The sequence below is a fragment of the Rhizobium sp. BK650 genome (genome assembly GCF_014195325.1).
Lineage (GTDB): Bacteria > Pseudomonadota > Alphaproteobacteria > Rhizobiales > Rhizobiaceae > Rhizobium.
Map to the genome: position 1 here is coordinate 1 of NZ_JACIBK010000013.1, position 112,359 is coordinate 112,359.

The 112,359-nt window shown below is 59.8% G+C and carries 111 protein-coding genes and 3 pseudogenes; 52 read left to right on the plus strand and 62 right to left on the minus strand.

Annotated features, from left to right (window positions below; translation table 11 throughout):
* Positions 1–437: acyl-CoA dehydrogenase family protein (locus tag FHX15_RS25055; protein WP_184401078.1), on the plus strand; the 437-nt coding region annotated here is incomplete at its 5' end.
* Between the two features lie 59 nt (positions 438–496).
* On the opposite strand, the gene FHX15_RS25060 is transcribed toward FHX15_RS25055, so the two are convergent.
* The 13 genes from FHX15_RS25060 to FHX15_RS25120 form a co-directional block, all read right to left on the minus strand.
* A complete protein-coding gene (locus tag FHX15_RS25060) occupies positions 497–2,104 on the minus strand; it encodes an ABC transporter substrate-binding protein (RefSeq protein ID WP_184401079.1) in 1,608 nt (535 codons plus the stop codon).
* A 219-nt stretch (positions 2,105–2,323) separates the two neighbouring features.
* On the minus strand, positions 2,324–3,259 hold the full coding sequence (locus tag FHX15_RS25065) for an amidohydrolase family protein (RefSeq protein ID WP_184401080.1): 936 nt from the start codon (positions 3,257–3,259) through the stop codon (positions 2,324–2,326).
* A gap of 83 nt (positions 3,260–3,342) precedes the next feature.
* Entirely contained in the window at positions 3,343–4,101 is a 759-nt protein-coding gene (locus FHX15_RS25070) for a gamma-glutamylcyclotransferase (protein ID WP_184401235.1), read from the minus strand.
* An 82-nt stretch (positions 4,102–4,183) separates the two neighbouring features.
* Positions 4,184–4,507: a hypothetical protein gene (locus tag FHX15_RS25075; protein ID WP_246779074.1), complete on the minus strand. Its 324-nt coding sequence runs from the start codon at positions 4,505–4,507 to the stop codon at positions 4,184–4,186.
* Between the two features lie 9 nt (positions 4,508–4,516).
* On the minus strand, positions 4,517–4,657 hold the full coding sequence (locus FHX15_RS25080) for a hypothetical protein (protein ID WP_184401081.1): 141 nt from the start codon (positions 4,655–4,657) through the stop codon (positions 4,517–4,519).
* A gap of 205 nt (positions 4,658–4,862) precedes the next feature.
* Positions 4,863–5,051, minus strand: a complete 189-nt coding sequence (locus FHX15_RS25085; protein ID WP_184401082.1) for a hypothetical protein — start codon at positions 5,049–5,051, stop codon at positions 4,863–4,865.
* Positions 5,052–5,058: 7 nt separating this feature from the next.
* Entirely contained in the window at positions 5,059–5,619 is a 561-nt protein-coding gene (gene msuE, locus FHX15_RS25090) for an FMN reductase (RefSeq protein WP_184401083.1), read from the minus strand.
* A 46-nt stretch (positions 5,620–5,665) separates the two neighbouring features.
* The gene (locus FHX15_RS25095; protein ID WP_184401084.1) at positions 5,666–5,839 is read right to left on the minus strand and encodes a hypothetical protein; all 174 of its coding nucleotides are present in this window, start codon (positions 5,837–5,839) and stop codon (positions 5,666–5,668) included.
* Between the two features lie 54 nt (positions 5,840–5,893).
* Positions 5,894–7,258 (minus strand): NtaA/DmoA family FMN-dependent monooxygenase, encoded by a 1,365-nt coding sequence (locus tag FHX15_RS25100; RefSeq protein WP_184401085.1) that lies wholly within the window; start codon positions 7,256–7,258, stop codon positions 5,894–5,896.
* 3 nt (positions 7,259–7,261) lie between these two features.
* Entirely contained in the window at positions 7,262–8,515 is a 1,254-nt protein-coding gene (locus tag FHX15_RS25105; protein ID WP_184401086.1) for an acyl-CoA dehydrogenase family protein, read from the minus strand.
* A 12-nt stretch (positions 8,516–8,527) separates the two neighbouring features.
* A complete protein-coding gene (locus FHX15_RS25110) occupies positions 8,528–9,292 on the minus strand; it encodes an ABC transporter ATP-binding protein (protein WP_184401087.1) in 765 nt (254 codons plus the stop codon).
* Complete coding sequence (locus FHX15_RS25115; RefSeq protein ID WP_184401088.1) at positions 9,289–10,170, minus strand: ABC transporter permease; 882 nt, start codon at positions 10,168–10,170, stop codon at positions 9,289–9,291. Before FHX15_RS25115 ends, FHX15_RS25110 begins: the two co-directional genes overlap by 4 nt.
* The gene (locus tag FHX15_RS25120) at positions 10,170–11,189 is read right to left on the minus strand and encodes an ABC transporter substrate-binding protein (RefSeq protein ID WP_184401089.1); all 1,020 of its coding nucleotides are present in this window, start codon (positions 11,187–11,189) and stop codon (positions 10,170–10,172) included. The genes FHX15_RS25115 and FHX15_RS25120 overlap by 1 nt, the downstream gene beginning before the upstream one ends.
* Positions 11,190–11,422: 233 nt before the next feature.
* On the opposite strand from FHX15_RS25120, the gene FHX15_RS25125 reads away from it, so the two are divergent.
* The 3 genes from FHX15_RS25125 to FHX15_RS25135 all read left to right on the plus strand — a co-directional run bounded on the left by FHX15_RS25125 (position 11,423) and on the right by FHX15_RS25135 (position 13,409).
* Complete coding sequence (locus FHX15_RS25125) at positions 11,423–12,517, plus strand: rhodanese-like domain-containing protein (protein ID WP_184401090.1); 1,095 nt, start codon at positions 11,423–11,425, stop codon at positions 12,515–12,517.
* Between the two features lie 492 nt (positions 12,518–13,009).
* Positions 13,010–13,207: a hypothetical protein gene (locus tag FHX15_RS25130; RefSeq protein WP_184401091.1), complete on the plus strand. Its 198-nt coding sequence runs from the start codon at positions 13,010–13,012 to the stop codon at positions 13,205–13,207.
* 13 nt (positions 13,208–13,220) lie between these two features.
* Complete coding sequence (locus FHX15_RS25135; protein WP_184401092.1) at positions 13,221–13,409, plus strand: hypothetical protein; 189 nt, start codon at positions 13,221–13,223, stop codon at positions 13,407–13,409.
* A gap of 96 nt (positions 13,410–13,505) precedes the next feature.
* On the opposite strand, the gene FHX15_RS25140 is transcribed toward FHX15_RS25135, so the two are convergent.
* Positions 13,506–14,480: a LysR family transcriptional regulator gene (locus FHX15_RS25140; RefSeq protein ID WP_184401093.1), complete on the minus strand. Its 975-nt coding sequence runs from the start codon at positions 14,478–14,480 to the stop codon at positions 13,506–13,508.
* Between the two features lie 82 nt (positions 14,481–14,562).
* Between FHX15_RS25140 and FHX15_RS25145 the strand changes: the two genes are divergently transcribed.
* Positions 14,563–15,459, plus strand: coding sequence for a DMT family transporter (locus tag FHX15_RS25145; RefSeq protein WP_184401094.1), 897 nt, complete (start codon positions 14,563–14,565; stop codon positions 15,457–15,459).
* A gap of 167 nt (positions 15,460–15,626) precedes the next feature.
* On the opposite strand, the gene FHX15_RS25150 is transcribed toward FHX15_RS25145, so the two are convergent.
* Positions 15,627–16,634: a zinc-dependent alcohol dehydrogenase family protein gene (locus tag FHX15_RS25150; RefSeq protein ID WP_184401095.1), complete on the minus strand. Its 1,008-nt coding sequence runs from the start codon at positions 16,632–16,634 to the stop codon at positions 15,627–15,629.
* Between the two features lie 96 nt (positions 16,635–16,730).
* On the opposite strand from FHX15_RS25150, the gene FHX15_RS25155 reads away from it, so the two are divergent.
* Positions 16,731–17,597, plus strand: a complete 867-nt coding sequence (locus FHX15_RS25155) for a LysR family transcriptional regulator (RefSeq protein ID WP_184401096.1) — start codon at positions 16,731–16,733, stop codon at positions 17,595–17,597.
* A gap of 112 nt (positions 17,598–17,709) precedes the next feature.
* Here the strand turns inward: FHX15_RS25155 and FHX15_RS25160 are convergent, their stop codons facing one another.
* Positions 17,710–18,675, minus strand: a complete 966-nt coding sequence (locus FHX15_RS25160) for an MBL fold metallo-hydrolase (protein ID WP_184401097.1) — start codon at positions 18,673–18,675, stop codon at positions 17,710–17,712.
* A gap of 128 nt (positions 18,676–18,803) precedes the next feature.
* Between FHX15_RS25160 and FHX15_RS25165 the strand changes: the two genes are divergently transcribed.
* On the plus strand, positions 18,804–19,709 hold the full coding sequence (locus FHX15_RS25165; protein ID WP_184401098.1) for a LysR family transcriptional regulator: 906 nt from the start codon (positions 18,804–18,806) through the stop codon (positions 19,707–19,709).
* A 258-nt stretch (positions 19,710–19,967) separates the two neighbouring features.
* Here FHX15_RS25165 and FHX15_RS25170 read toward each other — a convergent pair whose 3' ends face one another.
* Positions 19,968–20,789 carry a helix-turn-helix domain-containing protein gene (locus FHX15_RS25170; protein WP_184401099.1) on the minus strand — a complete coding sequence of 274 codons (822 nt, stop codon included), beginning with the start codon at positions 20,787–20,789 and terminating at the stop codon, positions 19,968–19,970.
* Positions 20,790–20,898: 109 nt separating this feature from the next.
* On the opposite strand from FHX15_RS25170, the gene FHX15_RS25175 reads away from it, so the two are divergent.
* Positions 20,899–21,828, plus strand: coding sequence for an NAD-dependent epimerase/dehydratase family protein (locus FHX15_RS25175; RefSeq protein WP_184401100.1), 930 nt, complete (start codon positions 20,899–20,901; stop codon positions 21,826–21,828).
* A 570-nt stretch (positions 21,829–22,398) separates the two neighbouring features.
* Here the strand turns inward: FHX15_RS25175 and FHX15_RS25180 are convergent.
* Positions 22,399–24,543, minus strand: coding sequence for a methyl-accepting chemotaxis protein (locus tag FHX15_RS25180; protein ID WP_184401101.1), 2,145 nt, complete (start codon positions 24,541–24,543; stop codon positions 22,399–22,401).
* Positions 24,544–24,557: 14 nt separating this feature from the next.
* Positions 24,558–25,487: a substrate-binding domain-containing protein gene (locus tag FHX15_RS25185; protein WP_184401102.1), complete on the minus strand. Its 930-nt coding sequence runs from the start codon at positions 25,485–25,487 to the stop codon at positions 24,558–24,560.
* A gap of 97 nt (positions 25,488–25,584) precedes the next feature.
* Between FHX15_RS25185 and FHX15_RS25190 the strand changes: the two genes are divergently transcribed.
* Positions 25,585–25,866 carry a hypothetical protein gene (locus FHX15_RS25190; RefSeq protein WP_184401103.1) on the plus strand — a complete coding sequence of 94 codons (282 nt, stop codon included), beginning with the start codon at positions 25,585–25,587 and terminating at the stop codon, positions 25,864–25,866.
* Positions 25,867–26,018: 152 nt separating this feature from the next.
* Positions 26,019–26,273, plus strand: a complete 255-nt coding sequence (locus tag FHX15_RS25195) for a hypothetical protein (protein WP_184401104.1) — start codon at positions 26,019–26,021, stop codon at positions 26,271–26,273.
* Positions 26,274–26,391: 118 nt separating this feature from the next.
* Here the strand turns inward: FHX15_RS25195 and FHX15_RS25200 are convergent, their stop codons facing one another.
* Positions 26,392–27,363, minus strand: a complete 972-nt coding sequence (locus FHX15_RS25200; RefSeq protein WP_184401105.1) for a 3'-5' exonuclease — start codon at positions 27,361–27,363, stop codon at positions 26,392–26,394.
* Between the two features lie 739 nt (positions 27,364–28,102).
* On the opposite strand from FHX15_RS25200, the gene FHX15_RS25205 reads away from it, so the two are divergent.
* On the plus strand, positions 28,103–29,401 hold the full coding sequence (locus FHX15_RS25205; protein ID WP_184401106.1) for an NRAMP family divalent metal transporter: 1,299 nt from the start codon (positions 28,103–28,105) through the stop codon (positions 29,399–29,401).
* Between the two features lie 849 nt (positions 29,402–30,250).
* Here FHX15_RS25205 and FHX15_RS31825 read toward each other — a convergent pair.
* Positions 30,251–30,664 (minus strand): annotated as a pseudogene (locus tag FHX15_RS31825) (gluconolactonase); the annotation flags it as partial.
* Between the two features lie 270 nt (positions 30,665–30,934).
* On the opposite strand from FHX15_RS31825, the gene FHX15_RS31110 reads away from it, so the two are divergent.
* From FHX15_RS31110 to FHX15_RS25230, 5 genes are all read left to right on the plus strand, one after another.
* A complete protein-coding gene (locus FHX15_RS31110) occupies positions 30,935–31,180 on the plus strand; it encodes an alpha/beta fold hydrolase (protein WP_246779075.1) in 246 nt (81 codons plus the stop codon).
* Positions 31,181–31,578: 398 nt separating this feature from the next.
* On the plus strand, positions 31,579–32,625 hold the full coding sequence (locus FHX15_RS25215) for a catalase family peroxidase (protein ID WP_184401107.1): 1,047 nt from the start codon (positions 31,579–31,581) through the stop codon (positions 32,623–32,625).
* Positions 32,622–33,164 carry a cytochrome b gene (locus tag FHX15_RS25220; protein WP_184401108.1) on the plus strand — a complete coding sequence of 181 codons (543 nt, stop codon included), beginning with the start codon at positions 32,622–32,624 and terminating at the stop codon, positions 33,162–33,164. Before FHX15_RS25215 ends, FHX15_RS25220 begins: the two co-directional genes overlap by 4 nt.
* Before the next feature lie 1,220 nt (positions 33,165–34,384).
* Complete coding sequence (locus FHX15_RS25225) at positions 34,385–36,277, plus strand: APC family permease (RefSeq protein WP_312861902.1); 1,893 nt, start codon at positions 34,385–34,387, stop codon at positions 36,275–36,277.
* A 107-nt stretch (positions 36,278–36,384) separates the two neighbouring features.
* On the plus strand, positions 36,385–36,621 hold the full coding sequence (locus FHX15_RS25230) for a hypothetical protein (RefSeq protein WP_184401109.1): 237 nt from the start codon (positions 36,385–36,387) through the stop codon (positions 36,619–36,621).
* Positions 36,622–37,824: 1,203 nt separating this feature from the next.
* On the opposite strand, the gene FHX15_RS25235 is transcribed toward FHX15_RS25230, so the two are convergent.
* From FHX15_RS25235 to FHX15_RS25305, 15 genes are all read right to left on the minus strand, one after another.
* Positions 37,825–38,127, minus strand: a complete 303-nt coding sequence (locus FHX15_RS25235) for a DUF2934 domain-containing protein (protein ID WP_409527034.1) — start codon at positions 38,125–38,127, stop codon at positions 37,825–37,827.
* Positions 38,128–38,991: 864 nt separating this feature from the next.
* Positions 38,992–41,772 (minus strand): type IV secretory system conjugative DNA transfer family protein, encoded by a 2,781-nt coding sequence (locus FHX15_RS25240; protein WP_184401111.1) that lies wholly within the window; start codon positions 41,770–41,772, stop codon positions 38,992–38,994.
* Positions 41,741–42,790: a P-type DNA transfer ATPase VirB11 gene (virB11, locus tag FHX15_RS25245; RefSeq protein ID WP_184401112.1), complete on the minus strand. Its 1,050-nt coding sequence runs from the start codon at positions 42,788–42,790 to the stop codon at positions 41,741–41,743. The genes FHX15_RS25240 and virB11 overlap by 32 nt, the downstream gene beginning before the upstream one ends.
* Positions 42,787–44,124, minus strand: coding sequence for a type IV secretion system protein VirB10 (gene virB10, locus FHX15_RS25250; protein ID WP_184401113.1), 1,338 nt, complete (start codon positions 44,122–44,124; stop codon positions 42,787–42,789). The genes virB11 and virB10 overlap by 4 nt, the downstream gene beginning before the upstream one ends.
* Before the next feature lie 10 nt (positions 44,125–44,134).
* Positions 44,135–44,968: a TrbG/VirB9 family P-type conjugative transfer protein gene (locus FHX15_RS25255; protein ID WP_184401114.1), complete on the minus strand. Its 834-nt coding sequence runs from the start codon at positions 44,966–44,968 to the stop codon at positions 44,135–44,137.
* Positions 44,965–45,672 (minus strand): type IV secretion system protein, encoded by a 708-nt coding sequence (locus FHX15_RS25260; RefSeq protein ID WP_312861903.1) that lies wholly within the window; start codon positions 45,670–45,672, stop codon positions 44,965–44,967. The genes FHX15_RS25255 and FHX15_RS25260 overlap by 4 nt, the downstream gene beginning before the upstream one ends.
* Positions 45,673–45,753: 81 nt before the next feature.
* Positions 45,754–46,827, minus strand: a complete 1,074-nt coding sequence (locus tag FHX15_RS25265; protein WP_184401116.1) for a type IV secretion system protein — start codon at positions 46,825–46,827, stop codon at positions 45,754–45,756.
* Positions 46,828–47,041: 214 nt separating this feature from the next.
* Entirely contained in the window at positions 47,042–47,833 is a 792-nt protein-coding gene (locus FHX15_RS25270) for a conjugal transfer protein (RefSeq protein ID WP_184401117.1), read from the minus strand.
* Between the two features lie 20 nt (positions 47,834–47,853).
* Complete coding sequence (locus FHX15_RS25275; protein ID WP_184401118.1) at positions 47,854–49,026, minus strand: lytic transglycosylase domain-containing protein; 1,173 nt, start codon at positions 49,024–49,026, stop codon at positions 47,854–47,856.
* Complete coding sequence (locus tag FHX15_RS25280) at positions 49,004–51,523, minus strand: VirB4 family type IV secretion/conjugal transfer ATPase (protein ID WP_184401119.1); 2,520 nt, start codon at positions 51,521–51,523, stop codon at positions 49,004–49,006. Before FHX15_RS25280 ends, FHX15_RS25275 begins: the two co-directional genes overlap by 23 nt.
* A 3-nt stretch (positions 51,524–51,526) precedes the next feature.
* Positions 51,527–51,853 carry a VirB3 family type IV secretion system protein gene (locus FHX15_RS25285; RefSeq protein ID WP_184401120.1) on the minus strand — a complete coding sequence of 109 codons (327 nt, stop codon included), beginning with the start codon at positions 51,851–51,853 and terminating at the stop codon, positions 51,527–51,529.
* Positions 51,854–51,855: 2 nt separating this feature from the next.
* Entirely contained in the window at positions 51,856–52,227 is a 372-nt protein-coding gene (locus FHX15_RS25290; RefSeq protein ID WP_184401121.1) for a TrbC/VirB2 family protein, read from the minus strand.
* Complete coding sequence (locus FHX15_RS25295) at positions 52,224–53,369, minus strand: lytic transglycosylase domain-containing protein (RefSeq protein ID WP_184401122.1); 1,146 nt, start codon at positions 53,367–53,369, stop codon at positions 52,224–52,226. The genes FHX15_RS25290 and FHX15_RS25295 overlap by 4 nt, the downstream gene beginning before the upstream one ends.
* Positions 53,370–53,507: 138 nt before the next feature.
* Positions 53,508–53,963 carry a hypothetical protein gene (locus FHX15_RS25300; RefSeq protein ID WP_184401123.1) on the minus strand — a complete coding sequence of 152 codons (456 nt, stop codon included), beginning with the start codon at positions 53,961–53,963 and terminating at the stop codon, positions 53,508–53,510.
* Between the two features lie 11 nt (positions 53,964–53,974).
* A complete protein-coding gene (locus FHX15_RS25305; protein WP_246779077.1) occupies positions 53,975–54,598 on the minus strand; it encodes a hypothetical protein in 624 nt (207 codons plus the stop codon).
* A 1,699-nt stretch (positions 54,599–56,297) separates the two neighbouring features.
* Here FHX15_RS25305 and FHX15_RS25310 point away from each other — a divergent pair.
* Positions 56,298–56,474, plus strand: a pseudogene (locus tag FHX15_RS25310) (WGR domain-containing protein); the annotation flags it as partial.
* Between the two features lie 207 nt (positions 56,475–56,681).
* Here FHX15_RS25310 and FHX15_RS25315 read toward each other — a convergent pair.
* Positions 56,682–56,846: a hypothetical protein gene (locus FHX15_RS25315; protein WP_184401124.1), complete on the minus strand. Its 165-nt coding sequence runs from the start codon at positions 56,844–56,846 to the stop codon at positions 56,682–56,684.
* Positions 56,847–57,244: 398 nt separating this feature from the next.
* Here FHX15_RS25315 and FHX15_RS25320 point away from each other — a divergent pair, with 398 nt between their 5' ends.
* The gene (locus FHX15_RS25320; RefSeq protein WP_184401125.1) at positions 57,245–57,523 is read left to right on the plus strand and encodes an HU family DNA-binding protein; all 279 of its coding nucleotides are present in this window, start codon (positions 57,245–57,247) and stop codon (positions 57,521–57,523) included.
* 63 nt (positions 57,524–57,586) lie between these two features.
* On the opposite strand, the gene FHX15_RS25325 is transcribed toward FHX15_RS25320, so the two are convergent.
* The 11 genes from FHX15_RS25325 to repA (FHX15_RS25375) all read right to left on the minus strand — a co-directional run bounded on the left by FHX15_RS25325 (position 57,587) and on the right by repA (FHX15_RS25375) (position 68,774).
* Positions 57,587–57,919 (minus strand): hypothetical protein, encoded by a 333-nt coding sequence (locus FHX15_RS25325; protein ID WP_184401126.1) that lies wholly within the window; start codon positions 57,917–57,919, stop codon positions 57,587–57,589.
* 56 nt (positions 57,920–57,975) lie between these two features.
* Positions 57,976–58,299: a DUF736 family protein gene (locus FHX15_RS25330; RefSeq protein WP_184401127.1), complete on the minus strand. Its 324-nt coding sequence runs from the start codon at positions 58,297–58,299 to the stop codon at positions 57,976–57,978.
* A 585-nt stretch (positions 58,300–58,884) separates the two neighbouring features.
* Entirely contained in the window at positions 58,885–59,304 is a 420-nt protein-coding gene (locus FHX15_RS25335) for a hypothetical protein (protein ID WP_184401128.1), read from the minus strand.
* Positions 59,294–59,554 carry a type II toxin-antitoxin system Phd/YefM family antitoxin gene (locus FHX15_RS25340; RefSeq protein WP_184401129.1) on the minus strand — a complete coding sequence of 87 codons (261 nt, stop codon included), beginning with the start codon at positions 59,552–59,554 and terminating at the stop codon, positions 59,294–59,296. The genes FHX15_RS25335 and FHX15_RS25340 overlap by 11 nt, the downstream gene beginning before the upstream one ends.
* Positions 59,555–59,637: 83 nt before the next feature.
* On the minus strand, positions 59,638–60,579 hold the full coding sequence (locus FHX15_RS25345) for a DUF2493 domain-containing protein (RefSeq protein WP_184401130.1): 942 nt from the start codon (positions 60,577–60,579) through the stop codon (positions 59,638–59,640).
* Between the two features lie 328 nt (positions 60,580–60,907).
* Entirely contained in the window at positions 60,908–61,942 is a 1,035-nt protein-coding gene (locus tag FHX15_RS25350; RefSeq protein WP_184401131.1) for a toprim domain-containing protein, read from the minus strand.
* Between the two features lie 12 nt (positions 61,943–61,954).
* Positions 61,955–62,476 (minus strand): hypothetical protein, encoded by a 522-nt coding sequence (locus FHX15_RS25355; RefSeq protein WP_184401132.1) that lies wholly within the window; start codon positions 62,474–62,476, stop codon positions 61,955–61,957.
* Positions 62,477–62,960: 484 nt separating this feature from the next.
* On the minus strand, positions 62,961–64,151 hold the full coding sequence (locus FHX15_RS25360) for a DUF932 domain-containing protein (protein ID WP_184401239.1): 1,191 nt from the start codon (positions 64,149–64,151) through the stop codon (positions 62,961–62,963).
* A 1,075-nt stretch (positions 64,152–65,226) separates the two neighbouring features.
* On the minus strand, positions 65,227–66,357 hold the full coding sequence (locus tag FHX15_RS25365) for an RHE_PE00001 family protein (protein WP_184401133.1): 1,131 nt from the start codon (positions 66,355–66,357) through the stop codon (positions 65,227–65,229).
* Positions 66,358–66,582: 225 nt separating this feature from the next.
* Positions 66,583–67,581: a plasmid partitioning protein RepB gene (gene repB, locus FHX15_RS25370; RefSeq protein WP_184401134.1), complete on the minus strand. Its 999-nt coding sequence runs from the start codon at positions 67,579–67,581 to the stop codon at positions 66,583–66,585.
* Positions 67,578–68,774, minus strand: a complete 1,197-nt coding sequence (repA, locus tag FHX15_RS25375) for a plasmid partitioning protein RepA (protein WP_184401135.1) — start codon at positions 68,772–68,774, stop codon at positions 67,578–67,580. The genes repB (FHX15_RS25370) and repA (FHX15_RS25375) overlap by 4 nt, the downstream gene beginning before the upstream one ends.
* 201 nt (positions 68,775–68,975) lie before the next feature.
* On the opposite strand from repA (FHX15_RS25375), the gene cobF reads away from it, so the two are divergent.
* The 5 genes from cobF (at position 68,976) to FHX15_RS25400 (ending at position 73,286) form a co-directional block, all read left to right on the plus strand.
* A complete protein-coding gene (gene cobF, locus FHX15_RS25380; protein WP_184401136.1) occupies positions 68,976–69,740 on the plus strand; it encodes a precorrin-6A synthase (deacetylating) in 765 nt (254 codons plus the stop codon).
* Positions 69,741–69,806: 66 nt separating this feature from the next.
* Positions 69,807–71,168, plus strand: a complete 1,362-nt coding sequence (cobG, locus tag FHX15_RS25385; protein WP_184401137.1) for a precorrin-3B synthase — start codon at positions 69,807–69,809, stop codon at positions 71,166–71,168.
* A gap of 2 nt (positions 71,169–71,170) precedes the next feature.
* Entirely contained in the window at positions 71,171–71,803 is a 633-nt protein-coding gene (locus FHX15_RS25390; protein WP_184401138.1) for a precorrin-8X methylmutase, read from the plus strand.
* Positions 71,800–72,525: a precorrin-2 C(20)-methyltransferase gene (locus FHX15_RS25395; RefSeq protein ID WP_184401139.1), complete on the plus strand. Its 726-nt coding sequence runs from the start codon at positions 71,800–71,802 to the stop codon at positions 72,523–72,525. Before FHX15_RS25390 ends, FHX15_RS25395 begins: the two co-directional genes overlap by 4 nt.
* On the plus strand, positions 72,522–73,286 hold the full coding sequence (locus FHX15_RS25400; RefSeq protein WP_184401140.1) for a precorrin-3B C(17)-methyltransferase: 765 nt from the start codon (positions 72,522–72,524) through the stop codon (positions 73,284–73,286). The genes FHX15_RS25395 and FHX15_RS25400 overlap by 4 nt, the downstream gene beginning before the upstream one ends.
* Here FHX15_RS25400 and FHX15_RS25405 read toward each other — a convergent pair.
* Positions 73,250–74,020, minus strand: a complete 771-nt coding sequence (locus FHX15_RS25405; protein ID WP_184401141.1) for a cobalt-precorrin-6A reductase — start codon at positions 74,018–74,020, stop codon at positions 73,250–73,252. The two genes, FHX15_RS25400 and FHX15_RS25405, sit on opposite strands and share 37 nt — an antisense overlap.
* Between FHX15_RS25405 and cbiE the strand changes: the two genes are divergently transcribed.
* Positions 74,019–75,248 carry a precorrin-6y C5,15-methyltransferase (decarboxylating) subunit CbiE gene (gene cbiE, locus FHX15_RS25410; protein WP_184401142.1) on the plus strand — a complete coding sequence of 410 codons (1,230 nt, stop codon included), beginning with the start codon at positions 74,019–74,021 and terminating at the stop codon, positions 75,246–75,248. The genes FHX15_RS25405 and cbiE overlap by 2 nt on opposite strands.
* A 3-nt stretch (positions 75,249–75,251) precedes the next feature.
* Positions 75,252–76,010 (plus strand): precorrin-4 C(11)-methyltransferase, encoded by a 759-nt coding sequence (gene cobM / locus FHX15_RS25415; RefSeq protein WP_184401143.1) that lies wholly within the window; start codon positions 75,252–75,254, stop codon positions 76,008–76,010.
* A 5-nt stretch (positions 76,011–76,015) separates the two neighbouring features.
* Here the strand turns inward: cobM and FHX15_RS25420 are convergent, their stop codons facing one another.
* Both FHX15_RS25420 and FHX15_RS25425 read right to left on the minus strand, forming a co-directional pair.
* The gene (locus tag FHX15_RS25420) at positions 76,016–76,828 is read right to left on the minus strand and encodes a TIM barrel protein (RefSeq protein WP_184401144.1); all 813 of its coding nucleotides are present in this window, start codon (positions 76,826–76,828) and stop codon (positions 76,016–76,018) included.
* A 217-nt stretch (positions 76,829–77,045) separates the two neighbouring features.
* Positions 77,046–78,074 (minus strand): LacI family DNA-binding transcriptional regulator, encoded by a 1,029-nt coding sequence (locus FHX15_RS25425; protein ID WP_184401145.1) that lies wholly within the window; start codon positions 78,072–78,074, stop codon positions 77,046–77,048.
* Between the two features lie 133 nt (positions 78,075–78,207).
* Between FHX15_RS25425 and FHX15_RS25430 the strand changes: the two genes are divergently transcribed.
* From FHX15_RS25430 to FHX15_RS25445, 4 genes and pseudogenes are all read left to right on the plus strand, one after another.
* A complete protein-coding gene (locus tag FHX15_RS25430) occupies positions 78,208–79,296 on the plus strand; it encodes a fatty acid desaturase family protein (RefSeq protein WP_184401146.1) in 1,089 nt (362 codons plus the stop codon).
* Between the two features lie 34 nt (positions 79,297–79,330).
* The gene (locus tag FHX15_RS25435) at positions 79,331–79,645 is read left to right on the plus strand and encodes a MocE family 2Fe-2S type ferredoxin (protein ID WP_184401147.1); all 315 of its coding nucleotides are present in this window, start codon (positions 79,331–79,333) and stop codon (positions 79,643–79,645) included.
* An 8-nt stretch (positions 79,646–79,653) separates the two neighbouring features.
* On the plus strand, positions 79,654–80,880 hold the full coding sequence (locus tag FHX15_RS25440) for an NAD(P)/FAD-dependent oxidoreductase (protein ID WP_184401148.1): 1,227 nt from the start codon (positions 79,654–79,656) through the stop codon (positions 80,878–80,880).
* Positions 80,881–80,914: 34 nt separating this feature from the next.
* Positions 80,915–81,713: pseudogene (locus FHX15_RS25445) on the plus strand (3-methyl-2-oxobutanoate hydroxymethyltransferase).
* A 36-nt stretch (positions 81,714–81,749) separates the two neighbouring features.
* On the opposite strand, the gene FHX15_RS25450 reads toward FHX15_RS25445, so the two are convergent.
* Entirely contained in the window at positions 81,750–82,061 is a 312-nt protein-coding gene (locus FHX15_RS25450) for a type II toxin-antitoxin system RelE/ParE family toxin (protein WP_184401149.1), read from the minus strand.
* Positions 82,058–82,303: a type II toxin-antitoxin system ParD family antitoxin gene (locus FHX15_RS25455; RefSeq protein WP_184401150.1), complete on the minus strand. Its 246-nt coding sequence runs from the start codon at positions 82,301–82,303 to the stop codon at positions 82,058–82,060. The genes FHX15_RS25450 and FHX15_RS25455 overlap by 4 nt, the downstream gene beginning before the upstream one ends.
* Positions 82,304–82,459: 156 nt before the next feature.
* Between FHX15_RS25455 and FHX15_RS25460 the strand changes: the two genes are divergently transcribed.
* The 10 genes from FHX15_RS25460 to FHX15_RS25505 all read left to right on the plus strand — a co-directional run bounded on the left by FHX15_RS25460 (position 82,460) and on the right by FHX15_RS25505 (position 92,671).
* Positions 82,460–83,356 (plus strand): NUDIX hydrolase, encoded by an 897-nt coding sequence (locus FHX15_RS25460; protein WP_184401240.1) that lies wholly within the window; start codon positions 82,460–82,462, stop codon positions 83,354–83,356.
* A gap of 71 nt (positions 83,357–83,427) precedes the next feature.
* A complete protein-coding gene (gene nadA / locus FHX15_RS25465; protein ID WP_184401151.1) occupies positions 83,428–84,399 on the plus strand; it encodes a quinolinate synthase NadA in 972 nt (323 codons plus the stop codon).
* The gene (locus FHX15_RS25470; protein ID WP_184401152.1) at positions 84,396–85,943 is read left to right on the plus strand and encodes an L-aspartate oxidase; all 1,548 of its coding nucleotides are present in this window, start codon (positions 84,396–84,398) and stop codon (positions 85,941–85,943) included. Before nadA ends, FHX15_RS25470 begins: the two co-directional genes overlap by 4 nt.
* A gap of 1 nt (position 85,944) precedes the next feature.
* A complete protein-coding gene (gene nadC / locus FHX15_RS25475; protein ID WP_184401153.1) occupies positions 85,945–86,853 on the plus strand; it encodes a carboxylating nicotinate-nucleotide diphosphorylase in 909 nt (302 codons plus the stop codon).
* Positions 86,854–86,967: 114 nt separating this feature from the next.
* Positions 86,968–87,780, plus strand: a complete 813-nt coding sequence (locus FHX15_RS25480; protein ID WP_246779078.1) for an aldo/keto reductase — start codon at positions 86,968–86,970, stop codon at positions 87,778–87,780.
* Positions 87,781–88,125: 345 nt separating this feature from the next.
* Positions 88,126–90,078, plus strand: coding sequence for a BTAD domain-containing putative transcriptional regulator (locus FHX15_RS25485; protein WP_184401241.1), 1,953 nt, complete (start codon positions 88,126–88,128; stop codon positions 90,076–90,078).
* A 103-nt stretch (positions 90,079–90,181) separates the two neighbouring features.
* The gene (locus FHX15_RS25490) at positions 90,182–90,325 is read left to right on the plus strand and encodes a hypothetical protein (RefSeq protein WP_184401155.1); all 144 of its coding nucleotides are present in this window, start codon (positions 90,182–90,184) and stop codon (positions 90,323–90,325) included.
* Positions 90,326–90,338: 13 nt separating this feature from the next.
* The gene (locus FHX15_RS25495; RefSeq protein WP_184401156.1) at positions 90,339–91,601 is read left to right on the plus strand and encodes a YcaO-like family protein; all 1,263 of its coding nucleotides are present in this window, start codon (positions 90,339–90,341) and stop codon (positions 91,599–91,601) included.
* Complete coding sequence (locus FHX15_RS25500; RefSeq protein WP_184401157.1) at positions 91,598–92,344, plus strand: TfuA-like protein; 747 nt, start codon at positions 91,598–91,600, stop codon at positions 92,342–92,344. The genes FHX15_RS25495 and FHX15_RS25500 overlap by 4 nt, the downstream gene beginning before the upstream one ends.
* A gap of 60 nt (positions 92,345–92,404) precedes the next feature.
* Positions 92,405–92,671 (plus strand): hypothetical protein, encoded by a 267-nt coding sequence (locus tag FHX15_RS25505; protein ID WP_184401158.1) that lies wholly within the window; start codon positions 92,405–92,407, stop codon positions 92,669–92,671.
* A gap of 46 nt (positions 92,672–92,717) precedes the next feature.
* On the opposite strand, the gene FHX15_RS25510 is transcribed toward FHX15_RS25505, so the two are convergent.
* The 3 genes from FHX15_RS25510 to FHX15_RS25520 form a co-directional block, all read right to left on the minus strand.
* Positions 92,718–93,125, minus strand: coding sequence for a helix-turn-helix domain-containing protein (locus FHX15_RS25510; protein ID WP_112567497.1), 408 nt, complete (start codon positions 93,123–93,125; stop codon positions 92,718–92,720).
* 230 nt (positions 93,126–93,355) lie between these two features.
* Positions 93,356–94,180 carry an amidohydrolase gene (locus FHX15_RS25515; RefSeq protein ID WP_184401159.1) on the minus strand — a complete coding sequence of 275 codons (825 nt, stop codon included), beginning with the start codon at positions 94,178–94,180 and terminating at the stop codon, positions 93,356–93,358.
* Positions 94,181–94,254: 74 nt separating this feature from the next.
* The gene (locus FHX15_RS25520) at positions 94,255–95,040 is read right to left on the minus strand and encodes an IclR family transcriptional regulator (RefSeq protein WP_184401160.1); all 786 of its coding nucleotides are present in this window, start codon (positions 95,038–95,040) and stop codon (positions 94,255–94,257) included.
* A 362-nt stretch (positions 95,041–95,402) separates the two neighbouring features.
* Here FHX15_RS25520 and FHX15_RS25525 point away from each other — a divergent pair, with 362 nt between their 5' ends.
* The 7 genes from FHX15_RS25525 (at position 95,403) to FHX15_RS25555 (ending at position 103,647) form a co-directional block, all read left to right on the plus strand.
* Positions 95,403–96,137, plus strand: coding sequence for an SDR family oxidoreductase (locus FHX15_RS25525; protein WP_184401161.1), 735 nt, complete (start codon positions 95,403–95,405; stop codon positions 96,135–96,137).
* A gap of 58 nt (positions 96,138–96,195) precedes the next feature.
* Entirely contained in the window at positions 96,196–97,473 is a 1,278-nt protein-coding gene (locus FHX15_RS25530) for an L-fuconate dehydratase (RefSeq protein ID WP_184401162.1), read from the plus strand.
* A gap of 703 nt (positions 97,474–98,176) precedes the next feature.
* Positions 98,177–99,397 carry a plasmid partitioning protein RepA gene (gene repA, locus FHX15_RS25535; RefSeq protein ID WP_184401163.1) on the plus strand — a complete coding sequence of 407 codons (1,221 nt, stop codon included), beginning with the start codon at positions 98,177–98,179 and terminating at the stop codon, positions 99,395–99,397.
* Positions 99,398–99,587: 190 nt separating this feature from the next.
* Positions 99,588–100,580 carry a plasmid partitioning protein RepB gene (gene repB, locus FHX15_RS25540; RefSeq protein ID WP_184401164.1) on the plus strand — a complete coding sequence of 331 codons (993 nt, stop codon included), beginning with the start codon at positions 99,588–99,590 and terminating at the stop codon, positions 100,578–100,580.
* Between the two features lie 207 nt (positions 100,581–100,787).
* Positions 100,788–102,020 carry a plasmid replication protein RepC gene (repC, locus tag FHX15_RS25545; protein WP_184401165.1) on the plus strand — a complete coding sequence of 411 codons (1,233 nt, stop codon included), beginning with the start codon at positions 100,788–100,790 and terminating at the stop codon, positions 102,018–102,020.
* 528 nt (positions 102,021–102,548) lie between these two features.
* The gene (locus FHX15_RS25550; RefSeq protein ID WP_409527035.1) at positions 102,549–102,629 is read left to right on the plus strand and encodes a hypothetical protein; all 81 of its coding nucleotides are present in this window, start codon (positions 102,549–102,551) and stop codon (positions 102,627–102,629) included.
* 220 nt (positions 102,630–102,849) lie between these two features.
* Positions 102,850–103,647 carry a sulfurtransferase gene (locus FHX15_RS25555; RefSeq protein ID WP_184401166.1) on the plus strand — a complete coding sequence of 266 codons (798 nt, stop codon included), beginning with the start codon at positions 102,850–102,852 and terminating at the stop codon, positions 103,645–103,647.
* 167 nt (positions 103,648–103,814) lie between these two features.
* On the opposite strand, the gene FHX15_RS25560 is transcribed toward FHX15_RS25555, so the two are convergent.
* On the minus strand, positions 103,815–104,198 hold the full coding sequence (locus tag FHX15_RS25560) for a VOC family protein (protein ID WP_184401167.1): 384 nt from the start codon (positions 104,196–104,198) through the stop codon (positions 103,815–103,817).
* A gap of 698 nt (positions 104,199–104,896) precedes the next feature.
* Entirely contained in the window at positions 104,897–105,535 is a 639-nt protein-coding gene (locus FHX15_RS25565; RefSeq protein ID WP_246779079.1) for a DUF4143 domain-containing protein, read from the minus strand.
* A gap of 194 nt (positions 105,536–105,729) precedes the next feature.
* Here FHX15_RS25565 and FHX15_RS25570 point away from each other — a divergent pair, with 194 nt between their 5' ends.
* The 5 genes from FHX15_RS25570 (at position 105,730) to FHX15_RS25590 (ending at position 108,378) form a co-directional block, all read left to right on the plus strand.
* A complete protein-coding gene (locus FHX15_RS25570) occupies positions 105,730–105,984 on the plus strand; it encodes a type II toxin-antitoxin system ParD family antitoxin (RefSeq protein ID WP_184401168.1) in 255 nt (84 codons plus the stop codon).
* On the plus strand, positions 105,984–106,277 hold the full coding sequence (locus tag FHX15_RS25575; protein WP_184401169.1) for a type II toxin-antitoxin system RelE/ParE family toxin: 294 nt from the start codon (positions 105,984–105,986) through the stop codon (positions 106,275–106,277). Before FHX15_RS25570 ends, FHX15_RS25575 begins: the two co-directional genes overlap by 1 nt.
* Positions 106,278–106,778: 501 nt before the next feature.
* Entirely contained in the window at positions 106,779–107,075 is a 297-nt protein-coding gene (locus FHX15_RS25580; RefSeq protein WP_184401170.1) for a DUF1778 domain-containing protein, read from the plus strand.
* Entirely contained in the window at positions 107,072–107,569 is a 498-nt protein-coding gene (locus tag FHX15_RS25585; RefSeq protein ID WP_184401171.1) for a GNAT family N-acetyltransferase, read from the plus strand. The genes FHX15_RS25580 and FHX15_RS25585 overlap by 4 nt, the downstream gene beginning before the upstream one ends.
* Positions 107,570–107,970: 401 nt before the next feature.
* On the plus strand, positions 107,971–108,378 hold the full coding sequence (locus tag FHX15_RS25590) for a VOC family protein (RefSeq protein ID WP_184401172.1): 408 nt from the start codon (positions 107,971–107,973) through the stop codon (positions 108,376–108,378).
* A gap of 41 nt (positions 108,379–108,419) precedes the next feature.
* Here FHX15_RS25590 and FHX15_RS25595 read toward each other — a convergent pair whose 3' ends face one another.
* Positions 108,420–109,295: an alpha/beta fold hydrolase gene (locus FHX15_RS25595; protein WP_184401173.1), complete on the minus strand. Its 876-nt coding sequence runs from the start codon at positions 109,293–109,295 to the stop codon at positions 108,420–108,422.
* Positions 109,296–109,712: 417 nt separating this feature from the next.
* Here FHX15_RS25595 and FHX15_RS31595 point away from each other — a divergent pair, with 417 nt between their 5' ends.
* Entirely contained in the window at positions 109,713–109,985 is a 273-nt protein-coding gene (locus FHX15_RS31595; protein WP_210290851.1) for a hypothetical protein, read from the plus strand.
* 34 nt (positions 109,986–110,019) lie between these two features.
* Here the strand turns inward: FHX15_RS31595 and FHX15_RS25605 are convergent, their stop codons facing one another.
* The 3 genes from FHX15_RS25605 to FHX15_RS25615 are packed head-to-tail and all read right to left on the minus strand — an operon-like array spanning position 110,020 to position 112,103.
* Positions 110,020–110,358, minus strand: coding sequence for a DUF982 domain-containing protein (locus FHX15_RS25605; protein WP_184401174.1), 339 nt, complete (start codon positions 110,356–110,358; stop codon positions 110,020–110,022).
* Positions 110,359–110,370: 12 nt separating this feature from the next.
* A complete protein-coding gene (locus FHX15_RS25610) occupies positions 110,371–111,183 on the minus strand; it encodes a Ku protein (protein WP_184401175.1) in 813 nt (270 codons plus the stop codon).
* 11 nt (positions 111,184–111,194) lie between these two features.
* On the minus strand, positions 111,195–112,103 hold the full coding sequence (locus FHX15_RS25615; RefSeq protein WP_184401176.1) for a Ku protein: 909 nt from the start codon (positions 112,101–112,103) through the stop codon (positions 111,195–111,197).
* Positions 112,104–112,359 lie beyond the last annotated feature (256 nt).

A 112,359-nucleotide genomic window follows, 5' to 3' on the forward strand; every position in this document is an offset into this window, starting at 1 on the left:
CACTGATCGGTGCTGTCTATCACGGGGTGGCGCTCTCTGCGCGCGATAAGGTCCTCGCCTTTTCGGCGCGCCATGCGCCGGCAAGCCTCGGAGCACCGATTGCGACCGTCCCCCGCATCCAGGATGGTCTCGGCGAGATCGAGGTTCGATTATCGACGAATGCCAGACTACTGCGCTCGCTCGGCGAGGACGTCGATGCCGGAAAGGCGCTCGGGATCGACGCCATGGCGGTGCGTCATGTAGTGATCGACAATGCGGTCGCCGTCACCAGTCTGGCACTCGATCTTGCCGGCAATCCCGGGCTCAATCGCGATTTCGGCCTGGAACGCCACCATCGCGATGCGATCACCGGCCGCTCGCATGCGCCGCAGAACCACATGGTTCGCGCAATAGCCGCGAAAAATGCTCTCGCCCGCCTGGAGGCAGGGCGCATCTGAAAGCCGACCCAAGATGGGGTTACCGGCCAGCTGGTACGGCTGGCCGGAACCCGTTCAAATCAGGCGTCAGGAGCCAGCCATATCTGGCCGAAACTGTTGTTGATGCCTTGCGCGCCAGGCGCAAAATTCCTGACCTTCTTGCTCGCAACGATCTGCGCGCCGGCGGCCACGAGATCGACCGAGACGACATCCTCGTGAATAATGCGTTGGAACTGATACCAGAGGTCGTGTCGCTTGGCCTCGTCAGGCTCGACAGCGGCCGCTTCGAGCAACCTGTCGACCTCGGGATTGGCGTAGTGGCTGGCGTTCGAAAAGACCAAGCCGATCTTGAAATTCTTCGACCAGTACGCCCGCTGCACGCCGAGCGTCGGATCGAACGTGTTGGACAGGGATTCGATGACGAGATCGAAGGCGCGGTCCGTGTAGACGGTCTTCAGGAAGGTCGCTAGATCCAGTTTGAGGATCTCCGCGTCGATGCCGACGGTTGCAAGAGACTGGCGGATGAAATCGGCATAGGAAGGCTGCAGGAAGGAATTGTAGGCAAGGCGCAACTTGAAGCGCACGCCGTCCGACCCGCGGGGATATCCTGCCTGATCGAGCAGCTTTTCGGCAAGCTTGGGATCAGGTTCGCGGGCTTTGATGCTCGGATCATACCATTTCGGCAAAGTCGTGCTGATCGGGCTTGGCGAGACCTGGGCGTAACCGAAGAGCGCGATATCGACGAGTTTCTGCAAGTCGATGGCATGGGCGATCGCCAGGCGCACGTCGCGCTTGGTAAGGATGTCGTTCTCATAGTTGAAGAACAGCTGCTGCTGCGGTCCTGAATAGGCGTAGGTCGTCGTGTCGACGACGAGATTGGGATTGGCTTTGAGGCGCTCGATGTCTGACAGGGGAACGGGATTGGCGCCGAGATCGATCTCGCCAGTCTCGAGCGCGGCGGCGCGGGCGGCCGGGTCGAGAATGACGCGCAGGATGACGCGATCGAGATAGGGCTTTCCCGCGTCCCAGTAATTCGGGTTGCGCTCGAAGATCAGGTGGCTGCCGGGCACCCATTCCTTCAGCAGAAACGGGCCTGTTCCGATCGTCTGGGCAAGTTTGGGCTGCTCCTGCGGCTTGAATGTCTCGTAGATATGCTTAGGCACGATCGGCGATTCCGAGCTCGAAAGCGCGGTAATGAGATAGGGAGCGGGTTTGGCAAGCACGACGATTGCGGTGTGCGGATCGGGCGTTTCGACAGCCGTCACGTTCTGATAGGTGATTCGCCCGCGCGGATGGGCTTCCTTTAGCCGCAGAATGGAAAAGGCGACGTCGCCGGAGGTAAAGTCGGCACCGTCATGCCACTTGACCCCTTCGCGCAGCTTGAAGGTATAGCGCAACTGATCTTCACTGACGGACCAATCGGTCGCCAAAAGTGGGATAGGATTGAGATCATAGTCGAAGTCGAAGAGGCCTTCGTTGATCTTCGGCCCGATCGCCTGTCCCGTGCCCGACGACGTGTTGATCGCGATGAGGGCGCTCGGATCGGGATAATAGGCCCAGTTGAGGGTACCGCCTCTGACGGGCGTCTCGCTTGTTGCCGCGAAAGCAAATTGGGGAGCGGCCCCCAATGCAAGCCCGGCCGAACCTGCAAGGAGGAATTGATTGAACTGGCGGCGATTGATCGACATGGAAGGCTCCGAAAGCGGCGATGTGTAAAACAGCGCGCACGGAGCCCCATGCCCCGCTGTCGGAATGATCCCTTCCCAACCCGCTGAAGCAAAGGCAGATTTTCTATTCGCGCAAGGAAGCAAAGCTTGCTGCCAGCAGCCGCAGACTACGAACGCCAATAACCTCCGCGGCAAGGAACAGCGGAGGTGCGCGACGATGGCAAGCGCAGAGAAGGATCTCTATCGATCGAGACGGCCGAGAAGCCGACGCGCATTGCCGCCGGCCACAAGCGAGCGCGCCTCAGCGCCCAGACCCGCCGCCGCCAGGTTCTGCGCGAGCGTCTCGCGCGAGAGGGCGGGAAGGATCGGCCAGTCCGTTCCGGCCAGAACGCGGTCGGCACCGAAGAACTGCACCAATATGGCGATGATCGACGGATCATCGCCCATCGTATCGAAATATATGTTTGGTCGGTGACCGGCTGCGCGGTTCTGCCGGGAATAATGTCCGCCGCGCGCCGCCTGCACGACAGCCCCGAGACCAAGCGTTGCGAAGATGAAGTTCAAGTCCGGAAATGCGTCTAGCAGGCCGTTTTCAAGAACCGACAAGAACGCCACACCGTTCATCAGCCCCCGCCCCAGGGAATTGCCGAGCTTGCCGGCGCCGGCAATGAGGAGGTCGGCCTGAGGCGCATTAACCGGATGGACGAAGACCGGTTTGCCGAGACGGGCAGCAACGGCGAGCGCCGGCCGGGCAACCGGGTCTCCGATGAACGTGCCGTTGCGATAGGAATCGACGACGAGGCCGGCCAGTCCGAGTTCTCCAAGCGCCCTCTCCGCCTCATGCGCAGCCGCCTCACCGGCAAAGGGATCGATCGTCGCCAGCGCGGCCAGGCTGCCGGGATGCCTCTTGACTAGGCCGGCAAGCCAGTCGTTCACCTCGGAGATGACGGCGGGATCGGCAGCCTTGTCCATGCCGAACAGGCTCTCGATGGTCGTGCTCACAACGGCAAGCGAGACACCCGCAGAGGAAAGCTCGTCGATCAGCCTGGCCGGGTCGACAATCTTCTTCAGCACTGCATCGGCGAGTCCGGTGGAGATACGCTTGCTGCCATCAGCACCCCACGCGGCCGGCCAGAGATGAGTATGAATGTCGACAATATCCAGTTCATCGCTCATATGCTGCCGCTCTCCTTTGAATAACGATTGTCTTTGGTGTTGCTCAGTCCCGCACTCGGGTGGGTCTCATCAGGCGATGTGTGTCAGAGGCAAAATACCCAGGCCAGGAGGCGCGAGCGAAGTGAGGCTTGGAAGCCGGGAGCGCTCTTAGGTGGGTAGGCGGCCTCAAGCCCGTGAATACGCTTGATTTCGTCGGCAACCAGACCCTGGAGCCGCCAGAGATATCGATCCCTTATACCCTTCTCTTCGAGGTGCTTGACGGTGAGATAGAGATATTCGGCACAGGACCCCATATGCCCGCAGGCTTTGGCTAGAACTTCGGCGACGTTTTCCAGAGGCAGCCTGCGCAGAACTCGTTTGCCTCTCGGTCCGGCCCAGAATGCCAGGGCCCGCAGGGTTCCTTGCGACGCTTCAATCGGAACCCACCGGATGAATGATGCGTCGGCAAGCGTTCCGATCTCTCTGCGGATCATTCGGCGGATTTGTCCAATACGATCCTCTTCCGAGAGCCTGTAGGTGACACCGTTGCATTCGCCGCCCTGATCAAGTGCCATCATCAGACCGGGCAGGGCCTCGGTCGCCCGCCACCGCGTCATCTGCAGGCAGAAGGACCTGTGCCAGCCAAAAACTCGGGCGCGCTGCCATTCCACCGCATCGAAGTCGGGCTTCCAGATTAGCGAGCCGTAAGCAAAGACCCATAGCGGTCCGCCTGCCGCTTCACGATAGATGCTCTTCGAGATAGCCTGAAGTTCCTCCTCGCTCAGCGCAACACGATCAGGATCCGGTCCGGGATCCGATTCCTGCCTCAAGCTAAGAGATACGAGTTCGGCAGTCAGCGCCATCGTCCGAAGGCTTCTGATGTGGCTCTCTTCTTCCGGGATGAATTCATGCTGCGGTGAGGCAGTCGAGACGAGCACCTGCATGCTAGTGGACCGTGAATCGACTGAAATAGGCCTGCCGTTCGCGCACCGCCCGGATCAGCAGGCCTGCCTCGCGTATGATCGCGCTGAAGGTCGCGTCGTCGGCGGTTGCGATGCTCTCCGACATGCTCCTTAAAACTCCAATCAGTCGCACGACGGCTTCGTCGGAGCCCCCATTGCGGCTTTCCAGTCCTTCGGCAAGACCGGCGAGCGTTCTTACAAGCTCGTCAATGATCTCGCGGCGGCGAGCCTGGCTGGACGGCAGATCGCCGCCGCTGGTCAGCATCGTCTCCTGCAAGTCGCCGTCTATCGTCGAAAGCCGCTTCATTGTCGTCGATCACACCAGCCCGAAGACGAGGGCGAGGATGAAGATGAAGGAGCCGGCCGTCGCTGTCTGATGCAGGCGTAGACAAACAGGAGAAAGCCAGGCTGCGCCCTGTCGCGACAGGACGCGTTGACGATCGTCGATAATTGTCATTCTCGCCCCCCTCAGTACCAAACCGGAGCTGCGGCTCGCCAGAAGGAAAGCTCATAGTCGAGCGCCGTCTGGCGAGCCTCGCTATCAAGCGCGGACAAATCTGGTCGCCTGCCGCCGCACAGGCCGCTGGAAATTCCCGATAAGACCTGCGGCGAAAACCCGAAGCCTGCGTCGTTTCATGGCGAGTCTCCTCGGACGTCAGTTGCTATCCAAACATTTCCGCTCGCCTGGCGTTCAAAAGCAGATCGCGCGGTGATGCCATCGTCCCGAAGAGCGCCAGCAGGCGGTTTTCCTCCGACTTCGCCAGCCGATAGCGCCGCGCGAAGTCGAAGACGTTCCACTTTTCCTCGCCCGTTGGCGACCCTTCCGTCTTTTCCTGAACGCTCTGATGCATGGCCCCGTTACTCCGCGGCATCGAGCGCCGGCCGAGCGATAGGAAAGAAGGCCTCGATCTCGCTGATGACCTCGTCTATGCGCTTGGAAAGCTGATCGGATGTGACGGCATAATCGGCAAAATCCCGATCGGATGCATAGACTGCCGTCGGCAATGTATGGGACATGAAGAACCCGAACAAAGGACGCAGTTGATGCTCGACCATCAGCGCGTGGCGGTCGCCGCCACCCGTTGCGGTGATAATGATCGGTTTTGCCCGCAGTTCATGCGGATCGATGAGGTCGATCAGATGCTTGAAGAGCCCCGGATAGGAGCCCTTATAGGTGGGAGAGCCGACGATCAAAAGATCCGCGCCGACGATCTCCGAAATCACGGCCTTAGCCTGATCGTCGAGATCTTTGCGCCAGTTGGCCTCACCAAGGGAAGGTCCCAGATCCAGCATGTCGTAAACCTTGCTGCTGAAACCGTGTTTGTCGCTTGCAATACGGGCGATATGGTTGACGAGCGCCAAGGTTTTGGAGGGGCGGTTGAAGCTACCCGCAATTCCAACGAGTTTGAGAGCGGCCATCGGCTTTCCTTTCGTCGAAATCACTATTGTCTATAAAAATACTCGATTAAAGAAATGACGGTTTATGCATGGCGCAATACGCGAAAAAAATCTCCACTTCGTCCATCTGCCTGGTCACGGATATGAGCCGCCCCCTGTAGGTCAAGGTATCGTCCACGTCCGCCAACACGAAGCGCACGCCTGCAAGTTCGCTGGTATCGGCTTGAATGAGCGGCTTCATCGCATCGTTCCGTTTGTGGCCACGCGCCGCTCTGAGCAGATCAGCGCCTGCGATTCAAGAGCCGGTACGGGCTGGTCCACCCCGAATAGCTCCCGCTTCCCCTTCCAAAGGATCTGTCGGATAAGGCAGTCCGTACCGATCGCGAACTGTCTTGCCCTCGTACTGTCGTCGATAGACACCTCGATCCTGAAGGATCGGAATGACCTTCTCGACAAACTCTTCGATATCGTCGGGCGCGCGGGGCGGCTGGAGCGTGTATCCGTCCACGGTACCGTCCGCCCAGAGATCTATGATTTCATCGGCGACCTGCTCCGGCGTTCCGAGCAGCAGCCGATGATGCCCTTCCGACCTTCGGACCGCTTGTCTTGCTGTCAGCTTCTCAAAGGTCAGGAGGTCAGACAGGCCAAGCCCCATGCCGACGGCCTGCAGGCGATTTGGATCTGGAACGAACCGTTCGGCATCGAGCACGGCGTCTGGATCGAAACGGTCTGGATCGATACCATGCTCCTTGGCGAACCGCGCAAGCAGGCCGTTTTCCGAGCCAGTGCCGCTATAAAGCTCGTGCTTGCGCAATGCCTCCTCACGGCTCTCGCCGAGGATGACGACGAGGCCGGGCACGATGCGGATGCCTGAGGGATCGCGACCGATTGCTGCGGCCCGGTCTCTCACTTTTGCGCCGAAAGCCCGGCCGGCGCCAGGCGAAAGAATGTTGCAATAGATGATTTCGCCGTGACGCGCCGCAAGTTCGATACCCCCCTCGGATGCGCCTGCCTGGGCGATCACTGGATGCCCCTGCGGTCCTTTCGGCACATTGAGCGGCCCTCTGATTGAGAAGTAGGCGCCTTGGTGATCGATTGTGCGCGCGCTTGCCGCATTCCAGAATCGGCTTTCCGACACATCGCCCTCGCGTGCCGGATCCCAGCTTGCCCAAAGCTTCTTGGCGACATCAAGGAACTCAGAGGCTTTCGCATAGCGTTCGCTGCGCGGCGGCAGCGGTTCGGAACCGAAATTGGCGGCTACGTTCGGGTTGAAGGATGAGACGACGTTGACGATCAGCCGACCGCCCGAGATGATGTCAAGCGACTGCACGCGCCGGGCAAAATTGAACGGCGAATTGTAGGTCGAAGACATCGTCACCACGAAGCCGATATCGGGCACCTGTGCTGAAAGTGCGGTGCAGAGGATCAGAGGATCGATCGTGTGAAAAGGCCGGCTCGCCGGATCGGTCATCAGCGCCGGATGATCGGAAAAGAACACTGCATCGAAGCGTCCCTTGTGCGCAAGTTCGGTCAGTCGGCGGTAATAGTCGGGATCATTGATGTCGTGGCGGCTGCCGCTTCTGTATTTCCAGGCATTGGCAAGATAGCCGGTGGTATTGATGCCGACGTTCAAATTAAGTGTACGGGCTGTGTTCGTCATGGCTCAGGCGACCTCGCTGCTGGTGCCGAAGGGCGTGATGATCTTCCGATAACCGACAGCGGCAGGCTTCTTGCCGGAGACAGCATATTCGCCGACCACGCGGTCGTGATAGATGCGGGGATTGTGCGAGGTGATCGTGCGCGCATTGCGCCAATGGCGGTCGAGCGCAGTGGCCCGCTTGGCGGCGGAGGCTCCCAGGGCATCGAAGAGGATCGTCGTCGCCTCGAGGATCAGCGTGGAGACAACGGTGACGGCTTGGCTCGTTTCGACCTCGGCGATAAGATGAACATCGGTCTCCTCGGGGTCGGCGCCGGAAATATTGGCTTCGAAGGACCGCTGTAGGGCTTCGGCAACGTTCAGGACGATTGCACCGGCCGAATAGGCGCGTCCCCTGACGCGCCCCACCACTTCCAGCACTTGTGGGTCGTCGGCGCTGGAAGCGCCGTTGCCGCGCGGATAAAGTCGTACCCGGGAGCCGACAAGCTCGGCGAGCTCGCTTGCAGCAGCCCGGCCGATCCCGGCCAGGCTTGCCAGATGGACGAGCTGGAAGAATGCCGGCGTATAGGGGAAACGAGCTGCATCGGGCTTGATATGTTCAGGCTCCAGCCTAACGTCCTTGAAGCGCGCGGTGCCACTGCCGCTCAGCGCCTGTCCAAAACCGTCCCAATCATCGAGAATCTCGACGCCTCGCGCCCTGGTCGGCACGAGGGCTGCGATAGGCGTCCCCTCTCCGTCGACGGCGGCAAGGTTGATCCAGTCGGCATAGATCGAGCCGGTCGTATAGAACTTCTCGCCGTTCAGGCGATAGCCGTCTCCCTCCCGCAGGATCGTGGTCGAATGCTCGCTGATCTTGGCGCTCGAAAGCTCGGAAAAGCCGCTGCCGATCATCTCGCCGCGGCCAAGGCGGGAGAGCCACTCCTCCCGCCAGGCACCTTTTGGTGCGTTGAGAAGATCTTCGGTGAAACCGAGCTGGCTTCGGAAGATATTGGTGATATTCGGATCGGCGGCGGCGAGCTCGATCAACAGCCCAAACAGCTCCGGTAATGTGACGGCGAGGCCGCCATAATCCTGAGGAACCCGCAAGGCGCCGAAGCCCGCATCGCGCAACCATTGGACCTCCTCGAAAGGCAGGCGGCGCTGCTGGTCCCTTTCGATAGCCGCTTGCGCGATGTCATGGAAAACCGGTCGGAAACGAACGGCAATCTCCTCGTAACGCGCCGAGGGACCCCGGCCCCATGCTTGATCGATCCTGGTCATCACATTGGTTCCTCAAATGTCAAGGATTGCTCCTTTCGGCGGTTCTGCTGCCCACTCACCGACCCCGAGCCAGTCAAGCAGTTGCACCCGCAGCCGGTTGAAGCCAGCGCTGCCAGCCGTACGCGGCCGCGGCAGTTCGACCGTCGCCTCATGGGCCACCACGCCGTTTCGCATCACAAGCACCCTATCGGCAAGCAGCAGCGCCTCTTCGACGTCATGGGTGACAAGCAGCACGGCCTGGCGGTGTTTCTGCCACAGGTCGGCGACAAGCGCCTGCGCCTTAAGGCGGGTCAGGGCATCGAGCGCCCCGAACGGCTCGTCGAGAAGCAGAAGATCCGGATTGCGCACGAGAGCACGCGCCAGTGATGCACGCTGTGCCTCCCCGCCAGAAAGATCCTTCGGCCACGCGTCGCCTCGGTGGGTCAGCCCGACCTCCTCGAGAGCCGCGTTCGCGCTTGCACGCTTACCACCGCGTGGTAGGCCCGCGACGACGTTGCTCCAGACCCGCTTCCAAGGAAACAGTCGAGGCGACTGAAACGCCACGCCGCGGCGCGGTGAGACGAAGACCTTGCCTTCGATCTCGTGGTCGAGATCGGCGAGGATCCGCAAAAGCGTGCTCTTGCCGCAGCCGCTCGCGCCAAGCAGGGCGACGAACTCGCCCCGCCTGATATCGAGATCGAGACGATCGATGATGCTGCGCTGCCCGAAGCGGCGTACAAGCCCGCGAACGCTGACCGAAAGACCAACCTGAGGAGGACCGGGAAAGACCATGTTCATGCTCCGTCGAAGCTCTGGCGCCACCTGAGCAGCACGCGCTCCAGGAGCCGGACGACAAGGTCCGCGCCAAGGCCGAGAAGCGCGTAGATAACGAGACAAAGAATGATGATGTCGACGCGATAGACTTCTCGCGCATGGGTGATCAGATAGCCAAGGCCGCCCTGGGCATTGACGGTTTCGGCAAAGACCAGCGCGAGCCAGGCCGACCCCAACGAATAGCGCAGCCCGACAAGCAGGTTCGGCAGCGCGCCGGGCAGGATGACTTCGAAGATGAGGGCCGCACGGCCGAACGACAGCGTGCGCGCGGCCTCGACTAGGGTCTTGTCGACGTTGCGGATTCCGGCGAACGTGTTGATGTAGAGGGGGAAAGTGACGGCGAAGGCGACGAGCGCTACCTTCGGAGTCTCGTCTATCCCGAGCCAAATAATCAAGAGCGGCACGAGACCGGCCCAGGGAAGCGTGCGCGCCATGTGCATTGGCGCGTCGATCAGATCCTCGCCGACACGCAGAAGGCCAGAGATGACGGCAAGGCCAACGCCGACGACGAAGCCAATGCCGAAGCCGGTCAGAACGCGCTGAAGCGATAAAAGGAGAGCGTCCGCAAGCTCGCCGCTCGCAATCATGTCGAGGAACGTCGCTGATAGCGTCGCCGGGCCGGGAAGAAGATCCTCGGAAAACAGGCCATAGCGCGTGCCGAGCCACCACAGACAAATCAGCGCCGCGGGGCCGAGGCACCTGCCAAGGCCTCGCGGGAGGCGGCTTTTCTTTGGTCTGCCGGCCGGAACGATGCGTTCGAGGTCGCGGAGGGCATCATGCGGAACGTACGCGCCGCTAGGGACCGGCGAATCCGCGATCGAAAAGCTCGTCACCGTCGCCATCAGTTCGTCTTTACCAACTTCTTGTTCTCGTCGCGGATCAGATCGCCGAAATCCTTGACGACATAATCCTCAACTTTGAAATCCCGCTTGAATTGGCCGCTGTCACGAAAATAGGCGACTTCCTTCTGCCAGCCGGAAAGCACATCCCCGTCGGTCGCGGGCACGTATTCCACCCGCGAACGGCTTGCCTGCAGGTTGGCCGCGTCGGGCGAGATCTGCGACAGCTTGGCAACCTGCTCTGCCCATTCTGTCGGATGAGCGTTAACCCAGGCCTGCGCCCGGATAATGCGGCGCGTCAGGTCCTCTAGCGCGGCCTTGCGCACCGGATCCTCGACGGCGTATGTGGGCGCGTAAAGGACGCCCGCCGTATCAATTACCTTGCTCAAGGACTGCAAAATGCGTGCGCCGTGCTGCTGCTGGGCGATCGCCGTGTTCGGGTCCCAGACGACAAAGGCGTCGACCTGAGAGTTGACCAGCGCCGACAGGCCATCGGTCGTGTTCAGGTTGAGGATCAGCTTGTTGTCGAACGGCACGCCTGCCTGCTCGAGCGCCTTAGCGAACTGGTAATGCTGCTTAGTGAAATAGGGCAAGGCAACCTTGTGTCCCTTGAGATCGGCAACGCCTTTTAGCGGTGAATCGCCACGCACGAGAATGGCGCTGCCACTCTCCTTGCGTTCCCAGGCGCCGGCAAGGATCGTCACTTTCACGCCATTGGCGATCGCCGCAAGCACACCGGTATCGCCTCCAGCCGCAATGTCGACATGACCGGCCCGCAGCGCTTCGACGAGCGGCGGCGTCGAATCAAAATCAGCCCAGTTAATCTTGTAGGGCAGGTTTTCGATCTCGTTTGCAGCGATCAGCTGGCGGTGCAGGCCTGTCTTGTTGGGCGTACCGACCGTCAGGGTCAGATCGCTCAGATGCGGAGCGCTCTGGGCCAGTGATGCGGTTGCGAATGAGCCTGAAAAGGCAATTGCAAAGCCCGCGCGGCGGATCAGCCTGATGATGCGCTTAAGTCTCATTTCGTCCCTCCTGGCCGGTCGGCCTTGTCCCCGCGCCTCTTTCGATGACGCTTTTCATGAGCATCGAACCTACGAGAGAGGGCAAATCATGGTAAGGAAATATTCTCTATAGATTTAATAGATTATGGAATTGCTTTTCTCCATCTGCTCCCCCTCCGGATCGGCCGACTTCGAAATCACGTCAAGGGGCCGCTAGTCTTGCTTCGTCACCTATAGCGAACAAGGAGCTGACGATGAGCCAGAAGACGATTTCCCGGGACACGTTCAAGCGGTGGCTTGCAGATGGAAACGAGCTTGCTGTACTCGACATCCGCGCGCCCGATGTCGTCGGCTACGCCTCGCCCCTTTTTGCCACTAATCTTCCGGCCGAAAGAGTCGCAAGTGAGCTTTCGCGCTTCGTGCCGCGAAAGGTCGTGCGCACCGTCCTCGCCGACGGCGGCGATGGAACTGCCGAACGTCTCGTTATCGAGCTTTCGGCGACGGGCTGGGTGAACATCTTCGCGCTCGACGGCGGCATTCCAGGCTGGACGGCAGATGGCAACGGGGCAACATTGCCGACGTTCGATGTGCCGGGCGTCGACTTTACGCTTGCCGTGAAGAAAGAGAAGGGCACGCCGGTGACCTCGGCCCAAGAACTAAAAAGGCTGCGCGAGGCCGGTGAAGATTTCATCGTCATCGATACTCGCACCGTGGCCGAGTTCGCGCGCGAACACGTGCCGGGAGCAGTCAGCGTGCCCGGTGCAGAACTGCTCTTGCGCTTCAAGGATGTGGTGCCCTCCGAAACGACGCAGGTCATCGTCTCCTGCGCCGGCCTGCCGCGCGCCATCCTTGGGGCGCAGACCCTGATCGATGCCAAGGTTCCAAACAAGGTCTCCTATCTTCATGACGGCACCAAGGCCTGGACCGCTGCCGGTTACAGTCTGGAAACCGGCCGGACTCGCATCTTCGGCGGGGCGAGCGATGCGGCGGTCGAATTTGCCCGCCGGCAGATTACCGTCTTGAGCAGCGCCGACCATTTCCCCGAAATCGATATCGACACGGCCAGAAGCTGGTCTGCCGATCCAAACCGCACGACCTACCTGCTGGACGTCAGGACACCGGAGGAATTCGAAAGCGGCCATCTCGACGGCTCGCTCTCCTCTGAGGGCGGCCAATTGCTCGGTGTTGCCTATCGGACGATCGCAGTCAGAGGCGCGCGGGTGGTGCTCATCGATGACCTTTTGGGCGCTCGCGCGCGCATCGTTGCCCACTGGCTGCAAAGGCGCGGCTACGAGATCGCCATCCTCCTCGTCGATTTCAGTGCACACGAACTAAGCAATGTTGCCTGAAGCCAACGAGGCATCGCATGCCAACTGTTCGACAACTGCCGCGCTGGCAGCCTTCCGGCGTCTGTGCCGAGAGCTTCCCAAAGGGGCCTTGGAGCTCAAACGCACTTCAGTGAGCCGGCCAGCCTGCCTGCGAACATCCAGAGGACAACGAGATTGATGACCAAAGCAAAAACGACTGGCGAAGCTTGATAGGTCAAAGAGCAGGCGTGATCGGCCGAAAGGGCTTCGTGGTGCCGTCAATACTAGATCTGTCGATCGGCGTTCTTTTGAAAAGTCTCCTTACCGTCATCGGCATTTCCGATCTCCTGAAGATCACCCCGACCGAACAGGTTTGGCCTCTGCTTGCGAGATGGATCCATTTCGCGAGCGTAAAGATGGGAAAAATTTCTACGAAATGGCGCTAGCCGAGAAGATTCTGGGATCCGTTCCGCCACAATCCTGAAACCGACCCAAAGTCGGATCAGTTGCTGCGAGGCCTTATGGAGTGGCGCCATGTCGAAGCAGGTCATCCAATATGCCGGTTCGCCGGTCGGCATTGTCGTGCCGAACAACGGCGAGCTGAAGTTCATCGCCGTCAAATACGAAGTCTACGATCTCGATGAGCAACGGTTTACGTCGGCGTTAGAGGTCCTGCGCGCCATCCACGCGCTTATGGCGAGCCGGGAGACGATACCGAGGCAGGCGGCCTGAGGAGAGAGCTGCAATGGGACGTTTACGACGCGTGCTTCGATTGACGGCACGTCATAACGAGCTCGAACGGGGTCTCGTCGTCAACGCGTTTCGCGCCTTGGTTCTCGATGATTTCGACGCAAGTTTTGCGGAGGAAGAGATGCGCACGAGCCTGCGGGAGGTTTCTGATGAGATTCTTCTCGTGGGAAGCCGATCAGGCTAGGGGCATCGATTTCTGGTCATTGAGCCTAGCTGTAAATCGGCACTTCGAAGGCAATCGATCGCGGGGATCGCCGAGATGATCCCTGCACTGGTGTCATCAGTCACGGGCGACAAGATTGTCTGATTGGATTTTGCGAGCGCCGCTCCGGTCGTTTCCACCCTTGATCCCGAAAGCCGCCATCGCCGTCTCGCTGCACCCGGCCTCCTCAAGGAGTCTTTGGGCGAGCTCTGTTGACGACGCGCCTATCAGTCCGTCCGGCCGCACGAGGTGGAATGATACGTGATTGTCTATTTCCCTGTCGCAGATCCGCACGAGGCGGCCGGACGCCATTGCAGCATCAGACAGCGGCGGCCGAGCCAATGCGACACCGACGCCCTGCTGGCAGGCGTCAATAACAAGATTGTAGTCCTCGAAGCGACGGTCCTGACCTCGGGGCAAATAATGCACATTCTCGACAGCGAGCCAGCGCCGCCAGCCCTCGATGTTGGAATCATGCAAGATCGGCAAGGTCAGGATCGATTGCCCGTCGCAGTTTCGGCCGAGTTGCACGGCGAGCGAAGGCGTAGCGATCGGAAAGGATTTCTCCTGCCAGAGCGCTATGGCCCGTACCCCCGCCCATGGCCCCTTGCCGCACCGAATGGCAAGATCCGTTCCCTCGCCAAGATCTGCGAGCCGATGCTCCAGGGACAGATCGATGTGGAGGTCGTCGCGCTCAAGCTTTGCTAACCGGGCAAATAACCACAGCGATGCGACAGACGGTGTCACGGAAAGGCGCACTGTCGTTTTGTGCCGGCGCGGGATCCATCGCTCGTCGGTCCCGCTAAGAAGGGAAAGCGCCTCCTGAGCACGAGCAAAAAATCGTATGCCCTCCGGCGTAAGCGCGACACCCCTGGCCTGCCGGACGAAAAGACGAACGCCGAGCCACCGCTCCAGGCGCAAGATCTGCCGGGATACTGCCCCATGGGTGATTCCCGCATCCTTTGCGGCAGCGGAGAACGATCCGAGACGCGCGGCCCGCGAGAAGGTCTCGAGCGTATCGAGCGGCGGAAGGATTTGCGAGCTGTGAACCATGGACACATCAGAACATCGATTACGGTGCTTTTCAAGCCTGGTCTAAGAGGCTTATTTGCTCCATCTGCAAAGGGAGCAGAGCATGAGCGCGATAACCGAAAACATCAAAACCTCATCGAAATCTTATCTGCCGGCCTTTCTGGCAATTATTGTCACGATCGTCTTCTGGGCATCTTCCTTCGTTGTCATCCGCGTCTGCCTTGGACCTTTGACACCTGTCGAACTTGCAACCGCTCGATACGTAACAGCGGGCCTTATTGCACTTGGCTATCTGGCATTTGGCTGGACCATGCCGAGCATCAAGGACCTCGTTCGTATTTCGATCGCCGCCGTGCTTTTTATCGCGGCCTATGCGGTTCTCCTCAATACCGGCGAGCAGACCGTGCCAGCAGGACCTGCGAGCTTCATCATCAATACAATGCCGGTGTTTACGGCATTGATCGCCACCTTTGCTCTTGGAGAGCGTTTCGGTATCTGGGGATGGATCGGTACGACCGTCTCGTTTCTCGGTGTTGCCTTGATCGCTGTCGGCGCGGGCGGAGGGTTCCGCCTTGACCCCAACGCCGTTCTCATTCTCGGCGCGGCTATATGCTCTGCGATTGCCAGCGTCCTGCAAAAGCCCGTTCTTGATCGCATGCCGGCATTGACCGTGACTGCATGGATATTGCTCATAGGTTCCGTTCCGCTCCTGCCAGCGGTTCCTGCAACCGTCGGGGCTCTTCTTGCTGCTCCGGCAGTCGTCAACTGGAGCGTCGCCTATCTGGTGATCTTCCCGACAGCTGTCGCTTATGTCACCTGGGCAATCGCTTTGAAGCGGCTTTCGGCCGCGCGGGCGACGAATTTTCTCTATGGCGTACCGCCGACGGCGACGCTGATCGGTTTCCTCTGGCTGGGGGAAACGCCTTCGGCAATCGGTGCAGCCGGCGGCGTCATGGCGATCCTCGGCGTCGTTATCGTCAATATCATGCGGCGAAGGTAGGCATCCGGCATCGAGGAAGGAATGCTTCGATTGTTTTTGCGAAACGTCAGCACCGTCGTAAAGCGGATGTAGCCGATCAGAGGCGCCGCAATCTGGTCGGTCCAGTTGGCGCGCTGAGAGTTTGCGGACCTTACAACATTCGCGCGAAAGCGAACGAAGCTAAAACATCAGAATTGCAGCACCACTTTGCCGAAGTTTGAGCCGGCCGCAAAAAAGCGCATCGCCTTTTCAACGTCTGCCCAAGGAAAGACGCGGCTGATTACCGGCTTCAGATCGACGGCCTCGATGGCACGGTTCATCGCTTCGAAGGATTCGCGAGAGCCGACGGGAATGCCACGCACATCGACCTGCTTGCGGAAAATGTCGAGAGGATTGATCATGCCCTCCGACCCGCCCAAGTAGCCGATCACATTGATTTGGCCGCGGCGGGCCGCTGCCTTCAGCGATTGCTCGAAGCTCTCGGGGCCTCCGACCTCGATGATGTGATCGACGCCGCGCCCGTCGGTCATCTCAACCACCAAGCTCGACCAGTCGGGGTTGCGCCGGTAGTTGATGCCGTTCGCTGCGCCGAGTGCTCTTGCCCGCTCCAGCTTCTCGTCGCTACTGGAGGTAACGATGACGCGAGCACCGGCTGCACGTGCGATCTGCAGGGCAAAAAGGGATACGCCGCCGGTTCCCTGGACGAGAACGGTCTCTCCGGCCCTGATGCGCCCTTCGCTTACCAGCGCGTGCCATGCGGTTACTGCCGCGCACGGCAGCGTCGCAGCCTCGATGTCGGTCAGGTTGCGAGGCGCGAAGACGGCCCCCTGTTCATCGAGCACGGCATATTCGGAAAGAAGGCCGTCAAGCGGGCCCCCGCGCTGGTAGGAGGGTTCGGCCATCCGGAAGGAACCGCCGATCCAGCGTTGCCAGAATGTTGCGCAAACCCTGTCGCCGACTTTGAACCGCGTGACATCCTCGCCAATTGCGACCACCTCGCCCACTCCGTCCGACAGAGGTACGAGGGGGAGCTTAATGGCGGTGTGGTAACGGCCCTCGACAATTTCGAGATCGCGATAGTTAAGCGCGGTTGCCTTGACCTGGATCAGGATTTCCTGGCGTCTCGGCTGCGGTATCGCACGCTCCTCAAAGGTCAGACCATCAAAACCTGTTTGTTTGAGGATGATTGCTTTCATCTAATTTCTCCTGGCTGACGTTCGGTAGCACTAGAGTGGGCTTGAACTCGATCACATTCAAATTCATAATGATCAATATCATTATGCGGTGGAATCATGTTTGACGAGATGCGCACATTCGTGCTGTTTGCCGAGGAAGGCTCGGTGCAGAAAGTGGCCCTACGCTTGCCGCTGACCCAGCCCGCGGTCAGCCGCCAGATCCAGCGGCTTGAACAAGCTCTTGGCGTGACTTTGCTCGACCGCCGGCAGAAGCCGCCTGTCCTGACCTCGGCGGGATTGGACGTACTCGCTCGCAGCCGTGACATCCTGGCTGCCTTCGAAAGAATGAAGGCAGTCGCGGCGGCGCCGGAGCCGGATGGCCTGTTCCGGCTTGGAGTAGCAAAGGGACTTGTCCATGATAGCCTCGCAGGCGAACTCGCAGCCGCGACGGCCCGGTTTCCGAAGGTTTCGATGCGCCTGAAATCGGCGTGGAGCCATGAGCTTGCCGAGGAGTTCCGGCTGGGCCATCTCGATGCCGCACTCCTGCTGTCAGACGGATCGCGTTATCAGAATGCCGAACATATCGGCGGTGAGAGGCTGGTCGTAATTGGCCAAGCCGGCGTCGCGGCTGATCCGGAAAAGAGGGTATGGGTGCTGTGCCCCGAACCGTGCGCGGCCCGCCATCGCCTTGCAGATCTGCTCGCTTGCGAGCGCAAGACCCTGGTGATCGCCGCTGAGGTCGAGGATGCCAGCATGCAGCTTGCGCTCGTGCGTAAAGGCTTCGGTCTCGGACTGATGCCGCGGCGGCTGTTTGAGGCCGCCGCTTCTACCGGTATCGAAGAGATCAGCCTCGGGGAAAAGGAGCTGCGTCTCGACGTCACGATGCTGCGCTCCCCGCATCTCACGTCAATGGTCAAGGTCGCCGACGCCGTCTCGGATATCGCGCGCGCATTTATCACCGGCACGTCCGCCGTGGTCGGCTGAATGGGTCAATCGAATAGGCAGGCGGACATCAGCCATGTCTGCCTTAGGCGCAATATGGGCCTGGCCAAGGGGACTATGCCAAGTTGAACCGGCGGGAGCTTGGGCCAGTTCGTCAAAGGTCGTAAGGCCATTCTGCGGCAACGAAGCGGTAGCTGTCACTCTCCTCAGCAACATGGCCGAAGCCTGGAAAAGGCAGATGCATTCCCGTCACCATGAGACCGTCATGGACCGCCTGATCGAAGGCGCGCTTGCGGGAGGAACCAGCCAGCGCGCTATCGACGTCGAATGCTGGCCCCCATTCGGGATGCGCAAACTGGAACGTCGCGTGGTGGACGACATCGGCCCAGATGAGCAGCGTGGCGCCCTCGGAACTGACGGTGAAACCTGTATGTCCTGGTGTGTGACCGGGAAGCGGCACTGATCTGAGCGCTCCCAAAAGCTCCGTCTCGCCCGAAAACGTCGTGCGCCGATTCGCATAGGCCTTGGCAACTGCACGAGCGCTGGCAAAGAAGGGTTTGAAAGCCGTCGGCGCCTGTGAGAGGGCCGCATCGTCATGCCAATATACAAGGTCGGCCTCCGATACAATCAGCTCCGCATTGGCAAAGACAGGCTTGCCATGCTCGTCAATGGCGCCGCCGACATGATCTGGATGCATGTGTGAAAGAACGATGGCATCGATCTGATCGGGCCGCACACCGGCGGCCGCCAGCGCGCGAGGGAGTTTGCCGAGCGTCGCCCCGAAAAGGTCGGCCGCGCCGGTGTCGATCAGAACGAGCCGGTCGCCGAGATTGATCAGAAAAGCGTTGACGGGACTGAGGCGCGGTGTCGGGGCTTGAAATTGTGCGCGCGCAAGACGGGCAGCCTCCTCATATGGCGCACTGAAGAGCGCTGCGGGCATTTCCATATAGCCATCGAGCAGGGCGGTGACTTCAATCTTCCCCACCTTGCGGCGGATCACACCGGGTATCTCGGTATGAGCTGGCGGGACGGCTGCCCCCGCGTTTCGGCTTACGGGAAGGGCCGCGGCGGCAGCAAGGCCCGCAGAGGCAGCAAAGAGATTTCGGCGGGAGATAGACATGTCAGCTCCTGGATGGTCGGATGGTCTCGCGATCATTGACGGAACCGATATATCGCGCTTGGCTGGCCTTATTAATTCTGCAAAATTGGATAGGATTTATCTCGATTACTTATAGATTGGAGACACCCTTGGATCGCCTGTCGATGTTGTCCTGCTTCGTTCGGGTCGCCGAAATCGGCAGTTTTTCGGCTGCTGCGCGTGATCTTCAGCGAACTCAGTCTGCGGTCAGCCAGCAGATCAGGGCACTGGAAAGCCAACTGAAGACTCGGTTATTCGACCGGACGACCAGGAAAGTCGCGTTGACCGAGGCAGGTGCCATCTATCTCCAGCATGTCAGAGGGGTACTGGAGCGCATTGACGAGGCCGATCAGATGGTCGGTGATTTGGACGCAGCAATTTCCGGGCGGCTTGCGATCAGCGCACCCGTTAGCTTCGGAACCCAGACTCTCGGCACCTATCTCTTCCAGTTCCGCGAGGCCTATCCGCAGATCGACCTCGATATCTCGCTTTCGGACCACTTTGCCGATCTTTCAGCGGAGGGGCTCGACCTCGCCATCCGTATGGGAGAAGTTACGGAAACCACGCTGATCGTGCGCAAGATCGGACTTTTGAAGCGGAGCCTTGCGGCAACGCCTCGCTACCTCGACAGTCACGGCCGGCCGGACCAACCCGCAGATCTTGAACATCACAATTACGTCGTGCGCTCCTATCTGCAAGGCGCAGAACGCATTCGCATGATGGGCTCGGCGCAAGAGGTCGTCGATGTGACAGTCAAACCAGTGCTTCGCTCAGATAATTCCCATCTAATCTGCGAAGCGATCGCCGCCGGCATGGGTATCGGTCTTGTTCATGACGTACTTTTGGAGCCGATGATCGCCGCCGGCATGCTGGAGCGCGTGCTTCCCGATTGGCGTCACGAGCCCCAGCCCATCCAGGTCGTCTACCCCTCCAATCGCTATATACCAAGGAAGGTGCGGCTCTTCGTGGAGGGATTGAGCCGCTTTTTGCGCACAGGCGGCGCGCTTGCAGAATAATGGTAGCGCGTGCACCCCAAGGGTCGCCGACGCGGCCTACGCCGCCAAGTCTGCGAGACTGCCAGTGCCGAGATTGACGACACTACCGGATCATCGCGCTGGCCAAGGCGTGAAAGCGGCAACGTTTCCACCCTCACCGACGTCGGACCACATGCATCGGTGGGTTCGCCAGGACCTCGTCGAACTGCGGCTATGACATGCCAGGTGCTTCGGCACGCGACCGACACGGCAAAATCATCGCAAGGAAAGAACGAACAATCATCGGCCACCAAGAGAAGGATTTGTCCGCAGTTCGCGTGGCGTGGAGCCAAGTTCGCGCCGCATCCAGCGCGCCATGTGCGATTGATGGGAAAAGCCGGTCGAGAGTGCGGCCTCGCTTGCACTCATTCCCGTCTCCACCAGGAGTAGCCGTGCCCGTTCGACGCGACGCTGCATTACGTAGCGATGAAGGGTGATGCCTGTTGCGAGCTTAAAGGACTGACGCAAATGAGAGCCGCTTGCGCCCGCTTCGCGCGCCAGGGTGGCGATCGTCAGCGTCCGGTCGATATGAGCTTCGATGAAATCGACCAGCCGGCGCAACCGCCTTTCCGACAGGCCGACTCGATTGACAGCCTGCATCCGGACCTGGTCCATCAGCTGCGCCGCAATCGCCAGACCAACGGCCTCCGCATAAAAGGCGCCTGCAGGTCCGCCTGCCTGCCTTTCCTGTTCGAGAGCTTGTGCGAGGTAGACGATGCGCTCGTTTCGCATGACATGACGCATATGAAGGCTCGCCCTCCTGCCGACATGACCGTTCTCATCGGCCGCCCTTTGCAGAACATTTGGCGGAAGTCGCACCTCCAGCGATCGACAGATGGCCTCGGCAACGAAACCGCCTGTTTCACCCGCGGGCACGAGATCGATATCTCCCGCGCGGCGCAAGTGACGCGCACCCGTTTCCATGCAGACCGACCAGGTCGCGCTGCTGGCATGGACCACAATCCGATGCTCGCCGATCGGCGGCAGCCTGATTGTGCCCGCTTCATCGCAGCGCGGAACGATGGATACCGCGCTCGACGAATTCTTCGGGAAGGCGTGCATGCGACCCCCAAACTTGTGGCAGAACATGCTCAAAGATCGTCCTTTCCTGCGCGACTTTCAACGCTGTTCCTTCATGATTTAGTCGTTTCGGACAAGAGCGAGGTATGGAATGTCTTTTTATGTTATCGTCGGAGCAGGCCCGGTTGGGCGCGCGACCGCGCGCCGACTGGCAGCAGAGGGCCATAAGGTTTCCCTTGTCAGCAGACGTGGAACAGCAGCCCAAAGCATTGGCGTCGAACCCGTCGCTCTCGACGCCGCTGATGCCGATGGTCTTGCGCGCGCGAGCACAGGGGCCGAGGCGATCTTCATGTGCGCCATGGCCGATTATACGAGATGGCCGACGGATTTTCCGCCGATCATGAACGGTGTGGTCGCTGCCGCGGAGAGCGTAAACGCCAGGCTTCTCCTGGCAGGCAATGTCTACGGTTATGGTGATGGCGCGCAATCCCCATTGACTGAATCGGCCACGCTTGCGCCGACGACCGTAAAGGGGCGCATTAGGACTGCAATGTGGGACCAAGCACTCGCAGCTTCTGTACCGGCACTCGAGATCCGCGCAAGCGATTATCTTGGCGCCGGTGCCGGGTCGCTATTCACCCTTATGGTTCTTCCCTCACTGCTGAACGGCCAGGCTGTCGCTGTTGTCGGTGATCTCGATGCTCCACATGCCTGGTCATTCACGGAAGACGTCGCGCGTACGCTTGTGGCAGCATCCCGCTACACCGGCCCCTGGAACCGGGCTTTCCATGTGCCGTCGCGACATGTGTCTCTTCGGGGACTTTCCACCCGCTTTCTCGGTCTTGCAGGCCGTGCTCCGGTCGAACTGCGTGTGCTCGGCGATGCCGAATTAATGGAGATGGCGGAGAGAGACGACCTGATACGGGAAGTCGCGGAAATGGCCTATCTGTCGCGTCGTCCGCTGCTCCTCGATGCCACGGAGACTGAAAAGCTGCTTGGAGTTGACGCCAGCGGCCTCGATACGATGATCACGGATACGCTACACTCGCAGGGAGTGTCGATCAGTCGAAGTGAAAGCTGACGCTATCACGGTCGGGGTTTAGGGGCCTTGAACGATTCACGGGGATTCGAAATCACGCCACGGGTTCGCAAACTGGCTCGGGCTCGGCAATTCTTGCCTACGAAATTCCAGACCCCGAACCGGTTAGCCTGCCGCAGACGACGGCTTCTACGGCGCAAGCTCGATGGAACGTCTGCCGAGCGAGATCGCGATAAGGGCGCGGGCCGAAAACTTCGCGGAGATTTAGGTGTTGCGGCGCAACGGGGCCAGGCCGGCACTTTCCGGATGATGCCGCAGACAAAGTCGGCAAACACCGTCATGGAGGCCCAGGCAAGCCGTGATCGCATTGAAATCTTGAACAACAACGCCGACGTAAAAGGTGCGGCGTCTGAAGCGTCGCTATCGAGGCGGCCTCATGATAGGACTGCTCGTCCACGAGACCAGAGCGACAAAGTCCCGGTGCGTCGGTACATCGCCTCGGCCCGGGAGCTGTGCAGATTGATCTCTTTCCCAGGTTACCAGACTTGCAGCGGCCCGACTTTCGCCGGGCCGCGCTATGGGCAACGAACGAAGGCGCGTGTCAACTGACCGTCACGATGCCAACGCGTAATGCCGGTTTTCTGAGACGCGGGACTTGCTTGTCCGGAACCGGTACAGCAATTCAGCAAGGCTTTCGGTTTCCTGGGTGAGGCTCTGGGCGGCGGCTGTGGTCTGTTCGACCATTGCAGCGTTTTGCTGGGTCACCTTGTCCATCTGATCACCGGCGGCAGAGACTTCACGCAAGCTTGTGGCCTGCTCGCGGGCGGCCACCGCGATCTCGGCGACTGTTGCGTTCATCGCGGTCACGTGCTCGACGATCTGCTCCAGCGAGACGCCGGATTCCCCAACCAGCTCGACGCCCGTCTTGACTTGCATCGAAGAGGTGGAAATCAACTCCTTGATTTCCCTTGCCGCATTAGCGGAGCGCTGAGCGAGTTCGCGCACTTCCTGCGCAACGACGGCAAAACCCTTGCCCGCCTCGCCGGCGCGTGCAGCTTCAACGCCGGCATTGAGCGCCAGGAGGTTGGTCTGGAAGGCAATCTCGTCGATGACGCTAATGATGTTACCGATCTTCGACGAGGAGTTCTGGATTTCCGTCATTGCGGCTATCGCGCGGGAGACGATCTCGCCGCCCTTTTCCGCGTTGGTGCGGGCCGTTGCCACGACAGCCTGGGCGCGGCTGGCCCCCTCCGCCGTTCCGTTGACGCCGCGAGTGACGTCACCGAGAGCCGCTACCGTCTCTTCCAGCGAAGCGGCCTGTTGCTCGGTACGGCGGGCAAGATCGTTGGAGGCGGTGGAGATTTCGGCAAGGCCGGAGCGGATGGTCGTAACCGCGCGAATGACCGAGTCGATAACCTCTTCCAGGCTTGCGACCGAGTTGTTGAAGTGATCGCGAATCCTGACATACCGATGATCGACTTCGCCGACGCGGACGGAAAGATCGCCTTTGGAGAGCGCATCAAGTCCGAGCGAAATCTGGTGGAAGGCATGCTCCATCACCTGCGCATCGGAAAGCCGCTCGGCTTCCTGGCGAAGCCTTTCTTCCTCCGCCGCCAGGCGCGCGCGTTCGGCATTGGCTTCGGCGATCAGCTTGGCACGGCCAGTCTCCTGGAAAACCTTTAGCGAACGCGCCATCGCCCCGAGCTCATGGCGATGCTCTACGCCCGTGATCGCGATCGCGTCGTCACCGCGGGCAAGCCGCTCCATCGACTGCGCCATGCCCCGCACGGCCGAAGAAATGAGCCTGCCGACGAAATAGGACAGAACCAGCCCAATGACGATCAGCAGAGCGCTGATGACGAGCGTTGCGCTGGTGGCGGATGCGACCGTCGCTTCGACCGAACCGTCGAGATCCTTCTGTGCGCCGGTCACGGTCGCCTGCAGATTCTTGAATTCACCCGCAATCTTCGGCGCCAGCACGTTGAGCTGCGTTTGCCGGATATTTCCGGATGCCTGCAACACTTCCTTAAGGTCACCGAGACGGGCGGTATAGTTCTGCATGAGCTGACCGGCCCCCATTAACCGCTTCTTCTGCAGTTCATTCTTTGCGGCCTTGGCAGCAGCCTCGTTCAGCGCCACCGCTTCTGCGAGCGCCGCCTGAGCTGTGTCATAGGCCGCAAAATCGTCCGAATGCACGAAGCGTTCGGAGAAATAGAGGCTGCGGTTCAAGGCCTCCAATGTCTCCGCCGTCATGTGCAGCAGAGCAACGTCGTTCTGGCGCCAGGCGCTGCGCATGACGTCGTTCAGTGCGATGCTTGTCCAGGGACCGAATTCGGTCACCTTAGAGATCAACAGGTCGCGCCTGGCCTGTAGGGAGACGATCTGTTCGAATGCCTTGCCGTAGGTGGCAATGTCTTGGCGGATCGTCGCAAGGCCGGCCTGCAGGTCCTTGTTGTCGGCAAAGCGTGGATCGTCCGCCTGAAAGGCTTTAACGCCGGCACGGAAGGTGTCGACGACCGCCGCAGTCGGCGTGGAGCGGAAAGCTTCCGCCGACATTTGAATCTCGTGCAGCTGATCACTGTAATCCGATATGGCGAGGCTTTGCCCAGCCGTGGCGCGATAGGAAGAGAAGATGGCGGCAAGCCCGTTCATGCCGGAGATCGCGCTCACGGTAAGAAGGCTCATCAGCAGAAACAGCGGTACGAAGCCCGAAGTAATCTGCGCGCGGATGCCGAATTTGTTCCAGAAATGTAACATGATAGCCTCTTTATTCACTGGGTCTTCGGCAGATACTTGGCGAGATTCTCAGGTGTGACGAGTTCGAAGGGAACGTTGTTTTCCCGCATCACCTTCTCTTTGTTGGCGAGTTTCACAGCGGCATCGACTGCGGCGGCACCCTGTCCGACGGCGCTCTGCAGAATAGTGACGTCGAGATCGCCGGCTGCCATCGCCGCGAGCGCGTCGTCGGTCGCATCGACGCCAGCGACGACGACGTCTTTCATCGGAATGCCGGCTTTCTTCATGGCGCGGATCGCGCCGAGTGCCATTTCGTCATTGTTGGCGATGACGGCGTCGAACTTAACGCCGGCCGCAAGCCATTCCTGCATCTGTTGATCGGCATAATCGCGCGACCAGTAAGCAGCCTGCCGTTCGACGATCTCGAGGCCCTTGCATTCCGGCGTGGCGATGACGTCCGATATGTCCTGGGTGCGGGCGCGAGCGGCAGCATGGAAAGGCTCGCCCATCAGCACGACGACACGGCCCTTGCCTTTCAGGAGCGTACAGACCTGCTTCGTCTCCAGCGTTCCCGATTCCTTTTCGTTCGATGCGACCACGACCTGATTTTCCGGCAGGTCGAGAAGGTTGGAGGGAACGTTGTTGATGTAGACGAGCGGGATGCCCGCATCTGCTGCCATCTTGGTCATCTGCGGCCCGAGGTCGCCATCGGAAACCGCCAGGATAATCGCATCAACCTTGTCAGCGATAAGTTTCTCAACCTGCTTCTTCTGTAGCTCGTTATCACCTTTCGCGTTCTCGGTGACGAGCTTGAGGCCTGAGATCGTCTGCCCGTGGGCGACGACCCCGTTCAGCAGCGCCGTCCTGAACTTGTCGAGATCGGACATCGAGATGCCGATAGTCTGAGCGCTGGCAGCAGAGACCGACATCGCTAAAGCGATGGATGCGAGCGTGGCAGTTTTCACAAAATTCCTCCGCGATTTGGGTAGATACTGACTGTTACAAATCTTGGTAAATTTTACATTTATCTTATGAATGGATGCCTCCAAGCGGATCGAGGACTTGCAGATCATGCTGCGCCACGCCGTCCGGATTGAAGAGAGTTCCTGGCATCAGCGGAAAACATCGGTCACGCGGTTCCGGATCTTCATCGCTGCCTCAATCAAGCATAAGAACATCCCGAGCGGACTAGCCGCGTGGAATGCAGATCGGGCGGTCGCACGATATCGGAAACTGTGCAAAGAAGCTCGCTTCCGGATTGATAAAGAGCCGATCGCTGGTCGTCAAAACACCGGGCAAACCGGTCGGTGCCATCATATTCAAGCGACCGCGGCCTTAAGTTGAAACGCGCGCCGGGGGGGAATTTGAGATACAACCTTTTACCGTGGCAGCCCCTCCTGATTGCAGGATGGATAAATATTAACATTTCATTAACCATCCATCCTTAGCTTCCGGAAGAGAGCCAACTTTTTCCGACGATTTTCGAGGAGGACGCCATGTCGCTCGTAACCGTGCCTGGTAGAATTCGCCTCTATGGCGGCCACGCTATCCTGATTATGACGGAAGGAAACATCCACCAGGCCGTCTGCATCACCGATGATGCGATGCCTGCCGGGCAAGGTGATGTCATGCAAGGTCTTCTTCAGTGTCTCCAGGTTTATGAGGGTATCGCCGATCGCAAATTCTCAGACGGCGAACTGGCATATGATGGACGGGTGTGGATCACCTCCTCAGACATCAAACCGCATTAACGAGCGATACCGATTTCGATTTGGCCGATCGCAATCCGAAAGGCTCTCGAAGCGACAAAGGGGCACACCACAGAGCTTCTTCCAAGACCTCACCAACAGAAAACTCGCCGGTCGACCCTCAGGACCGATACCGCTCGAATGCCGTCAATCTGCTCACGAGCGGCTCGGCCTCGTCCCAGCAATAGATCTCTGAGCGAAGATATTTGAGCTCATCCTCCAGCATTTCTTCCGTAACGTCGATCCACCAGGATTTCGGCTGGCCATCGCTTCCATCTGTCCAGCGGTAGCCGCGAGCCCTGAGGCGCTCCTTCATGTCGAACGGACTGTGCTCAGCAAAGACGCGCATGAGCGAACGCTGGCTTGCCGCATAGAGTTCGGCAAATGCCGGTAGTTGCGTTCCGTTCCAGTCCGCCGCCAGAACCTCAAGCAGGGCGAAGCAATCGTCAAGCGCGCGATGACCTTCATGGAACAAGCCATGCTGGGCCAACAGGTAGGCAAGTTTCGTCCCCTCGATTCCGCGCGTCGACCAATCGATCTCCGAAGCAGAACAGGCCCAGGCCTTTCGGGAAAAGGCAGGAGAGAAGGCTTCGCAGAAGGGGCGATCGAAGCTGGCTTTGTGGGCGATGACGAGATCGGCCGGATCGACCAGCATGCGAAGAGATGCTGTATCGATCAACTGACCGGCGACCATCTCGTCGGTAATGCCAGTCAGCCTCGTGATGTCGGCCGGGATTGGTTTCATCGGCTGCTGCAGTCCGGCATAAACCCCGGTGACATCACCGATCCTCCCGGACGGATCAAAAGTAAAGGCAATTGCACCGATCTCGATGATTTCGTCGATGCGATAATCGAGACCTGTAGTCTCGACGTCGACGACTACGCCGCGCATGACAAACTCAGGTCGCAGTTTAAGCGCGATTGGCCGATGCTCGATCCTCGTTAAAATGCGATACCGCCCCGTCGCCTGCAGGTGCCGGATCATCGCTTCTTCGTTTGCAGCGCTGGGCCGGTCGCCCTTTGGCTTGAGGGACGCCGACGCCTCGTTCGGCTTGTTTTCATCCGACGCAAAAAAATCGAACTGATCGCCCATTCTGTCTCTCGGATGCGCTTGCGATTACACTCATATAGACTATTGCCCGATAAAATCAGCGAGCCGATGCTAGGCGTCCCGTCATCCGCGCTGGAGCCCGTTATGACCAGGCTGCGTCGTGGAAAAGCCCCGCCGAATGGGCGGGGCATGCTTGATCGAAATCTTGGGAGGCAGTATGCAGCATCTACTAGCCAACTGAACTTGTGCTGAGCTGGCGTTAAGAGAACTCAGCCGACATCCTGCGCGCGTGCGAGTTGTGACATAATCGACACTTTGTGAACGGCCAGAGGATCGTGAGGATTGCGCGGGAATGGCGGTCGCACCGCCACTCCAACCTGCTCGGCGACTCGAGAATGCTTGGTCGATCAACTCGACGACCTTGCTAAGCTTGGGACTTTTTGCGGACACCTGAGACCTCGAAGTCTTGGATCAGCAACAGCACATTACGAGAGCGCAGCGAATTCTTTTTCGTGGTGAGGCAATCGGCTGGTGCCACCCCCGGCCCTTCAGTTCCTTGCCGAGGTGCGGGATGGAACCGACCATAGGTCGTTGCCAAACAAGTTATCTTTAAATTCCAGAGCATCAATCTGTGGATGTGAACCGAGCCCCGAGTGAACAGGGTCAGTCCTCACCGTTCGTTCTTGCCGTGGCCTGCTCGGGAACAAAAAAGTTGCAAGCGCATTCCCTTGCACCATGGCCGGCGCAGAACTGACTGGTCCGGCATGGCCGGGAGGCAGGCATGAGCGACTATCAGATGGATGGAAGGAGCCGGGTCGTTGAACCTTCAAAGCCGCGAATATTGGAGATCCTGGGGCCCGGATTAGTCACGGGAGCCTCGGACGACGATCCGAGCGGAATCGCGACCTATTCGCAAGCTGGCGCACAGTTCGGCTACCTCGCAAGCTGGACATTGCTATTCACCTATCCGCTGATGGTCGCGGTGCAAATGATAAGCGCTCGCATCGGCAGAACAACGGGTCGAGGTTTGGCGGGCAGCATGACGAAGTGCTACCCGCGCTGGCTTGTTGCGACTATCACCGTTCCGCTGCTGATTGCCAACGTCATCAACCTGGGTGCCGATCTCGGCGCGATGGGCGATGCAGCCAAACTGCTACTGAACGGCAATTCGCTCATCTACGTGGCGGCGTTCGGCATGATCTGCATCCTTCTGCAGATCCTCCTCAAATACAAGCGCTACGTGGCGGTCTTGAAGTGGCTCAGCCTTGCCTTGCTGTCCTACGTTGCCACGGTGTTCGTCGTGCATGTGGATTGGCCTAACCTCATCCGAGGTCTGCTATTACCCACATTCAAGGCAGATCCGAACTATTGGTCAATGATCGTCGCTATCTTCGGAACGACGATCAGCCCCTACCTCTTCTTCTGGCAGGCTTCACAGGAGGCCGAGGACTTGAAGGAAAAGCCCCGCGAGGAAGCTTTGGTCAAACAGCCGCAGGAAGCAGAAAAAGCCAATACCCGGATCACTCTGGACACAGTGATTGGCATGGCGGCATCGAACATCGTCGCACTCGCTATCATCACGACGACCGCAGCCACACTCAACACGGCCGGTATTACCAACATAGAGAGCTCCGTCGACGCGGCTAAAGCGATAGAGCCGCTCGCTGGACATTTTGCCCAAATCATCTTCGCAACCGGTATTATTGGAACCGGTCTTCTGGCTGTGCCTGTTCTTGCAGGCTCCGCAGCCTATGCTGTTGGCGAAGCGGCACGCTGGAAGGTCGGTCTATCCCGCGAGCCCAGCGAGGCGAAAGCCTTCTATCTAACGGTCGCGCTGGCGACTGTGGTCGGTATGCTTTTGAATTTCACCCCCATCCCACCGATGAAGGCTTTGTTCTGGAGCGCGGTCATCAACGGCGTGGCCGCCGTTCCTGTCATGATAATCCTGATACTCATTGCATCCAACCGCGAGGTCATGAAGCAATTCGTCATCGGCAGGGCCCTAAAGACCGTCGGTTGGGCGTCCTGCTTCGCGATGGTGGCAGCAGTTATCGGAATGGCGCTGACTGCCCTTTCCTAGCATCGTGCGAAAGAACATGGTCCAGTATGGCTGCTCGTCACGAGACGACGCTCTTTTCGTGACGGATCTCTATCGGTGTTCTTGCGCGCTCGTTCTTTTTTCCGGGAGGACAAGAAATGAGACCTTTTTTACTCTTGCCACTGATTGCGATTGCCTGTTCGGCATGTTCGACACAATCTCCCGCCCCATCCCAAGCGGCCCCCACCCAAAGCCGTCACGCAGCGCATCGGCCGAATATGGAGAGCTGCAAGTCCAAGCCGGATTTCGAAGGAATGTTGCGCACACTGTGCTACTAGATGCGGCGAGACGCGACCGCATAATTCGCTTGAACTGAGTTGCAGTTTAAACGTTGCCGCAGAGAAGGTTCCGTCGCCATCCCAGCGTGTCCGCCTTGCCTCATCTGGCCATCGCTTCCATCCGATTGATGCCGATTCTGGCGACGGCCACCTCCAGCAAGCGCCGCATCGGCGAGCACCCTGCAAGGCAAGCGTTGTCTCGAACTCCTCGACAAAGGCGCCCGCAGATGTGCGAGAAACCCTCGCGGCTGGAAGAGAAATCACCAGAATCCTTAAGGACGTTTGCGACATGGGAAGAGGAGGTATCGTAACGTTTGGCCAGGGCGTTGGTCAACAGAGGGAGGGCTGGGCGCATCGAGCCGCCTGCAGTCATCAGCGTCACCAGGAGCAGATAACCATAATCCCTCGCGGCAAAGCTGAGAATTCTTGGAAGGGCGGGTGACTCTGCCCTGTACACTCACGAAGCGGGCGCTGTGACAGATGAGGTTTCCGAGCAGATCAGAGTCACCGCGATCACCAATATTCAAGGATCGAGATAACTCTTTTCGAGTTGTTATTTCGGCGGCGCGAATCTGAACAGCGTAAAGGAATCATCCGTCCATCCCTGATGAAACCAGGGCGAATCCTGAATATGCGATGCCGTGATGTACATCGTGCCGTCTGGTCCTTGAGCGAAGGTATCAGGCCAGCGCAGTCGACTGTCCTGAAGCAACGGGGTGACCTTCCCGTCCGACCCCAGGATCTTCAAGCCGTTGGTTTTCAATAGTGCTTGGAAAGATGCGGTTCCGGTCGTCTATCCACAACCCGTCGGTCGGCTCCGTGTCAGTATACTTCTGCGGTTTCGCCGCAGATGGATCTTGGGATTCTTTCTGTCGGTCGGAATGCGATACATCGTTTTTCCGGTCAAGGCTTTCCAGTAGAGGGTCTTACCATCCTTCGAAAGCACAATGCCGTCGGCGTTAAACTGCGAGCTCCTTTCCTCGCCGCCGCGCATGGGCGGACTGACGACCCCACCCTTCCGGCAGGCACAGAGATATTGGTATCACTGGTTCATGGCTACTAAGTGCGGCGCCGAGGCGATCGAGAGGGATCAACACGGATTCGCACGGATTCAACGGGAAAACCTGGAGCCATGGAGACTGGTTCGCCGAGGAGACGTTCGACGCGGTGTCGCAATCCTTCGATAATCCGGACTGGGTTGCCATTACTCTTCACAGCTACAGAGTTCGGTGGGGAGATGCCGAGCTCGATCCGCAAAGCATCTGGCTCGAAGACCGCATCAAAGACGCAATTCCTTTCTCTCCCTACGCTGTACTCTCAGGGCATGGAGGACGGCGTCAATCCGCCGGAGCTGTCTGCAGACCTGCACAAGAAGTTTCCCGGCCCCTTCGATGGGATCGTCCTTCAGAACGTCAGGCACTTCCCTCACCGGGAAGATCCGGAGACGGTGGCACGGGAACTGGCGATCTTCCTCAAAGCTTAAAGCCGTTAATCCTGCGTAGCAGTGGCCGATCGGGCGACTTGCACGCTCGATCGGGCTGCGGACGACCCCAGCTTGCGAGCTCGTTCCTCTATGGCGCATCTAGGGTCCATAATCAGCCAAAGGTCGAGGCATCCTTCGGATGCCCAGCTTAGCACCGCGGTGTACGGCACGAAGGTCGATCGCAACGGTGTGCATAACACATTTTCGGACGCAGCCCGACGCGGAAATCTGACTGGTTTGGCGAAGATGCGGCGCGGTCTAGATGTGACATTGGCACCCTGGGGGTAGCTTCCGAAATTCGACGCGAGCATTTGACCTCTCAAACCGGCGATGGCATCTTCCCTGTGTGCCATCTCTATGGCCGCAATCACGCCTCACGCCACGAGGGAGAATGTTGAATGCCGAGCCCGCAGCGTTCCGCTCTAAGTTCACTCGTGTTGATAGCGGCGGTCGTGGGCTTCAGCGCCGCAGCGTTCGCCTACACCGCGGGGTGGCTCTCGCCCAATCGCCTGACGTCGACGAAAGTTGTCAGCGCCCTGGCGCCTCCGGGAGGAGCCGCTCTTGGGCATCGGCGAAACCACGCCAAGGGCGTCTGCTTTACCGGCACGTTCGAAGCCAACGGAAACGGCACCGCGATTTCCAAGGCGTCCATCTTCGTCTCCGGTCATTACCCTGTACTCGGCCGCTTAAATCTTGCGACACCAGACCCTAACGCCGCCGATCCGACTGTTCGGGTTCGGGGCATCGGCGTACAGATTTCGGCAGCAGACGGCGACGTCTGGCGGATGGCCATGATCGATCCTCCCGTGTTTGCGGTTTCAACCCCGCAAGGCTTCTACGATCTACTCAAGGCGTCCGCGAGCAAGGACCCGGAAGCGATGAAAGGCTTCGTTGGCGGCCATCCTGAATTCGCCGCGTTCGCCGAATGGGCTGCAAAGGCCCCCTGGACGGCCAGCTACGCCGAGGTGACGTTCAACAGTCTCGATGCTTTCATCTTCACCAATGTTTCGGGCGCCGAGCAAGCCGTGCGCTGGTCGTGGCGACCGGAGGCGCAAGCCGCGCCTATTTCGGCCGAGGAATTCGCCAAGCTCGGTGCAAATCACCTCGAAGAAGACATCACCGAACGGGTTGCGCGTTCGCCTCAGCGTTGGACGCTCGTGTTGACCGTGGCCGATCCCTCCGATCCGACGTCGGATCCTACCAAGGCCTGGCCGCCCACCAGACCAACCGTCGAGGCCGGAACTTTGATTGTGCAGAAAATCGAGCGCGAGTCGGACGGCCCATGCCGCGACATTAACTTTGACCCGACCGTCTTACCCGATGGCATCAAGGTTTCTGACGACCCTTTCCCAGCAGCCCGTTCGGCGGCATACGCCAGATCCTATGATTTGCGAACGTCGGAAGCCGCCAACTATCCTCGAACTGGAGCGAGCGCGAAGCCATGATCAATGGTAACATCAAGACCCGTTTCACGACCGTCCAGCGCGTGCTGCATTGGCTGATGGCGATCGGCATACTCACGATGCTCTTCATTGGCGTCGGAATGGTTTCCACCATTGGACGGGAATATGTGCCTCTCCTGGTGACGCATAAGACGCTGGGGATCGTCATCCTCGTCCTTTCGTTGATCCGCCTGGTAGTCCGCTTCTCATCCGGCGCTCCGCCGTTGCCGGCAGATCTTCCTGAACCGATGAAACTTGCCGCGCATCTGTCCCACATCGGCTTGTACGCGCTAATGATCGGGATGCCATTAATCGGATGGGCGATGCTGTCTTCTGCCGCATATCCGATCGTGCTGTTCGGGGGAGTGAATCTCCCTCCGATACTGCCACAAAGCGATACTATGCACGCACTCCTTTGGAGCGCGCACTACTATCTCGGCTTTGGGTTCTTCGCGCTCGTGTTGATGCATCTCGCTGCAGCACTTTTCCACGGGCTCGTCCGTCGCGACGGCGTGCTTGAGACGATGTTGCCGGGCAAATAAGGATTTGCTTGTGTGATTGTGAGTATTGGTCTTTTGCCAAAGAGCTAGCTCTCGGCGCTGACGGTACCGCTCGATGAGCGACCGAAGTAAACGCGCCATGGTGCGAGTGCCTACTGTCACCTGGACGGAATGATGGCTATTGGCTGGGCGGCACTTTCAAACCTAAAGCGCCTTATCCGCACGCCGGGCATGCACTGGACGTACTCCCAAATCCGGTTGGCGACAGGTCCCATTACTTGCCCGCCATATCCAGCGACAACCTCTTGAGGCTCCACAGCAAGTTTGGGGGACAACCATTCATAGGCCACGACTTGCTTATGAGTGGATTCGAGATTCTAAAATGGCTTGTCAGCGCAGCAGGTGTTCCCGGCGCCGTCGCGGCCGTGATCCTTGCCTTGGCGGAATGCTATAGAGCCTGGTCAATGACGCGGCGTGTCCGTATCCGCCTCGGCAATTCTGAAATTGAGGCTCCCAGCCTTGCGGAAGCCTTGTCTGTTCTCAGCGAATGCGAGCGCCTCGCCGAAGCGCGCCGCCAGGCACGGCCTATTATTGACCGGGGCTCCCAAACCGAACGTACGGGAGAGGACAGTTGACGTTCCCCTCCTCTAGACCGCCATGCCGAGGCTCCCGCGCCTACCCCTTCTCTGCCCTTCCCCAGCCACCCAAAAAGGGGCTGAGACGTCGCCTGTGATGGGGCCGTCGCGACGCCGCCGACAAAGGCATCCCGCCGGAAAATACGGATCTGCTAGAGATTGGAGGCCCTATGGCCATCCACGCCGCATCGACCCGAAGTTTCTCCAATGATGCATAGATGACCGAAGGTCTTCGTTGCTGATCGCGACGGCCGCACCGGGCCACATTCTTCGCGCTCGGCGGCCCAACCATATTATGCCTCATGTACGGCGAACGTTGCTGCTGGTGAGCTGATCATGGCACATCTGGCCTCGCCATCTGATGAGCGGCAGGCCCCACCAGCGTCAGCGCGACAAGGACTCCAGCTGCCAATATCTGAATTGTGGCCGCGGGGTCCCCGCCGCGCCGAATGGATCAGAGCATCAAGGCTTTCGAGGACGATGCAGCAACGATCGGAAGGGCGTGGCCTCTTTACAACACTGCCGATCTTCTTGAGGAGGCCCGCACTGAAGAGCGTCGACCCGCTCGGGAACGTCGACGTCCGACGGAGGTTCGATGTGTCCAAGCGACGAACCTGGAGACGGAAAGTGGATATACGCAATATCTTGCTCGGACGGCGCCTTGCTAATCGCGAACATGATGACAAGAAGCTCGGCTGGATCGAGGCGGTCCCTGCGATGGGCCTGGATTGTCTCGGATCGTCATCCTATGGACCGGAAGCTGCCCTGACTGTTCTCATTCCTCTCGGCGCTACGGGTCTCGTCTATCTCGGTCCCCTGATGGGTTTCATCATTGCCCTTCTGGCTATCTTGTACTTCTCCTACCGTCAGACGCTGGCGGCTTATCCGACGAGCGGCGGAGCCTATGCTGTTGCGAAGGAAAATCTCGGCCAATACCCTAGCCTTCTTGCTGCCGCGGCGCTGATGATCGATTATGTTCTCAACGTCGCCGTTGGGGTATCGGCTGGCGTTGGAGCGCTTGTCTCGGCAATCCCCTTGCTTCATCCCTACATCCTGCCGCTCTGCCTGGGCATCGTCGCGATTGTGATGATCGCCAACCTGAGAGGCACGGGCGAGGCAGGATGGCTTTTCGCCCTGCCAAGTTATTTGTTCATCGCGTGTTTTCTCGGCGTCGTCGGCTATGGTTTGACCAGGATCATTCTCGAGGGCAATCCCGCACCGGTCGTGGCGCCACCACGGCTCGGGCCGCCAGCCGCCGCAGCGGGAATCTGGCTTCTGATGCACGCCTTTGCAAGCGGCTGCACCGCGATGACAGGGGTCGAAGCTGTCTCGAACGGAGTCGGCTCGTTCAAGGAACCGGTTCTCAAGAATGCCTACGTCACACTGACTATCATCGTCGTTGTCCTCGGTCTTCTGCTGGGCGGGATCGCGACGGTTGCGACATGGATCGACATCGGAGCAATGGACCAGACCAAGGACGGCTACCAAAGCGTCCTGTCGCAGCTCGTCGGCGCAGTGGCAGGGTATAATGCCTTCTACTACGTCGCCATGTCGAGCCTGCTCTGTATTTTGTGTTTGTCAGCCAATACCAGCTTTGTCGGTTTCCCCCGGATCTGCCGCATGGTGGCGGCCGACGGTTACCTCCCGAAGTCATTCGCGCAGCCGGGCCGCAGACTGGTATTCACGGCGGGGATCCTGTTCCTGTCAGCCGTTGCCGCTCTTTTGTTGGTCGCGTTTGGCGGCATCACTGAAAGGCTGATCCCGCTGTTTGCGATCGGAGCGTTCCTGACGTTCACCGTGTCACAGGTCGGAATGGTTGTGCATTGGCGTCGCCAAGCCGAAAGTCACCGCCCCAAATTAGCAATGAACGCAATCGGAGCAGCCTCCACCGGAGCGGCGCTTATTGTCATCCTGTTCGCGAAATTCACCGAGGGCGCCTGGATTACCCTGATCGCAATTCCGGTGACCATGGTCCTGCTCAAGACGATTAAGAAATACTACGTCTCACTGGAAAACGAGTTGCGCAAGCCCGGCCCGATCGTGATCGAGGACGTCGAACCGCCGACGGTGATCGTCGTTACGGAAGCATGGAACCGGCTCAGCGAGCGGGCCATCAAGTTCGCTTTGACGCTCTCTCCCGACGTCGTTGCCGTTCACCTGATCCGCCTTGGTGGGCCCGAAATGGAGGAGCGAGACCAGGCTTTGCGCGAAACATGGCGAGAGGAAGTCGAGGAGCCCGTTGCTGCGCGAGGGCTCAAGGCGCCACGATTGATGCTGATTCCCGCTCCCTATCGTGAACTTCATGAACCGCTCTTGAAACTCATAGAGAAGCTCGATGCAGACGCGCCCGAGCGAAAGGTCGCTATCCTCATCCCGGAGACGGTAAAGGACAAGTGGTGGCAAGGGGCACTGCACATGAACCGAGCAGGCAAACTACGCTCCCAGCTCCTGAAGTTTGGAGATGCACGGCTTACCGTGGCGACGGTGCCCTGGCGTCTATCACGAGAGAAAACAGGATGACCGGATCATTGCGGCGAACCGTCAATCTCGGGAAGGGTCTCATCATTGTCCTCGGCCTCGAATAGCTGATCGTTGCACCTACTTCCTCGGCGCTTTAAACGGGGACCATGCGTGGAACCTCTCATCATCCTATCGACGCTGCTGCGCGTATCATCGTGCTGACGGCGTGGTTGCCGATGGTGCTGCCGCTCTCGCGTCCGATCTTTTGCATCGCTTTTTCAGCTCTGGTCTCCTGGACACCTCTCTGCCCACTCGCCAGGAATCCGCTGGAGAACCGGCATCTCACGGAGCGATTCTCGAAACTCGTCATGATCATCGCACTGATGGGCCGGGCGGAAGCTTGATCAGGCTACCTGCTGGCGCCGGTGGATCGTAACATAGCGGTTGCTCGGTACACCATGCCGTTGACGATCATAGTCATCGCTGCAACTGGATCGACTATACTCGGGCTGTCCCCCGGCATCGGACCTTTGCTCGGCGGGAGCTTGGCTCCGATCGATCCTGTGCTTGCGAGTGATGTTCAGGTCGGTCCACCCGTTCCGGCGAAGAAGACAGATCGCATGTGTACCCCGGCCAGGATCGCAATCCGGCCCTTGTGCTCTCGGGAGCGGTTTTGATGGAGTGTGATTGAGGTCTCTTATGACACGGCTAGCTGGCTGGCTGCAGCCCTGTCGTCTGCTGCAGAGTCTGCATCGAGTATCGAATTAAGTCTTTGCGATGGCAGCGGTGCGAGCAGTTGTTGCCAGTCACGCGCCGGTCACGGTTTCACAATAGGAACTATCGCCATGACCTCCCCACAAGTGAGGTGATGTCATGAGAAGAATTATCGGACTACTGACGGCTGCTTTTGGGATCCTCTCTACTTGCGCTTTCGCGCGGGCCCCAGCTGAACCCTCGTCGCCTCCCCCCGCCCCGGAATCAGCAAAGGAAAATCCCCCGCCACCTGATATTTCGCACAAGAACGATGAGCGTGCCGACAGGGACTGGCGTTCGCAACCGAGAGAGCGAGGCGCCCGGTTTCACATTGAGAGCGGCCAAACCAGGATCGACCTGAGGTGTGCCGATGGCGATTCGACAAAGGATTGCGCCGACACTGTTTTGCAGGTGCTGGAGCGCCTGCAGGCGCCCGTTCCGGGAGCGACGATCGACGGAGCGATTACGAACGTGATCGATGGGAGCGCGATTAAGGTCAGAAGCTGTCAGTCGGTGAACGGCGTCTTCAGCCTCGGTTCACCCCGACACGCACTTAATCTTCCACCATCAGGAGAAATCAAGATGCGAAACTCCCTATCACGGTGGCTCTTCTCTCGGCCGGAATTATATCAGGGACGGCGAATGCGGCTCCTATGGGCAGGGTTTCAGTGGCGAAAACGAATGTCCTAACGGTCGATTATGCATGCGGCCGGTATCACTTGAGCCCGCGGGGCTTCTGCCGATCCCGGCCCGATGATGTGGACTGGAGATCCTCACTTCAAGAGCGACACCGCCGACCGGGATGACCGGGGCGCGATCTTGCGTTCGATCAAAGGCTCCCTCTGAGAGCTAGCTCAGTGTCTTGTGGCTCCTCGCGCTGTCCTGGGCCTTTCCGGGGGCGGGGTTTTGCTCGGACCGCTCTTGACGCTTTCAGTTTTCGTCTTTGCCCTCGAGGTCGGCGCCGCAGCCGTTGTTGCCGACTTCTTGCCCCGAGGCTTCTTGGCAGTCTGGTCATCCGCCTGCGCGCTCGCCGCAATCTCCTGGAATGCCTGAAGCCAGTGCTTCATGTCCTCTCCGTGCGGCCGGCCTTCCCGTTCCCATATCTCGTACGCCCTTTGTCTAATGCGCTCCTCATTCGACGCCATATCTGCCTCCATCCAAACCGTGACCTGCACACTCAAATGGGGCAGGAAATTCGAACGGCAATAGTTGTTCACAGCGGCTCCCGCGCTCGAACTCCGCTGTCACACATGTGCCGCTTGCATCCTGTATCGGAATGCCTCCGCTGGCCGGTCCCCGCGGAAGTTGGCTTTGCTAAACCATGTCTCGCTGACCACGTTTAAATGAGACGCTGGTTTGCTTTTGCTGCGCTGCAGTGCCAACCAGCGCTTATCGGTCCGTGAGAACACGCCGTGCTATCGGTTCATACAACCCGTGATAATTAATTGATGCGGCCACCCTATCTCACGTTTCCCAGCTTCGGCGGACAGTGGGTGGATTAGTCTGCCAGGAATGGCCGAAATCAAGCATCAAGGCATGAGCGTCGTTACCGCTCGTCTCCTGTAGGCTCCGAGTGGAGTCCGGTTCGAGCTGACGACATAGACGTCCGCGATGGCCCCGGCCATGAGCCGCCGCTTAAATCGCAAGCCTTTCGTCGATCGTGGCTTCGTGTAAAGCAAATGCCGGTCACGGTGCAGGCGACCTTCCTGGTGGAAAAAGCCTGAAATCGCCCGTCCAGCGCGTCTACTGAAGCAGGAACTTCCGGGTAGGACGGCCGTTTTCGAAGGCGGCGCATAACGCCGATCCTGAAGTGGATAGGTTCTCTGAACCGGGCGCTCGCGAGCCTGATGCAGGCAAGCGTCGGTCTTTGTTCTTCGACTTCGAACGTCTAGCACACGGTCGCCCCGGCTGAGGTGATGGCCTATAACAAGTGCCTCAAGAACTTCACGTGTGGTGCCGGGGCCAGAATGCACAATTTCGCCGAAACTTCTTTTGGACAGTCAGCACTTGTGGCGCTTGGCTCAAGTTTGCTTCTCGGCCTCCCCCAGCGGATCCCGCGCAAGATCGGCAAATTCGCGCAGAACACTTTTCGAACTCTGATCTCGCAGGCGCTCGGAGAGGGTCTCGATCAAGAGCTCGATATCTGCGTTCAACTCTGTTGGGTCGAACGAGCCCGTGTCAACCTGCTTAAAAATTGCGTCGTTCAGGGCCTTGATGTCAATACCGAATGCGCCGCGGACGTTCTGTCGCCGCAGGATGGCTGCGGCGGGGGGATTTCTAGCTTCATCCTGACTATCGGAAGTTCGTTGAATTCGGTTCTGTTGTCCTCGTGGAGAGCCCGGATACACACTGCGATCCAACTTTGCCTGATCTATCGCGACACGGACGTCGTCAACCTGGATGGGGCCGGAAGCGCGCGCTGCGCTGCGGTTGCCATTGTGTCCGCCTGTTGCAGCGGGTTGCTTTTTCCGCGCCGTTGTCTGCTCTTCATCTCGTAGTTCCTTTTCCGTCCGTCCGGCCTCGCGCTTTTCGTCGAGATCGAGACGCTGACGAAGTTCATCGAGCGAGGAAATATAGACGTGTCGCACGCCCTCCTTCACGATGAAGCGAACACTCTGTGGCTGCTGCGGCCTATTGACGGCACCAAAATCGATGTCCACCGGGCCTGCCGGCAATTTGTTGTCGATTGTCCGGGATAGAGCGGCTCCAGGCTCAGAGGAGCTGTGTCTGATGGCTTCGGTGTCGGCAATCGTCCATTCGACCGGCTGTATGCATGGTCTGCTCACCGGCTTGAACTTCCGCACCTTTGAGAACATGCGCGCGCCGCCGGAATCGAGTTTCATGATGCGCATGAGTGGCATGCCTGTGACTTGGAGGATCGCCTCCTCTGGCTTCATCATCATCAGCGTGTTGACGGGAAGCAGGTCCACGGGCACTGGCACCTTCGAGATGGATCGTTGCCTGCGACCATGGCGATGGGAGTAAGAGGACTGCTCGACCCACTCAGTCGTCCTGCCGGCCGCGGCAGAGACGGCGGCTGCGTCCTCCGGGTTCTGGAAGTTCATGAACAACTTGATCGTAGACGCGCCCATCAGAATCTTCTGCCCCGACCGCTGATACAATCGTTCGAGCTGCGCACCGTCCTGCAGGATAAAGACGAAGCGAACGCCGTTCTTGCGGATCAGTGGCGCAAGCGTCAGGACGGTATCTATGCGCCCACCATTACCAAACTCGTCGAGCATCATCAGCACCTCGTGCTCGCCGTTCCGCAAAGGTCCCATCTGTACGAGCTTGTCGGCCATCTGCTGGATGAACATGGAAATCAGCCGCTCGTAGATCTGCATCGCATTCCAGTCGGCCTGGATAAAGATCACCAATTTTCGCTTTCTGATCGTGTCGATCGGGATCGTGGTAATGGAAGTCAGCGCCTCGACGAGGGGGTTTTGGAGAAAATTGAGCTTTGCGACGATCTCCGCCGCGATTCCCTCCCCAAGCTTTTCGTGTCGGCCCGCGAATTTGGTGAGCTGCATGCGAGTCTGATCAGAAAGAACGGCCTCGTAATTTTCCAGGAGTTGGATGATCGCCTTGCGCTCGTCCGACATCGAATTGAGGATGCGGTAGAGCTCGCTCAGCGATTTCCGCGTATCCGGGCATTCAAGCACGAAGCCAAGCATGGCCGTCAGCAGGATCCGGGCGCTCTCTTCCCAGAAATCCGATGAATCAGAGCGCAGTCGCTCGGGCAACAGCATCTGCGTCAGCTTCTGCAGGTCGGTAATGCGCTGGTTTGGATCGGCACTGATCATGTCCAGAGGGTTATAGCCATCTGTAAATTTCGATCCCGGCGCCAGCAGAAAAATCTCGTAGCCCTGATCCTTCAGATAGCCGGATGTCTCCTCGAACAGTTCGCCGCTCATATCGAGGACCATCTGCGATCCCTTGAAACTCATCATCGTCGGGATGACAAAGCCCCGCGACTTACCCTGCCCTGGCGAGCCGATGACCATCACATGCTGGTCGCCGTCGTTGCGCAGAAGAAGGCCCTGCTTGAGACCGAGAACGATGCCGTGCTTATCACGCAGCCGGAAATCAGCTGCATCTTTCAGGGTCGCCAGCCTTGCCTTACCCATGATCATGCGCTGGCGCTTCTGGATCGCTGCCCCGATTGGAAACCCGACCAGGGCTCCAGCGGCCGCCAGACCGGCGAGCGCCGCAAACACTGTCTGCCGCGACGGTCGCTGAAAGGTACCAGACGCGTCGGTGTAACCAAAGGGCGCCTGATACATCGCCGCAAGATGAGCGTCATAATAGTCCGCTACTCCGGCTAACCCACCGGCCTTACTTGCAACGAGATAAAAGACGATTCCGTAAACAATGACGCCGGCATAGGCGCCAGCAAAGATCAGCGCCGTGTGGGCAATCAGGGTGAACATTGACCTCACATGCAGGAGGTAGAGGATCTTGCGCGACAGTGCTCTGCCGCCTTTCAGCATCCAGAGGCTCAGCAGGAAAAACAGAAATGGCGCGGCCAGGACTAAAGCGAGGATCGAGAGCCCGACTGTGTTTCGCGTCCGGATGACCGACCATGTGTAGGCAATGCCATCGGGAATGGGCGTCTGCTCGACATAGTCGTAATAGGAGACCGACCCGAAGGATGCGACGTAGGCGTCGTAGATCAATGTGAAGAACATCAGCCATATCGCGACGGCGCCTAGAACGGCGACTGGGAAGGTGAAGGCCGAGACCTCTTGAAGCCTCGTCCACTTCGGGCGTTCAGCCTCTGCGTCCGTGGATACGCTTGCCATTTTCGTCCACCTCGTCGGCAAAATAGATCTCGCTGACACCGCGGCCGCCGGCGGCATCGCTCTTTTTCAACTGCACCACGATCGGGATGATCGAGCGGATGTAGCGGATGATGTCGTCACGCTCCATGCGGACATTGCTGTTGAGCACCAGCGTCGACAGCCGGTTGAAAGCGTGATGCGGGGAGTTCGCATGGATGGTCGACATCGAGCCCGGATGGCCGGTGTTGATCGCATTGAGGAAATCGAAAGCCTCGTCGCCGCGCAACTCGCCCATGAAGATCCGGTCTGGCCTCAGACGCAGTGCGGAAGCCAAAAGGTCTGTCATCGTGACCCTCGCTTCGCCCTGTGCGCCCTTCGAGACCAGCAATGAGACGACGTTTTCCTGGCGCGGTTCCAGCTCCGCGGTGTCCTGCATGAGAATGAATCGCTCGTGGTTTGGGATCGCCGTCAGCATCGCATTGAGGAATGTCGTTTTGCCGGTGGAGGTGCCGCCGGAAATCAACATACTGCGATGATTGGCGGCCGCGAGCTCCAGAAACGCACGCGCCTTCCCAATACGCAGCAGGCGCGACAACTCGATATCGACATCGTCGATGTAGTCGTCACCCGTTACCTTGGTGAAGCGGAAGGCTCCAGCTTTCTCATAGTCGTCGAGATCGAAGCGTCGGATAAATTGCTTGCGGATCGAAAAGGCGTGGCCAGTGGCAGAGGTGGGGTTAAGCACGAACTGGACGCGCTCGCCGTTGATGAGCGTTGCCGAAAGCAGCGGGTTCTCAGCATTGATGGTTTGCTTCGTGAACGACGCCGCGCGCGACGCCATATGGCGGATCGCCTCCTGGTCGAGCCCATCGACCTCTTGCCTGACCATGCTGAGCTGGCCGATCCGCTCGAACCAAATTTCGTTGCTGCGCTGGCAGGAAATCTCGACCGCGGCGGGATCGTCAAGAAATTGTCTGATTGGCTCGAGCGCCTCGGAAAGAAAGTGCTGTTCGGCCGAGATCGACGGGTGCGCGTTCATTTGCCCACCTTCTTTCGGCGCAGGCGTTCGAACGCCTCGCGCACGGGGTCCGGATAAAGATCCGAGAAATCAAGGTCCCGTGTGACAAAGACGGTGATGTCAGAACCTTGGGCGATGTGGATCGTCGGGCGGATGTTGCGGCTGTCCTGGAACGCCTCGCTTGCGAGTTGCTGAATGCCCGACGCAATCGTTTCCGCCGCGATCTCGCGGGCCCGATCCTGCGAGGCGATTCCGTTATTCTGCGGTATGCTGGTCACGCTTCCGTCCGTGTTGACCACCGTTATATTTCGATCCGGTTTCTGACCGAGTTGAGCAATGTATTGGGTAACCCCGCCGATCATCGTCATCAACGCCGGCGGCCCCAACCGCTCCCAATATTTCCGGTCGACGACACCTGTCATGCCGGAGCGACCGAGACGATCAGTGCCGTAAGAGCCAAGCTGGACAGAAACACCGTCGCCACGGATCATCCGCGTCCAGACGATGAACAGGCGCTCCTGCCCGCGCTCGACACCGGATTTATAATCGCCAATCAGCGAGGAGCCGGCAGGTATCAAGATGCGCCGGCCATCGAAGGAGTAGACATCCTCCCGGACAATCGCCTTCACCATGCCGGCGAGATCGGAATTGATCGCCGTCTCCAACGTGCCGCGGATCATCGTGCCCTGTGGGATCCAGGCATCGATACGGCGGTTCTCGGCGGCAACCGACACCTGTACCCCCTGCCCTCCTATTGCCTTCAGGAAGGCACGATCGCCATCGACAGCACCACTTGCATCCGAGGCTGCTCCGGCGGGCGTGCCTGTCGAGCCGTTCGCCCCGAACAATCCGGCTCCCGTAGCCTCGGGCGAAGCGTTTGCGGGCCCGCTTGTGCGTTCCGACTGATCGAAGACGACAGCAGTGGAGCGCACGCGCTCAAGCAGTTTTGCCTGCCGGGCGAGCTCGATGCATTTAGGATCCTCTGGATTTTTGCCTCTCGTACAATCGACATCGACCGGTGGCGCGATTTGGGCCGGCGCCGGGATGACCGGCGCCGGTGGCGGGGGTGGCAGAGGGGGTGGCGCCTCCGGCACCTGAACCGTCGGCAAGGGCGGCGGGGCGGGCGGGTTAAAGCCTTCGTTTCTAGGCGCTTGCACCGGGCGGAACTCTTCATGCGGCGTATTGTCGACCGTCGGTTCCCGCTCGCCGCCGGAAAGAAGGAAATAGAGGACGACACCGATGCCGGCGATTGCCGCCACCACGGCGATCGGCCGCATCAGCCCAACCCCGGAGCGCCTCACCTGACCGCCAATTGCGGTATCGGTTTCGATCGAATGATAGTTCGGATCAGACATCGGGGCCTCCCTATCGCGATTTTGATGACGAGCTGGCGCCAGCCGAACCGAGGCGCTTCGGCGCCACGGCGCCCTCGATCGGCGCCGGCACGTCGGCTGGAGCGGTCCTTAGATTGAACAGGCAGGTCTCGTTCTCAGTGCCAAAACGAAGCGTCCACTGCCGCGAGACCGTCTCGATGACGATGTAGTCGGCCTCCCGGCGATAATTGACGAGGCTCTCGCGTCGCTTGTTATCGACAATGAAGATCGCCGGCACGTCGCCGGTGAACTTCATGAAGGTCTTCAAACCGTCATCGAACACCCAAAGCGGCTTCGCGGCATCGCTGCCCTTGAAGCCATAGTCGTAATTGACCTTGTCGCGGCGGATGTTCTTGATGTTGGGATTGCGTTCTGCATCCTGCGCCTGCTTCCACATTTCGGCCGTGCCCTTCAGGCCGGCGTCTTCCGGGTAAATGAACCGCAGCTTGAAGGTCTGGTTCTGGATCGACTTGCTGTCGTTGACCTCAAGGTCGAACGAGTAGGTTCGTTTCGTCGTCACCACGGAGAGGTTAGTCGGCGCGTCCTTTTCCATCGGCTTCAGGGTGAGTGAGCGGCGGTCCGCCGATGTCAGGATCTGCCAGGAAACGGTGTCACCCGCGACCACCTGCGTAACCTCTTCGTCCGCACCGAAGAGGATCGTCGTTACCATTCCGTAAGTCCCGGTGACGACGAAGACCTGTTCGGCCGAATAGGGCAAAGTCCGCACGCGCGGATCGAGACGGCCAGGCCGGGCAATCAATTCCGCATGAACCGAAGAGGCCGTCAGCAGCAGTGACAGCGTTATTCCAACCCTCGCCAGCCTCATGGAGTGAGCCCCGAAGGCATGGTCTCGGGAACCTTGACGTATTCGGTGACGACAAAGCCGAGGGGGTTATAAAGTCGGACCCTGTTGCTGGCGGGCAGATTGATCTGGCGGTAGCGGATCGTCGCCGACCAGCGATTGACGATGTCGCCGCCGCGGCGCCGTTCCCGGGTCTCGAAGCGCACCGACATGGTGGTGGCATTGAGCGGATTGACCGACAGGATTTCCGGTCGGACCTCACCCGTCGTTCCCATGGTCTTGACCGGACCTCTCGGATTGGAAGGGTTCATCCATTCCGAATAGTCCTTGAAGGCCGAGGAATCCGGGTCCGACCAAAGGGCGATCATGTCGAAGTTTTCCGAGAGATAGCGCGGATCGTAGGTCTCGCGGCGGATGACGTAGTTACCGACAAACGAGGCACGAACGGCTTGGATTTCCGAAACGTTCGATCGGTCCTTATCGAGCGTTGTCACGGTCTCCATATAGCCGGTGTTCTTGTCGACGATCAGCGGCACGACCTCGGTGCGGACAAGTGGGAAGAGCTGCGCGACGGAAAAGGACAGCACGCCGGCAACGATCCAGCCCGCCACCGCAAAGACCAGCAGGATGAGGCCGATCAGGGTCCGGAGGGACCGGTTCTTTTCTCCCCACGAGAGGTGTTGATCGTAGATCTCTTGTGGGCCAGGCGCACGATCGGCTGGCGCCACTCTCAATTGCCTTTTGAACAATGCCAATTTCCAAACCTCGAAGTCGCAATGAGTAAATCGCTGATCCGAACCGCCACGGCGTCATTCGCTGTTGCGCCGGCGATTGGTGAGCATTCGACCCAGCGCGCCGGCGCCCGCGACACCACCGCGGCCAGCAAGTGCCGCAGCCGTGACGGCACCACTGGGGCCGGCGAGTGTGCCGAGCCCTATAGCTGCGGCCTGGCCGGCGCGGGAATTAGAGGAAGAGAGGCGTCTGCGCGCGGCGTTGTAGGTCGTGTCCACGCCACCTCCTCCCGGGACGCCAGAGAGGGCTGCCCCGTAGGCGAAGGTTCGCGCGAAATCCGGCACCTGGAAGATGAAATAGGAGATCAGCGCGAGGTAGAGCACCATGGCGAGCACGATCGCCAGAGCGTTTTCCTTAGTCGCCATGTCGCCGTTGATCGTGTCCATCATACCGATCAGAAAGCCGAACGACAGGCCGGCCATGATGTAGGTGAAGAGCAGCATGAACATGCCGTAGGCGACACCCCTCACCCAGGCGTCGAAGACAAAGCGGGTGATGCCAAAGAAATAGCAGAGGATGGCGATCGGACCGATTGCAAGCATGACGGCGGTGATCATCTTCGCAAAGAGCGTGACACCGGTGAGGATCAGCAGCATAGGAAGCAGGCCGAACACCAGCACGATAAAGACAACGACGGCGCCCGTCACATTCGGCAGCCATCCGGATTCGTAGGAATTGAAGAGCTGCATGGCAAAGTCGTAGACCTTGCGTGCCATCGAGGCGACTTGGCTGGCGATGTCAGCGCCAGCCGATTGACCGCCCATTGCCGAGGATATGGCCGATCCGAGATCCTGTGGCGCCGACAGCACGAACTGGCCGATATTGTCGTAGAAGAGCGCCCAGGACATGACGAGGGTATAGGCAAGCGTGATCTTGAAGGCGGTGATCGCCATGTCCTGAAGGGAAACGCTAGACAGTCCGAGCGCACCCCAGAGGAAATAGAGGATCAGGAAGATCGCCAGGATGCCGGACACGAGGTTTCTGTTTTCGGCAAACAGCCCCCAGGCCCGCTCCAGCGATGCCTCGTTGATCTTGTCGAAATATCGAAGTGCATCACCATAGAAGTTTATCGCGTAGCTGACGGGATCCATGTCTCATCCTGGAAATTATTGACCGGTCGCATCGGGCCGCAATCGTCCTTGAGGGCGTCCGCGAGTGCATTCTCAGCGGCCGTAGTCGTGGACTCGGATACGAAGCCGAGGGGCGGCACCGGATTTTCATCGGCCGAGCATTTCGCCAGCTGTTCGTACTTCCCGGCGCAACTGGCAAGGGCCGCGAGGCTGCCTATCAGCATGAGGACCCCCTTCACTGGTTCTGGTCCTCGAATGCCTTCAGCTGATCCCGAACGGAAATGCCTTGCGGTTGCGTCCCACCGTCACGCATGACGCTGTCCGGTAGGGGCGCGAATGTCTTGAGGTTCTGCGATGAGGTCGCGAGGGCCGCTTTATATTGCTGGTTCAGGAGCATGACTTGGTTGTTGAGCGAGCCGACGGCTTCGTTGGCGGTCTGATTGCCCTGCAGCACCATCTGGGTATTTTGCTCCAGCGCCCCCTTCAGGTCCTTCGCCGTTCCGATCTGCTGGGTTGCCTGCATGAAGGAATTCTGCCGGTCCTTGGTGGCGCTGTTCATCGCATCGGTCAGCGCAGTCAACGTTGTCAGCGCGTTGATCCCTTGCGAATAGGCCTGATTGGCGCCTGAGAGCTCACCACCCTTGACGGTATCGACCACCATCTTCACGAGGTTGAGCCCATTGATCAGCTTAGCCGCAGTGTTCTGGAATTGACCGCCAATGCCTCCGAACACCGCCGCGTTGCTAGAGAGCACCGTGTTGAAATCCGGCGCCTGTCCCATGGTGAAGCCATTGCCGGTCGCGAGTTTGGCAAACTGGCTCGCATCCTGCGTTCGGTCGCCAGTGATCGCTGCCAAAGTCTTCGTGGTGTTGTCCTTGACGACCGACGTGTCCTGCTGGATCTCCGACGAAAGTCGTTTGATCTCTTCGCTGATCGAGATGTTTTCCGAGTCCTTGACAGGTACTTGGCCATAGGCCTGAGGGACGGAAACGATGGCGAGCGCCGCTGCGATCATTGCTGCTTTCATGTGTCTAACCTCTCCTGTTCTCAGTTTGACGTCGGCCTGGAATCGACGACCGTCACGAGGCCAAGTGCCGGGTCCTGCAACGCCGTGAAGGTCGCGACCGCGTCATTTGCACGTGCCTCATCCTGCAGATCGGACAGCCAGCGCTGGATCTGTTCGTTGGTGGCGTTCTGCGGAACAGCGAAGCAACGCGTGCCACCGGTGTCGATGATGTTGCTCGGGCACCGAATCTCGGCCATGACAAGTGACCCGTCATGGTCGTTCGAATTTCCGCCACCACTGCCACGCAGGCTTGCCGACGAGGATTGCAAGCCAGACTGAAGGCGCTGCAGATATTGCTGGTTTGCAGCGATCGATTTGCCAAGCAGCTCGTTCCAGACGGAACCGCGTTCGATCTGCGCTTGAGTATTTCGGTCGACCGCCTTCTTCAGCTGCTCGCCGCAGCCGTTTGCGTAGCTCGCAGTTTCTGGCTCGGCTGTACCCTCCGCCGGGGTGTTATCACCGTTCTGGGCTTTGTTACGGGCATAGTAGGCGGAGACCTTTTTGACGTAGTCCTGCGTCTCGGGAATGTTGGGGATCTGACCGCTCTGTAGTGACTGCCGATGCGGACCGGCATTGTAGCCGGCGGCGATCAGGTCATAGCGGTCACCGAACATGCCCTGGAGCTGCTTGATGTATTTAACGCCGCCACGAATATTGTCGCGCGTGTCATAGGGGTTGACGCCAAGTTGTGCTGCGGTGCCGGGCATCAGCTGCATGACGCCGGTCGCACCGACTGCCGACCGCGCCGACTGGCGGAAGCGGGATTCCTGCTCGGCGATCGCCATCGCGAAGTTCGGATCGACGCCCTGCCGGATTGCCTCCTGTTGCACCATACTGGCAACTTCCTGCTGGCTTGGCGTGCGAGACGATGGCGCTGCGGGCGTGGTGTCTCCCCCCATGCCATCGGCGGAGCAATCGGCCGGCGCGCCCGAACCCTCACCGGGTGCAACGCTGTCGGCCGTTCCGCCCGATGCGCCTTTGACCTTCCGAGTATCGGCCTGATAGGACCGATACCAGTTCTGGGTCTCCTGCTGGATCTTCTGGCGCGCCTGGTCGATGACGGGAACCTGGGCATGGCTTGTGCCGACGGGAAAGACGAGAGCCAAGGCCAAGACGCCGGCCGCGGCTCCCTCAAGGTGCTTTGCGTGCTTCATCGACCGTCCCCCCATCCCAGTCGCAGAATTTCGAGAGCCAGTTCTTTGGGTCCTCGCCGTATTCGTCGAGCAACATCTCGACTTCGCGCACCGTCTCCTCGCGGCCCGACAGCACCTTGATGAACTCCGGCATGTGGGACATGTCGACCCGGGCGATCACGCTGCTTTTGGCTTGCTGGATCAGCATAAAACGCGAACTCGGATCGCCGTTCTTGACCCAGTCGAATTCTGCGCGCGACAGCCCGAAATGCTCCATGTAGGAGTTCTCGTCGGCCTTAGGATTGGCAAAGAAGATGTTGGTCGACGTCTGTTCGATGATCGTGCGGCTGACGCTCGAACGCACAACGTCATCGGCCGACTGCGTCCCGAAGATGACGAGACCGTTCCGTTTACGGATGGTCTTGAAATAGTCCTTCATGGTGCGCTTGAACTCGTCGTCGTCGAGCAGCTTCCAGGCTTCATCCATCAGGTTGATGATCGGCGCCTTACCGTCGTAGATCGCATCCAGCCGATGGAACATGTAGAGAAGAGCTGCGGTACGCACCGTTGGATCATCAAGGATCGACGTCATGTCGAAGCCGATCATCGGTCGCGAGATATCGAGATCGTCGGCCGCGTTGTCAAACAGCCAGGCGTAAGGTCCTTTGTCGACCCATTTGTCGAGGCGGGCAATCAGGCTTCCCTCGGTTCGCTCGCTGCCTGCAAGAAGTGCCCTCAGCGACGAAAGACGACGATACGACCGGTCCTTTGTCTTGAGGACGGACTTGATCGCGTTACGAATGATCGCCTCTTCCTGCGGCGTCAGGCTTTCGCCTTCCTTCGATGGCTTCAGCATGAAGCTCAGGAGCCCGTAAAGGAAAACGCGGTTCTCCTCGTTGTCGTCGAGAAGCAGCGGATTCCATCCTGACGGCTGGCCAGGCTCAAGCGACATGTAGGTTCCACCCGCTGCCCGCACCATAATGTCGAGACCACGGTCCTTGTCGAAGACAATCGTCTTCAGCCGGGGGCTGACCCGATAGGCCTGCAGGATCAGGAAGGCCATGATGACGGTCTTGCCGGAACCGGTCGGACCGAAGACCGTCGTGTGCCCGACGTCGCCCTGGTGGAAGTTGAAGAAGAAGGGCGTGCCTGACGTTGTCTCGAAGATCGTAATTGCCGGCCCCCAATGGTTGCCATCAGGTTTGCCGTAAGGATAGGCGTGAAAGCTGCTCAAGCCGGCGCAATTCAGCGTAGAGATCAGCGCACGCCGCGCGATATAGGCTTGGTTGCCGGGCAGCTGCGCCCAATAGGCGGGTTCAGCGTTCAAATCCTCTCGGACATAGGAGGCGCCGAGAGCGCCGAGTTCGTTGCCGATCAGCGCCACCGCATCATCCAGCTGAGCGGTGCTTTTGGCGACCGGCATCACAGTGAGATGATGCTCGGTGAACGCAACCCGTTTGCGGGCAAGTTCGTCGCGGGCAATGTCGAGATTGGCCTGGACGCTCGATCCGCCTTCGTCGGCCTTCGACATCTGCCGGTCCAGCCGTTCGATCCGGCTGCGCGCCGCCATATCGTCGACAAAGGACATCGACTGGGTCAGCACCAGCTCGAATGGCAGCTTGAGGATATAGTCAAGCATGCCGGCGCCGGTCTCCGGCGGATACTCTTTTAAGGAGACCATCGCCACGTAGCGGTCATCGTCCGGTATGTCGCCCTGCAGGTGGATGATGCGGTTGCCGATCGACGTTCGGCGCGCCGGCAGCATCTCATCGATCGGGATGTTTCCAAGCCGGATCGGTCGGACGCGTCCACCATTCAGCAGCGTATAGAAGAATTCACATTGTTCGGAAAACCAGACTTTGCGGGCAGCCTCGTCTACCAACATGTCTTCGGAAACGTCGCGGAAGACTTTTCTGTTGTCGCCGAGGTCAGCTTGTACGCGTTGTACGTCGCGAAGAACCTTCGGCCCATAGACAGAAAGCGACTTCTCCAGCGCTCGTGTTGCCTCGACGAGTTTATCGCGCATCGCACGGACCTGTTCCTTGCGCACGATCGTGCCGCTTGCGCCCACGAGGCGGGAGAGCGCGGATCCCTTCCGGAACATGGGGCGCACGACCAGCGAAACATAAGTGTCGTTCACGAACATCTCGTTTTTCGAGATGCTCGACTGATAAACGTGATCGAGGCGCTCCATAAAGGGATCGGCGAAGGCTGACGGCAAAGACGGCGCGACCTTGCGTCTGATTACATGGGTGTAAAGTGCGAAGCTGCCGATGGACGAGATCGCACGGAAGGCGGCGTTGCGCTGCCGCTGCAGCATATTGATCGTTTCGATATCGGCCGTCTCGAAAGAAAAGCCGGTGAGCTTCAGGGTCGAGACAAGGCAGTCGTTCTTCAGGCGGATGATGCCGTTTTCGATCGGCACGTAGAAAGGGACGTGCGTTGCGACACGGCGATCCGCGAAAATTTCCCATCCCTTCGTGAGACTGCCTTTCAGCGATCTCGCCATCGTGTTCATCGCTTACACTCCGTAGGTTCTGACGCCCCCACCGAGCTTCCGGCCAAGAGGATTGACGCCGCACATGCTGAGGCGCCCGACGATCTCGAAGAACCAGAGATCGAGCTTGACGGTGAGCACGTAGAGAATGCTGTGGAGGACCACGAAGGAGACCGGGAACCACAGGATGGATCCCAGGATCATGAACACCATCAGCGACACAAAACATTCGGCCACGAAGTAAGTGTACGGAATTCCCATCACCGTCGGCGGCCGCGTCAGAGCCAATATAACCGGATGGGATTCGATATATTCATCGCCACCGACGGCTGTGTTGCCAGATCCCGCCATGATCAAGATCCGCTGCCAGCGAGGAAGTCGACGAGCTCGGCTGCGGCAAACATGCCGGCAAGGCTTCCCCCAACCCGAAGCAGTGCTCCCCAGGACCAGTAGCCAAAGGCTGCGGCGAGAAACATGCCGATGAAGGCGATCGCTCCTACAGATCGGCCGAACGGGCCGGTAAAAAACTGCACGAGCCGGTCAGCGGCATTTTGCAAGGCGTCGAGATTCTGCGCCGCCGCAGGCTCGTACTGGGTGGCGAGCAGGATCAGGGTCGCCGCAAGCACGATAGCGGCATTACCGAACCATTTCCTTCGGGCCATTGAGGACCAGGCAAAGCTGCCATAGAGAACCGCTGTCTGGATTGCCAATGCGATGGGATTCATTCAAACACCTCTTCCTTGACGATTTTGACCTGCCCGCCGGTATCCTTCCGTGCCTCATCACGCTGAGGACGGACGTCTGGTGGGGACGGTGTTGCAGCTGAGAAAACAAGCATGGGGGATTTGGCCCGCTCGGCAGCCCCGGCGCGGCGATTGTAGTTGGGCGCGAACTCCGACGACGAGCCGGCTCGAAAGATGGTTGGATCGGCCGCTGTGCCGGTGTAGTATCCGACGACACGCGTGACATAGTCGGCGGTCTCGCGGATCAATGGTAGGGAATGGCGAAGGTCCACGTTGGGCGCGCCGGCATTATAGGCGGCGGCGACCAACACAGGATTTTTGTACTTGGCGATCAAGACGCGGAGAAATCGCGTGCCGGCCCGGATGTTCTGTTCGGGATCCGTCAGGTCCGCCGCGCCGAAGGCTTCGCCGATCCGTGGCATGACTTGCATCAAACCGATGGCGCCGGCGGAGCTTACCAGGTGTGGATCGAATGTGGCATTTTCGGCCCGCATCACAGAAAGCACCCAGTTCGGATCAACCTCCTCCTCACCGGCAACCTTCAATGCAAGGCTGGCATAGTCCGTGGGGACGCCGGACAAAAGATCCGGTCGGGCCTGTGCTAGTGGTTCGCTGACATTGACATGATGCGCGGTTGCCGGCTCGGCAAGCTCGGGGACGGCTGTTGCCTGCTCAAACGAGTAGACGCTGACCAACGAATGCACAGCGCGTTCCCGACGGTCATTCTTGCTCCCGGCCGCTGATCCTGATGATCGCCCCGCGATGTCATTAAACCCTCCGATGAACTCCGACGGGCGAGCGCTAATTCGAAGCGCGTCAGTGACCGAGCCGCTAAATCGATCGTTGAAGCTGGCAGAATCGATCGTTGGGATATCGAGCGTCGAAGCAGCGGCGGAGGTCTTCGGACTTGGCGGCACGGCCGCCACCTCGTCCGCCTTCAGCTCCATTTTGTTGGCAATGTGCCCGATGTGCGTCGACTTTCCCGAGACGATGCGACCGCTGCTGTCATCGGGGCCGGAGGCAAAACCGGTGAGGAGAAAAGCCGACGTTCCGGCGAGCCATAGCACGCTCCGCGAGGATATCTTGTGCGGTCTCTTCACAGGCGAAAGCGGGAAGCTATCCATGACTGAACCAATGCCAACTTATACTGCGGTATAAGATTTTGAACCGCATTCAGTCTTGGAAATCAACCCTAAAGTTTAACTGGAGTATAATTAATGCGACGCCGCGAGGTGTCAGAAGGAGAGCTTCCCCAAAAGGAATCAGTCCCTTAGCCGCGACCATTTATCCGGGGTCCAGCGATAATGAAGTTGTTCGCCGTCTCCCAAAATGCGAGCAAGACGGACGGCGGTGCCGCCCTTCACCAATACCGAACCGGCGTCCGTGCCAGAAATCCTGACAGAGATTCGGCACACGAAATTAGGCAACTCCCTCTGCAGCCTATCCACCGCGTAACAGGACTCGACCTGGTAGCGTTCGCCTTCGCCGGCACTCGTCAGGCCCCTCTCCTGGACGGGACCAAGAGGCTGGCGTCCGAAATCAGTGCCATATTCAAGTTGGCATTCGACGATATTGTTGCGATAGGCCCTGCAAGATGTCAGGTTGAGATAAGCAAACGGCGCCGGCGGCTGTGGTCGCGGCCGCTCAAGCTGATGACCACATCCGGCCAGCACCGTCATCGCCGCCAGAGATCCCGAGAGCTTCGTGAAAAAACGCATAGTATCGCTTTCTAGCTTGCCTGCCGGTAACCGGCATGTTCGAGGGCTTCGAGGAAAAGATCGCGGGCGAGAGCGCAATAGGGCGACGATGCCTGAGCGATGTGAACCTGGGTGAGCACCAGTCCGAGATCGGAAATGGTCGTCACGACGTCCTTAAGGTCACTGTTGAACGCGTCCCGCAACATCTCGCGGCCATCGTGGCCTTTGATCACGATCGCGTAGTCGTCACGCGCGATGCTGTGCCAGAGCTCGATCATGCCGGTTTCGCCGATTGCGCTTTCCGTGTCGCAGACGAGCAGGAGGGCATAATCCGGATCGCCCACAGCACTTTCCTCTATCGAGGTGTCTCCGCGAAATTCCGTCAGCACCACGTCGGAGGCAAAAAGCATCAAGCGCTCGTTCACCAGAAGGCGCTTTTGGCCGAGGCGGACAAAGCCGTTCATCACGGCGGAGCGAATTGCTGCCGGTGGAAGGTCTTCTGCGCAGTGTTCACAAATCGATGTCAGTTGGCCGTTGAGGAAGGCGAAGGTGCTGTGAAAGCGGTTGACGACGGATCGCTCGACATGTTCGGTCTGACCGCCCAGCGCCTCGACGAACGCATACGCGTGAAGTGGTCTGAAAGGCTTCGCCAGCATTTCACCTTCCGGAACGGATCCTCCCTCTCCGATAAGGCTCGAAGGGCCAACCACGACAGCGGCGGACCGCGTCTGTGCACCACAGCCAGGGCAGTCCGCTGAGAATGGCACCTTGTACCATTCTTTCGTCAGGAGGGATCGATTGTGTACCAGTGTCAAACCCTATTCCTGAAAAAAAAGAATACCGCCTGGCCCGCAGCTTAGATCGAATGACTACCTTATACTCCGGTATAATTTTATCAGCAGCAGATCGCTTGCTCAAGCGGGAAAAAGCCTGAGACTTATGATCGGTTGCGATAGTGGCATTGCCGAGGTCTTGTTGTCGCGGTCTTGGTTGTTGCGAAAACCGCAGCAACCACGATTGCCATTTTGCCAATTGAGTGCTTATCCGAAGACGCAGACCTCCTGGACGCGCTTTCACCGTTTCGCCAAACGGGTGAACCCCTCATTCACCGATGCGCCGGATCGCTCAAATGCCTATTCGCAGAATAAGCTGTTCGCTGAGTGGCCCAATCGCGCGCCCACGCAACCACCGATTCAGCGACCCGCGCAATCACCAATTCACTGATTAACTGAATCGGCTGGCCTCCCATTCGCCCGATCGGTGTCGCCCCATTTCACGGATTTGCTATTTCGCTGATCTGCCGTTTCGCCGGATGACCCAATCGCTGCTACACTCATTCGCCGACGTACCGATACGCCCAAACGGTCCCAAGCCGGTCCAATCGGCGAACCACCTATCGGCGCGACCGCCCATTCGCTGATTAGCGCAAGCCCCTGACCTCCTAGATGCTACCGCATTTCAAGGCGGCCGGACGCTCTTGCCCCAAAGAGCCGGCTCCCCAGCCCCCTCCTACCAGCTCAATGTCTCTCCCTCAGCCTTGTTTCGTTCGAGAATTGAAGGACCCGGAAAACGCTCCCTCGCCTTTGAGGCGATCGCCCCTCGGGCGAAACGGCTATTGGTATACCAATAGCCTATCCTGCCATCTCTCCAAAATCGGTCTGGCCACCGTGCCCGAGGCGCTCATGCTGTTGCGAGTCGCCAGACAAAGCAACAGCGATAGCAGACCGAGGCCGCCATCCGCGCCAGATGAATAGCGCGGTGGCCAGAGCGATTTTGGAGAGATGCTGAAGCGAGCCGTCGTCGCGACGTGCCGGGATAGCCGTCACCAGAGGGAGCGGACATCCCGACACACGAACGATGAGACGGCGAGCGGGCCGAAGGAGAGAACGATCAACTGGGGCGGATGCCCGGAGCAGGAGGGCGCAGCGCAAGGTGATCGTCCTCTCCTTCTTGTTTGGGAAGTCGCGGCAGCGTCCGTTTACCGGCCCGAAGAGCCCGGCGGGTTCTAGACCCCGCGCCGCAGGAAGAGGGGTGCTTGAGGGGAGAGGCGGTAAGTCTCTCCCCTCAAGAGCGCGCGCTGGCACGACACGGCAAGCGGCCAGCGGGCCATCCAGCCTATCATCGGCCATAGTCGCGGAAATATTGCGCCGACGGTGCGGCAACTGCGAGAGGGGCGTGACCAGAACGGGCGGAGACGTTTGCGGGCTCCAAGAGCGACGGCGAAGCACCGTCCGCCGCAGGCGGCTCGCCCGGATCATCCGCCGAACCCATCGTCATCATGAATCAATCGGAACCGACCGATTCAAATATGTCGTTGGACGGCCAATCCGCCCTTCCCGATTCTCCGTGTCATGATTGCGCAACCCTACCAACTTTACGTCGAGCGGATCGACGCCTCGAACACATGGCCCGCTACTATGCCATGTCGATCGAGCCCAATCTATTCGGCGAGCCTGTCTCATCCGTCGATGGGGTCGGATCGGCGCCACCGACCAAAGGCAGGAGCATCATTTCGCGCGGGAGGACGAGGCAGTCAGGCTCTTTCTTCAGCTTCTGCGAAAGAGGCGGTCGCGCGGATACAGCCGAAGCCGCTCATCCGGCAAGATGCATCGGGTGACCGATAGCAAAAGTCAGTGCGTGGAGGCGGATACGTCCCGATGCGGATGGCGAAGCGAACTGTCGTGCGGGAAACGGCTGTCGACCCGGCGTGTCCGGCCAGGTGACATGGCAATAGCCGCCTCAGAAGGGCGGCTCGGCGTCGATGACCCCCTCTTGCTCCGCCATGATCACGGCCAGCTCGGCGCAGGCGAGCTGCAGCTCGACCTCGATCTCGCGGCGTTCGTCGGGATACACGGCATTCCGCAACTCGGCCCGCAGCTCTTCGATGTGTTGTTCCAGAAGCATCGTCGTCGTCTCCTTGACCTTCGTGAAAGACAACGCGCGCGGTCATGAGGGCGTGGCGGGGTCAGGGATCGCTGAACGCGACCGCCAGCGGCGGCGAGTGGGGGTGCCGATTTTGTCGGAGTGCCGGGAACCGAAGCGGAGGCAAAATTGGGGGCGCCGCTCGTCCTTGAGGCCGTCACGCCCTCATGACATCATCGGACGGACTGAGCAGACATTTCCTCTCCGTATCGCACCCGAACCCGAGGCGGGCTCGATGCCCGTCTTCGGGTTACTGATACGTGAACAGTTCAATAACTGTGGAGATCCCGGACTTTCCGAACGATTTGCCGCGCGGTGTCGATGACAGACGCGGTCGGCAATGGCAGGGATTCTGCATCTGACACGATGCGGAGAAGAAGATGACCACGACCAATGAAATCGCGGACAAGATTGCAGGCGAGCATGGGCTCACCAAGGTTCAGGGAAAAGCTATCGTCGAGGCGGTGATCGCTTCGATTACCGAAGCGGCCGTGGCCGGTAACGAGACGTCACTGCCGGGCTTCGGAAAGTTCAAGGTAAAGGAAACGCCGGAGCGCGAGGCCCGCAATCCTGCGACCGGCGCAACGATCAAGGTTGCCGCCGCGAAAAAGCTGGCATTCACGCCCGCCAAGGCGCTCAAGGACGCGCTGAACAAGTAATCTTGTTCGCCAGGCAAAAAAATCACCCGGCAACGCGCCGGGCCATTTTCGTTTGGTCTCGAGTCATTGGGCGGATGTCCGATTGCGAATATCCTGGATGATCGTGTCGCTGACCGCCTGATGCACTTCACGGACATGGTCTTCCAAGAGCTTGTAAAGAATGCCCGAGGCCAACGGTATGAAGTCGAGACCGCTTGCGATTGCCGCGGTCCTCAGTTGCGACAGTGTTTCGAACTCCCGGAAGTCCGTGCCCAGCCAGAGTTCAAGATCCTCGCCATCCGCGTCTGGAAATGCCTGGAGGAAGAACGTCTGAAGCAGACGGTCGTAGCCGATAATGGCATCCAGATCGGCGTGGCGGGATGCAGTTCGGGTGACAGTCGTCGTGTAGCGGCTCATGGCGGCCGCCTTTGGAATAGGAACGCCGGCCCCGATTGCGGGGCCGGCGGTCAGGTTCAGGCAGGGCTGTTCCAGAGGATGACCTTCTTGCCGGGCTCGCCACCGGGCGCCGGGGCGACGTTCCCGAAGATCACGCCGATCTCGGGAGCTTCGATCTTCGTGGAGATGTATTCCTCGCCGGTTTGGCGGGAGATGCGGTTCCAGCCTGCGCCGATCTCAAAGCCGGTCTTGCGGTGGATGATGCGGTAGTCCGGTGCCTCGTCGCTCGCCTTGCTGGTGTTCGGAACGAGGGCGATCAGGGCGTTGACCCGGATGGTGGCGAAGACGCCCTCGAGAGTGCCGTCGGCCTTTTCGGTGAGGGTTGCGATCGTGGTAGCCATGGGATTGTCTCCTTCGTTGCATCGGGACCATTCCCGATGGCGCCCGAAGAAGGGGCTGCGCCGCAGGCGTCACCGAAGCTTAAGCGTAGGGGAACCCCCTTGCGGGGTTGACGCTGATCGCGGCCGGTCCCTTAGAAAGGCGACATAAAGAACGGGAATGGTCCTTGATTGCGACGTCGGCAGGAGACCTTGCATTGGCTTCCCGTCGTGGACCCGCCGACTGCCGCGCTCGTGTCCTCCGTCGGGGGTATCCGGGTCAACGGGCGCTGGCCTTCAACCAGATGGACGAGGCGCGAGCGATCAGCACCGTTCCAATCCCATCGTCATTATCAGAGTTGGCTTTGGTCGGTGTGGCGCTCGAATTGCCGTGCACTCTGACGCGACTGCAGCTCGAATGAAGTGAGGTCACTATACCGGCTTGGTTTCTGGGCGTCGCTCCTGCGCCGTCGATGATCAGGAAACGTGGAGCTGCCGAGAACATCCGGCAGTCGAAGAGTTGCCACTGCGAGAACCACCGCCGACGTGAGGATGGCGCTGACGATCCCATCCCCAGAGACGCGGAGACGACCGCTTCGGCCTGCCGCCTCAATCGAGGCGGTTGACCCGGCCGATTCGGCCGCGCGCGTCGGCAAACAGTCGGGCGACCTTCACCATGAAGGATTTGCTGAAGCGGCCGAGGATGTCCTGACCGGGCTCGATGTACCAGGAGCGTTCGACGATATCGTAATTGTATTCGTCGGCGATGATCCAGCACTGCTTCAGATCGCTCAAGCCCGCGCGCTTGCGCTCGATATCAGGGATCTCCAGAGCGATCCGGCCCGTTTGCGGCGGTTGCGTGGTAATGGCGAGTAGCGCCAGATGGTTGTTTCCATCGGCGGCACTTCGGATGGCGATGACGACGCAGACGGGTCGCTGCTTGCGGCCCTCGGTTTCGCCGCGCTGCTGCTGCCGGGCCCAGAGGTAGGGATAGGAGATGACTTCGCCGGGGCGGAATTCATGGCTCATCGTCGTAGCCTTCGCCGCGTGCCAGTCGGGCAAGTGCCTCGTCGAACAGTTCCGCATGCTCGGCGGGCATCTCCGAGACAGCATAGGCGCGGCGCGGATCGCCGCCCGTGCGCATGCGCTCATAGTGCTCGTAGCTCATCAGCACGAAACGCGGCTTCTTGTGCCGGGTGAGCATCACCGGCTCGCGGCTCGCCGCGTCAGTGATATCGCCAATTTGTTTGTTCAAGTCGCCGGTCGTGAACTGCTTCATGGCTATCGTCTCCAATACCATTATCCATATAATCCAATTTCACCATGTTTTCCATCTTTTCCATGTTTAAAGGAAAACGGCGCTCACGCGCCGTCTCCTGAAGCCCGCCAGACCGGGATCCCGAGGCGCCGTGCCTTGTCGGCGAGATTTCCGGTGATGCCGTTTCCCGGAAAGACGATCAATCCGGCGGGCATGACCGAAAGCATCTCGTCGTTGCGCCGGAAGGGCGCGGCCTTCGCATGCTTGGTCCAGTTAGGTTTGAAGGTGATCTGCGTGACCTTTCGGGCCTCCGCCCAGCAGGCGGCGACCCGTTCGGCGCCCTTCGGTGAGCCGCCGTGCACGAGCACCATGTCGGGATGCTTGGCATGTGCCTGATCGAGCTTTGACCAGATCCGCTCGTGATCGTTGTAGTCCATGCCGCCGCAAAAAGCGATCTTGGTGCCGGCCGGGATCAGCACCTCGGTCTCAGCGCGGCGGCGAGCTGACAGGAAGTCCCGGCTATCGATCATCGCCGCGGTCATGTTGGCGTGGTTGACTTTCGAGCCGGTGCGCGGCCGCCAGGACGAACCGGTCTGCGCCTCGTAGAGATCGGCTGCATAATCTCGCATGAACTCGAAGCTGTTTCTGCGCTCCAGGAGCGTGATGCCCTCGGCGACGAGGCGTTCCAGTTCGACGCTCTTCACCTCCGAGCCGTCCTGTTCGCGCTGGCCGGTGCGCTGCGCCTCCTCGTTGCGATCGAGTTCGCGCTGTATACGCTCGCCAGCCCGGTGGAAGAGATTGGGGATCGACCAGAACAGGTGCTCGAGATCGGGCTCCAGGCGGGTGTCGCCGAGCATCTCGGCGAGGGCATCGAAGATCGCGGTGATCGACGAGCGGACCTGCGGCTCCTCCGGCAATGCCCGCGGATCGGGCTCGTCCTGGAAGGGACGATAGCCGAAGACCTGCATCTCGTAGATGAAGCGATCGGTCGGGGAAGACTGGTGGTGGGGCTCGAAGGTGTCGTCGGGGGGAAGGAACAGGTCCATGATGGTCTCCGTATGGTGGGCCGCGCCTCTCGCGGCCTGACGGCGAACCCGGCCACGCGGGTCGAGGCCGGAACCGCAAGCAAGGCGAAGCGGCCCAGCGAAGCGCCGGGCGGCTGAGGGAGGGTTTCCTGATCCGCGAGGAATGCCAGACCGCACCCGCGGTCTGGCAGGGGAAGAAACCCGACCGACCCGCTGAAGGCCCGGAAGACCGCGTGATAAGGGTCGCCTCTCGGCAGGCCCGCGGGCGCGCGTCAACACTGGAGCCGGCGCCCGGAGCCCTCCTTCGCCATGCAGCGGCAGTCCCGCATGCCCCGTCGGGCAAGCCTCGTCAGTATAGGAACGCCATCGCATCTTCCGGGGTGAGCTGCGCCCACAGGTTTGCGGTCAGCCGGTCCGGACCTAGCCACCGCAAATCCTCGTTGAAGTCGCCGAGCTCCGGGGACAGCACCAATGGCATGATCCCAAATTCCTGTGCCCGACGGCTCAGTCCCTGGACCGCATGCTGGCCGGCCGCATCCGCGTCGGCAGCAATATAGATGCGTAGGCATCCGGGCGGAAACCGTAATGCGGCAAGGTGGTTGGCCGTTAGAGCGGCGGCGATCGGCATATCGGGCATCACCTGTGAGAGCGACAGCATGGTTTCGAGTCCCTCGCCCGCAGCCATGATCGATACGGGATGCTTTACCGCAAACCCGAAGCGGACGGCATTGCCGAGCAACCGGCCGAGAGCACGACGCGGATCGTCCACCTTGGCCTTGCCGCCGCCATCCGGATCGAGCCAGGTGCGATGCACTCCGGTGACGGCTCCGGCAGGATCGGTCACGGCCGCGACGAGAGCGGGAAAGCTAGTCGTCTGGGCGGTGACGAGGTCGCGATAATAGCAGGACGGATGAAAGCGCAGAGCTGCATGTTCGGATGCCCGTAAAATGCCGCGCTCGCGCAGATACGTTTCGGCAAGGGTGCCCGCCAGCGGCTGTGTCATCCGAAGCAGGCGCCGTGCCCGTTCACCCGCGGGCCGTTCGACGGGTGCAGAATCCCCTGTGTCAGGCCTTCGAGACGACACTGATCCCGGCCGAGGCAGGCTGAGGAAACGACGCACCTCCTCGGCGACGTCATGGAAATTGATGAGACCGCAGGCCTCGCGGACGAGATCGAGCAGATCACCGAACTGTCCGGTCGCCGCATCCGTCCATCGGCCAGCCCGCGGGCCGACCAAATGCACGTAAAGGGACCGGCCTTTTGTGTTACCGATATCGCCGACAAGCCAATAGTTGCCGGCACGGCGACCGGCCGAGAGGTAGTGACGGCAAACTGCCTCCGCGTCCTGCGCGAGACGGTCCGCCAAATCGGAGGCGGAGAGCATGGCAGATCTCCGTCACGAGCGGCGCGCGATGGCGATGAGGCGATGACCATGCGTCAATTTCGAAAGGATTACCGAATCCTCATCGCTCACCGGTACGAAGAAGCGGATCTCGCAGGCGATCATCTCGGAGAAGAGCCCATAGGTGAATCCAATTATCTCGATGCGGTAATCGTTCATTTCCGGTACCCGCCGCAGCGTCATGTCACCAGCAAGGCGGACGACCGAGGCTCCATCGACAAGCGACACCCAGGCTTGCTTGGGTGCGATCAGTGTCGACCGCCCGATGCCGAAGTTACGGTAAAGAACGGCAAGCTGGCCCGAGGCGATGACATGGCCAACGATGCGCTCGCCAGTCTGGAGACGCCGCATGCGGCACACATTCTGCGGCAGCATTTTCCAGATCGGCAGCGGTAATCCGCTAACGATATGCATGATCGAGCAGTGCGCGGCGGCGGCATCAAAGATGGGGCCGATGCAGTTGAGTACGAGCGAATGAGCTGCGGCGTTGGCCGCCGGATTGAAAATCACTGTCATGGTGAACCTTATCGGGGAGCGATGAATGAACCGGCCCGCCGGCACGCTCTCAAAGCCCGCCAAGCCAACCCTTTCCAGCCCTCCTCTCCCTCTCCGATAACCGTCGTGGTGAATGGGCCGGCCGTCACTGAGCCGGCGAAATTCGTGCGGCTGCTTGGCCGGCGACCCACAGCTGCTCCCCGTACCCGTTCGTGGCGGTAATGCCCGTTCCAGCCATCCTCTTCCTAACGGCACCCGAGATTGCTGTGAGGACGCGCTCGACGCCAGGTCGCCAGAATTTGATGCTGTGTTCACCCAACTGATCGAAATCGGATGATGATGAAACCAAGAGGAAAGATGCTTTGAAATCAACAGTGCGCAGGGGGTGCCCAGTCGACGCTCACGTGGTGATCCTGAAGTCTTGATCCCGGATTATCTTTGCGAACACGAAAAGCCCGGCACGAGGCCGGGCGTGAGGATATAAAGGAGTTTCGGGCGAATGCGCTCAGGAGGCACTTTCAAGCAGTTTCTTCGCCTTCCCCTCGAGTTCCAGGCGCGTATCCTGCTGTGTCCTGTCGCGCGCGATCGCCGTGATGCCCTGCACGAAGTCAAAAATTGACTCCGGCGGGCGACCCTCTTCCGATAAAACGGTTTCTATGATCTTGTCAGTCTCACTCTTTGAGAAGCCGCGCCTTCGCAGGAAGCTCTGACGATCCTCATCGTCGCGGGCAACGATACGCTCGCGGGCCGCTTTGATGCCTTCAACGAAAGGTGCGGGAGAGGAACTGGCGAAGGTCTGCAGTGCTGGTGCTGCCTCGTGGGCAAAGCGATCGGCCGCGAACTTCGAGTGCCGGATGGTGATTTCCTCGAAGTTCTCGCTGCCCCAAATATTGCGATTGGCACACACGGCACGCAGGTAGAACGAAGCAATGCCGAGCGACTTCGATCCCACTTCGCTATTCCATGCATAGAACCCTCTGAAATACAAATCGGGTTCTCCATTCGATAGTCGACCGGCCTCAATGGGACGGGTGTCGTCAACGAGAAACAAAAACACGTCGCGGTCCGAGGCGTAGAGCGTGGTCGTATCTTTGGCGATGTCGACGAACGGATTGTGTGTCATGCTTGCCCAGTCGAGAAGCCCAGGCACCTTCCAGATCGTATCGCCTGTCCCATTGCCGGCGATTTTCATGACCGCGGACACGAGTTCATGGTCCCAGATGCGCCCATATTCGGGACCCGTCACCGCTCTTAACTCAACGCGGCCATCGTCCATTTCGAGCGTCTTCACCAACTCCGGCCGATGATTGAGCAGGCCGTGCTGCAGGTTGATGGCCGCGAGTGGCGCAGGAAGCCGGCGCATGTAGGTTGCCGGCGCGCCGACGAGGCTGCATAGTTGACCATAGCTCCAATGCGTCGGCGTGATCGGCTGCTGGTTACCTGGCACGATCAGGTCGAGGCGCTCGGCATTGTTGCGACTCCCCTCGATGCGGATGGCCGAGCTTTCCACCGCACGCGCATGGGCACGCTCGGCGCGCGATTTGACCGCGCCATGAAGTTCGCCGAGCGAAAGGTAGCGCTCGTCGTCTGGTCGGGAAAACCATTCAGACGAGACCCGGCCGATGCGTTGGCCACGCGAGATATCGACCTTGAAACCGGAGGGCGCCGGGCGGGTGTTGGCGATGGGGGTGTTCATTGAAGTGTCTCCTAAAAAGAGCCCGGCGCAGTGGCGGGCCGGATTGATGGAAATGAAAGGGACGGCGATGATCAGTCTGGGTGAAGGCGTTGATGGGCTGCCCCGATTGCGGCTGGCCCTGGAACTCCGACGAGATCCGAGGTGTCGATCGTCGTCGTGATGGCATGCCGGCAAATCGGCAATGACAGCTGGTTTCAATCGTGAAAATCGGCCATTGGACCGCTCCTGGAAATGGAAGCGGCCCGGATCCGAGAGGAGATGGGACGTCAGTTGATCCGAGAAATGCTTATCTGCTCAGTCGAGACACTGCTGCTAGCCGGTCTCGTCCGGCGGCGGTAACCCGTCATCGGCATCACTCTCGGTCGGAAATGCCGCAATTTCGGGTTCCCGGTCTCGCCGGCACCGGTCGTCGCTTCGTCGGGAGAAGCTGCATCTGCGGCGAGACGGAGTGGTTCCGGAGCCACTCGGTGCCGGCCCGGACTGCGCTAAGGGTGGTTTCGGGATGGCCTGTGCCATGTTAGTTGCTCCATGACGGACGGACCGGAGCCTCTCTCCAGCCACTCAATCCGTCACAGCTTTCCCTTCCCTCCTCTCCCTCCCTCACCTTGCCGTTACCCGCTGATGGCCGCGCGAAGCCTCTGTTGCGGCAATAGGTTCAAAATCCGTGACAGGATGACGGATCGAATGCTCACCCCATAGGAGACGGCTAGGCTCGATCTCAGGCCGTTTTTTTTCTCTGGGATATTTTTAGCATGTATCTCGCACCGCTCTATGCAAAGAGCGCGGCGAGCGTCTCCTGCCGGAGTGCCTCACGTTTTTCGCGATCGACATGATGGGCAATCGCATCCCGGGTGATCGAGTTGCAACGAGCCGCGCCGAAATTCTGCCGAGTGCTCTACGCGGTCAATCAGGTCGACGTTGAGTTTGAATGAGGTGGGTGATGCCATACGCTTTCGCAGCAGAGGTAATACGCGATACTAATACTGGGAGTTAAGTGGGCTTCGATCCACGCGGATCAGCAATCGATCGAGCGCAAAAGCAATACCTGCCCATCAGCGTCCGTTGCAGCGCGGCATCAGATAATGCCCCAAGCGCGAAAGCGGCCGCGGCCGGTGATCTCGCGAATGCCGATCTCGTTGATCAAGTTGAGCGCGCCGCGCTGCGTGACACCAAGCTCTCGCGCCACCATGGCGGCCGACACCATCGGGCGCGATAAGATGAAATCGACAAGCCGCGGCAAGCTGCTGTTCGACCGGCGGCCGCGGAAGCGTAGCTCCATCTGCGCGCGCGCCAGCGTGAGGCGGTCGATCTCCTTGAGACCCGTTGCAGCACTTTCCCGCATCGCATCCAGAAACGCCTGCAAGCGCGTGATCCGGTCGCGCGAACGCCGCCGCTCATGGCGGATCTGCTTCAGGCCTGCGTGAAAGGAGAAGAGGTGCGAGGCGAGCTTGCCTCTCGCCCGCAGACTGCTAGCTGCTAAAAGGCCCCCGAGCCAATGCTGGCGGCGCAGCGGCTCGATCCTCTCCCAAGCATCGAAGAGAAGGGCGGCTGCGAGACTTGGCGGCAGCTGGTCGGCGAGCGGGATCAGACCACGCCATTCCTGAAGCCGCTCCTCCTCGTTCCATTCGTCGTCGCTGAAGAGGCCAAGCGGATCATCGTCGTATCTTGCCGTGGCCTCCGTTGACGGTTCGTCTGCAACGAGCTTTCCGGCATGGCGATCGAGAAGCCTCTGAGAACGTGCAAGTAGGGCATCAAGCTCAGCGATTTCGGCGGCGAGCGGCGCATCGTCATCCCGAGCGTCACCGTCCCTCTCCATAGGCGCAAGGTTTGCCCCCTCCTGTGCTCTCCCCTCCTCTTTGAGAGCATTGGCAGTGAGCAAACCAAGGCCAACCGGACTCAAGGGCCAAGCCGGATCGGCCGTCTCGATCCGCCGCCGGATTCTGAGAACCGAATGGGCGATCGTCAGTTCATGGCTCGGGGCACGGCTGTCCATATGAGCGTCGTGCAGTACGAGATCCTCGACATGAACAAGTTCGCCTGCCACCCAAAGGGCGCCGGCGGCATCAAAAAAATGATTGCGTTCGGCAAAGCCGCGCCCGACCGGTGAGCGCGCTACGCGCTCATCGAGCCGCGCCAAGGCATCCTCGGCCGCGGCAATGGCGGGAAGCAACGTCTGGAGCGTTGCCGCATCAATATCGTAGCGCATTGTAAGCTTTGATAGATTCCGACAAAGGGAAGCCAACCGTTTATTTGCTTCCGTCAGTTATCGCACGGCAGAAATACGCCGACAACGACATACGGGACGCTGCAGCAGTTTTCACCCGTTTTTTGGATCGGATTATCGGACTGCATCGATCAACATAGAGAGGAAGCCATGCGCTGCTGCAAACGCGCCAACGGCCCCGCCCCTATTTTGTCCCGCCTTCGCGGCCTATTTTCCCGCTTCTTGCTTACTGACCTTGTAGGCTTCATAGAGCTCGTCGAGGCGGCCTGAGAGATAGGCGCCAAAATCCGGCGCTTCGGCGGTCTTCAAGGCGATCGTGAAGGACGTGCCGGAGTTTTTGATCCGCCCGGAGATCTTTCCGCCACTCGCTGGCTTCCAGTCATATTCGACCCTCTCGGCCTTGACTTCTTCCTTCTTGGAAAGCTCGGCAACCAGCAGTTCGAAGCGACGGTCGCTTTCAACGGCATTAAAGGTGGAGGATTGGATCAGCTTGTTCAGACGCGAGGCAGCCGCGTCGGTCCAATCCTGGGCAAGCGCCATCCATCGCCTGCGGCCGATGCCGGGAGCGGCACCAACGGCCCGGATGATGTCATCAGGAATGGCCTTCGCCACCGAGATGAGCTTCGACAGTTCCGTCTTGTCGGTCGAGAGCGCCTTCATGATGACGGGCCGGTCGAACTTCTTCAGTTCGAGATTGAGTGCAAAGACCGCCCGCTCGATATAGGAGAGATTGCGCCGCGCCGAGTTTTCGATGCCCTGGGCGATAACGAGGTCGGTATCGTCGAGCTTGCGGATGATCGCCTGCACCTTGCGGCCAAGCAGTTTGACTGCCTGCAGGCGGCGATGACCATAGGCGATCTGATAGCGCCCGTCATGATGCGGGTTGCGCCGCACCAGGATCGGCACTTCCTGACCGCTTTCGGCAATCGACTGCACGAGTTCGTCTTCCATATCGAGCGGCTCGTCAGCAATACGATCGCGAATGAAAGAGGAGTCGATCAACTCGGGATCGAGCTCGACAACATGCTCGCCAGACAGCAGGGCTTCCTGCATTGCCCTGCTCTCTTCCTCCATACGGCCGAGCGTCAGCGCCATGGTGCGCACGGGACCCGCCGAGCCGCGGGCACTCGTCTCCTCGAAGTTGGCCGCGGCCAACTCCTGAGCTGTATCGGTAAACAATCCCTTCAGTCGATCTCGTCTGCTCATCTGCGACCCCACGCTTTATGAATGCTGGCAAGAATCTCGCCATTGGCGGCGTTAACCGATTCCAGTGCCCGGTCATAGGTGGAGCGGCGAACCTGCCCCTTCTCGATTTCATAAAGGGTCTGTTTGGTCAGACCCGCATCGGCAATCGCCGTCGACTTTAAAATGGTCGCTGTCAGCACGTCGTCCCCGAAAAGGCTCCGCAAAAGCGCCACGATCTGCGATTGCGGCGCATCGAACGGTTCGTGGCGCGTAACGACATACTTGATGAAATCATGCTGCAGGTCGCCACCGGCGTTGCGCACCACTGAAAGGAGATCAGATGTCATCAACAGGAATTGCGACATAGAGGCGACATCGACCATCTGCGGGTGAATGGTGATCAAAAGCGATGTCGCAGCGCAGACCGCGCCCAGCGTCAGATAACCGAGCTGCGGCGGGCAGTCGATGACGACGATATCGTAATCCTGCTCGACCTCGGCAATGGCGTTGCCGACGCGCCGGAAGAACAATTCTTCCGGCCTCTGGCGATCATTGAGGGCGCGGGGCGTTTCATGCTCGAACTCCATCAGTTCGAGGTTGCCAGGCACCATATCCAGACCGGTGAAATAGGTCTTGCGGATGATATTTTTGAGCGGCCGCCGCTCGGCGTCGTAGCGAATGGCGCCATACAGTGTGTCGCCCTCCGCGAGGTCGAATTCCGGCTGGACACCGAGCAAGGAGGACAGCGAAGCCTGCGGATCGAGATCGATCGCCAGCACGCGATAACCCTCCAGCGCCAGATGCTGTGCCAGATAAAGCGTGGTCGTGGTCTTGGCCGAACCGCCCTTGAAATTGGTAACAGCGATAGTCTGAAGCTTCTCTCCGTCCCGGCGGCTGGGCAGATAGGAGAGTGCATCCTTCGGTTTGATCTTCGCCATGTGCCGGCGCAGTTCATTGATCTGGCCAAGCGTGTAGGAACGGCGGCCATTGTGCGAGACATCCGGCTGCGGGCCTTTGCCATCGAGCGAAAGCTGGCGAAGATAGCCGTCCGACACGCCGATCATCTGCGCCGCTTCGCCTGACGTGAATGTCCGGAGCGTCTTTTGTGACAGCGGCGGAAAGAGCTTTTCACGCAGCAGCTTCAGCTGCCGTGAGAGCTGGGTGGCGTGGCGCTCAATGCGAAGGTCTGTCGTCGATACGCTAATATTGTCCAAAACACTTGCCCCTTCCTAAAGCGCTTTTTCATCAACATAGCGGTAAAAAGCGTATCGAGGATGACATGATTCGGTATGCGCAACAATAAACGCCTCACTAACCACACAGAAAGAAAGTTGGCCGCGGCCAACTCGTAACCCGCCCTTGCGAAAAACCGGCTTTAGCGGCACAACCCGCTCGAAATGATCAAGGTGAAGAGCGTGAGGCACATCCATATTATCGGCATCGGCACGGGAAACCCTGAACATCTGACCGTGCAGGCGATCAATGCCATGAACGCGGCGGATGTCGTTTTCATCCCGACCAAGGGGGCTGAGAAGGCCGATCTCGCAGAGGTCCGCCGGGAAATCTGCGCCCGCTATCTGACCCGCCAGGGCGTCCGCATTCTTGAGTTCGAAGTGCCGAAGCGCAGCACACAAGACCGGAGTTACAGTGAGAGCGTCGACGACTGGCACGCCGCAATTGCCAGGATTTATGGGGCTCTGATCGCTGATCTGCCCGAAACGGGTGCCGGCGCCTTCCTCGTCTGGGGCGACCCGAGCCTCTACGACAGCACGATCCGCATCATCGAACGAGTGCGCAATTCAGGTGCTTGCGCTTTCGACTATAGCGTCGTTCCCGGTATCACCAGCATCCAGGTGCTGGCGGCGAGCCATCGCATTCCCGTCAATCTCGTCGGCAAACCGGTAGAGATCACCACCGGCCGGCGGCTGGTGGAAGAAGGGCTGACGCACGAGAGTACGGTCGTGATGCTCGATGGCGAGCAGGCCTTTTCGAAAATCGATGATCCGGATGTCGAGATCTTCTGGGGTGCCTACCTCGGCACGAAAGACGAGATCATCCGCTCGGGCCGTCTTGGCGATATTGCCGGCGATATCGTCCGGCTCCGCGCCGAGGAACGGGCGCGGCATGGCTGGATCATGGACATCTACCTCCTGCGCAAGGGACGAGATTTCCGGGAGTGAATACATCGATCTCGCTTTGCCGCGCCCGCGGCGATCATGTATGACATGCGCTCAAAGGATGAATGGATGCGCGGTGCCGCCGGCAAGATCTCGGATGTGGGCAGGCCTGATATGGCAGGTATGCAACGCGGCGCTTGCCCGGCGCTCGCCGCGCCCATGCAAACCGGCGACGGTCTGCTCGTGCGCCTGCGGCCGGCCGGTGGTGCGCTGACGCTCTCCCAGTTTCGGGAACTCGCCTCGGCGGCGGCGCGACATGGAAACGGCATTCTGGAAATCACTGCCCGAGGCAACCTGCAGATCCGCGGCCTTCGCCCCGAGACAGTCGGATTGCTTGCAGCCGATATCGATGCCGCCGGCATTATCTTGCCTGACGGCGTGGCAATTGAGATCTCGCCGCTGCACGGCGTTGATGCCGATGAGATCACCGACGCGGCAGAGATGGAAGCGACATTGCGCAGCACGCTTGGCGCCCTTCTGAACCATCCGCATCTCGCCCCGAAACTCTCCGTTCTGATCGACGGTGGCGGGCGGTTTGCGCTTTCCGCCGTGATTGCCGATATCCGGATCGTCGCGCAGCAGCCCGGACAATGGCTTCTTGCCGTAGCCGGCGATGAAGAGACGGCGATGCCGCTGGCGCTCGGCGGGCCGGAGGTCGTGGTGGCTGCGGCGAGTGAGTTGCTTCGGATGCTGGCGACGCGCGGCAGGCAAACACGCGCCCGCAATATAGACGCAGCAACATTACACACCCATTTCCCGCAGACCGATAGCATCCGATCCATCCGTCGGGCACCAAAGAAATCGTCCTATGTCGGCGTAACAAAGCTCGCGACCGGCAATGCCGTACTCGGCCTGCGGCTGAAATTCGGCCAGACCAGGGCTGCCGATCTGATCTCCTTTCTGGCATCAGCCGGAAGCGGCGGCGCGCGGGAAATCCGGCTGGCGCCGGATCGAGGCTTCTTCCTGATCGGCCTGTCCGAGGCAGCAATGCCAACTGTGCAGCAAGCTGCTGTCGACCTTGGCTTCAGCATCAGGGCGAATGAGCCAGCAGAGCAGATCGCAGCCTGCGCCGGGGCGGGGGCCTGTGCCTCCGCCTTCTACAATACCAGAACCCTTGCCGGGCAGTTGATGGACCGCGTCCCCGATCTCTTCGACGGATCCCTCAAACTTCATCTTTCCGGCTGTGCGAAAGGCTGCGCGCATCGGCATGCCGATCTCGCGATTGTCGGTTCCCCCGACGGGTACGGCTTCGTCCTTGATGGGCTTGCCGCCGACAGCCCGGCCGCAAGGATTGCTGGCGAAGGGATCGATTTCGCTATAGAGAAGCTCGCCCGGCTGATCGAAGACCAAAGAGGTGCCGGCGAGTCGAGCGCCGATTGCCTGAAAAGGCTTGGGGCCACCGCCCTCGCCGAGGCGCTGCAACAGGAATAAAAATGCCAGACTACGATTACATCCGCAGCGGAGATGCGATCTATGAGCGCTCCTTCGCGATCATTCGCAGCGAAGCCGACCTATCACGTTTTTCGCCGGAGGAGGCCGATGTTGCCGTGCGCATGATCCATGCCTGCGGTCTGGTCGAGGCGGCACAGAATTTCGTCTTTTCGCCTGACTTCGTCCATGCGGCGCGGATCGCCCTGGAGGATGGTGCGCCAATTTTCTGCGACGCCGAAATGGTAGCGCATGGCGTAACCCGCGCCCGCCTGCCTGCGAAGAACGAGGTAATCTGCACGCTGCATGATCCGCAAACACATGAGCTCGCCCGCGAGACCGGCAACACGCGTTCGGCTGCTGCCCTGCATCTCTGGCTCGATCGGCTCGGCGGCAGTATCGTTGCAATCGGCAATGCGCCGACAGCCCTCTTCCACCTTCTCGAATTGCTCGGCGACGGCGCGCCGAAGCCGGCAGCAATCATCGGCATGCCCGTCGGCTTCGTCGGCGCTGCCGAATCCAAGGATGCTCTTGCGGAGAATTCCTACGGCGTCCCCTTTGCGATCGTGCGCGGGCGTCTCGGCGGCAGCGCGATGACGGCGGCAGCCATCAATGCACTGTCGAGGCCCGGCCTGTGAGCGGCCGTCTGATCGGCGTCGGCACTGGACCCGGCGATCCTGAACTCCTGACACTCAAGGCTGTGCGCGCCATCAAGAGCGCCGACGTCATCGCCTATTTCGCCAAACAGGGCAGGGGCGGCAACGGCAAGGCGATTGTCGAAGATCTGCTGAAGCCGGGCGTCGAACTGCTGCCGCTCTACTATCCGGTTACGACCGAGATCGACAAGAACGACCCGCTCTACCAGAGCCGGATCGCCGATTTCTACGATGCCTCCGCTCAAGCCGTTGCGCGCCAGCTTGATGCAGGGCGCCTGGTTGCCGTCCTCAGCGAGGGCGACCCGCTGTTCTACGGGTCCTACATGCATCTGCATGTGCGGCTCTCACCGCATTACCCGACCGAAGTCATCCCCGGTATCAGCGCCATGTCCGGCTGCTGGTCGTCGGCGGGCATGCCGATCGTGCAGGGCGATGACGTACTTTCCGTGTTGCCGGGAACGATGGCCGAACAGGAATTGACCCGCAGGCTCACGGATACCGAAGCCGCCGTCATCATGAAGGTCGGACGTAACCTGCCGAAGATCCGTCGCGCCCTAGAGGCCGCCGGCCGTCTTGACGGCGCCCTCTATGTCGAGCGCGGCACGATGGCAAATGCTGCCATGGTAAAACTCGCCGAGCGCGACGAGACCGAGGCGCCCTATTTCTCGCTGGTGCTCGTGCCCGGCTGGGAGGCCCGGCGATGAGCGGCCGGCTCTTCGTGATCGGCACCGGTCCCGGCAATCCGGAACAAATGACGCCGGAAGCCCGCGCAGCCGTCGAGGCGGCGACCGATTTCTTCGGCTATGGCCCATATCTCGACCGGCTGACACTGCGCGCCGGCCAGGCCCGGCATGTTTCCGATAATCGGGAGGAGCTGGACAGGGCAGGTGCCGCACTGACAATGGCCGCCAATGGCGCCGATGTCTGCGTCGTCTCCGGTGGCGATCCCGGTGTTTTCGCCATGGCTGCTGCCGTCTGCGAGGCGATCGATAACGGACCTGCAGAATGGCGCGGCGTCGATCTCGTTGTCCTGCCCGGCATCACTGCTATGCTCGCGGTCGCTGCCCGCGTCGGCGCGCCGCTCGGCCACGATTTCTGCGCCATATCGCTCTCTGACAATCTGAAGCCCTGGCCCGTTATCGAGAACCGCCTGGAACTTGCGGCACGGGCGGGATTCGTCATCGCCCTCTATAATCCGATCAGCAAGGCGCGGCCCTGGCAGCTGAGCTCCGCTTTCGATCTTCTGCGCCGGCATCTGCCGCAAGCGACACCGGTTATCTTCGGCCGGGCAGCGGGGCGGCCCGACGAGCGGATCATTGTGCGGCTACTTGAGACGGCCGATGCCAACATCGCCGACATGGCAACCTGTGTCATCATCGGTTCGCCCGAGACGCGGGTGATAACCCGCAAAGGGCAAGCGGACCTCATTTATACGCCGCGCTTCATGGCCGGAGACAAGAGATGATCGATCGCTTCAAGCGCCGCTTCGACCGTTTCGACCGATCTCATGGCGGCAGCGGGCGCGCGGGCGATGACGATGCACTTAGCGCCAAGCAGGCGCCCAGCCTCGATCTTGGCATAGGCCGCCGAACCGCCGCTGTTCTTGGTGATGATGGTGTCGATGCGGTGTTTCCGCATGAGCTCAATCTCACCTTCGAGCGTGAAGGGGCCACGGTCGAGCACATATTCCACGTCGGCAAGCGTAAGCGGCGGGTCGACGGGATCGACGCTGCGCACCAGATAAAAATGCTGCGGGGCGACCTCGGCATGGTAAGCGCTCTGGCGACCCGTCGCCAGGAAGACGCGGCGAGGGGCGGGGCCGAGTGCCGCGATGGCAGAGGGTATGTCGGCGACGGTATGCCAGTGGTCGCCGGGTTCAGGCACCCACTCGGGACGGACGAGCGCGATCGCGGCAATGCCACTGCGTTCGACTGCCGCCGCGGCATTGGCGGAGATACGTTCGGCGAAGGGATGAGTGGCATCGACCAGCAGGTCGTAGCGTGCGGCCATCAGGAAATCGGCGAGGCCCTCGGCGCCACCGAAGCCACCGATACGAACGGGAACGGGCTGCGGAGCAGGGGTCTCCGTGCGGCCGGCGAACGACAGCAGGATCTCGAGATCGTCTCGCCTGGCGAGTTCGGCGGCAAGCCTGCGCGCTTCGCCCGTGCCGCCCAGGATCAGAATGCGGGTCTTGTCCATGTCTGATTTGTCTCCCGCCGGCCGGCGCTGGCTCACTCTTATCGGCATCGGCGAGGATGGTCCAGCAGGACTTGGCGATGAGGCCAAGCGTCTGATCGCTGCCGCCCCCGTCGTCTTCGGGGGCGCGCGCCACCACGATCTTGCCGGCGCGCTGATATCGGGCGAGCGCCTCATCTGGCAGAACCCATTCGAAAGATCGGTCGAAGCGATCCTCGCGCGGCGCGGTACGCCTGTCGTCGTGCTGGCTTCGGGAGATCCTTTCCTCTACGGCGTCGGAGCGACGCTCTCGCGCCATGTCGCGGCAGAGGAGATCTACACCATTCCTGCGCCCTCCGCCTTCAGCCTTGCAGCCTCGCGCCTCGGCTGGCCGCTGCAGGAGACAGCATGTATTTCGCTGCACGGGCGCCCGCTCGACTTCATCCGCCCGCATCTGCACCCCGGCAGGCGCATTCTGGCGCTGACATCGGACGAGAAGGGACCGGCGGCGCTTGCCACGCTGCTTGCCGCCGATGGTTTCGTCGACACGCGGCTGACGGTTCTGGAAGCGCTCGGCGGCGAACGCGAGAGGATCAGAAGCACGTCAGCAGGGAATTTCGAGCTTGCCGATATCGCGCCTTTGAATGTCTGTGCGCTCGATGTTGTCGCGACGCCGGGTGCGCGCATCCTGCCCTACATATGCGGGCTCGAAGACGACCTCTTCGAGCATGACGGACAGATTACCAAACGGGAAATCCGTGCCGTCACGCTTTCAGCGCTGGCGCCGCGGCATGGCGAACTGCTCTGGGATATCGGCGCGGGCTCGGGATCAATCGGCATCGAGTGGATGCTTGCCGATCCGTCGCTCAGGGCAATCGCCATCGAGCAGGCGTTGGAGCGTGCTGCCCGCATTGCCCGCAATGCCGCAGCCTTCGGGGTGCCACAGCTTGCTCTCATCGAGGGCGCTGCACCTGTCGCATTTGCAGGGCTGCCGGCACCAGATGCAATCTTCATCGGTGGTGGCGGCAGCGGGGATGGCGTGATGAGTGCGGCGATCGCTGCCCTGAAGCCGGGGGGGCGGCTCGTTGCCAATGCCGTGACGCTCGAAATGGAAGCCGTCCTCCTGGCAGAGCATGCTGCCCGCGGCGGCTCACTGACCAGGATCGAAATATCGCGTGCAGCACCGGTCGGCGGCATGAACGGCTGGCGGCCGGCCATGCCTGTGACGCAATGGCGCTGGATCAAGGATTAGAAAATGACGGTTCATTTCATCGGCGCCGGACCCGGCGCTGCCGATCTCATCACGGTGCGCGGGCGTGACCTGATCGGCAAATGCCCGGTCTGCCTCTATGCCGGCTCCATCGTTTCGCCCGAACTCATACAATATTGCCCGCCGGGCGCGCGCATTATCGATACGGCACCGATGTCGCTGGACGAAATCGAAGCGGAATATCTGCGCGCTGCAGCAGCCGGCGAAGATGTCGCGCGGCTGCATTCGGGCGATCTCTCGGTCTGGAGCGCGGTCGCCGAGCAGATCCGCCGGCTGGAGAGACACGGTATCGACTATACGATGACGCCGGGCGTGCCGGCCTTTGCCGCAGCAGCGTCCGCGCTCGGCCGCGAGCTCACGATCCCCGCAGTGGCGCAGAGCCTCGTGCTGACGCGTGTGTCCGGCCGCGCTTCGCCGATGCCCAACGAAGAGACGCTTTCGAAATTCGGGGCGACGGGCGCGACGCTTGCGATCCACCTCGCGATTCACGCGCTGCCGGAGGTCGTCGCGGAGCTGACGCCGCTTTATGGCGCCGATTGCTCCGTGGCGATCGTCGTCAAAGCGACATGGCCCGATGAGCGCATCCTGCGCGGCACGCTCGCCGATATCGAGCGGAAGGTGGCGGCCGAGCCGATCGAACGCACCGCGATCATCTTCGTCGGACGCTCGCTTGCGACTGACGATTTCCGCGAGAGCTCGCTTTACGACCCGGCCTATCAGCGCCGCTTCCGCGGCCGCGAATAGCTCGCTCAAACCTGGGCCGAGAGGTAATCCATGCTGGCCTTCAGCGCGGCAGCAGGATCCTTGAGCGCATGCACTTCGGCAGCAAAGGGCTCGAAGGATAAGGGGCCTTTATAGCTTGCCTGCAGCAGTGCGCGGATCTGGGCAGCATTGCCGAGCCGGTCGTCGGCGGCCACGAGCACACGATGCGGGTCACGCATGTCGGCGACGGAAACGGCGGGGTCGCTGACACCGGAAATGTGCACGAGGCCCGTCAGATGCGGAAATATCAGCGCCTCCCCGGCAAGATGATGATGGAAGGTATCGTGCACCAGCCGGAAGGTCGGCTGGGCGCCCAATGTCTCGATCGCCTCGGCCGCTTCCGCCTTGGAGCGCAGCGAGCAGATCTCGAAGCCGAGCGGCTCGACCAGCCCGACAATGCCGGCCGCATCCAGCATTGGCCGAAGTGCCTCGAGCGATCGGCGCAGATTGGCTTGACGTTCGCCGTCCGCGCGGCTCGTGCCGTCATTTTTCGGCACCAGCACCAGCGCCTGCGAGCCCACGGCCTTAGCATAGTCGACCAATTCGCGGGCCTCCCTCTCGCGGGTCGCATTCCATTCGTTGAAGCGCTGCAGCGCATTGATGGAGATGATGGCGACGCCGTGACGGGCAGCGGCGTCCCTGATCACCTCCGGCGGCGTGCCGTCGACAATAGCATTGCCGGTCAGGTCGTTGCGGATTTCCACCGCATCAATGCCGAGCGAAGCGGCGAGCGCGAAGAAATCCTCGATCGAAAGCGAGGGCGCTGCCATGTGGTTCAGCGCGAAACGAATAGATGGCATGCGAAATCTCCTCCTCGATCCCCGCATCTTCGGCGAGGACGTTTTGAATGATCGAGGAAATGTCTAATGCAATTCGGCGGCGCGTCCATCGGCGACGAGGCGTCAAAGCCTATCATTGCTGATAGAATTTCAGCTGAGATGATAGGATTCCATCATTCTCGGAGAATTCTGGTTTCTGAATTCCGAACGAACCAGCGCGCCGTTTGTCAGAATTGCTTCAGATATTTTCGGGCAGAAAAATCTCGAAAGGCAGGAAGGATTGGCCGGGGACGGCAGTCCCGCCATTCTCCAGAGCGCCCGTCATCAGCGAGACGACCTCCTCGCAAAGCGCCGGCAGCGGCGTGCCGATCGCCATGGTGACGATACCATCGGCAAGGCCGGTCTTGCTGTCCGACGTCAGTTCGTTGACGATCAGCACGATGCGGCCGTCGATTCCTTCCTCACGGAATGCCGAGATGGCCCCCTCCATGCCGCCGCCGCAAACATAGAGGCCGACGAGATCGGGATGTTTCTGCAGAAGCGTCAGCGTCGCCTCGTGAGTGATCTCAGGGGTTTCGAGATTGATCAGCGTTTCGACCACCTCGAAGTCCGGCGCCTCCTCGCGGAAATAGGAGCGGAAGCCCATCTCGCGCAGCTCATGACCATGGAAACGATGGCTCCCGACGAAGCAGGCAACCTTTCCCGGCCGTCGTGATGTCTTTGCGATCATCCAGGCGGCGGTGCGGCCGACCTTTCGATTGTTGACGCCGACATAGGCGTCCCTGACACCGGTCGCGAGATCCGAAAGCAGCGAGAAGACCGGAATGCCGCGTTCCTTCAACTCCTCGACCGCTGCCGTCACCGCCGGATAGTCCGGTCCGACGAGGGCAACCGCCTGATTCCTGGCACCAAGCAGCTTGATCTTTTCGACGAGCGCCGCCGGCGTTGCCGCAGCAGGATATTCCACCTGTGTCTGGATGCGGGCGGTCGTGACGTTGCGGGCAGCCGTTTCGATCTCGCGGGCGAAAGCCTGGTAGAAGGGCTGCGTCGGCTTCTGCAGCAGGAAGGCCAAGCGATATTGCGGCAGATCCTCGAAGACGCGCTGCCGGATCAGGCCGACGGCGTGATAGCCGATCGATTGAGCCGCATCATAGACGCGACGCGCCGTCTCCTCGCGCACCCGGTGGCGGCCATTCAGAACACGGTCGACGGTCGCGACACTGACGCCGGAGGCCTGGGCAAGATCGGAGATGGTAGGGCGGCGCATGGGCTTTCCTGAGAGTTTTCAATCACAAATGAAAGCTGTTTTTGATGGCTTTTGATAGAATACATCAAGCCTGCATTGAGAGCTTTGCGAAGTCAACATATTCTCCGGGCCAAGAGCTGGTGAGGAGGAAGGCATGGCTGGTGATGCAACAAAGCGGGATTACAGCCTCTTGGGGGCGAGCGGCAGGTCGGCGGTGGAAACCGGCCTTGCGGCTGCGCAATGGTATCACACCGATATTGCCCGCAAGGAGATGAAGGCGCTGATGCAGCGTTCGGACGCGCCAGCAATCCGCGATACGGCGCTCTGGCTCGGCAGCATGGCGGTCTTTGCAGCACTTGCCATTCGTTTCTGGGGCTCCTGGATCGCAGTGCCCTTCTTTCTTGCTTACGGCGTGCTCTACGGCTCGGCCTCCGACAGCCGCTGGCATGAATGCGGCCATGGCACCGCCTTCAAGACGCGGTGGATGAACGACGTCGTCTACCAGATCGCCTGCTTCATGATCATGCGCAATCCAGTGACCTGGCGCTGGAGCCATACGCGCCATCACACCGACACCGTCATCGTCGGCCGCGATCCCGAAATCGCTGTGATGCGCCCGCCGGATCTCGTTCGGCTGATCCTCAATTTCTTCGGCATTCTCGATGTCTGGCATGCTGTCGTCGACATGGTCAGGAATTCGACCGGCATCATCAGCGCCGGGGAGAAGACCTTCATTCCTGAGATGGAGCAGCCGAAGGCGATCCGCATCGCCCGCATCTGGCTGGCGATCTACGTCGTCACAATAGCACTTGCCATCTACATGGGCTCGATCCTGCCGCTTGTGCTGATCGGCCTGCCCCGCCTTTATGGCGCCTGGCATCATGTCCTGACTGGCTTGCTGCAGCATGGCGGGCTTGCCGACAACGTCATCGACCATAGGCTCAACAGCCGCACGGTCTACATGAACCCGATCAGTCGCTTCATCTACTGGAACATGAACTATCACGTCGAGCACCACATGTTTCCGATGGTGCCCTACCACGCGCTGCCGAAGCTGCATGCGATGATCAAGCACGACCTGCCGGCACCCAGTCTGTCAATCTGGGCCGGCTACAAAGAGATGATCCCGGCCTTCCTGCGCCAGCTTCGCAACGAGGATTATTTCGTCAAGCGGGAGCTGCCCGCGACGGCCCGGCCCTACCGCGAGGAGTTCCACGCCGAACTGGCGCCTGCAGCCCAGTAAGCAGCCCAATTAACCGGATTGAGGGAGGAAAAAGATGAACGGAAACTGGATTGAAGTTTGCGGCAAGGACGAGATCGACGAGGAGGATGTCATCCGCTTCGATCACGGCGGGCGCACCTTTGCGGTCTATCGCAGCCCGGATGACGAATTCTTCGCCACCGACGGGCTCTGTACCCATGAGCAAGTCCATCTCGCCGACGGGCTCGTCATGGACGAAATCATCGAATGTCCGAAGCATAATGGCCGCTTCAACTATAGGACTGGCGAGGCCAAAGGAGCACCGGTCTGCGTCAACCTCAAGACCTATCCTGTCAAGGTCGAAGACGGTGCCGTCTTCATCGCGATCTGAGGTGCGTCATGGCCCATTTCGTCATCATCGGGGCGGGGGAATGCGGGGCGCGTGCCGCCTTTGCGCTACGGGAAAAGGGATTTGACGGCAAGATCACGCTCGTCGGCTCCGAAATGCATCCGCCCTATGAGCGGCCGCCGCTTTCCAAGGCCGGGCTTTTGGGCGCCATCGATCCAAAATTCGTCGCCGCGCAGGAGGCTTATGCCGCAAGCAATATCCGCCTGCTGACCGGCTTGACGGCGACCGGCCTCGACGCTGCGGCCCATACGGTCGCACTGTCGGACGGCAGCCGCCTTTCCTATGACAGGCTGCTTCTTGCGACCGGCGCCAGCGCCCGTTCCTTTCCCAATGCACCCTCCGACAGCAGCCATATTCGCTCGCTGCGGACCCATCATGATGCCGCGACGTTGCGCGCCATGCTCCAGCCCGGCAAGCGGCTTGCTGTCATCGGCGGTGGTTTCATCGGCCTGGAGGTCGCTGCGACCGCCCGCCGGCTCGGCACCGATGTGGTTCTGATCGAAGGGCTGGAGCGGGTGCTGAAGCGCGGCGTGCCCGAGGACATCGCGCATCTCATCGCTGAGCGCCATCGCGCCGAAGGCGTCGATCTGCGTTGCGGCGTCTCCATCGAAGCGTTGAGCGAACAGGACGGCAAGGCCGTTATCCGGCTTTCGTCCGACGAGACGATCGAAGCCGATCTGGCCCTTGTCGGGATCGGTGCACGGCCGAATGTCGAACTTGCAGAAGCCGCCGGGCTTGCGATCGACAACGGCATTGCCGTCGATGACCGGCTGCTCAGCTCCGCCCCGGATATCTTTGCCGCCGGCGACTGCTGCTCCTTTCCGCTTGATATCTATGACGGCCGGCGAGTGCGGCTCGAATCCTGGCGCAATGCGCAGGACCAGGGCACGCTTGCCGCCGCCAACATGCTCGGCGCCGACGAGGCCGTCTCGGCGGTACCGTGGTTCTGGTCGGATCAATATGACATGGTGCTTCAGATTGCCGGCCTTGCCGATGGTGCGATCACACATCTGCGTCGTGATCTCGGCGAGGGAGCCTTCATTCTCTTCCATCTCGATGCCGAAGGGCGGCTCCTTGCTGCAAGCGGCATCGGACCGGGCAACACGGTCGCGCGCGACATCAGACTTGCCGAAATGCTGATAGCCGCGCGCGCCCATCCCGATCCCGCCGCGCTGACCGCCAGCAACATCAAGCTGAAGACGCTACTCGCCGCCTGATAGTTTCCACAAATACTGGCCAAAGGATATTGCGATGAAGAAGCATAATCGCGCCACGGTCGCAGACCTGCTGGCGCTGAAGGGAAAGCGCCAGCATGCTGCGCGTCACCTCGCTCGAAGAAGCGGAAGCTGCTGAAAAGGCCGGTATTGATCTGGTCTCCGTGCCACCTGCTTTGCTGGACCCGGCCTTTCGCGAGGCAGCCCCCTCTCCCTTTGCAATTCCCGGCCTAGAATATGGCGATCACGTCTCGGCGGAGGAGTACTTGCGCGAGGCCTTCAAGGCATTGAAGGCCGGCGGCGACGCCGTCTACTGCGCCGCAAGCCTGCAGACCGTCCGCCGCATGCGCGACGAGGGCATTCCCGTCTGCGGCCATGTCGGCCTCATCCCCTCGAAAGCCACCTGGACCGGCGGTTTTCGCGCTGTCGGAAAGACGGCGGCGAGCGCCTTCGAGGTCTGGCGCCAGACGAAGGCACTCGAAGAGGCTGGCGCTTTCGCAGCCGAGATCGAAGTCGTTCCCGGCGACGTAGCGGCGGCGATTTCCAACAAGACGTCACTGCTGATGATCTCGATGGGCGCCGGCCGCAACTGCGATGCGCAATATCTCTTCGCCGACGACGTGCTCGGCTCCAACCGCGACTACACGCCGCGCCATGCCAAGGTCTATCGCAATTTCGCCGCCGAATATGACCGGCTGCAGCACGAACGCATCGCCGCCTTCAGCGAACTGGCCGAGGACATCCGCTCCGGCGCCTATCCGGAAAAACGCCATCTCGTCGGCATCGACGAGGCCGAGTTGCGCAATTTCCTGCATCGGCTGGAAGAGGAGAGATAGAAGGCTGCTCTCCACCATTTGTGTGGGAAAACGCCATCAGTGTAATGGTGTGTCGCCGAGCCGAGCTTCCACATTCATACGCTTGTGCAGAATACGGACAATACCGGCCCGGCCGTCTTCAAGCGCGCGATAGAACAGGAAGTGCGAGTTGATAGCCAGCTTGAACAAGCCGGGCCAGATGTCGTCAATGGGCCGTCCGCTGCGCTGACCTAGTCCCAGGGCTTCGCAAGCCTTGCGGATATCGTTGACATAGCGATCCGCCTGCTCCTGGCCCCAATTGTCAAAAGTATAATCCCAGATATCATCGAGATCGGCGACGGCAGCCTTGGAGAGGACGTAGCCTTTCACTTTGTCCGGATCCGGCGCTTTCGATCAAGGAATGTGCCGAAATCGAAATCTTCTGCCTGGCCGCTGTCGATGCCGGTGCCGATTGCGTCGCGTAGCGCCTTCACCTTAGCCTCGTGCTCTTCCAGAAGCCGCAGACCGGCCCTGATGACTTCGCTCGCGGAGCCGTAACGACCTTCAATGACTTGCCGTTCGACGAAGCCCGCAAAATGATCGCCCAAAGCAATAGATGTATTTTTGGACATGAAAATCTCCTAAGTCATTACCAATATATACCAATATTTGGTACTATTCAATTTCGCTCGGGTTTCTTTGCTGGGGAGGAGGGGCGAGCCGATCATTGGCATTGATGCCGCCCTATGTCAGAGAATAGACTATCAGAAACAGATTCTCAGGCGCTGGTGACGATAGGCTTTGCACATGCGGAATTGATCGCGGTTCTCGTCGCTGTGACGGGCGATGAGCCGCGCGTCATGACGATCCGCAACGGCGATGCGCTGCCGTCAGGCCCCTTCGAGATGGGCCATCGCACGCTGCAATCGGGTCTGCGCGAATGGATCCAGGAACAGACCGCCCATCCGGTCGGATTTCTCGAGCAGCTTTACACCTTCGCCGACCGAGACCGGAACAACGATATCCAAGGCGGTCGAACGATCTCAATCAGCTATCTCGGCCTCGTCAACGAACAGTCAGGCGCTGGGCGGCCGGGCTGGCACGGCTGGTATGAATATTTTCCCTGGGAGGATCATCGCGATGGCCGCCCGGAAATTCTCAACGAACTCATCGCACGGCTGCACCTCTGGGCCGATGCCGAACCGGCCAAGCGCGAGTATAGACATCGCCGCGCCGATTTCACCTTCGGGCTCGATGGTGGCGGCTGGAACGAGGATCTGACGCTGCAGCGTTATGAACTGCTCTATGAGGCAGGCCTCGTTGCCGAGGCGGGTTGCGGCAGGGACCACAATCTTGGCCGTCCGATGTTTGCAGATCATCGGCGGATCCTTGCGACCGGCATCGCCAGGCTTCGCGCCAAGATCAAATATCGCCCGGTCGTTTTCGAGCTCATGCCGGAGAGCTTTACCCTGCTGCAATTGCAGCGGACCGTGGAGGCGCTCGCCGGCCTGACGCTGCACAAGCAGAACTTCCGCCGCCTGATCGAACAGCAGGAACTGGTGGAGGAAACCGGCGAGGCGACGAGCGAGACCGGCGGCCGGCCGGCCAAGCTCTTCCGCTTCCGCCAGACCATTCTCGAACAGCGCGCGCTCGCCGGCACGAAATTACCTCTCTCCCGCAATTGACATATGCTCATCTTGAGAATATCTCTTTGCGCATGATATGCTCAAATAGAGCATAATTAATGGAGCCGGCCATGAACCACCTTGTATCCGCGTCTTCCCTCTACGACCGCGTCAGCCGCGTCATCCCCAAAGCCGAATGGCTGACGTTTCAAGACGATGTCGAAGCGATCCTCGAGCTGAAGCGCAAACGCAATGCCGTCATCCTCGCGCACAACTACCAGACGCCGGAAATCTTCCATGGTGTCGCCGATATCGTCGGCGACAGTCTGGCGTTAGCCAGGAAGGCGGTCGAGGTCGATGCCGACGTGATCGTGCTCGCCGGCGTGCATTTCATGGCCGAGACGGCAAAGCTCCTGAACCCGGAAAAGACCGTGCTGATCCCCGATCTCGGCGCCGGCTGTTCGCTTGCCGAATCCATCACGCCCGAGGATGTCGCGCTGCTGCGCCAGGCCCATCCCGGCGTGCCCGTTATCACCTATGTCAACACCTCGGCTGCCGTCAAAGCCGCCTCGGATATCTGCTGCACCTCGGGCAATGCCAAGAAGGTGGTGGAATCTCTCGGCGTGCCGCGTGTGCTGATGATCCCGGACGAATATCTCGCCCGCAATGTCGCCAAGGAAACCGATGTGGAGATCATCGCCTGGCACGGGCATTGCGAGGTGCATGAACTCTTTAGCGCCGATGATGTGCGCCAGCTGCGCGAAAACCACCCGGGCGTCACCGTGCTTGCCCACCCAGAATGCCCGCCTGACGTCGTAGCCGAAGCCGATTTTGCCGGCTCCACCGCCGTCATGTCCGATTATGTCGGGCAGAAGAAACCGGCCCGCGTCGTGCTTTTGACCGAATGCTCGATGAGCGACAATGTCGCCGTCCATCATCCAGATGTCGAGTTCATCCGCCCCTGCAATCTCTGCCCGCACATGAAGCGCATCACCCTTTCCAACATTCGCACGGCACTTGAGGAAAACCGTCATGAAGTGACCGTCGATCCCGCGGTCGCGGTCGCTGCCCGGCGGGCTGTCGAGAGGATGCTGGCAATATGAGTGAGATTGCGAGCCAACTAACCGGCCGCGCCGTCATCGTCGGCAGCGGCCTTGCAGGACTGATGGCAGCCCTGACCCTGGCGCCTCAACCCGTTGTCATCGTCACCCGTGCCGGCCTTGGCCGAGAGACATCGAGCGCCTGGGCCCAAGGCGGAATTGCTGCCGCTTTGGGGGCTGATGACAGTGCCGCGCTGCATCTTGCCGATACGCTCGCTGCAGGCGACGGGCTTTGCGATCCCGCAATTGCTGCCGGAATCGTCGCCGAGGCGCCTGATGCCATTGCCGCGCTGGAGTGCGCAGGTGTCCACTTCGACCGGGCGGCGGACGGCGCCTTGTCGCTGGGGCTGGAAGCAGCCCATAACCGTCGCCGCATCGTGCATGCGCAAGGCGATGGCTCCGGTGCCGAGGTCATTCGTGCGCTCGTTTCTGCCGTTATCACCACACCCTCGATCACCGTGCTGGAAGGCCTGGACGCCCGTCGGATCCTGACGGATGAGGAGGGCGTCACCGGCCTTGCCTGCGTCGGCGCAAGTGGTGCAGTCATCCTGCCGACGCGGCGGATCGTGCTGGCGACCGGTGGCATTGGCGGGCTCTATGAGGCAACGACCAATCCGACCGGCAATTTCGGGCAGGGCATCATGCTTGCGGCCCGCGCCGGCGCGGAACTTGCCGACATGGAATTCGTGCAATTCCATCCGACTGCGCTTAATTCCCGCCGCCGGCCCTTAGCGCTCGTCAGCGAAGCGGTGCGCGGCGAGGGCGCCGTGCTCCTCAACGAGAGCGGTGAGCGTTTCATGGCTGGCGTGGCGGGTGCGGAACTCGCCCCCCGCGATGTGGTGGCGCGTGCCATCAGCGCTGAACTCGCCCGTGGCGGGCGTGTCTTCCTTGACGGGCGTGCCGCACTTGGTGAGCGCTTTGCCGCCCGCTTCCCGGTCATCGATGCGCTCTGCCGGGAGGCCGGCATCGATGCGAGCCGCGAGCTCATTCCCGTGTGCCCCGCCGTCCATTATCATATGGGTGGGGTTGCGACCGATGCTGTTGGCCGCAGCTCGATTGGCGGCCTATGGGTCGCAGGCGAGGCTGCCTCCACCGGTCTGCATGGCGCAAACCGGCTCGCCAGCAATTCGCTCCTGGAAGCAGCAGTCATGGGCATGCGCGCCGGCCGCGACATTCTTTCGATGCCGGCTGCAAAGCCGCCGATGCCTGAGGCCGATTTGTTTGCACTGCCGGAGGCGGCAGATCCTTCGCTTGTCCGGCCGATCGTCTCGCGCCATCTCGGCGTGCTGCGCAATGCAGGTGCCATTCACGGTGCTGTCGCAAGCCTCTTGCCGCTTGCCGAAGGCGATGGCCCTGGTGCCGATCCGGCGATCGTCGCCCTTCTGATTGCGGTGTTCGCAAGCCTTCGGGCGGAATCGCGCGGGGCGCATGCCCGCACCGATTTCCCTCTGAAGCGGGCCGAAGCCGTACGGCGGAAGATGACACTGGCTGACGCCCTTGACATTGCCAGGGCGACCGCTTCCCACCCGCTTGCAAGGAGTGCCTGAGATGAGCCTCGCTCCCCTTCCGCGCATCATTATCGAGCCGCTGGTGCGTGCGGCACTTGCCGAGGATTTCGGCCTTGCCGGCGATATCACATCAGCTGCCGTCATCCCCTCCGATCATCGCTCGACGGTCGTCATGGCCGCCCGACAGCCAGGCGTGGTCGCCGGCCTCGATGCCGCCGAGCTTGCCTTCCAGCTCGTCGATCCCGCCATAACCCTGAAGCGACATCTGCCTGACGGTGCAGTCGTCGAACCGGGCAGCGTGATCGCCACAATCAAAGGCCCGTCGCGTGGGCTGTTGAGCGCGGAGCGCACCGCCCTGAATTTCCTCGGTCATCTCTCCGGCATCGCCACGGTGACGGCCGGTATCGTCGCAGCGATCCGCGATACGAAAGCCGCCGTCGTCTGTACCCGCAAGACGACGCCCGGCCTGAGGGCAGTGGAAAAATATGCAGTACGCGCCGGCGGCGGCATGAACCATCGTTTTGCGCTCCATGATGCGGTGCTGATCAAGGATAACCACGTCGCCATTGCCGGCGGCGTTTCGGAAGCGATCCACCGGGCCAAGACCTCTGTTGGCCATATGGTCAAGATCGAAGTCGAAGTCGACACGCTCGATCAGTTGCACGAGGCGATGGGCGAGGGGATCGATGCCGTCCTCCTTGACAACATGACGCCCGATCAGCTGCGCGAGGCCGTCAGCATCGTCGCCGGACGGGCGATCACCGAAGCCTCGGGCCGCGTGACGCCGATGACGGCCCCCGACATTGCCGCCTCGGGTGTCGACCTTATCTCCGTCGGCTGGCTGACGCATAGCGCCCCGGTTCTCGACATCGGCCTCGATTTTATCGAAGCCGCTGGGCGAAACGCGGCACCGCTGCGCCGGACGGCCCAGGCATTCTTGTCTCTGTGAACTTCTGCCAGGATCAGACCAATTCCGCGGGCGTTTTTTTCTGGACACAGCTCCAACCTATTGCAAAGCTCCAAGGGCTCACTGGAGGCGTGAGAGGGAATGGAGGAAATCGGATTGGAAAAACCCCACGTTATCCCGTTGATGGGATTTGGTACGTTCGGACGCAATGGCAAGAACGGTATCGACGCGATCCTGTGTGCGCTCGAAACCGGCTACAGGCACCTCGATACTGCGCAGACCTATGATACCGAATTCGAAGTCGGCGAAGCGTTGCGTCGCTCGGGGATCGACCGGGAAGAGGTCTTTCTGACGACAAAGATTTCGACCGATAATTTTGGTCCTGGCGCACTCGTCCCCTCATTGGAAAAGAGCCTCGAAACCCTCAAGGTCGATCAGGTGGACCTGACGCTGATCCACTGGCCCTCACCCAACGGCCGCATTCCGCTCGAGGTCTACATCACCCAGATCGCAGACGCACAGGCCCGTGGCCTGACAAAGCTGATCGGTGTCTCGAATTTCACGATCGCTCTTCTGGAGGAGACCGAAGCCCTCCTCGGCAAGGGCAGGATCGCCAACAACCAGTTCGAACTCAACCCGATCCTGCAGAACAAGAAGCTCGCACACTACTGTCAGGAAAGGGAAATTCTCGTCACCTGCTATCTACCGATCGCTCGTGGCATGCTGTCGGAAGAACCGGTGCTGCGGGCAATCGGTGAAAAACACGACGCCACCCCGGAACAGGTGGCAATCGCTTTCGAACTTGCCAAGGGCTATTGCACCATCCCGACATCGGGCCGGCCCGAGCGCATCCGCTCGAACTTCAAGGCAAATTCGATCAGGCTTTCTCCCGACGAAATCGCCCGCATCGAGATGATCGACCGCAACCACCGCGTTGTCGATCCGGACTGGGGTCCGAAGTGGGATTAACTTTTAAGACCGAATCAAGGCGCTCGGGCCTCTGATTTTGGCGTTTACATCATCGCCGCAATCGCGTCGCAGAAGCGACCCGCGAGGACATGCTGACCAGGGCAAGGCAGGAGAGGCGGTCACCGGTCCGCGTGACAGGATGATGTTTCGGAATGAGACGGTTCTCGCTCTACATGCAGTATTTGTAAATTATATTGCTAGCAAACACCGGCCGGGAACGTAAATATTCGATAAAAATTATAGTCGCCGCAGGCAAAAACGCTTCACGTTGCCTGCTAATCGATCTAACATTGCCTGACCGGCCGGTCCGCCTCAAGCGCTCCGGCCTTTAAGGTGAGAACCGTGATGGACGGGTCAACCGGAGAAGTGAAAGCGAACAGACTATGTCTGCTCGGCAGGCCGCGATTGTTGGCCGCTGGGGCTGAGCTTCCTTTGCCCGAAAAATCCTATTTCCTGCTCGCTATGCTGGCGCTGTCGTCGGAGCCGCTGGTCGACCGCGAAACCATCCGATGCCAGCTGTGGCAGTCCGAACTTCCTGAAAAACGTGCTGGTAGCCTGCGCCAGCTTCTGTCTCGCATCGAACAGAGCATTCCTGAGGGGCTTCCGCCCTTGCTCATCGCCACGCGCACCCATCTTGGGCTTGCACCGGGCTGGGAGATCGACCTCAACATCCTCAAGCAGAAGGATGTCCTGGGGCCGGACGAAAGCGGCATCCTGCTCGGCGAACTGCTCGAAAGCGTCAAATCTCCCACACAGGGTGCCGAGGACTGGCTCACCTTTGAGCGCCAGCGGGTCAATGAAGCGCGCTCGGCCCATCTCGTTCACCTGCTCGAGAGGGAAGATGAGCATTCGGATGAAGAACAGATCGGCTTTGCCAAGCGGCTGATCGAGCTGGACCCCGCCAACGAGATCGCTTGCCGGGCGCTGATGCGCACCCTCGCCCGCATGAACGATTTGCCTGCTGCGCGTCAGGCCTACCTGAAATGCCGCAGCCAGCTCAAGGACGATTTCGATATCGAGCCGGACGAGGCGACGACGGCGCTTGCCCGCGAACTCGGCATACTGGCGGCCGCGCAGGCGGTGAGCGAACATCCGCGTCCCACCTCCGAACTCTTGATCGATCCGGCCGGCCAGCCGCGCATCGTCATCCTGCCCCCCGAAAGCATCTTCACCGATCCGCTGATGGACCGTGTCGGCCGCGCATTGCTCGAAGACGTTACGATTGGGCTCAGCCAGCAGCGCGGCTTCAAGGTCATCGCCGCCCATACGAGCCTCGAAATGCTGAGCCGTGCGCTCGACCCGACGCGCCCGACCGTCGGCCCGCTCGACCTCTCCTTCGACTACGCCGTCTATGTCACGATCCAGAGCCGCGACGAAGATGTCTATGCGACCTGCCGGCTGACGCGCACGGCCACTTCCGAAGTACTGTGGGCAGTCGAAATTCCATTCGCGATGCAGAAGATCAGTGAAGCTTTCAGCCAGCTTACCCGACGCATCGTCATGACGCTTGCCGATACGATCGAGCGCAATGAACTGGCGATGCCGCTTAGAGATGTGCCGGCTTCGGCCTATCGCCTCTACCTCGAAGGCAAGCGTCTGATTGCCCAGACCGACCTGCAGCACCTGCGCCAGGCGCGCAAATGGTTCAAGTCCTCGCTCGGCCGTTATGAGCATTTCTCCCCGGCCCACGCAGGCATGTCACGCGCACTCGGCATGGAATGGCTTATCCGCGGCATGCGCGACCGGGATCTCTTGGACGAAGCCTACGCCTCTGCAAGGATGGCACGCCAGACCGACCCGAACAGCGGCCGAGCCTATCGCGAACTCGGCTTCGTGGCGCTCTACCGCCGCCGCTTCGAAGAAAGCCTCGAATATTTCCAGCAGGCGCAGGATCTTAATCCCAACGATGCCGACATCCTGGCCGATTTCGCCGATGCGCTTTCCCATGACGGGGATTTCGATCGGGCGCTCGAACTCAGCCGGGCTGCATTCAAGCTCAATCCGCTACCGCCGGACTATTACTACTGGAATCTAGGCGGCATCCACTTCATGCGTGAAGAGTATGAGAAAGCGATCGATGCGCTGGAGCCGGTGAAGTCGAAACAGGCGACGGCTCGTCTGCTCGCTGCCGCCCATGCCATGGCGGGCGATCTCGGTAAGGCAAGGAATTATGCACGCGTTGTCTTGGAAAACTTCCCTGATTTCCGCAGCGAAGAGATCCGTCATTTCGTCCCTGACCGCGATCCGGCTTTCACTGAGCCGTTGATAAAAGGCCTGCAGCTCGCCGGTCTTCCCTGATGAATGGCCTTTTAACGAAGCCTGTAACGCTTAAATGACGCAGGCAATGTTCTCTTCGAATGGTTAACGGCGCTCAGCCGCCCAACCATTTAGGAGAAAGATCATGAAAGCCGTTGAAACCAATTCCGCAATCCAGGCTTCCGCACTCCGTTTCTCTGCCGCCGCAAAGGCTGCCATGAAGCAGGAAGAGCTCAACGCGTCCGCAAACGGCCTCGAAAGCCTGACGCATGCGCTGAGGTTCCGCTAAGGAACCGATCAGCATGTCTGCCTTGGCTGACCTCGAAACGCTTGCCGCTGATCTGAACCGCTCTTCGGCAGGCGTCAACAGCTACCACGACCGGTCGTTGACCCCCGCACAGACTTTTGCGGCGATCAAGCCACATCTGCGTGCTCTCGGGATCACTCGTGTCGGGCTGCTGACCGGACTCGACGTGCTGAACATTCCGGTTGCCTTTGCTACGCGGCCAAATAGCCACACCCTTTCGGTCTTCCAGGGCAAGGGTATCGACAAGGAAGCGGCGATGACCTCGGCCGCCATGGAGGCGATCGAAACTCGAATTGCCGAAATTGCGCCTGCCCACCTGACGCATGCCAGTCTTGAGGCCATGAAGGCCGAACGGGCCGCAATGATTGACCTCGACAGCGTGGCGCGCTGCGCCCCCGACGAAATCGGCAAGGGTCAGATTCCCTGGTGCTCCGGCTTCGACCTTATCTCGGGCAATACGACTTTCGTGCCGTGGTGGCTTGTCGGCCTCGACCATCGCGGCGAACGCCCGCCGGGCTTTGAACAGTCGAGCGACGGCCTTGCGTCGGGCAATACCCCGGCCGAAGCCGTCCTGCACGGGCTCTGCGAACTGGTCGAGCGCGATGCGTTCGCACTCACCCAGCTTAAATCCCCCGAACAGCTTAAGCAGGCAAGGGTCGACCCGCTCGCTTTCGGCGATGCAGTGATCGACGTCATGGTCGATCGCATCCGCCAGGCCGGCATGCGCCTGCTCCTGATCGACATGACCACGGATATCGGTGTGCCGGCCTTTCTTGCCGTGATCATTCCCGGCAATCTTTCCGATCGCGTCGATGCCCGCTGGGCCCAGGTCTGCGGCGGTTGCGGCTGCCATCCCGATCCCGTGCGCGCGGCACTTCGTGCCATTACCGAGGCTGCCCAGAGCCGTTTGACGGCGATTGCCGGCAGCCGCGACGATTTCTCGCCAAAAATCTACCAGCGGATTGATCGCAGCGCTGCCATGCGCCAGGTCGTCGATCTCTGCAATAATGACGCCGCGCTCAAGCCATTCCCCATGCGCCCGCATCGCCCGACAACGATCCAGGATACGATCCGCCATATTGCCGGCCGGCTGCGGGCTGCGGGGGTCAGTCAGATCATCGCGGTCCCGCTGCCGCATCCGGCCCTTCCGGTTTCCGTCGTACGTGTGATCGTGCCGGGCTTAGAGGTCGATATCAGCGGCCAGTACATCCAGCTCGGCCTGCGCGCCGTCAATGTCATCCGCGAGGCCGCAGCATGAAGGTCCTGTTCGTCGGTCCGAGCCTTGCAGGCGGCATTGCCGAGGCACGCAAGCAGCATCGCACTATCGATTTCCGCGCACCCGCCGCCTGCGGCGACATCCTGAAGGCAGTGCATGAAGGCGCAACCGCAATCGGCCTCATCGACGGATATTTCGGCGATCTTCCTTCCGTCTGGCACAAGGAAATACTCTTTGCGCTGGAACGGGGCGTTACCGTTGCCGGCGGCTCCAGCATGGGTGCATTGCGGGCCGCCGAATGCTCCGCCTTCGGCATGGTCGGCATCGGCTCGATCTACGAGGACTATGAATCCGGAGACTTGCTGGACGACGAGGCGGTGGCGTTGGTCCATGCGCCGGCGGAACTCGGCTGGCTGCCGCTTTCCGTCCCCTGGGTCGATTTCGAGCCGACGATCGAAGGGCTCTATGCCAGGGGCGAGATTTCGCTCAGCGAGCGCAAGAAGCTGCTGCTGGCCGGGCGCTTCCTGCACTTCTCCGAACGAACTTATGCCAAGGTCGTCGAAGAAGCTCATTTCGGCCGCAAGCCGCGGCGTGAGCAAATTCTGGCAGCGATCCGCGCCAACCGGGTCGAGCGCAAGCGCGCGGACGCTCTTAAGGTGCTGGAATGGCTGGAAAAGGGAGATTTTGCGTCAGCAGAGCGTGACTGGAGCTTTGCCGCAACCTCGCATTTTGAACTGCTGCAGGCCGAAATCACGCAGAAGACGGCACCTGTAACGCTCGAATAACGGTCCGAGTCGAATATAGCCTGTGTGGGGATTTGACGTTCACCGTCGAGGGCGGAAACAATGTTCGAAAAAATGGACGAGGGTGCAGGCAGAGAATACGCAAGGCTCTTCCGGCTGCTGGCAGCAGCCAAGGATGAGGCTGAAAAACTTCAGCTGCGCAATCTCATGCACCTGACAAACATGGCACTGCTGCAGGTCGTCATCGATTGGGACGGCATCGATCCGGACACGGAACTCGATGCGAACCTCGAAAAACTCGTCGGCAACAAAGCCAAGATCGCAATGAAAGACGCTGGCGAAAATCTGATCGTGATCGAACGCCATTAATCCCCGTTGCCGGGTGCGACTGACCGCAAAAAATCAGGCCGACGTGCTATTCCGCAGCGTCAGCTTCCATCTGCTCGGTATTGGCAATTGCCTGGACGAGCTTGAGGATTTTCTTGCGAAGCTGCTCGTTCTTGATCGAGAAGAAAGCAGCGTTGAGCTGAACGCCTTCACGCGAAATGACGAATTCTTCGCTCGGTGCGGGATTATCATTTGCGTTGGCGGCCGGGGCCGTCAGATCGTCGAAGAAGGTTCTGACATCGACGTTGAGCGCGCCGGCGATTTCGACGAGCATGCTGGCGGAGACGCGGTTGGAGCCTTTTTCGTATTTCTGGATCTGCTGAAAGGTCACGCCGACACGATCGCCCAGTTCCGTCTGAGAAACCTTCCTCAGTAGTCGCTGTATGCGGATCGTCTTGCCGACATGAACGTCAACGGAATGCGGTTCTTCTTTCATCTGATATTCCCTCCTGCGAAAACCGGACCACTACTTACACGACCGGCTGTAACAACTTTTAGCCGAGTTAGTTCAACCTAGCAATTGCTTGGATGTAGTTTGCCTGAGCCAAAACATCGCGCCATCCGAGAGCCGTTACCGATTGCACGTTGACACGGTTCATTTTCAGGCGACAGTTCGGCAGAGTTTAGCTCAGAAAGAGCGAACCTGCCTCGCCTAAAGGAGGCAACTCAGAGGTTCCAGAGGCGCTGCGCGTTGCCGTAAAGCAGCTGCGACCGCTCCGATTGTGCAGTGCCCGACAGCACGGCCTGCGTGGCCGCAACCCAGGTGGAAAGCCCATTCGCCAGCGTGCAGACCGGCCAGTCGCTGCCCCAGATCACACGGTCCCAGCCGAAGCTCGATATGACATGCTCGATATAGGGACGCAGGTTTTCTGCCGTCCAGCTTGCCGGATCGGCGTTGGTCACGATGCCGGAAATCTTGGCTATGACATTCGGCCGGCGAGCGATGTCGGTTATACCGCGGCTCCACGGCTCATATGCGTTCGATTTGATGTCGGGATTGCCGCAATGATCGAGCACGAACTGCACGTCGGGCGCCGCATCGGCAAGGGCGATGACCTTGCTCACCTGATGCGGCAGCGTGCAGAGGTCAAAGGTCAGGCCGCTGCCGGAAAGCCTTCGGATGTTGTCGCGAAAGGCCGCGCCTTCCGAGACATCGTCAGGTACGACGTGCAACACGCGCCGGAAACCCTTAACGAAGGAATCGGCCTTCTGACGCTCCAGATAGGCGGCAAAGCCTTCCTCCTCGGGCCTGCAGGAAACGATCGCGCCGCAAACCAGATCGCCGAGGCGGCTGATATAATCGGTCTCCGCCTGCATGATGATCGGATCGACATCCACCTCCATATGCAGGGCTTTGGTAATGCCACAGCGTTTGGCCTCGACGGCATAGGTCTCGTAGAGAAAATCGCGGTCGAGATCAGGCACATTGGCTAACCAGGGATAGCTGAGCGCCGACCGGTCGATGACGTGCAGATGGGTATCGATGAACACGCTCTTCTCCTCCACAGAGTTGGCTGCAACCTATCTGCGGTGAATGGATTGTTCAAATAGAAATTCCACCTGTCTCAACCCGGCACGGCAATAGTGGCGCCGGCGAGCGCGGAGAGCTCCGCCGCCGTCTTCTGCACCATGCCGATCGCCCGGGTAATATCAGGCGCGGCCGGCGCATTGACGAGTGCGATATAGGGGCAGGTGAGAGCGGCAATGCCGCGCCCGTCCGGCCCCAGGACCGGTGCCGAGAGATTGTAGACGCCGGCCGTCTGGGCACTTGCCATCATCTCATAGCCGCGCTCGCGGATCTGGTTCAGCCTCTCGTAGAAATCCGGGCCAAGATCCACCTCTTCGCGGCTGCGCACATGCTCGGAGATCATCATCTCGCGTTCCTCGTCACTGCGAAAGGCAAGCAGCACATGGCCGGAGCCGGTGTCGAACAGGCTGATATGGGAACCGACGCGGATCGACAGGCCCCAATAGTCTGGCGCCTCCTGCTGCGCGATGACGACGGCTGCCCCTCGGTCGAAGACGGTCAGATGATTGGCCTGTCGGGAGCGCTGGGCGAGATCACGCATCAGCGGCGTCGCATAGGAGGCAAGCCGGCGCACAGGCGCATGCAACTGTGCCAGGCCGAAGAGCTTCAAGGTGAGCGAATAACGGTCACCGTCGAGCCGTGTCACGTAACCGCGCTTCACGAGACGGTCGAGCATGCGGTAGAATTCATTTGGGCTGCGCTCCAGTCGCTTGGCGATTTCCGCCTGCGTCAGCCCGCTGTCTACGCTGGCCAGAAGTTCAAGAATATCGAGACCCTTGTCGAGCGCCGGAGCGCGATAACGATCTGACTCTTCGCTCTCCATTCTTCCCTCCTGTGAATGTCATTCTGCATATACGCAGACAGGCGGACGGAAAAGAAAAACTTGTCGCTTGACCACGCGCTCATCGTCTGTTTGTCTATAAACAGACAAATCAAATGTGAAGACATCGGGCGGGGCCCGTGCCTGACGACCGCAATTCCCGTGCAGCTCGCCAAGGCGAGACAAAATTTCGATACGGGAGAGGGAGGAAGCCATGCAGCCATGGAATCTCGTGGCGCGTCTGGCGGACAGGGCGTCGCCTGGGAGGACGCGCTCGACCGGACAAAGACTTTAACCGAGCGATCCTTTTGAGATAGATTTCCGTACCACCGCCAGCGCGCAAAAATCCCCTGGGAGGCCATGACATGACAAGCAATCTTTCCGCCAAGACCGTTCTCATCACCGCAGCCGGTCAAGGCATCGGCCGCGCCACGGCGCTCGCCTTCGCCGCTGCCGGTGCCAAGGTACACGCCACCGACATTAATGTGGATGCCCTTTCAACCCTGGCTGCGGAAGCCAGGGTTTCCACTCACAAGCTGAACGTACTCGAGGATGCAGCGGTCAAGGCGCTGGTGGCAGAAATCGGCGCCGTGGACGTACTCTTCAACTGCGCCGGCGTCGTCCATAACGGATCGGTGCTGGAGATGTCCGATCCCGATCTGGAATTTGCCTTCGATCTTAACGTCAAGGCGATGATCCGCACCATCCGCGCCGTGCTGCCGGGCATGCTGGAGCGCAAGGACGGCTCGATCATCAACATGTCCTCGGTCGCCTCCAGCATCAAGGGCGTGCCGAACCGCTTTGCCTATGGTGTCACCAAGGCAGCCGTGATCGGCCTTACCAAATCCGTTGCCGCCGATTACGTGACGCAGGGTGTGCGCTGCAACTGCATCTGCCCCGGCACGGTGGAAAGCCCGTCACTGCAGGACCGCATGCGCGCACAGGGCGATTATGACACGGCGCGCGCCGCCTTCATTGCCCGCCAGCCGATGGGCCGCCTGGGCACGCCGGAAGAGATCGCCGACCTCGCGGTCTATCTGGCCGGCGCCACCTATACGTCCGGCCAGGCCTACGCCATCGATGGCGGCTGGACGATCTGAGTTTTCCACGGCCGGCCTCCGAGAAAGCTTACCGGCCCACCCAAACGGGACGAATACCATGACCCGCATCACCGATATCAAAGTATACGACCTCCGCTTTCCGACCTCGCAAAGCCTCGACGGTTCCGATGCGATGAACCCGGATCCGGATTATTCCGCCGCCTATGTGATCCTCGAAACAGACGGAAAAGGCCTCGCCGGTCACGGCCTGACGTTCACCATCGGCCGCGGTAACGACATCTGCTGCGCGGCGATCGAAGCGATGCGCCACCTGGTCGTCGGTACCGAGCTTTCCGAGGTGAAGGCAAATCCCGGCAAATATTGGCGGCACCTGACAAGTGACAGCCAGCTCCGATGGATCGGGCCGGAAAAGGGCGCGATCCATCTTGCGACCGGCGCCATCGTTAATGCGATATGGGATCTGATCGCCAAGGAGGCCGGGAAACCGGTCTGGCTCCTCGTTGCCGAAATGTCGGCCGAGGAGATCGCCGATATCGTCGATTACCGCTACCTCACCGATGTGCTGACGCGTGAGGAGGCAATTGCAATTCTGAAGAACGCCGAGCCCGGCAAAGCCGAGCGCATCGCCACCCTTCAGAAGGAAGGTTACGCCTGCTACACGACCTCGGCAGGCTGGCTTGGCTACGACGATGAAAAGCTGCGCCGCCTCTGCCAGGAGGCGATCGATGCCGGCTTCAACCACATCAAGATGAAGGTCGGGCGTGACCTTGAGGACGATATCCGGCGCTTGAGGATTGCCCGCGAAGTGATCGGACCGGACCGCTATTTGATGATCGACGCCAACCAGGTCTGGGAGGTCGCTCAGGCTATCGACTGGGTCGGAAAGCTCTCCTTCGCAAAACCTTTCTTCATCGAGGAGCCGACGAGCCCCGACGATGTCGCCGGCCACCGCAAGATCCGCCAGGGCATTGCACCGGTAAAGGTCGCGACCGGCGAGATGTGCCAGAACCGTATCATGTTCAAGCAGTTCATCGCCGAGGGCGCGATCGATATCGTGCAGATCGATTCCTGCCGCATGGGCGGGCTGAACGAAGTACTCGCCGTGCTCTTGATCGCTGCCAAATTCGGCCTGCCGGTCTGGCCGCATGCCGGCGGCGTCGGGCTTTGTGAATATGTGCAGCACCTGTCGATGATCGATTATGTGGCGGTGTCGGGCATCAAGGACGGCCGCGTCATCGAATATGTCGATCACCTGCACGAACATTTCCTTCACCCCTGCATCATTAAGGATGCCGCCTATATGCCGCCGACTGCGCCCGGCTTTTCGATCGAGATGAAACCGGCCTCGATTGCCGGCTACACATTCGGAGGCTAGGGGAGGCGGCATCACCTTGTTCCGGCTGTCTGCTGGGGATGGAGAATGCCGGTCATTGCAGAAACATCCCGGATCCTTTATAAGTTTAGACTACGAAGTGGGCTTAATGAGCCTACTTCGCGTGCTTAGGCAAGAGTATTTGGCGCCTACCTAACGCGCTGTTTTTTCTAACATCTTCCATCGAAACGGAATCGAACACGGGGATTGATTCCGCCACACCAGTGTCCGATTTTGGTACGTCCCACCGTCGAAGGCGGCGTCAGACGACATTTCGTTCAAATCCCCGTTCCCGACAGGTGCCCCACGACGATCAGGTCTTGCGGATTCGCAGCACCGGCGCCGTTCGCACTCGTCAAACGCCAGAGTGTCATCAGATCCTTTGCCGGCGAAGTTTAGGAATCGGTAATTGCTGATTCTTCTCAATGGGATGCGCCAGGCGCCGTCTGCGGCATCAAAACATCGCTTTTCCTGTCTGCTTTTCAAAAATGATGTGAAGAGGCCACAGCTTTGCAAAGCTGATCGGAATTCTGTTAACTGACGGAGAAATCAGACGAAATTGTAATCCGTCTGTCGTAAACTCCTGATCTCGGGGCTTCCGCTAAGACCTTGTTCTGATGGAGTACCTTGCCAGAATCGCCGCGATCGGTAATCGTCACGCTTAAAAAGCCGTTTCCGGCGTTTTTCCGTGATGAAAGATTAGAGCGTGAGCAAGCCACAAAGGACTTCTCGGACCCTTCAGCGCAGCGTCGATGAGACGATCGGCGCCCATGCGTCGACGATCAGTTCGCAGTTGCAGGCAATCAGCGAAGCCCTATTCCCACCGACTGCCAGCAAGACGCTGCGCCGCTTCACATCCGGCGAGGCCGCCAAGCTGATCGGTGTCTCCGATTCCACCTTGCGGAAGATGACGCTTGCCGGCGAAGGCCCACAGCCCGATGTCGGCACCAACGGCCGGCGGCTCTATTCCCTACGCCAGCTCAATGAGCTGCGCACCCTGCTTGCCGCTTCGGCCCGAGGGCGCGAGGCGCATGACTTCCTGCCGCATCGCCGAGAGAACGAGCATCTGCAGGTCATCGCCGTCACCAACTTCAAGGGTGGGTCGGGCAAGACCACGACATCGGTGCATCTTGCACAATATCTCGCCCTGCAGGGCTACCGCGTGCTTGCGCTCGATCTTGACCCGCAGGCCAGCATGTCGGCCATGCTCGGCGTCATGCCGGAAACCGACGTCCGTTCCAATGAAACGCTTTACGCGGCTATCCGCTACGACGATGAGCGCCGTCCGCTTTCCAACGTGGTGCGCAAGACCTATTTCGACGGCCTGGATCTCATCCCCGGCAATCTGGAACTCATGGAATTCGAGCATACGACGCCGCGCGCCCTCATGCGCGGTTCCCGGGACGGCGAAGGCGTGTTCTTCATGCGCGTCGCCAAGGCGCTCGATGACGTCGCCGAAAATTATGACGTCGTCGTTCTCGATTGCCCGCCGCAGCTCGGATACCTGACGCTGAGCGGCCTTTGTGCGGCAACCTCGATGATCGTCACCGTCCACCCGCAAATGCTGGACGTGGCCTCCATGAGCCAATTCCTGCTGATGACGCATGATCTTCTTTCCGTCGTGCGCGAAGCGGGCGGCGAGCTCAATTACGATTTCATCCGTTATCTGCTCACCCGTTACGAGCCGCAGGATGCGCCGCAGACAAAGGTGGCGGCACTCCTGCGCAACCTGTTCGACGATCACGTCATGATCAATGCGATGGTGAAATCCGCAGCGGTCTCCGATGCCGGCCTGACCAAGCAGACGCTCTATGAGATCGGCCGCGAAAACCTGACCCGCTCGACCTATGACCGGGCGATGGAAGCGCTCGATGCCGTCAACGGAGAAATCGAGACGCTGATCCGGCAGGCATGGGGGCGCACATGAGGTTGCCCCCAATCAAAACCGACCTATCTCGCTACAGCCGGCCGGCCTTTCTGTTGGGAGCTCCCAACAAAGGCGGCAGTGTGAGCAGCCGGCAAAAATCCGTCCATCTGCAGGCAGCCCATGGGCGTGTTGGGAGCTCCCAACTGCGCTCTTTTCGTTTGCCCGCATCTGACTGGAAAGGATTAAATTGATGAGCAGACGCGATACCGTCAATTCGCTCTTCATGCGCAAGGCCGACATGCCGGTGCCCTCCGCCGGTGTCGAGAAAAACCCTGATCGGGTGCGCACCGGCGCCGTCTCGGCCATGGGGGCATCGCTGCAGGAAATGACTGAAGCTGCGCGTGTAGCCGGCCATCTGCAGGAACAGATTTCGTCCGGTTTCTCGGTTCTCGAAATCGACCCTTCGGATATCTCCTATTCCTCGATCAGCGATCGTATCCCGGTCGAGCGCGACGTCGAATTCGATGCGCTTGTGGCAAGTATTGCCGAGCATGGCCAGAAGGTACCGATCCTGGTGCGTCCCGATCCTGAAAAGGATGGACGTTACCAGATCGCCTATGGCCGGCGGCGACTTCGGGCTGCGGCAAGGCTCGGGTTCAAGGTCAAGGCGATTGTCCAGCGCTTGAACGACAACGAGCTAGTCATCGCCCAGGGCAAGGAAAACCTCGACCGCCAGGATCTCTCCTTCATCGAAAAGGCGCTCTTTGCCCATCGTCTCGAAGAGGCCGGCTACTCGCGTGAGGTCATCATGGCCGCACTTTCGACCGACAAGGCCGATCTCAGCCGTTATATCTCTGTCGCCCGTGGCGTGCCACAGGCCGTGATCATGGCGATCGGTCCGGCGCCGAAAGCGGGACGCGCGCGGTGGCTGGCTCTCGTTGAGGCCGTCGCTTCCGCGCCGAAGAAGGTCGAGGCAATCATTGCGGACGATGCCTTTGCCGATCTCGACAGCGACCAGCGCCTGCAACGCGTCTTGTCGAAGATGGCGGCGCGCGACGCAAAGAAGGTCACTGGCGAGACCTGGAAAACACGGCAGGGCCAGAAGGCGGCTCAGATCGAGCGTGCCGGCAACAAGACGCGCATCACCTTCGATGAGCGCCTGGTGCCCGAATTTGCCGACTATCTTACCACACGGCTCGATGAGCTCTTCGAAGAGTTCGGCGCCGTCAAGTCACAACGATAATTGTTGGCGGATTAAGCCGCTGACGAGGATTTGACTGTTAGGAAAAGGAGCCAATAGGCAAAGAAAAAGGCCCCCGAACAAAACATCCGGAAGCCCTCTTCTCTCGTTTAGCACCCAGAGAATCGCACTTCCCGGAATCACTGTCAAGGTTTTTGAACGTCGTTTTGGCGGGCGCCGATGATTTGCCTTTGTATAAGGTGAACCACGATGAATACGGGATTTGTAACGACGCCTTTCGGGCGGCGGCCGATGTCGCTTGCCTTAATGAAAGGTCAGCTTCAAGCCGAATCGGTCAAGCCGGAGAGGTCGGTCGACAAGTGGAAGGTGTTCCGCGCCGTCTGCGAGGCACGCCCGCTGCTCGGCATTTCCGACCGCACGCTCGCTGTCCTGAACGCCCTACTGTCGTTTTATCCGGAGAGCCATCTTTCCGGTGAGGCGGGCATGGTCGTCTTTCCCTCCAATCGGCAGCTGATGGTTCGGGCGCATGGCATTGCAGTCACCACGCTGCGCCGGCACCTGGCGGCTCTGGTGGAGGCCGGCCTGATTATCCGCAAGGACAGCGCCAACGGCAAACGTTTTGCCCGCCGCAAGAGCTCCGGGGAACTCGAGGAAGCCTACGGCTTCAGTCTGGCGCCGCTCCTTGCGCGCAGCGAAGAGCTTGCTGCCATGGCTCAAAAGATCGAGGCCGATCGGATAGCACTTCGACGTTTGCGTGAGCGCCTGACGATCTGCCGCCGCGATGTCCGCAAGCTGATCGATGCTGCAGTCGCCGAAGGCGTTCCCGGCAATTGGGACGATATCGAGGCTGCTTATGTCCGTCATCTCGCATCTCTGCCGCGCAATCCCGAGGCTTGCGATCTGGACAGCGTACGCCTGAAACTCGAAAGCCTTCGCGCCGACATCGTCAATCTATTGATGAGCTTTGAGAATTTCATAAAAACGAGCGCCAGTGTGGTTCAAAATGAGCCGCACATACAGAATTCAGATACAGATTATCTTGAATTAGAATCTCCTGCGCCAGCGCAAGCCGAAATGCCAACAGCGACGGACGAACCGGAACAGCCCGCAGGGACCCAAAAAATCTTCTCTCTCGCCCTCATCCTTAAGGCCTGCCCGCAGATCAGCGACTATGTTCAGGGCGGGTCGATCCGGGGATGGCGGGATCTCGTGACCGCTGCCGTCACTGTGCGCTCTATGCTCGGGGTCACCCTGGAGACCTACCAGGCGGCCTGTGAAGTCCTTGGCCGGGAAAATGCTGCCGTCGTCATCGCCTGCATGCTGGAGCGGGCAACCCATATCAAATCACCAGGCGGGTATCTGCGTGATCTGACCCGCAAGGGAGCCCGAGGGGAATTTTCACTTGGGCCAATGCTGATGGCGCTGGCGCGGCAGAACAGCCCGGCTTTGCGGAGGGCTGAAGGCGCAGGGCTAAGTCGATAACTGGCTGCCAAGACTTTGAATTGGACGGTGAAAGATGCTGGAAATGGGGCATTGGAAGGTTCTATGACGATGTCACCAGGCAAATCCGGGAAAGGTAATACCCTTCATTGAAGAGCAGGTGTCGGAAATAAAGGCGGGATTAACTTCCATAAAAAGAGGAGACGCAAGTCTCGTCAACGCCTTATGTGGCATTTCGTCCTGATCGCGATTGGAGCGATAAGCGAGAAATTCAGCGCGTAGTGTTCACCCCGACTACTCCAAGCCTGGCGGGAGGAGGGCCTGTTAAAGTCCTAAGGCTCTTGTGAGATTAACGCGAAAGCGGTCACAGCGGCGCTGGTATTTTAGGGGTAGTTTTCGCGCTGTCATGACCGAGCTCGCAGCCTCGACGTAAGCGCGGACGCGATCGCTGAGTTCTTGTAGGTGTGTCGGCGGGCTGGATGCCGGCAGCGAGGCGGCGGGGATGCTATCGGACAGAGTCGTCGCCAGTGAACAGCAGCGCTTCGTCGAAGGGTTTGGCCAGAGCCTAAGGTGCTTCGGATCGCCGCGAAATGGTACGGCAATCCGACGAGCAATGACGTCTTCCCGCCAATATTCGAGGATGCGATCTAGGCATGGAGGACATGCGAATTTGCGGGCGTGGGCGTGTTTCAGGCGAGGGATCCAGAAACGCCGGTTGAAGTACACAGCAAACCAGCGAGAAGACCCCCGCCGAGAAGGAGAACGCGGCGAAACCCGAAGATGGCGAGCCCGAGACGGTGCAAGAGTTGTCGCAGCGCTGAAATTAGTCAATCCTAGCCAGAGTGCATAACGGTCCTCCGCCACATCCGCCATGTCCAATGATCCCGTTATCGAACCGGCCTCCCTGAGTGCGCTGCCCGCCTTCCGTCTACTCGACGTGCGCGATCGCGCGGCCTTCTCTTCTGGTCACGCCACCAATGCCGTACGCGTGCCAATCGAGGTCTGGGAGGCGGCGGCGAGATTCGGAGAGACATCTTTCGAGAACATCGCCTATTGGGAGCGCGCCATCGCCGAGCTCGGCATCGACGGCGATTTGCCGGCGGTCGTCTATGACGACGGGCGGATGACCGAGGCCGCGCGGGTCTGGTTCATCCTTCAGTATTTTGGCGCGAAGGCGGTCATTCTCAACGGCGGATGGCCCGCAATCGAAGGGCGTGACGACTCGCTCGTATCCGCTTGGGCAACCCATGGCTCATCAACATTCCAGGCCAAACCTGGCACGGGCCCTGTCGGGCTGGTTGATCGGCTAACCTTGAAGGCTGAGCTCGACAGCGACGTGCGCATCTTCGATGCGCGCACGACGAGCGAATTGGCAGGCGATGACCTGCGTCCCAACGCGCGCGGGGGCCATTTGCCGGGCGCAAGGCTGCTGCCGCATGCGAACTTGCTGGATGGCCCACGCCTGAAGCCGGCGGCGGAACTGCACGATCTTCTGGCGCAGGCGGGCTTTCAGCCCGGCGACCATATCGTCACCCATTGCGACGGCGGCGGTTGCGCCGCTCTTGCAGCCGCAGCCGCCGCTCGAGCCGACTTTGATGACGTTCGCGCCTACTATCTCAGCTTCGCGGATTGGGCGAAGGACGAGAGTTGCGTCATCGTTGGAAATTGAACGAACGAAAAGCACACGGGAGGAATACGTCATGTCTGCCATCAGGGTACGCTACATCGTGATAGGCCGTCGAAGAGATTCCAATCGTGCCGAGGAACGCGTTTGATGAGGATAAGACGGATGATTTTGGCTCACCGTTCTTCGAGTGACGCCACGTCCTTCAAAGATTACCGCTGGGCAGGCTGAAATAGTTCGACGAGATTGCCGGACGGATCGGTGAGCAGGATCTGCGACCCCCCTGGCCCAGTGACGACATCATTGCGGAATCGCACCCCGCTTTCCCGAAGGCGCGCCACTTCCGCTGCCAGGTCATCGACGATCAAATGAATGCGATTCCAGCCACCGGCTTTTGGCTGTTCGCCATCGGGCATCGGCCGTCCTGCCGAACTCATTGGTCCGCTCAGGAGCAATCGCAACGCGCCGCGTCGGACATCGGCGAAAGCTGGGGCCTGCTTGGAGATGAGTGTGAAACCGAGATGTGTGACATACCATTCCACCGCGGTCTCAACGTTATCGACCATATAACGGACGTTGACTGTTTCGTCGGTCATGTTTGCCTCGCAATTCGTGGAGGAAGCGGAAGCAGAATAGCAAAACGAGTTCATTTGGAAACCGGGCAGCGTCGAACTCTCCGAAATCATCAGTCTTCGAAAGCGATCCTTGTCGTACCGACGATTTGGTGGGCATCTCCGCCGTCTCTTGACACGGATCATGGCGGCGCGAAAGGAGGACGACTAGCGTTTCGGCACAGCGAGATGCGATGTCGAATTCGCCGGCCGCTGATCCAATCATAAATACAGCGTTAGTCTCACGAGCTTGGCGAGTGCCATCACCCCCGTCTTCATGGACGTCGTCTTCAGATCGCATCTTGTTTGACCGCATCAAACGATCCCGACCGAAAGCCGGGCGAAGTCTGTACATAGACTTTGAGCAGCTCTATGTTGGCCGCCGGCGGCGAACATTGGGCAAGCGATACGTTGATGGGCTGGGCGATCGGTGTCGCGTTCGCCTTGTGGATCGCTCACGCATTTGCACGACGCAGGCTGGTGTTCGGCTATGGCCTGGACGGAAAACTTTATCCCCACAAAGCCAAGTTTGGCAGGTAACGATGATCGGCCCGACGATTGAGCATTGGACCTCGCCATACGTGAAACGCGTCGCTTCGAACTTAAGTCTGGCCGGTCTCACCGGATTCGGCCTCAACCGCATGCGACGAAGACGTTCAACAAGGTAAGTTCCTTAAATTGGATTACGCCGCAAACGGTGATCTTAGGATTTCGCGAACTTCGCTGACGGCCGACAGGAGTGTGCGCACCTTGACCCCGCCTTTCGCAGGATAATCCTCAGCACCTGCGCCAAAGACGATCCTGTTTTCTATTCCGAGATCGTCGCAGGCCACAAAGAAGCCGCGCTCAGCTTGCGGAGCGCTGGCGCGCTTGACTTCGATCGCCACCTTTGGCTTGCCAGCCTGTTCAATGACAAGGTCGATCTCGGCGCCATCGGCTGTCCTGTAATAGAAAGGAGCCACGTCGGGACCAGCTGCGACGATAAGCGTCTCTAGTACAAAACCCTCCCAACTTGGTCCGACTACGGGGTGACCTAACAATTGATGAAGTGTACCAATTTCCAGGAGGGCATGAACGAGCCCGCTGTCGCGAACATAGATCTTCGGCGACTTCACAAGACGCTTGCCAAGATTGCCGCTCCATGGCTGGAGACGGCGAACCAGCATGAGATCAACAAGGAGATCGATATACCGGCCAATCATAGGCGCAGATACTCCCAACGCGGTCGATATTAAAGTCATCAAATGCAAAAGCATCGGTCTCAAACACCGTCCGTTCTTATGTGTCGGAAGTCCGCTGAACGGCGGTTCGATTCCGTTCAACTGCCTAGACTTCGAGATTCCACGTTGTGCTCCTATCAAGGCGGCCATTTGAAGATCGGCGTTCCACACCCGCGAGAGCGCCTTATCGCGGCGATGCGCGATGTCGAGAAGGAGCCTAGCCGAGCTGGAGCCCGGAAGAGGATTTGACAAACTTTGCCAAGTTCGGCTATTCTTCTCGTCCTATGGAGACTCGAATGGCCACGATGAACGTATCTCTTCCGGGCCCGATGAAAGATTGGGTCGAGGCGCAAGCAAAGACCGGGCGATATTCCAATGCCAGCGACTACGTGCGCGATCTGATCCGCAGGGACCAAGTTCGCAGTGATAAGATTGCCGCCATGCAACGCTTCGTTGATGACGGTCTTAAAAGTGGTGTTGGTAGCCGGTCGAAGGACGAACTCTTTGCCGCGGCAGTCGCGCGTGGAGAAACGACGCACGGCAGCAGGTGATGCGTTTTAGCGTTTCAGTCGAAGCGGAAGAGGATATCATTGCGATCGCCGAACAAAGTGTGGGCATTTTCGGGACCGCACAGGCTAGGCGGTATCATGACGAATTGTTTGCGGTGCTTGATCTCATTGCAGCTAATCCGCGAACGGCGCGCGAGCGAGAAGAGATTTCGCCGCCAGTTAGAATCCATCCGTTCAAAGCCCATCTCATTGTCTACCGGATCGAGGAGAACGGAGCAATTTTCGTGATCCGGATACGGCATGGACATGAAGACTGGGCGAGCGATCCCGTTTAAGCACTCGCCGAGTGAATGAACAAGCACAGTTGCATGATGGGCGTTAAGGCGGGGAGTGTGACGCGTGTCCACATCATCTGGCATTCCCTAAATCGCTATTATCCCATGCTTTTATTTGCGGGATCTGCTGTTCGATTCCCATATGTGGACGGCCCCCGACTCGCAAGATATTTCGAGATAATTTGATCTGATCGCTTGCGTCGAGGGCGCCGTTGTTCCGCCCGCCGACTTAATCACCGCCGGGCCGCACATCATGCGGTCGCGTTCACGAGATGGTCTGATACCGTCGAAGAGCTCCTTGCTTGATCTTGCGATCTTGAGCGGGGGACGGACCCGCTGCCAGCCATGAGATGAAAATCACGGGGGTGCAGGTTCCAATCCGTCCTAGAGTTTAGATGGGCCGAATGCTGCCGAATCGCCCATTGTGTAACGACAATGACTTTACGAATCTTGTAAAGATATTGTCGTTACGCTATAATGGGTGCAAACAGGAGTTTCGCCATGCCGACCTCACACACGAGCAAAAGCTCGGACGCAAGTGTACCGCTGAATATGCGCATCAAGCCTGCGACACGCAACTTGATCGATCGCGCCGCTGAATTGCTCGGTAAGACGCGGACGGATTTCATGTTGGAGGCTTCCGAGCGCCGAGCCGAGGAGGTGCTTCTCGACCGCACTATCTTCACGGTAAGCGCGGAAATCTATGCTGAATACCTTGCCCGGCTCGACGCACCCGTGCAGCCCAATGAGCGTTTAGCACGCACCATGTCGACCAAAGCGCCGTGGGATGAGGCGTGAGCCTCAGCGCACCGGCACCGCTCGCCGACCATCATGAACTGTCCGAGTTCAATTGCGGCGTCGTTGAACTGGACGACTGGCTGCGACGTCGCGCCCGTTCTAATCAAACAAGCGGCGCATCGCGGACCTTCGTCGTGTGCGAGGAGAGCCGTGTCATCGCCTATTACGCACTCGCTTCCGGCGCCGTCAAACAGCCGGAAGCGCCTGGCCGATTTCGGCGCAATATGCCTGAACCAATTCCGGTCGCGGTGCTTGGTCGCCTCGCCATTGATCAATCCTACCACGGGCGCGGTATCGGCCGGGCATTGGTGCGCGACGCGGGCCTGCGCCTGCTCAATGCCGCTGAAGTACTTGGCATTCGAGGTATGCTTGTTCATGCGATTTCAGAAGACGCACGAGCCTTCTACGAGGCAGTCGGCTTCTTGTCATCTCCTTCCGACCCAATGATGCTGATGGTCGGATTGCAGGACATCAGTAACGCTCTGAACCCTTAGGCGAAACTCATCAAAATTTTGGTTGAATGCCCTCCAACTCGCTTCTAACTCGCTGAGTTTTTAGCAGAGGGGCCGATATCAAGTAGGAATACGCGCCGAACCAGCAGAACGTTTCCGGCAGCATCACTGGGGCTAGGATGCGGACGTGGTCCCGGCCAAGCGGCAGAACGCCTTGTCGAACGATCACAGCCTGTAAGCCGCAGTGCCAGCACTTTTAACGAAACCAGCGTTCAAACGCATATCACGACTGTTTCGGCGGGTGGCCGCCAGCAGGAGTCGCGCCTTAACAAGCAGGGGCGGGACCAAAAAAAGCTGGATTCCCCGTCCTTCTATATGGAACTGGCCGTCATCGCGGCGCTGAGCAACACGAGCTACCAGACAAGTTTGATAAGGAAACCGCTATGATCCAACATTACGGCCGAGTCATCGACCACGTTCATCTGCGCGTCCGCGACCTCTCGGCGAGCAGGACATTCTATCGGGCGATTTGCGACGCGCTCTGTCTGCAGGATGCGTGGCGCGAGGATGACGATCACTTTTCGATTGACGAAATCTACGTCGATGCAGCCAGCGACTACGTGTCGAAGGTGCACCTTGCATTCCAGGCCAGAAGCCATGAAGAAGTCGATGCCTTTCACGCCGCGGCAGTCGCAGCCGGAGGCACATCGAATGGCGGACCGGGTTTCAGGCCGTATCATGATCGGTACTATGCGGCTTTCGTCTTCGATCCTGATGGCAACAACATCGAAGCCGTCTGCGACGGTCCGACAAAGAGGAGCGCGGCCTCGGTGATTTCGCAGCGGATCTGAATCCGGGCATTGCTTAAGCGTCATCGCCGCCAGCAGTGCGATCAACTGTCAAGAAAGATCGCCAGCTCGCGGGCCACAGCGTCGGGATCTTCGCGCTGCGGAAAATGGCCGACGTTCTGAAGCGCAATACGCTCGAACGGCCCTGAGAATTTCTCATGAAGGGCTTCGGAAATCGCCGGAGGATTGACGCCGTCTTCCAGACCCTGGAAGTAAATTGTCGGAAGTGACAGCGATTTCGTCTGCTTGATACGATCTTCAAGCCACATGCTTGACGGATCGGGGTCGGCTTCGCCCCAGCGAACCCGGTAGCTGTGCAGCGTGACCGCCACCCAGTCAGGATTGTCGAACGATTTCGACACGCCATCAAAGGTCGTCTCGTCGAACCAACCGTCCGGGCTCCAGTTCTCCCACTGGATCCTCGCAAAACCATGGGGATCCTTGGCGATCGCTTCAGCACCACGTCCAGTGGCCATGAACCAGTGATACCAGTATCGTTGAGCCTGCCGGAATGTCGGCGTCTTCAACCCTCCCATCCGGGGCAGTGAAGACAGAAGCGCCATTTTCCTCACGCGCTGTGGCCAGCCGATCGCCAGACCCTCGGCGATGTTCGATCCCCAGTCGTGCCCGGCGACTGAAAAAGTATCGATCCCAAGACCATCCATCAGAGCGATCGCGTCCATGGCCAGGATGGCGCCGTTGGCCGTGCGGAGTACCTTGTCGTTAAGAAAGACACTGCTGCCGAAGCCTCGAAGGTAAGGTGCAATCAGCCGAAGATTGCGATCAGCAAGCCGCGACGACACTGCCTCCCATGTGGATGCATCGTCCGGCCAGCCATGCAGGAGCAGAACCGGCCGGCCGCGTTTTGCTCCGGACTCAATGAAATTGATACGCAAAGTGTCGGTATCCACATGTGGCATGGCAGCTTTCCTCGTTGCTCGTCACAACCGAAACATAGGCTTGGTTCCAGTTGATCCAATGCCCTCTGGGACCGAAGAGAGCATGGGCCGCCATGTCGCCGTCGCTTAGGAACAACCTTGGACGCCGTACCTTTAATCAGCGAAAGGTTCAGCAGCGAAAGCGTGGCCTCTCGCCCCCTGATGCCGCAATCGGGCAGCCCCACACTTTTTGTTTCTTGTTTCAATCAGCCGCCACGTAGATTTCAAATGGTCAGAGCTTTACTTTCAATCGGTCATTGCCGTAGTTTCAAAAGGTCACCAAAGGAGTGAGCTGGGCGCTGTAAGAAGGTTCACGACGCGCTTCTCGTTATCGCATCGACCCTTCCCAATTTCGACAGGGCGTTCGGTACGAAGGCAGAGGTCGACCCGATCCGCCATTTGCTGGGCGCTGCCTACGCGTGGGGCGGAAACCCCGATAAAGACGCCAGATATCTCAACATTACTGCAGAAAAGAACGACGGCACGACCATCTACAAAATCAAGGTCAAGGACGTGCCTGTCGACGGATTATGGTCCACCATCGACACGGCGTCGGCCCCTTTTTTGCGGATTGCGGCCAGACCTCGTAGTCAAGGTGTGAGCGTGACCAGCGCTTACGCTGAACAGGCAGGTGCGCAACGATTTCGTGAAAATCCCTCCGAGAGCCGGTAGGATTTCAAATGGTGATCCATACGGCGATGCCCGACTAGCGGACGTGTGATCGCCATTCACCCGATTTCTGGGTCTTCGCCGCCGTTGCGCGAGATCGAGATTTCCGCTCGTCGTCCGGCAGAACCTTGAACCCAGCATCTCTGGCGACGTTCACGAAGGCGACCCTTGCCTTTGAGGCGTCCTGCTCGCCCTGCAACGCCCGAAAGCAGGTTGCGAGTGCGTGCTGCCAGCCAGTGTCGTTTGGCTTCTTCCACCACTCGTTCGCCATCAGGATTCCCATGATGTCTTCTACGGTACTCGCGATCCTGGGGCGATCCGAACCCGGCAGAAAAACGGCGATCTCTCTGATCGGCATCGATGCGATGTCATCCATCACGGTACCTCCCTAGCCAGCCTTAGTCTTCAGATCTGTTTCGATCGATTTCCGCAGGGCATCCATGATGTTGATGACGTTCGAGGCGGGAGCTCCGGCCTCCGTCTTCTTGCCCTTGGCAGTCTTCCTCGATTTGAGGAGCTTCTTCTTCTCTTCAATGAGTTTCAGTAGGCTTTCCTGTATGGGGTCGCTGACCATGTCCGGCGACCAGCGGGCTGACTTTCGTTTGATAAGTTGTTGGATCAGCGGAACGAGATCCGGGTCGGCCTTCTCGTCGATGTCTTCGAAGTAATTTTCTTCAGGACGAACCTCGTCGCCGAACCGCAAGCTCCACAGAACGATGCCTTCATCGCGGGGTTCGAGGATAACGGCGCGTTCCCTTCGACCCATGACGAGTTTCGAGACACCCAGGACCTTTTCGGCCTTCATCGCGTCTCGGATGACCGCGAAGGCTTCATTTCCGACCGGGTCGTCCGGCATCAGATAGTGTGCCTTCTCCAGATAGATCCATTCGATACTGTCCGCGGGAACAAATCTCTCGATGTCGATTGTCTTCACCGTCTCGAGTGCCACCGCGTCGAGATCGTCGTCGGTCAAGATGACATAGTCGTCCTCGCCTCGGGCATACCCCTTTGCTTCGTTGTTCTCCTTCACCGGCTTGCCGGTCACCGAGTCGATGTATTGGGAAACCACCCGGTTTCCAGTGTCTTTGTTCAGGGTGTGGAAACGGACCTTCTCGGATTCCGAGGTCGCCGGGGTCATCGCCACCGGGCACGTGACCAGCGAAAGCTTCAGGTAGCCTTTCCAATAGTATTTCGGAGCCATGACCTATCTCCTCAGCCAGCCTTGCGTTGCGCGACTGATCTCGAAGAAGCCGTCTTCGAAGCCGTCCCACGGGCGGGAGGCTGCCGCCCCTTGCTAGCATTGGCATTGGCGGCTGTGCGTTTCGGTTTTTCCGCCGCAGCTTTCATCATCCCGGCGCTTTGGCGAAGAGCGGCCAACAGGTCGTTAGGCTTGGAGACGTCGACTTTCTTCGGCTTCGGCAGTGGGCGGCCCTCTATCTTTGCCTTCACGAGATCGGCAAGGGCAGCTTCGTAGCGGTCTGCGAATGTGGCGGGATCGAACTCGCCCTTCTTGGTGCTGATGATGTGCTTGGCGAGATCCATCATCTCGCTCTGGATCTTGATCTTCGGCATCCCTTCGAACGCCTTTTTGGAAGACCGAACCTCGTAGTCGTATTGCAGCGTGGTCGCGATCAGGCCTTTCCCATGAGGGTGTATGAGTACGGTGCGCATCCGACGGAAGAGGACTGCGCGCGCGATGGCTGCCACCTTCGACTTCGTCATGCCATCGCGTAGGGCGGCGAAAGCGTCGCCAGTCATTTTGTCAGGTGTGAGATAGTAGGGCTTATCGAAATAAACGTCATCCACATCTGAGATCGGAATGAACGCATGGATGTCGAGCGTCTTGTTGCTGTCGGGGATTGTTGCGGCAACTTCTTCCGGATCAACGATGATGTATTGACCATTGTCGATCTCGAAGCCTTTGGTCTGCTTCTCCTTCGGGACGGGATCCTCAGTCTCGCTGTCGATGAAGACTCGATTGACCCTGTTGCCAGACGCCTTGTTGATCGTGTTGAAGGTTATGCGCTCGCTGGTCGAAGCGGCAGTGTAGAGAGCGACTCCGCAGCTCACCTCGCCGAACTTCAGGAAGCCCTTCCACTGTGCTCGCATACCACTTGCCATGACACTTCCCCCCGAATCACTCAGTCGCGACTCAAAGACGTGCGAAGGCGATTCGTTCCGACTCGAAACGAATCATTTTTCAAGGAGTTATCGAATCTTCTTCAAGCGGCGATTAGTTTCGTCGGTCGGTTGCATTTATGCGGTTCATTAAGGGCGGTGGTAGCAAAAAACAGCGGACCGTTCGCTACGAGAGCCAGCACCTCCGATTTCCGGGGAACCACCGGAATCCCTATGAGTTTCTTCTGCGGTTTACAAA

What these genes read in the sequence shown, in the direction of transcription:
- FHX15_RS25150 (WP_184401095.1), bottom strand. Translation starts at nt 16,634, where the DNA reads ATGAAAGCAATCATCCTCAAACAAACAGGTTTTGATGGTCTGACCTTT.
- FHX15_RS25520 (WP_184401160.1), bottom strand. Translation starts at nt 95,040, where the DNA reads ATGGAGAGCGAAGAGTCAGATCGTTATCGCGCTCCGGCGCTCGACAAG.
- FHX15_RS25230 (WP_184401109.1), top strand. Translation starts at nt 36,385, where the DNA reads ATGCGTGGAACCTCTCATCATCCTATCGACGCTGCTGCGCGTATCATC.
- FHX15_RS25490 (WP_184401155.1), top strand. Translation starts at nt 90,182, where the DNA reads ATGAAAGCCGTTGAAACCAATTCCGCAATCCAGGCTTCCGCACTCCGT.
- FHX15_RS25120 (WP_184401089.1), bottom strand. Translation starts at nt 11,189, where the DNA reads ATGAGACTTAAGCGCATCATCAGGCTGATCCGCCGCGCGGGCTTTGCA.
- FHX15_RS25070 (WP_184401235.1), bottom strand. Translation starts at nt 4,101, where the DNA reads ATGGCGCTGACTGCCGAACTCGTATCTCTTAGCTTGAGGCAGGAATCG.
- FHX15_RS25175 (WP_184401100.1), top strand. Translation starts at nt 20,899, where the DNA reads ATGTCTTTTTATGTTATCGTCGGAGCAGGCCCGGTTGGGCGCGCGACC.
- FHX15_RS25615 (WP_184401176.1), bottom strand. Translation starts at nt 112,103, where the DNA reads ATGGCAAGTGGTATGCGAGCACAGTGGAAGGGCTTCCTGAAGTTCGGC.
- FHX15_RS25255 (WP_184401114.1), bottom strand. Translation starts at nt 44,968, where the DNA reads ATGAGGCTGGCGAGGGTTGGAATAACGCTGTCACTGCTGCTGACGGCC.
- FHX15_RS25335 (WP_184401128.1), bottom strand. Translation starts at nt 59,304, where the DNA reads ATGAGCCATGAATTCCGCCCCGGCGAAGTCATCTCCTATCCCTACCTC.
- FHX15_RS31110 (WP_246779075.1), top strand. Translation starts at nt 30,935, where the DNA reads ATGCCGAGCTCGATCCGCAAAGCATCTGGCTCGAAGACCGCATCAAAG.
- repB (WP_184401164.1), top strand. Translation starts at nt 99,588, where the DNA reads ATGAGCAGACGCGATACCGTCAATTCGCTCTTCATGCGCAAGGCCGAC.
- FHX15_RS25265 (WP_184401116.1), bottom strand. Translation starts at nt 46,827, where the DNA reads ATGGATCCCGTCAGCTACGCGATAAACTTCTATGGTGATGCACTTCGA.
- FHX15_RS25110 (WP_184401087.1), bottom strand. Translation starts at nt 9,292, where the DNA reads ATGAACATGGTCTTTCCCGGTCCTCCTCAGGTTGGTCTTTCGGTCAGC.
- repB (WP_184401134.1), bottom strand. Translation starts at nt 67,581, where the DNA reads ATGAGCAGACGAGATCGACTGAAGGGATTGTTTACCGATACAGCTCAG.
- FHX15_RS25085 (WP_184401082.1), bottom strand. Translation starts at nt 5,051, where the DNA reads ATGCATCAGAGCGTTCAGGAAAAGACGGAAGGGTCGCCAACGGGCGAG.
- FHX15_RS25215 (WP_184401107.1), top strand. Translation starts at nt 31,579, where the DNA reads ATGCCGAGCCCGCAGCGTTCCGCTCTAAGTTCACTCGTGTTGATAGCG.
- FHX15_RS25300 (WP_184401123.1), bottom strand. Translation starts at nt 53,963, where the DNA reads ATGCGTTTTTTCACGAAGCTCTCGGGATCTCTGGCGGCGATGACGGTG.
- FHX15_RS25060 (WP_184401079.1), bottom strand. Translation starts at nt 2,104, where the DNA reads ATGTCGATCAATCGCCGCCAGTTCAATCAATTCCTCCTTGCAGGTTCG.
- FHX15_RS25075 (WP_246779074.1), bottom strand. Translation starts at nt 4,507, where the DNA reads ATGAAGCGGCTTTCGACGATAGACGGCGACTTGCAGGAGACGATGCTG.
- FHX15_RS25390 (WP_184401138.1), top strand. Translation starts at nt 71,171, where the DNA reads ATGCCAGACTACGATTACATCCGCAGCGGAGATGCGATCTATGAGCGC.
- FHX15_RS25235 (WP_409527034.1), bottom strand. Translation starts at nt 38,127, where the DNA reads ATGGAGGCAGATATGGCGTCGAATGAGGAGCGCATTAGACAAAGGGCG.
- FHX15_RS25405 (WP_184401141.1), bottom strand. Translation starts at nt 74,020, where the DNA reads ATGGACAAGACCCGCATTCTGATCCTGGGCGGCACGGGCGAAGCGCGC.
- cobM (WP_184401143.1), top strand. Translation starts at nt 75,252, where the DNA reads ATGACGGTTCATTTCATCGGCGCCGGACCCGGCGCTGCCGATCTCATC.
- FHX15_RS25065 (WP_184401080.1), bottom strand. Translation starts at nt 3,259, where the DNA reads ATGAGCGATGAACTGGATATTGTCGACATTCATACTCATCTCTGGCCG.
- FHX15_RS25100 (WP_184401085.1), bottom strand. Translation starts at nt 7,258, where the DNA reads ATGACGAACACAGCCCGTACACTTAATTTGAACGTCGGCATCAATACC.
- FHX15_RS25525 (WP_184401161.1), top strand. Translation starts at nt 95,403, where the DNA reads ATGACAAGCAATCTTTCCGCCAAGACCGTTCTCATCACCGCAGCCGGT.
- FHX15_RS25140 (WP_184401093.1), bottom strand. Translation starts at nt 14,480, where the DNA reads ATGGTTCACAGCTCGCAAATCCTTCCGCCGCTCGATACGCTCGAGACC.
- FHX15_RS25605 (WP_184401174.1), bottom strand. Translation starts at nt 110,358, where the DNA reads ATGGATGACATCGCATCGATGCCGATCAGAGAGATCGCCGTTTTTCTG.
- nadA (WP_184401151.1), top strand. Translation starts at nt 83,428, where the DNA reads ATGAACCACCTTGTATCCGCGTCTTCCCTCTACGACCGCGTCAGCCGC.
- FHX15_RS25510 (WP_112567497.1), bottom strand. Translation starts at nt 93,125, where the DNA reads ATGAAAGAAGAACCGCATTCCGTTGACGTTCATGTCGGCAAGACGATC.
- FHX15_RS25435 (WP_184401147.1), top strand. Translation starts at nt 79,331, where the DNA reads ATGAACGGAAACTGGATTGAAGTTTGCGGCAAGGACGAGATCGACGAG.
- FHX15_RS25555 (WP_184401166.1), top strand. Translation starts at nt 102,850, where the DNA reads ATGTCCAATGATCCCGTTATCGAACCGGCCTCCCTGAGTGCGCTGCCC.
- FHX15_RS25220 (WP_184401108.1), top strand. Translation starts at nt 32,622, where the DNA reads ATGATCAATGGTAACATCAAGACCCGTTTCACGACCGTCCAGCGCGTG.
- FHX15_RS25440 (WP_184401148.1), top strand. Translation starts at nt 79,654, where the DNA reads ATGGCCCATTTCGTCATCATCGGGGCGGGGGAATGCGGGGCGCGTGCC.
- FHX15_RS25305 (WP_246779077.1), bottom strand. Translation starts at nt 54,598, where the DNA reads ATGCTGGCGAAGCCTTTCAGACCACTTCACGCGTATGCGTTCGTCGAG.
- FHX15_RS25430 (WP_184401146.1), top strand. Translation starts at nt 78,208, where the DNA reads ATGGCTGGTGATGCAACAAAGCGGGATTACAGCCTCTTGGGGGCGAGC.
- FHX15_RS25425 (WP_184401145.1), bottom strand. Translation starts at nt 78,074, where the DNA reads ATGCGCCGCCCTACCATCTCCGATCTTGCCCAGGCCTCCGGCGTCAGT.
- FHX15_RS25485 (WP_184401241.1), top strand. Translation starts at nt 88,126, where the DNA reads ATGGACGGGTCAACCGGAGAAGTGAAAGCGAACAGACTATGTCTGCTC.
- FHX15_RS25180 (WP_184401101.1), bottom strand. Translation starts at nt 24,543, where the DNA reads ATGTTACATTTCTGGAACAAATTCGGCATCCGCGCGCAGATTACTTCG.
- FHX15_RS25580 (WP_184401170.1), top strand. Translation starts at nt 106,779, where the DNA reads ATGCCGACCTCACACACGAGCAAAAGCTCGGACGCAAGTGTACCGCTG.
- FHX15_RS25320 (WP_184401125.1), top strand. Translation starts at nt 57,245, where the DNA reads ATGACCACGACCAATGAAATCGCGGACAAGATTGCAGGCGAGCATGGG.
- FHX15_RS25345 (WP_184401130.1), bottom strand. Translation starts at nt 60,579, where the DNA reads ATGGACCTGTTCCTTCCCCCCGACGACACCTTCGAGCCCCACCACCAG.
- FHX15_RS25195 (WP_184401104.1), top strand. Translation starts at nt 26,019, where the DNA reads ATGTCGCTCGTAACCGTGCCTGGTAGAATTCGCCTCTATGGCGGCCAC.
- FHX15_RS25360 (WP_184401239.1), bottom strand. Translation starts at nt 64,151, where the DNA reads ATGAACACCCCCATCGCCAACACCCGCCCGGCGCCCTCCGGTTTCAAG.
- FHX15_RS25170 (WP_184401099.1), bottom strand. Translation starts at nt 20,789, where the DNA reads ATGCACGCCTTCCCGAAGAATTCGTCGAGCGCGGTATCCATCGTTCCG.
- FHX15_RS25200 (WP_184401105.1), bottom strand. Translation starts at nt 27,363, where the DNA reads ATGGGCGATCAGTTCGATTTTTTTGCGTCGGATGAAAACAAGCCGAAC.
- FHX15_RS25470 (WP_184401152.1), top strand. Translation starts at nt 84,396, where the DNA reads ATGAGTGAGATTGCGAGCCAACTAACCGGCCGCGCCGTCATCGTCGGC.
- nadC (WP_184401153.1), top strand. Translation starts at nt 85,945, where the DNA reads ATGAGCCTCGCTCCCCTTCCGCGCATCATTATCGAGCCGCTGGTGCGT.
- FHX15_RS25590 (WP_184401172.1), top strand. Translation starts at nt 107,971, where the DNA reads ATGATCCAACATTACGGCCGAGTCATCGACCACGTTCATCTGCGCGTC.
- FHX15_RS25575 (WP_184401169.1), top strand. Translation starts at nt 105,984, where the DNA reads ATGCGTTTTAGCGTTTCAGTCGAAGCGGAAGAGGATATCATTGCGATC.
- FHX15_RS25570 (WP_184401168.1), top strand. Translation starts at nt 105,730, where the DNA reads ATGGCCACGATGAACGTATCTCTTCCGGGCCCGATGAAAGATTGGGTC.
- FHX15_RS25325 (WP_184401126.1), bottom strand. Translation starts at nt 57,919, where the DNA reads ATGAGCCGCTACACGACGACTGTCACCCGAACTGCATCCCGCCACGCC.
- FHX15_RS25240 (WP_184401111.1), bottom strand. Translation starts at nt 41,772, where the DNA reads ATGGCAAGCGTATCCACGGACGCAGAGGCTGAACGCCCGAAGTGGACG.
- FHX15_RS25205 (WP_184401106.1), top strand. Translation starts at nt 28,103, where the DNA reads ATGAGCGACTATCAGATGGATGGAAGGAGCCGGGTCGTTGAACCTTCA.
- virB11 (WP_184401112.1), bottom strand. Translation starts at nt 42,790, where the DNA reads ATGAACGCGCACCCGTCGATCTCGGCCGAACAGCACTTTCTTTCCGAG.
- cbiE (WP_184401142.1), top strand. Translation starts at nt 74,019, where the DNA reads ATGTCTGATTTGTCTCCCGCCGGCCGGCGCTGGCTCACTCTTATCGGC.
- FHX15_RS25530 (WP_184401162.1), top strand. Translation starts at nt 96,196, where the DNA reads ATGACCCGCATCACCGATATCAAAGTATACGACCTCCGCTTTCCGACC.
- FHX15_RS25495 (WP_184401156.1), top strand. Translation starts at nt 90,339, where the DNA reads ATGTCTGCCTTGGCTGACCTCGAAACGCTTGCCGCTGATCTGAACCGC.
- FHX15_RS25505 (WP_184401158.1), top strand. Translation starts at nt 92,405, where the DNA reads ATGTTCGAAAAAATGGACGAGGGTGCAGGCAGAGAATACGCAAGGCTC.
- FHX15_RS25330 (WP_184401127.1), bottom strand. Translation starts at nt 58,299, where the DNA reads ATGGCTACCACGATCGCAACCCTCACCGAAAAGGCCGACGGCACTCTC.
- FHX15_RS25130 (WP_184401091.1), top strand. Translation starts at nt 13,010, where the DNA reads ATGTCGAAGCAGGTCATCCAATATGCCGGTTCGCCGGTCGGCATTGTC.
- FHX15_RS25105 (WP_184401086.1), bottom strand. Translation starts at nt 8,515, where the DNA reads ATGACCAGGATCGATCAAGCATGGGGCCGGGGTCCCTCGGCGCGTTAC.
- cobG (WP_184401137.1), top strand. Translation starts at nt 69,807, where the DNA reads ATGCGCGGTGCCGCCGGCAAGATCTCGGATGTGGGCAGGCCTGATATG.
- repC (WP_184401165.1), top strand. Translation starts at nt 100,788, where the DNA reads ATGAATACGGGATTTGTAACGACGCCTTTCGGGCGGCGGCCGATGTCG.
- FHX15_RS25350 (WP_184401131.1), bottom strand. Translation starts at nt 61,942, where the DNA reads ATGCTCTCCGCCTCCGATTTGGCGGACCGTCTCGCGCAGGACGCGGAG.
- virB10 (WP_184401113.1), bottom strand. Translation starts at nt 44,124, where the DNA reads ATGTCTGATCCGAACTATCATTCGATCGAAACCGATACCGCAATTGGC.
- FHX15_RS25355 (WP_184401132.1), bottom strand. Translation starts at nt 62,476, where the DNA reads ATGACAGTGATTTTCAATCCGGCGGCCAACGCCGCAGCTCATTCGCTC.
- FHX15_RS25135 (WP_184401092.1), top strand. Translation starts at nt 13,221, where the DNA reads ATGGGACGTTTACGACGCGTGCTTCGATTGACGGCACGTCATAACGAG.
- FHX15_RS25500 (WP_184401157.1), top strand. Translation starts at nt 91,598, where the DNA reads ATGAAGGTCCTGTTCGTCGGTCCGAGCCTTGCAGGCGGCATTGCCGAG.
- FHX15_RS25420 (WP_184401144.1), bottom strand. Translation starts at nt 76,828, where the DNA reads ATGCCATCTATTCGTTTCGCGCTGAACCACATGGCAGCGCCCTCGCTT.
- FHX15_RS25160 (WP_184401097.1), bottom strand. Translation starts at nt 18,675, where the DNA reads ATGTCTATCTCCCGCCGAAATCTCTTTGCTGCCTCTGCGGGCCTTGCT.
- msuE (WP_184401083.1), bottom strand. Translation starts at nt 5,619, where the DNA reads ATGGCCGCTCTCAAACTCGTTGGAATTGCGGGTAGCTTCAACCGCCCC.
- FHX15_RS25595 (WP_184401173.1), bottom strand. Translation starts at nt 109,295, where the DNA reads ATGCCACATGTGGATACCGACACTTTGCGTATCAATTTCATTGAGTCC.
- FHX15_RS25295 (WP_184401122.1), bottom strand. Translation starts at nt 53,369, where the DNA reads ATGGATAGCTTCCCGCTTTCGCCTGTGAAGAGACCGCACAAGATATCC.
- FHX15_RS25270 (WP_184401117.1), bottom strand. Translation starts at nt 47,833, where the DNA reads ATGAAAGCAGCAATGATCGCAGCGGCGCTCGCCATCGTTTCCGTCCCT.
- FHX15_RS25080 (WP_184401081.1), bottom strand. Translation starts at nt 4,657, where the DNA reads ATGACAATTATCGACGATCGTCAACGCGTCCTGTCGCGACAGGGCGCA.
- FHX15_RS25155 (WP_184401096.1), top strand. Translation starts at nt 16,731, where the DNA reads ATGTTTGACGAGATGCGCACATTCGTGCTGTTTGCCGAGGAAGGCTCG.
- FHX15_RS25400 (WP_184401140.1), top strand. Translation starts at nt 72,522, where the DNA reads ATGAGCGGCCGGCTCTTCGTGATCGGCACCGGTCCCGGCAATCCGGAA.
- FHX15_RS25365 (WP_184401133.1), bottom strand. Translation starts at nt 66,357, where the DNA reads ATGCGCTACGATATTGATGCGGCAACGCTCCAGACGTTGCTTCCCGCC.
- FHX15_RS25455 (WP_184401150.1), bottom strand. Translation starts at nt 82,303, where the DNA reads ATGTCCAAAAATACATCTATTGCTTTGGGCGATCATTTTGCGGGCTTC.
- FHX15_RS25145 (WP_184401094.1), top strand. Translation starts at nt 14,563, where the DNA reads ATGAGCGCGATAACCGAAAACATCAAAACCTCATCGAAATCTTATCTG.
- FHX15_RS25285 (WP_184401120.1), bottom strand. Translation starts at nt 51,853, where the DNA reads ATGGCGGGATCTGGCAACACAGCCGTCGGTGGCGATGAATATATCGAA.
- FHX15_RS25610 (WP_184401175.1), bottom strand. Translation starts at nt 111,183, where the DNA reads ATGGCTCCGAAATACTATTGGAAAGGCTACCTGAAGCTTTCGCTGGTC.
- FHX15_RS25125 (WP_184401090.1), top strand. Translation starts at nt 11,423, where the DNA reads ATGAGCCAGAAGACGATTTCCCGGGACACGTTCAAGCGGTGGCTTGCA.
- FHX15_RS25280 (WP_184401119.1), bottom strand. Translation starts at nt 51,523, where the DNA reads ATGAACACGATGGCGAGATCGCTGAAAGGCAGTCTCACGAAGGGATGG.
- FHX15_RS25095 (WP_184401084.1), bottom strand. Translation starts at nt 5,839, where the DNA reads ATGAAGCCGCTCATTCAAGCCGATACCAGCGAACTTGCAGGCGTGCGC.
- FHX15_RS25340 (WP_184401129.1), bottom strand. Translation starts at nt 59,554, where the DNA reads ATGAAGCAGTTCACGACCGGCGACTTGAACAAACAAATTGGCGATATC.
- FHX15_RS25275 (WP_184401118.1), bottom strand. Translation starts at nt 49,026, where the DNA reads ATGAAGCACGCAAAGCACCTTGAGGGAGCCGCGGCCGGCGTCTTGGCC.
- FHX15_RS25315 (WP_184401124.1), bottom strand. Translation starts at nt 56,846, where the DNA reads ATGCTTCTGGAACAACACATCGAAGAGCTGCGGGCCGAGTTGCGGAAT.
- FHX15_RS25560 (WP_184401167.1), bottom strand. Translation starts at nt 104,198, where the DNA reads ATGACCGACGAAACAGTCAACGTCCGTTATATGGTCGATAACGTTGAG.
- FHX15_RS25290 (WP_184401121.1), bottom strand. Translation starts at nt 52,227, where the DNA reads ATGAATCCCATCGCATTGGCAATCCAGACAGCGGTTCTCTATGGCAGC.
- FHX15_RS25115 (WP_184401088.1), bottom strand. Translation starts at nt 10,170, where the DNA reads ATGGCGACGGTGACGAGCTTTTCGATCGCGGATTCGCCGGTCCCTAGC.